General features: G+C 60.6%; 94 protein-coding genes and 2 pseudogenes (1 of these 96 running past the window's edge). 39 read left to right on the top strand and 57 right to left on the bottom strand.

Annotated features, from left to right (window positions below; genetic code table 11):
• From PRZ01_RS12040 to PRZ01_RS12055, 4 genes are all read right to left on the bottom strand, one after another.
• A partial coding sequence (locus PRZ01_RS12040; RefSeq protein ID WP_273597041.1) for an ATP-binding cassette domain-containing protein occupies positions 1 to 431 on the bottom strand: 431 nt, incomplete at its 3' end.
• A gap of 13 nt (positions 432 to 444) precedes the next feature.
• Positions 445 to 1,221: an ABC transporter ATP-binding protein gene (locus tag PRZ01_RS12045; RefSeq protein WP_273597042.1), complete on the bottom strand. Its 777-nt coding sequence runs from the start codon at positions 1,219 to 1,221 to the stop codon at positions 445 to 447.
• Between the two features lie 13 nt (positions 1,222 to 1,234).
• A complete protein-coding gene (locus tag PRZ01_RS12050; protein ID WP_273597043.1) occupies positions 1,235 to 2,362 on the bottom strand; it encodes a branched-chain amino acid ABC transporter permease in 1,128 nt (375 codons plus the stop codon).
• Between the two features lie 27 nt (positions 2,363 to 2,389).
• Positions 2,390 to 3,313, bottom strand: coding sequence for a branched-chain amino acid ABC transporter permease (locus tag PRZ01_RS12055; RefSeq protein WP_273597044.1), 924 nt, complete (start codon positions 3,311 to 3,313; stop codon positions 2,390 to 2,392).
• Positions 3,314 to 3,707: 394 nt separating this feature from the next.
• Between PRZ01_RS12055 and PRZ01_RS12060 the strand changes: the two genes are divergently transcribed.
• Positions 3,708 to 5,762, top strand: a complete 2,055-nt coding sequence (locus PRZ01_RS12060) for a diguanylate cyclase (protein WP_273597045.1) — start codon at positions 3,708 to 3,710, stop codon at positions 5,760 to 5,762.
• 18 nt (positions 5,763 to 5,780) lie between these two features.
• Here the strand turns inward: PRZ01_RS12060 and PRZ01_RS12065 are convergent, their stop codons facing one another.
• The 4 genes from PRZ01_RS12065 to PRZ01_RS12080 all read right to left on the bottom strand — a co-directional run bounded on the left by PRZ01_RS12065 (position 5,781) and on the right by PRZ01_RS12080 (position 10,821).
• The gene (locus PRZ01_RS12065) at positions 5,781 to 7,076 is read right to left on the bottom strand and encodes a replication-associated recombination protein A (RefSeq protein ID WP_273597046.1); all 1,296 of its coding nucleotides are present in this window, start codon (positions 7,074 to 7,076) and stop codon (positions 5,781 to 5,783) included.
• 32 nt (positions 7,077 to 7,108) lie between these two features.
• Entirely contained in the window at positions 7,109 to 7,729 is a 621-nt protein-coding gene (gene lolA / locus PRZ01_RS12070; protein WP_273597047.1) for an outer membrane lipoprotein chaperone LolA, read from the bottom strand.
• A gap of 4 nt (positions 7,730 to 7,733) precedes the next feature.
• Positions 7,734 to 10,094, bottom strand: a complete 2,361-nt coding sequence (locus tag PRZ01_RS12075) for a DNA translocase FtsK (protein ID WP_273597048.1) — start codon at positions 10,092 to 10,094, stop codon at positions 7,734 to 7,736.
• A 61-nt stretch (positions 10,095 to 10,155) separates the two neighbouring features.
• Entirely contained in the window at positions 10,156 to 10,821 is a 666-nt protein-coding gene (locus PRZ01_RS12080) for a Crp/Fnr family transcriptional regulator (protein ID WP_058719933.1), read from the bottom strand.
• 175 nt (positions 10,822 to 10,996) lie between these two features.
• Here PRZ01_RS12080 and trxB point away from each other — a divergent pair, with 175 nt between their 5' ends.
• From trxB to rpmG, 3 genes are all read left to right on the top strand, one after another.
• Complete coding sequence (gene trxB, locus PRZ01_RS12085) at positions 10,997 to 11,956, top strand: thioredoxin-disulfide reductase (protein ID WP_273597049.1); 960 nt, start codon at positions 10,997 to 10,999, stop codon at positions 11,954 to 11,956.
• A gap of 312 nt (positions 11,957 to 12,268) precedes the next feature.
• On the top strand, positions 12,269 to 12,502 hold the full coding sequence (gene rpmB, locus PRZ01_RS12090; RefSeq protein ID WP_263532262.1) for a 50S ribosomal protein L28: 234 nt from the start codon (positions 12,269 to 12,271) through the stop codon (positions 12,500 to 12,502).
• 41 nt (positions 12,503 to 12,543) lie between these two features.
• Positions 12,544 to 12,711, top strand: coding sequence for a 50S ribosomal protein L33 (gene rpmG, locus PRZ01_RS12095; RefSeq protein WP_058719936.1), 168 nt, complete (start codon positions 12,544 to 12,546; stop codon positions 12,709 to 12,711).
• Between the two features lie 129 nt (positions 12,712 to 12,840).
• On the opposite strand, the gene PRZ01_RS12100 is transcribed toward rpmG, so the two are convergent.
• From PRZ01_RS12100 to PRZ01_RS12110, 3 genes are all read right to left on the bottom strand, one after another.
• Complete coding sequence (locus PRZ01_RS12100) at positions 12,841 to 13,374, bottom strand: DUF3016 domain-containing protein (RefSeq protein ID WP_273597050.1); 534 nt, start codon at positions 13,372 to 13,374, stop codon at positions 12,841 to 12,843.
• Positions 13,375 to 13,549: 175 nt separating this feature from the next.
• Complete coding sequence (locus PRZ01_RS12105) at positions 13,550 to 14,776, bottom strand: DesA family fatty acid desaturase (RefSeq protein WP_273597051.1); 1,227 nt, start codon at positions 14,774 to 14,776, stop codon at positions 13,550 to 13,552.
• A gap of 244 nt (positions 14,777 to 15,020) precedes the next feature.
• Positions 15,021 to 16,280 carry an RsmB/NOP family class I SAM-dependent RNA methyltransferase gene (locus PRZ01_RS12110; protein ID WP_273597052.1) on the bottom strand — a complete coding sequence of 420 codons (1,260 nt, stop codon included), beginning with the start codon at positions 16,278 to 16,280 and terminating at the stop codon, positions 15,021 to 15,023.
• A gap of 188 nt (positions 16,281 to 16,468) precedes the next feature.
• Between PRZ01_RS12110 and PRZ01_RS12115 the strand changes: the two genes are divergently transcribed.
• Positions 16,469 to 16,732 (top strand): DUF1653 domain-containing protein, encoded by a 264-nt coding sequence (locus PRZ01_RS12115; protein WP_273597053.1) that lies wholly within the window; start codon positions 16,469 to 16,471, stop codon positions 16,730 to 16,732.
• On the opposite strand, the gene purN is transcribed toward PRZ01_RS12115, so the two are convergent.
• Positions 16,725 to 17,360, bottom strand: coding sequence for a phosphoribosylglycinamide formyltransferase (gene purN / locus PRZ01_RS12120; RefSeq protein WP_273597054.1), 636 nt, complete (start codon positions 17,358 to 17,360; stop codon positions 16,725 to 16,727). The two genes, PRZ01_RS12115 and purN, sit on opposite strands and share 8 nt — an antisense overlap.
• Before the next feature lie 34 nt (positions 17,361 to 17,394).
• Between purN and trpS the strand changes: the two genes are divergently transcribed.
• Together trpS and PRZ01_RS12130 are read left to right on the top strand one after the other, a co-directional pair.
• Positions 17,395 to 18,450 carry a tryptophan--tRNA ligase gene (trpS, locus tag PRZ01_RS12125; protein ID WP_273597055.1) on the top strand — a complete coding sequence of 352 codons (1,056 nt, stop codon included), beginning with the start codon at positions 17,395 to 17,397 and terminating at the stop codon, positions 18,448 to 18,450.
• Between the two features lie 13 nt (positions 18,451 to 18,463).
• Positions 18,464 to 18,922 (top strand): DUF3717 domain-containing protein, encoded by a 459-nt coding sequence (locus PRZ01_RS12130; RefSeq protein WP_273597056.1) that lies wholly within the window; start codon positions 18,464 to 18,466, stop codon positions 18,920 to 18,922.
• Here PRZ01_RS12130 and PRZ01_RS12135 read toward each other — a convergent pair.
• The 4 genes from PRZ01_RS12135 to ettA form a co-directional block, all read right to left on the bottom strand.
• Positions 18,900 to 20,549 (bottom strand): sensor histidine kinase, encoded by a 1,650-nt coding sequence (locus PRZ01_RS12135; RefSeq protein WP_273597057.1) that lies wholly within the window; start codon positions 20,547 to 20,549, stop codon positions 18,900 to 18,902. The two genes, PRZ01_RS12130 and PRZ01_RS12135, sit on opposite strands and share 23 nt — an antisense overlap.
• Positions 20,550 to 20,589: 40 nt before the next feature.
• Positions 20,590 to 21,303 (bottom strand): response regulator, encoded by a 714-nt coding sequence (locus PRZ01_RS12140; RefSeq protein WP_273597058.1) that lies wholly within the window; start codon positions 21,301 to 21,303, stop codon positions 20,590 to 20,592.
• A 147-nt stretch (positions 21,304 to 21,450) separates the two neighbouring features.
• Positions 21,451 to 22,005 (bottom strand): Spy/CpxP family protein refolding chaperone, encoded by a 555-nt coding sequence (locus PRZ01_RS12145; RefSeq protein WP_273597059.1) that lies wholly within the window; start codon positions 22,003 to 22,005, stop codon positions 21,451 to 21,453.
• Positions 22,006 to 22,190: 185 nt separating this feature from the next.
• Positions 22,191 to 23,855 (bottom strand): energy-dependent translational throttle protein EttA, encoded by a 1,665-nt coding sequence (ettA, locus tag PRZ01_RS12150; RefSeq protein ID WP_273597060.1) that lies wholly within the window; start codon positions 23,853 to 23,855, stop codon positions 22,191 to 22,193.
• A gap of 476 nt (positions 23,856 to 24,331) precedes the next feature.
• Here ettA and PRZ01_RS12155 point away from each other — a divergent pair, with 476 nt between their 5' ends.
• The 3 genes from PRZ01_RS12155 to PRZ01_RS12165 all read left to right on the top strand — a co-directional run bounded on the left by PRZ01_RS12155 (position 24,332) and on the right by PRZ01_RS12165 (position 29,619).
• Positions 24,332 to 25,843, top strand: coding sequence for a DEAD/DEAH box helicase (locus PRZ01_RS12155; protein WP_273597061.1), 1,512 nt, complete (start codon positions 24,332 to 24,334; stop codon positions 25,841 to 25,843).
• Between the two features lie 177 nt (positions 25,844 to 26,020).
• Positions 26,021 to 27,919 (top strand): FAD-dependent 5-carboxymethylaminomethyl-2-thiouridine(34) oxidoreductase MnmC, encoded by a 1,899-nt coding sequence (mnmC, locus tag PRZ01_RS12160; RefSeq protein WP_273597062.1) that lies wholly within the window; start codon positions 26,021 to 26,023, stop codon positions 27,917 to 27,919.
• A gap of 146 nt (positions 27,920 to 28,065) precedes the next feature.
• The gene (locus PRZ01_RS12165; protein WP_273597063.1) at positions 28,066 to 29,619 is read left to right on the top strand and encodes a methyl-accepting chemotaxis protein; all 1,554 of its coding nucleotides are present in this window, start codon (positions 28,066 to 28,068) and stop codon (positions 29,617 to 29,619) included.
• Positions 29,620 to 29,652: 33 nt separating this feature from the next.
• On the opposite strand, the gene rpiA is transcribed toward PRZ01_RS12165, so the two are convergent.
• The 9 genes from rpiA to PRZ01_RS12210 form a co-directional block, all read right to left on the bottom strand.
• Positions 29,653 to 30,318, bottom strand: coding sequence for a ribose-5-phosphate isomerase RpiA (rpiA, locus tag PRZ01_RS12170; RefSeq protein ID WP_273597064.1), 666 nt, complete (start codon positions 30,316 to 30,318; stop codon positions 29,653 to 29,655).
• A 94-nt stretch (positions 30,319 to 30,412) separates the two neighbouring features.
• Positions 30,413 to 31,951 (bottom strand): carotenoid oxygenase family protein, encoded by a 1,539-nt coding sequence (locus tag PRZ01_RS12175; RefSeq protein WP_273597065.1) that lies wholly within the window; start codon positions 31,949 to 31,951, stop codon positions 30,413 to 30,415.
• A 14-nt stretch (positions 31,952 to 31,965) separates the two neighbouring features.
• Positions 31,966 to 32,400 (bottom strand): DUF2141 domain-containing protein, encoded by a 435-nt coding sequence (locus PRZ01_RS12180; RefSeq protein ID WP_273597066.1) that lies wholly within the window; start codon positions 32,398 to 32,400, stop codon positions 31,966 to 31,968.
• Positions 32,401 to 32,572: 172 nt separating this feature from the next.
• Positions 32,573 to 33,697 (bottom strand): 3-deoxy-7-phosphoheptulonate synthase, encoded by a 1,125-nt coding sequence (locus tag PRZ01_RS12185; protein ID WP_273597067.1) that lies wholly within the window; start codon positions 33,695 to 33,697, stop codon positions 32,573 to 32,575.
• 71 nt (positions 33,698 to 33,768) lie between these two features.
• Positions 33,769 to 36,579, bottom strand: a complete 2,811-nt coding sequence (locus PRZ01_RS12190) for a hybrid sensor histidine kinase/response regulator (protein ID WP_273597068.1) — start codon at positions 36,577 to 36,579, stop codon at positions 33,769 to 33,771.
• Positions 36,576 to 37,862: an HD-GYP domain-containing protein gene (locus PRZ01_RS12195; RefSeq protein WP_273597069.1), complete on the bottom strand. Its 1,287-nt coding sequence runs from the start codon at positions 37,860 to 37,862 to the stop codon at positions 36,576 to 36,578. Before PRZ01_RS12195 ends, PRZ01_RS12190 begins: the two co-directional genes overlap by 4 nt.
• A 25-nt stretch (positions 37,863 to 37,887) precedes the next feature.
• On the bottom strand, positions 37,888 to 40,158 hold the full coding sequence (locus PRZ01_RS12200) for a PAS domain-containing sensor histidine kinase (protein WP_273597070.1): 2,271 nt from the start codon (positions 40,156 to 40,158) through the stop codon (positions 37,888 to 37,890).
• Positions 40,159 to 40,178: 20 nt separating this feature from the next.
• A complete protein-coding gene (locus PRZ01_RS12205) occupies positions 40,179 to 41,096 on the bottom strand; it encodes a phosphate/phosphite/phosphonate ABC transporter substrate-binding protein (RefSeq protein WP_273597071.1) in 918 nt (305 codons plus the stop codon).
• A 59-nt stretch (positions 41,097 to 41,155) separates the two neighbouring features.
• Complete coding sequence (locus PRZ01_RS12210; RefSeq protein ID WP_273597072.1) at positions 41,156 to 42,703, bottom strand: methyl-accepting chemotaxis protein; 1,548 nt, start codon at positions 42,701 to 42,703, stop codon at positions 41,156 to 41,158.
• Positions 42,704 to 42,836: 133 nt separating this feature from the next.
• On the opposite strand from PRZ01_RS12210, the gene PRZ01_RS12215 reads away from it, so the two are divergent.
• Positions 42,837 to 43,202, top strand: coding sequence for a response regulator transcription factor (locus PRZ01_RS12215; RefSeq protein WP_273597073.1), 366 nt, complete (start codon positions 42,837 to 42,839; stop codon positions 43,200 to 43,202).
• 99 nt (positions 43,203 to 43,301) lie between these two features.
• Here PRZ01_RS12215 and PRZ01_RS12220 read toward each other — a convergent pair whose 3' ends face one another.
• Genes PRZ01_RS12220 through PRZ01_RS12230 form a run of 3 tightly spaced genes read right to left on the bottom strand, consistent with a single transcriptional unit; the run spans position 43,302 to position 45,813 of the window.
• A complete protein-coding gene (locus tag PRZ01_RS12220) occupies positions 43,302 to 44,459 on the bottom strand; it encodes a protein-glutamate methylesterase/protein-glutamine glutaminase (RefSeq protein ID WP_273597074.1) in 1,158 nt (385 codons plus the stop codon).
• A gap of 21 nt (positions 44,460 to 44,480) precedes the next feature.
• Complete coding sequence (locus PRZ01_RS12225; protein WP_273597075.1) at positions 44,481 to 44,954, bottom strand: chemotaxis protein CheD; 474 nt, start codon at positions 44,952 to 44,954, stop codon at positions 44,481 to 44,483.
• 52 nt (positions 44,955 to 45,006) lie between these two features.
• Positions 45,007 to 45,813, bottom strand: a complete 807-nt coding sequence (locus PRZ01_RS12230) for a CheR family methyltransferase (protein ID WP_273597076.1) — start codon at positions 45,811 to 45,813, stop codon at positions 45,007 to 45,009.
• 297 nt (positions 45,814 to 46,110) lie between these two features.
• On the opposite strand from PRZ01_RS12230, the gene PRZ01_RS12235 reads away from it, so the two are divergent.
• From PRZ01_RS12235 to PRZ01_RS12275, 8 genes are all read left to right on the top strand, one after another.
• Positions 46,111 to 46,851 carry a hypothetical protein gene (locus tag PRZ01_RS12235; RefSeq protein ID WP_273597077.1) on the top strand — a complete coding sequence of 247 codons (741 nt, stop codon included), beginning with the start codon at positions 46,111 to 46,113 and terminating at the stop codon, positions 46,849 to 46,851.
• A gap of 112 nt (positions 46,852 to 46,963) precedes the next feature.
• Positions 46,964 to 47,329 carry a response regulator gene (locus PRZ01_RS12240; protein ID WP_273597078.1) on the top strand — a complete coding sequence of 122 codons (366 nt, stop codon included), beginning with the start codon at positions 46,964 to 46,966 and terminating at the stop codon, positions 47,327 to 47,329.
• A 12-nt stretch (positions 47,330 to 47,341) separates the two neighbouring features.
• Positions 47,342 to 47,692, top strand: coding sequence for an STAS domain-containing protein (locus PRZ01_RS12245; RefSeq protein ID WP_273597079.1), 351 nt, complete (start codon positions 47,342 to 47,344; stop codon positions 47,690 to 47,692).
• Positions 47,679 to 49,895: a chemotaxis protein CheA gene (locus PRZ01_RS12250; RefSeq protein WP_273597080.1), complete on the top strand. Its 2,217-nt coding sequence runs from the start codon at positions 47,679 to 47,681 to the stop codon at positions 49,893 to 49,895. The genes PRZ01_RS12245 and PRZ01_RS12250 overlap by 14 nt, the downstream gene beginning before the upstream one ends.
• A 100-nt stretch (positions 49,896 to 49,995) precedes the next feature.
• Positions 49,996 to 53,001, top strand: a complete 3,006-nt coding sequence (locus PRZ01_RS19255) for a methyl-accepting chemotaxis protein (protein ID WP_338111468.1) — start codon at positions 49,996 to 49,998, stop codon at positions 52,999 to 53,001.
• A gap of 10 nt (positions 53,002 to 53,011) precedes the next feature.
• Positions 53,012 to 53,548 (top strand): chemotaxis protein CheW, encoded by a 537-nt coding sequence (locus tag PRZ01_RS12265; RefSeq protein ID WP_273597081.1) that lies wholly within the window; start codon positions 53,012 to 53,014, stop codon positions 53,546 to 53,548.
• Positions 53,549 to 53,612: 64 nt separating this feature from the next.
• On the top strand, positions 53,613 to 54,656 hold the full coding sequence (locus tag PRZ01_RS12270; RefSeq protein ID WP_273597082.1) for a quinone-dependent dihydroorotate dehydrogenase: 1,044 nt from the start codon (positions 53,613 to 53,615) through the stop codon (positions 54,654 to 54,656).
• Between the two features lie 13 nt (positions 54,657 to 54,669).
• Positions 54,670 to 55,134, top strand: a complete 465-nt coding sequence (locus PRZ01_RS12275; protein WP_273597083.1) for a CYTH domain-containing protein — start codon at positions 54,670 to 54,672, stop codon at positions 55,132 to 55,134.
• A gap of 75 nt (positions 55,135 to 55,209) precedes the next feature.
• On the opposite strand, the gene parC is transcribed toward PRZ01_RS12275, so the two are convergent.
• Genes parC through PRZ01_RS12295 form a run of 4 tightly spaced genes read right to left on the bottom strand, consistent with a single transcriptional unit; the run spans position 55,210 to position 60,905 of the window.
• Entirely contained in the window at positions 55,210 to 57,636 is a 2,427-nt protein-coding gene (parC, locus tag PRZ01_RS12280) for a DNA topoisomerase IV subunit A (RefSeq protein WP_273597084.1), read from the bottom strand.
• A gap of 2 nt (positions 57,637 to 57,638) precedes the next feature.
• Positions 57,639 to 58,352: a lytic transglycosylase domain-containing protein gene (locus tag PRZ01_RS12285; RefSeq protein ID WP_273597085.1), complete on the bottom strand. Its 714-nt coding sequence runs from the start codon at positions 58,350 to 58,352 to the stop codon at positions 57,639 to 57,641.
• Positions 58,349 to 58,894: a GNAT family N-acetyltransferase gene (locus tag PRZ01_RS12290; RefSeq protein WP_273597086.1), complete on the bottom strand. Its 546-nt coding sequence runs from the start codon at positions 58,892 to 58,894 to the stop codon at positions 58,349 to 58,351. Before PRZ01_RS12290 ends, PRZ01_RS12285 begins: the two co-directional genes overlap by 4 nt.
• A 4-nt stretch (positions 58,895 to 58,898) precedes the next feature.
• Positions 58,899 to 60,905 carry a DNA topoisomerase IV subunit B gene (locus PRZ01_RS12295; protein WP_273597087.1) on the bottom strand — a complete coding sequence of 669 codons (2,007 nt, stop codon included), beginning with the start codon at positions 60,903 to 60,905 and terminating at the stop codon, positions 58,899 to 58,901.
• Between the two features lie 49 nt (positions 60,906 to 60,954).
• On the opposite strand from PRZ01_RS12295, the gene PRZ01_RS12300 reads away from it, so the two are divergent.
• From PRZ01_RS12300 to PRZ01_RS12325, 6 genes are all read left to right on the top strand, one after another.
• The gene (locus PRZ01_RS12300) at positions 60,955 to 62,304 is read left to right on the top strand and encodes an amidohydrolase family protein (protein WP_273597088.1); all 1,350 of its coding nucleotides are present in this window, start codon (positions 60,955 to 60,957) and stop codon (positions 62,302 to 62,304) included.
• Positions 62,305 to 62,425: 121 nt separating this feature from the next.
• On the top strand, positions 62,426 to 63,658 hold the full coding sequence (locus tag PRZ01_RS12305) for an MFS transporter (protein WP_273597089.1): 1,233 nt from the start codon (positions 62,426 to 62,428) through the stop codon (positions 63,656 to 63,658).
• A 118-nt stretch (positions 63,659 to 63,776) separates the two neighbouring features.
• Positions 63,777 to 64,403, top strand: coding sequence for a class I SAM-dependent methyltransferase (locus PRZ01_RS12310; protein ID WP_273597090.1), 627 nt, complete (start codon positions 63,777 to 63,779; stop codon positions 64,401 to 64,403).
• A gap of 46 nt (positions 64,404 to 64,449) precedes the next feature.
• Positions 64,450 to 65,331, top strand: a complete 882-nt coding sequence (gene dapA / locus PRZ01_RS12315) for a 4-hydroxy-tetrahydrodipicolinate synthase (RefSeq protein ID WP_273597091.1) — start codon at positions 64,450 to 64,452, stop codon at positions 65,329 to 65,331.
• A gap of 156 nt (positions 65,332 to 65,487) precedes the next feature.
• On the top strand, positions 65,488 to 66,678 hold the full coding sequence (gene bamC, locus PRZ01_RS12320; RefSeq protein WP_409993844.1) for an outer membrane protein assembly factor BamC: 1,191 nt from the start codon (positions 65,488 to 65,490) through the stop codon (positions 66,676 to 66,678).
• 118 nt (positions 66,679 to 66,796) lie between these two features.
• Positions 66,797 to 67,576: an MBL fold metallo-hydrolase gene (locus PRZ01_RS12325; RefSeq protein WP_273597093.1), complete on the top strand. Its 780-nt coding sequence runs from the start codon at positions 66,797 to 66,799 to the stop codon at positions 67,574 to 67,576.
• Positions 67,577 to 67,673: 97 nt separating this feature from the next.
• On the opposite strand, the gene PRZ01_RS12330 is transcribed toward PRZ01_RS12325, so the two are convergent.
• From PRZ01_RS12330 to PRZ01_RS12340, 3 genes are all read right to left on the bottom strand, one after another.
• On the bottom strand, positions 67,674 to 67,907 hold the full coding sequence (locus PRZ01_RS12330) for a hypothetical protein (protein ID WP_273597094.1): 234 nt from the start codon (positions 67,905 to 67,907) through the stop codon (positions 67,674 to 67,676).
• 186 nt (positions 67,908 to 68,093) lie between these two features.
• On the bottom strand, positions 68,094 to 68,657 hold the full coding sequence (locus PRZ01_RS12335) for a hypothetical protein (RefSeq protein WP_273597095.1): 564 nt from the start codon (positions 68,655 to 68,657) through the stop codon (positions 68,094 to 68,096).
• Between the two features lie 98 nt (positions 68,658 to 68,755).
• The gene (locus PRZ01_RS12340) at positions 68,756 to 69,868 is read right to left on the bottom strand and encodes a JmjC domain-containing protein (protein ID WP_273597096.1); all 1,113 of its coding nucleotides are present in this window, start codon (positions 69,866 to 69,868) and stop codon (positions 68,756 to 68,758) included.
• A gap of 65 nt (positions 69,869 to 69,933) precedes the next feature.
• Between PRZ01_RS12340 and PRZ01_RS12345 the strand changes: the two genes are divergently transcribed.
• The gene (locus PRZ01_RS12345) at positions 69,934 to 70,455 is read left to right on the top strand and encodes an FKBP-type peptidyl-prolyl cis-trans isomerase (protein WP_273597097.1); all 522 of its coding nucleotides are present in this window, start codon (positions 69,934 to 69,936) and stop codon (positions 70,453 to 70,455) included.
• A gap of 32 nt (positions 70,456 to 70,487) precedes the next feature.
• Here the strand turns inward: PRZ01_RS12345 and PRZ01_RS12350 are convergent.
• Positions 70,488 to 70,700 (bottom strand): annotated as a pseudogene (locus tag PRZ01_RS12350) (dUTP diphosphatase); the annotation flags it as partial.
• Between the two features lie 169 nt (positions 70,701 to 70,869).
• Between PRZ01_RS12350 and dut (PRZ01_RS12355) the strand changes: the two are divergent.
• Entirely contained in the window at positions 70,870 to 71,358 is a 489-nt protein-coding gene (gene dut, locus PRZ01_RS12355) for a dUTP diphosphatase (protein WP_409993846.1), read from the top strand.
• A gap of 116 nt (positions 71,359 to 71,474) precedes the next feature.
• Here dut (PRZ01_RS12355) and PRZ01_RS12360 read toward each other — a convergent pair whose 3' ends face one another.
• From PRZ01_RS12360 to PRZ01_RS12375, 4 genes are all read right to left on the bottom strand, one after another.
• On the bottom strand, positions 71,475 to 72,902 hold the full coding sequence (locus tag PRZ01_RS12360; RefSeq protein ID WP_273597099.1) for a phospholipase D-like domain-containing protein: 1,428 nt from the start codon (positions 72,900 to 72,902) through the stop codon (positions 71,475 to 71,477).
• Positions 72,899 to 76,363, bottom strand: coding sequence for a serine/threonine-protein kinase (locus PRZ01_RS12365; protein WP_273597100.1), 3,465 nt, complete (start codon positions 76,361 to 76,363; stop codon positions 72,899 to 72,901). The genes PRZ01_RS12360 and PRZ01_RS12365 overlap by 4 nt, the downstream gene beginning before the upstream one ends.
• A 54-nt stretch (positions 76,364 to 76,417) precedes the next feature.
• Positions 76,418 to 78,280 carry a DUF262 domain-containing protein gene (locus PRZ01_RS12370; protein ID WP_273597101.1) on the bottom strand — a complete coding sequence of 621 codons (1,863 nt, stop codon included), beginning with the start codon at positions 78,278 to 78,280 and terminating at the stop codon, positions 76,418 to 76,420.
• Positions 78,281 to 78,606: 326 nt separating this feature from the next.
• The gene (locus PRZ01_RS12375) at positions 78,607 to 79,224 is read right to left on the bottom strand and encodes a 50S ribosome-binding protein YggL (RefSeq protein ID WP_273597102.1); all 618 of its coding nucleotides are present in this window, start codon (positions 79,222 to 79,224) and stop codon (positions 78,607 to 78,609) included.
• Between the two features lie 244 nt (positions 79,225 to 79,468).
• Here PRZ01_RS12375 and PRZ01_RS12380 point away from each other — a divergent pair, with 244 nt between their 5' ends.
• Positions 79,469 to 79,828, top strand: coding sequence for a hypothetical protein (locus PRZ01_RS12380; protein WP_273597103.1), 360 nt, complete (start codon positions 79,469 to 79,471; stop codon positions 79,826 to 79,828).
• A gap of 61 nt (positions 79,829 to 79,889) precedes the next feature.
• Positions 79,890 to 80,663: a thermonuclease family protein gene (locus tag PRZ01_RS12385; RefSeq protein WP_273597104.1), complete on the top strand. Its 774-nt coding sequence runs from the start codon at positions 79,890 to 79,892 to the stop codon at positions 80,661 to 80,663.
• Between the two features lie 60 nt (positions 80,664 to 80,723).
• On the opposite strand, the gene PRZ01_RS12390 is transcribed toward PRZ01_RS12385, so the two are convergent.
• From PRZ01_RS12390 to PRZ01_RS12420, 7 genes are all read right to left on the bottom strand, one after another.
• Entirely contained in the window at positions 80,724 to 81,617 is an 894-nt protein-coding gene (locus tag PRZ01_RS12390; RefSeq protein WP_273597105.1) for a nucleotidyltransferase domain-containing protein, read from the bottom strand.
• 12 nt (positions 81,618 to 81,629) lie between these two features.
• Positions 81,630 to 82,574 (bottom strand): patatin-like phospholipase family protein, encoded by a 945-nt coding sequence (locus PRZ01_RS12395; RefSeq protein WP_273597106.1) that lies wholly within the window; start codon positions 82,572 to 82,574, stop codon positions 81,630 to 81,632.
• A gap of 64 nt (positions 82,575 to 82,638) precedes the next feature.
• Complete coding sequence (locus tag PRZ01_RS12400) at positions 82,639 to 82,998, bottom strand: M48 metallopeptidase family protein (protein ID WP_273597107.1); 360 nt, start codon at positions 82,996 to 82,998, stop codon at positions 82,639 to 82,641.
• Positions 82,995 to 85,937: a type I restriction endonuclease subunit R gene (locus PRZ01_RS12405; protein WP_273597108.1), complete on the bottom strand. Its 2,943-nt coding sequence runs from the start codon at positions 85,935 to 85,937 to the stop codon at positions 82,995 to 82,997. The genes PRZ01_RS12400 and PRZ01_RS12405 overlap by 4 nt, the downstream gene beginning before the upstream one ends.
• On the bottom strand, positions 85,934 to 87,139 hold the full coding sequence (locus PRZ01_RS19260; RefSeq protein WP_273597109.1) for a restriction endonuclease subunit S: 1,206 nt from the start codon (positions 87,137 to 87,139) through the stop codon (positions 85,934 to 85,936). The genes PRZ01_RS12405 and PRZ01_RS19260 overlap by 4 nt, the downstream gene beginning before the upstream one ends.
• Complete coding sequence (locus PRZ01_RS12415; protein WP_273597110.1) at positions 87,136 to 88,968, bottom strand: N-6 DNA methylase; 1,833 nt, start codon at positions 88,966 to 88,968, stop codon at positions 87,136 to 87,138. The genes PRZ01_RS19260 and PRZ01_RS12415 overlap by 4 nt, the downstream gene beginning before the upstream one ends.
• A gap of 68 nt (positions 88,969 to 89,036) precedes the next feature.
• Positions 89,037 to 89,360 carry a helix-turn-helix domain-containing protein gene (locus PRZ01_RS12420; RefSeq protein ID WP_273597111.1) on the bottom strand — a complete coding sequence of 108 codons (324 nt, stop codon included), beginning with the start codon at positions 89,358 to 89,360 and terminating at the stop codon, positions 89,037 to 89,039.
• A gap of 79 nt (positions 89,361 to 89,439) precedes the next feature.
• On the opposite strand from PRZ01_RS12420, the gene PRZ01_RS12425 reads away from it, so the two are divergent.
• From PRZ01_RS12425 to PRZ01_RS12440, 4 genes are read left to right on the top strand one after another with little or no spacing between them, the layout of a single operon-like run.
• Positions 89,440 to 91,548, top strand: a complete 2,109-nt coding sequence (locus tag PRZ01_RS12425; RefSeq protein WP_273597112.1) for a site-specific integrase — start codon at positions 89,440 to 89,442, stop codon at positions 91,546 to 91,548.
• Positions 91,499 to 94,171, top strand: coding sequence for a hypothetical protein (locus PRZ01_RS12430; protein WP_273597113.1), 2,673 nt, complete (start codon positions 91,499 to 91,501; stop codon positions 94,169 to 94,171). The genes PRZ01_RS12425 and PRZ01_RS12430 overlap by 50 nt, the downstream gene beginning before the upstream one ends.
• 8 nt (positions 94,172 to 94,179) lie before the next feature.
• Positions 94,180 to 94,659, top strand: a complete 480-nt coding sequence (locus tag PRZ01_RS12435) for a hypothetical protein (RefSeq protein ID WP_273597114.1) — start codon at positions 94,180 to 94,182, stop codon at positions 94,657 to 94,659.
• Positions 94,660 to 94,661: 2 nt separating this feature from the next.
• Positions 94,662 to 95,945: a tyrosine-type recombinase/integrase gene (locus PRZ01_RS12440; protein WP_273597115.1), complete on the top strand. Its 1,284-nt coding sequence runs from the start codon at positions 94,662 to 94,664 to the stop codon at positions 95,943 to 95,945.
• Positions 95,946 to 96,568: 623 nt separating this feature from the next.
• Here the strand turns inward: PRZ01_RS12440 and dut (PRZ01_RS12445) are convergent.
• The 10 genes and pseudogenes from dut (PRZ01_RS12445) to PRZ01_RS12490 all read right to left on the bottom strand — a co-directional run.
• Positions 96,569 to 96,841 (bottom strand): annotated as a pseudogene (gene dut, locus PRZ01_RS12445) (dUTP diphosphatase); the annotation flags it as partial.
• On the bottom strand, positions 96,838 to 98,067 hold the full coding sequence (gene coaBC, locus PRZ01_RS12450) for a bifunctional phosphopantothenoylcysteine decarboxylase/phosphopantothenate--cysteine ligase CoaBC (protein WP_273597116.1): 1,230 nt from the start codon (positions 98,065 to 98,067) through the stop codon (positions 96,838 to 96,840). The pseudogene dut (PRZ01_RS12445) and the gene coaBC, both read right to left, overlap by 4 nt.
• The gene (trmB, locus tag PRZ01_RS12455; protein ID WP_273597117.1) at positions 98,064 to 98,813 is read right to left on the bottom strand and encodes a tRNA (guanosine(46)-N7)-methyltransferase TrmB; all 750 of its coding nucleotides are present in this window, start codon (positions 98,811 to 98,813) and stop codon (positions 98,064 to 98,066) included. Before trmB ends, coaBC begins: the two co-directional genes overlap by 4 nt.
• Positions 98,814 to 98,892: 79 nt before the next feature.
• Positions 98,893 to 99,684 (bottom strand): deoxyribose-phosphate aldolase, encoded by a 792-nt coding sequence (gene deoC, locus PRZ01_RS12460; protein WP_273597118.1) that lies wholly within the window; start codon positions 99,682 to 99,684, stop codon positions 98,893 to 98,895.
• A complete protein-coding gene (locus tag PRZ01_RS12465) occupies positions 99,681 to 100,523 on the bottom strand; it encodes a purine-nucleoside phosphorylase (RefSeq protein ID WP_273597119.1) in 843 nt (280 codons plus the stop codon). Before PRZ01_RS12465 ends, deoC begins: the two co-directional genes overlap by 4 nt.
• 12 nt (positions 100,524 to 100,535) lie before the next feature.
• Entirely contained in the window at positions 100,536 to 100,949 is a 414-nt protein-coding gene (gene cdd / locus PRZ01_RS12470) for a cytidine deaminase (protein WP_273597120.1), read from the bottom strand.
• A 12-nt stretch (positions 100,950 to 100,961) separates the two neighbouring features.
• On the bottom strand, positions 100,962 to 101,951 hold the full coding sequence (locus tag PRZ01_RS12475) for an ABC transporter permease (protein WP_273597121.1): 990 nt from the start codon (positions 101,949 to 101,951) through the stop codon (positions 100,962 to 100,964).
• Complete coding sequence (locus tag PRZ01_RS12480) at positions 101,944 to 103,092, bottom strand: ABC transporter permease (RefSeq protein ID WP_273597122.1); 1,149 nt, start codon at positions 103,090 to 103,092, stop codon at positions 101,944 to 101,946. The genes PRZ01_RS12475 and PRZ01_RS12480 overlap by 8 nt, the downstream gene beginning before the upstream one ends.
• Positions 103,089 to 104,675, bottom strand: a complete 1,587-nt coding sequence (locus tag PRZ01_RS12485) for an ABC transporter ATP-binding protein (protein ID WP_273597123.1) — start codon at positions 104,673 to 104,675, stop codon at positions 103,089 to 103,091. Before PRZ01_RS12485 ends, PRZ01_RS12480 begins: the two co-directional genes overlap by 4 nt.
• 69 nt (positions 104,676 to 104,744) lie before the next feature.
• Positions 104,745 to 105,734: a BMP family lipoprotein gene (locus PRZ01_RS12490; protein WP_273597124.1), complete on the bottom strand. Its 990-nt coding sequence runs from the start codon at positions 105,732 to 105,734 to the stop codon at positions 104,745 to 104,747.
• 353 nt (positions 105,735 to 106,087) lie between these two features.
• Here PRZ01_RS12490 and PRZ01_RS12495 point away from each other — a divergent pair, with 353 nt between their 5' ends.
• From PRZ01_RS12495 to PRZ01_RS12520, 6 genes are all read left to right on the top strand, one after another.
• Positions 106,088 to 106,366 (top strand): FeoA family protein, encoded by a 279-nt coding sequence (locus tag PRZ01_RS12495; RefSeq protein WP_273597125.1) that lies wholly within the window; start codon positions 106,088 to 106,090, stop codon positions 106,364 to 106,366.
• On the top strand, positions 106,359 to 108,257 hold the full coding sequence (gene feoB / locus PRZ01_RS12500; protein WP_273597126.1) for a ferrous iron transporter B: 1,899 nt from the start codon (positions 106,359 to 106,361) through the stop codon (positions 108,255 to 108,257). Before PRZ01_RS12495 ends, feoB begins: the two co-directional genes overlap by 8 nt.
• Positions 108,258 to 108,395: 138 nt before the next feature.
• The gene (locus PRZ01_RS12505) at positions 108,396 to 108,812 is read left to right on the top strand and encodes a hypothetical protein (protein ID WP_273597127.1); all 417 of its coding nucleotides are present in this window, start codon (positions 108,396 to 108,398) and stop codon (positions 108,810 to 108,812) included.
• Between the two features lie 120 nt (positions 108,813 to 108,932).
• Positions 108,933 to 110,804, top strand: coding sequence for a cyclic nucleotide-binding and patatin-like phospholipase domain-containing protein (locus PRZ01_RS12510; protein WP_273597128.1), 1,872 nt, complete (start codon positions 108,933 to 108,935; stop codon positions 110,802 to 110,804).
• Positions 110,777 to 115,084, top strand: coding sequence for a non-ribosomal peptide synthetase (locus PRZ01_RS12515; protein ID WP_273597129.1), 4,308 nt, complete (start codon positions 110,777 to 110,779; stop codon positions 115,082 to 115,084). The genes PRZ01_RS12510 and PRZ01_RS12515 overlap by 28 nt, the downstream gene beginning before the upstream one ends.
• 9 nt (positions 115,085 to 115,093) lie before the next feature.
• Positions 115,094 to 115,343: the start of a TVP38/TMEM64 family protein gene (locus PRZ01_RS12520; RefSeq protein ID WP_273597130.1), read on the top strand. It continues 521 nt past the right edge of the window; 250 of the gene's 771 nt are visible here — the first part of the coding sequence; the start codon lies at positions 115,094 to 115,096; its stop codon lies beyond the right edge, outside the window.

The following is a 115,343-nucleotide window of genomic DNA, read 5'->3' on the forward strand; positions in this document are numbered from 1 at the left end:
AAAATGGTGAAGACTTTGTCGATGTCGGCCGCAATCTGTGCTTTGTCGTTGCGGATGTAGGCGCCCATTTGCAGGTTTTCGGTGATGGTCATGCGGGTGAAGGTGCCCCGCCCTTCGGGCACCATCACCAGGCCTTGTTTGACCAGGTCCCAGGGGCCTTGGCCTTGGATGGTTTGGCCCAGGTATTCGATCTGGCCCTCGGCCACGGGCTGCAGGCCGGTGATGGCTTTGAGGGTGGTGGTCTTGCCCGCTCCGTTGGCCCCGATGAGGCTGACGAGTTCGCCCTGGCGCACTTCAAAGTTCACGCCTTTGACGGCCTGGATGCCGCCGTAGGCCACTTTGAGTCCGCTGACTTTGAGCAGGATGTTGCTGCTGTTGCTGTTGCTGCTGCTGCTGCTGCTATTGCTGCTGTTCTTGCCGTTGCTGGTCATGGTCGCTTGCTCTTTAGTGGTTCTTGTGCCCGGCGCCCAGATAGGCTTCGATGACTTTGTCGTTGCGCTGCACGTCGTAAGGCGTGCCTTCGGCGATTTGCTTGCCGTAGTCGAGCACGGTGACGCGGTCGCACAGGCCCATCACGAGTTTGACGTCGTGTTCGATCAGCAAGATGGTGCGGCCGTCTTTGCGGATGCGGTCGATGAGTTCGCGCAGCACGACTTTCTCGGTGGCGTTCATGCCGGCGGCAGGCTCGTCCAGGGCGATGAGTTTGGGGTCGGTGGCCAGGGCGCGCGCGATCTCAAGGCGGCGCTGGTCCCCGTAGCTCAGGGTGCGGGCCTTGAAGTCGGCGTATTTGCCAATGCCCACGTAGTCGAGCAGTTCTTGCGCGCGCTGGCGGATGGCGGCTTCTTCGGCCTTGAAGCCGGGGGTGCGCAGCACGGCGCCGATCAGGCCCGAGGCGCTGCGCACGTGGCGGCCGACCATGACGTTTTCCAGGGCGGTCATTTCGGCGAAGAGCCGGATGTTCTGGAAGGTGCGCGCTATGCCGGCCTTGGCCACTTGGTGCACGGCTTGCGGGGTGTAGGGCGCCCCGCCCAGCTCAAAGCAGCCCGCATCGGGCGTGTACAGCCCGGTGATGACGTTGAAGAAGGTGGTCTTGCCCGCGCCGTTGGGGCCGATCAGACCATACACCTGGCCTTGCTGGATCTGGATGCCAACGTCGGACAGGGCTTGCAGGCCGCCGAAGCGTTTGGACACGCCGCTGACATGGAGAACGGTGGAAGTCATGGCTGGGCCTCGCTCAGTGGGTCGCGGTTTGCGTTTTGGTTGTTGGCATCGGCTGCGGCTGCGGTTTAGGCGCCGCCTTGCCATGCTCCGGCGAGGGCCACAGCCCACGCGGGCGGATCAGCATGATGCTGATCATGGCCAGCGCCACCAGCAGTTGGCGCAGGATGGCGGCGTCCAGCCGCCCGCCGGTCATGGCTTGCAGGGGGCCGGCGACGTAGCGCAAGACTTCAGGCAGGGCCGACAGCAGCAAGGCGCCCAGAATCACGCCGGGGATGTGCCCGATGCCGCCTAGCACGACCATGGCGACGATCATCACGGACTCTTGCAGGCTGAAGGATTCCGGGCTCACAAAGCCTTGGAAGGCGCCGAACATGGAGCCCGACACGCCCCCGAAGGTGGCGCCCATGCCGAAGGCCAGCAGTTTGAGGTTGCGGGTGTTGATGCCCATGGCCTTGGCGGCAATCTCGTCTTCACGGATGGCCATCCACGCACGCCCGATGCGGGAGTTCTCCAAGCGGTAGCAGATGATGACGCTGAACACCACCAACGCCAGGAAGAGGTAGTAGTACAGGGTCACCGAGGGCAAGGTGAAGCCGAACACATCCAGCCCTTTGCCCAGGTCGATGCCAAAGAAGTGGATGGCGTCGATCTGCCCGATGCCGCGCGGGCCGTTGGTGATGTTGAGGGGGTATTCCAGGTTGTTCAAGAAGACGCGAATGATCTCCCCGAAGCCCAGGGTGACGATGGCCAGGTAGTCACCTCGCAGCTTGAGGGTGGGCGCGCCCAGCAGCACCCCAAAGAGTGCGGCCACGCCGGCCCCCAGCAGCACGACCAGCCACAGCGGGGTGTGCAGCCCTGCGGGGAAGGCGGCCTGGATGGCCTCGAAGTTCTCGCTCAGGTGCGGGCTGGACAGCAGCGCGAACATGTAGGCGCCCACCGCGTAGAAGGCCACGTAGCCCAGGTCGAGCAGACCGGCGTAGCCCACCACAATGTTCAGCCCCAGCGCGAGCATGACGTAGAGCAGCGCCAAGTCGATGATGCGCACCGGGCCGTTGCCCAGTTGCTGGCCCAGCAAGGGCAGCACCAGCAGCCCCAGGGCAGCCAGCACGAAGACGAAGAGTTTGTTCTTTTGTGATTGCATGAGGTGTTCTCCTTCAGGCACGGTCATTCAGGCACGATCGGCCACGCGCTCGCCCAGCAGGCCCGAGGGTCGCAGGGTCAGCACCAGGATCAGGGCCAAAAAGGCAAAGATGTCGGCATATTGGCTGCCCAGCACGCCCCCGGTGAGGTCTCCCAGGTAGCCCGCGCCGATGGCTTCGATCAGACCCAGCAACACCCCGCCCACCATGGCGCCCGCCAGGTTGCCAATACCGCCCAGCACAGCCGCGGTGAAGGCTTTGAGGCCGGGCATGAAGCCCATGGTGTGTTGCACGGTGCCGTAGTTGGCCGCCCACATCAGGCCGGCCACTGCGGCCAGCGCCGCGCCGATCACAAAAGTGGTGGAGATGATGAAGTCGGGCTTGACGCCCATCAAGCCCGCCACCCGCGGGTTCTCAGCGGTGGCGCGCATCGCCCGGCCCAGCTTGGTGTGATTGACCAGCCACATCAGCGCCGCCAGGATCACCACGGTCAAGCCCAGGATCACGCACTGGGTCACCGAAATCACCGGCCCGCCCAAATCAATCGGCGTCGTCGGCAACAGCAGCGGAAACGGCTTGGGGCTGGGCTTCCAGATGATCATGGCCAGCGTCTGCAGCAGCAACGACATGCCCATCGCCGTGATCAGCGGCGCCAGTCGCGGCGCATTGCGCAGCGGCCGGTATGCCACCTTCTCCACCACGAAGTTCAGCACCACGCACACCACCACCGCGCACACCAGCGCGATCAGCATCAGCACCCACCCCGGCAACCCCGACCCCGCCAAGGCACTCACCACGCTCCAGCTCACCAGCCCTCCCACCATCAAGATCTCGCCATGCGCGAAATTGATCAGGTTGATGATCCCGTACACCATCGTGTACCCCAGCGCCACCAGCGCGTACATGCTGCCAAGCACCAGACCATTGATCATTTGCTGGAAAAACGTTTCCATGAAGCTTCTCCGGTTTGGCATGGGCACCTGGCCTCATGCCCAGTCATCTAGCGATGAGCAAAAAAAAACCCGCCGCAAAGTCGGCGGGCCTTGTTGGCCATCAAATCCTGCAGGCTCGCCGGAATTGTAGGAGGGCACTCAGCGTCGAATTCGATAGTAAATACCCGTACACAGAAAGCACAAAACAGGGCAATGATCTCGCCGCCGCCTCGATTCACTGGCAAGATAACGCCTCAACAGCGCGGCATCATGCGTGCCAAAACCGTCCCGCCCAAAGCGCCTGTTACGACCTGCTTTCCTGCGGCTTTTTGACCCAATCCAACATGACATCGCAGTCACTCTTTAAGTGCACCGTTAAGGTGGCGCGTACCCTGTCGAGCACAGGACACTGACAATGGCATGGCGCCGCATCACTCGCTCATTTGTCTCGCTCAAAGCGAGGGCCACGGTCAGCATGATTGCGCTGCTGTTTGCAGGAGTCGGTTCAATCACTTTGCTGCTGATGAATCGGGTTGAACACGATGCACTGAAAGATCTTCGCAACCGAGAGCTGACTGAAGCCGTACGCACCGCGATGCTGCTGTCACGCGCCATGGTCGACCTGCAGCAGGCACTGAGCCTTGCGGAGCCGCAAATCACCATCGATACCTTGTGGAACTTCAATGAACTTCGACAGTTCATCGAAACCAAGACGCTTTTGCGCAGCCTGTTCTCGAGCGTATTCATTGCACGTTCTGATGGCCAAGTGTTGATCATCACCGACACAAAAGGAACGCGCAGACCCACCGCATTCTTAGGTGACAGAGAGTATTTTCAAGCCACGATCCATGAAGCGCGCCCACTGTTTTCCCCGCCCATTTCGGGACGCTTGACCGGGGAACCCGTCATCGTCCTCACCCAGCCGCTTCGCAATGCACAAGGGGTTTACGGCGTACTTGGCGGCGGCCTCAGTTTGACTCGGCGTGATTTGCTGGCCAATGTTGTCGATCAACAAGACAGTGACGACAATACTTTGCGCGTGGTCACTGACAAGTTCGGAATCGTAATTGCGCATCCCAATCAATCGCGCCTATTGAAGTCTTTGAGCGAGGAGCCTCGGCTTGCACAAGCCTTTGCCGCGTGGCTGGCCGCGGGCCAACCCGTGGAACCGTCGGGCATTCAACTTCCGCAAGCAAATGAATTGGTCAGCGCTGCGGGCGTACCTGGTCCCGATTGGATGGTTTGGCGCGTTCGACCGGAGAGCGAGTTGCTAACGCCGCTGCATGCCGCCAGACGTGAGGCCCTGGTGCGGGCATTGGTGCTGATCGCCATCATGTCTCTGCTGACCCTGACTTTCCTGTACTGGCTTTTGCGCCCGCTCGGCCTGTTGGAGCAGCGGGCAAAACACATGTTTGACAGACGCTACCCCGCTGCCGAAGGTTGGCCTGACGCGGTGGGCGAGATTGGCGAGTTGAAAGAAGTTTTGAAACAAGTCGGCATGCAGCGCCTTCAATTGGAGGCAAAACATGACGAATTGCTGAAGCGGCTCGAATCCGTTCTGTCAGCCTCACCCGTGGGCTTTGCATTCACGCGGCACCGAACATTTGTGCTTGTCAGCCAGGAGTTGTGCCGCCTTCTTTCGAAAAGTGAAGCCGAGTTGCTCAGCGCCTCCACGCAGTCCATTTACGCCAACCCCGATGATCAGGCCCGCATTGAACAACAGGCGTTGAGTGCTTTCAGGGCCGGGCAAAGCTATGTCGGTGACTGGGAACTGCGGCGGGGCACTCGTGACAGCTCTGACAAGGGCAGTACGTTTTGGGCGCAAATGCGCGCCAGCCCGGTTGACGCGAACAATGCGGCCGCTGGTACGATCTGGACCGTCACCGACATCAGCGATCAACGCAAAAAGCATCAGGCGTTGGAGTGGTCAGCAGGCCATGACTCACTGACCAAACTCGCCAATCGGCGAACGTTCGAACAAGAAGCCGCAGCGCTTGTGCACCCACTGTCCGGTCGTCATGATGCCGCCATCATCTACATCGACTTGGACCATTTCAAACCCGTTAACGACTTGGGTGGTCATGCCGCCGGGGATGCCATGTTGATCGCCGTGGCGCACGCGATCCATACCGCTGTTCGTGCCAGCGATTTGGTTGCGCGATGGGGTGGCGATGAATTCGCGGTGCTGCTCAACCACTGCGATGCCACTGCCGCCCTGCGAATTGCCAGAAACATCTTGGCCGCTATCTCAGGCGTATCCATTGAGCGGGAGCAGCAGCACTTCAGCGTCGGCGCCAGTTTGGGTGTGGCCAACCTATACCCCGACCTGCAAACCTTGAGCGCGTGGCTGGCAGAGGCCGATCTAGCCTGCTACGAAGCCAAAGCAGCAGGTCGCGGGACGATAAGAAGTTCACCGCAACGCACACCGGCCGCAACGGGTGGCGCCGCCCACAGAGACTCAAGGTACTGAGTTGCGAGGCGGTGAAAACTAACCTGCCTCTTCGTCCAGTTTTTTCAAGAAAGCCATTTTTTCGGAAATCTTGAGCTCCAACCCGCGCGGCACGGGTCGATACCACCCTGGTTCTTCTATGCCGTCAGGAAGATAGGTTTCACCCGCAGCATAGGCATTGGGTTCGTCATGAGCATATCGGTACGCATGCCCGTAACCCAGCTCCTTCATGAGCTTTGTTGGCGCATTGCGAAGATGTACAGGAACCTCCCGGCTCTTGTCCTGCTTCACGAAGGCACGAGCAGCGTTGTAGGCGTTGTAGCCCGCGTTGCTTTTGGCTGCTACAGCCAGATAGATGACAGCCTGCCCCAAGGCCAACTCACCTTCAGGACTGCCCAGCCGTTCATAGGTCAAGGCAGCGTCGTTGGCGATCTGCATGGCCCGTGGATCGGCCAAGCCGATGTCTTCCCAAGCCATGCGAACAATGCGCCGCGCCAGATAGCGAGCATCGGCACCACCGTCCAACATGCGAGTCAACCAGTAAAGGGCCGCATCGGGATGGGAGCCGCGTACCGACTTGTGCAAGGCTGATATCTGGTCATAGAAGTTGTCCCCGCCTTTATCAAAACGCCGACTGTTCAGGGTCAGGGCGTTCTGCAAAAAGTCAGCGGTGATCGCCGTGATGCCAGAAGCATTGGCTGCTGTGCTCGCCTGCTCCAGCAGGTTCAAGAACCTTCTGGCGTCCCCGTCTGCATAGCCAATGATGGTATCCCTTGCCAGATCGTCAAACTGAAGATGGCCAAGGGCAATTTCTTGGGCGCGACCGAGCAGCAGTTTCAGTTCGTCATCTGTCAGCGACTTCAGCACATAGACCTGAGCCCGGGACAACAAGGCTGAGTTCACTTCAAAAGAAGGGTTCTCGGTGGTGGCGCCAATGAATGTGACAAGGCCACTCTCCGCATACGGAAGAAGAGCATCTTGCTGGGATTTATTGAACCTGTGAATTTCGTCAACGAACAAGAGCGTGTGCTTGCCCATCGAGAGATTTTGCTGCGCCTGCTCCATCGCCGCACGAATGTCTTTGACACCCGAAAACACCGCGGACAAGGCGATGAACTCGCACTTGAATGCACTGGCGGTGAGCCGTGCCAGCGTCGTTTTTCCAACGCCCGGCGGCCCCCAAAGAATCATGGAATGCGGCTTACCCGACTCGAACGCAAGCCGCAGCGGCTTGCCAGGCCCGAGCAGGTGCGACTGCCCGACCACGTCGTCCAACGTGCGCGGACGCAGCGCCTCTGCCAAGGGCGGCGTGGGCTGAGAGCTGAACAGATCCATGGATTGGCTTGGGGCTGGAAATGGGGCTTGAATTACTGCTCGATCAAGTCGGCGCCCGCTGGCGGCACGAAGCGAAAACGTTCTGCCGCAATAGCTTGATTGGACACAAAGCCCGCAAAATCGAGCCGGGATCGCTGACCAAATCCGTCAACCACCTCCAGCGCCGCCAAGCTTGCACCTTTGAATCCGACCTTCAAGGATTGAACACTGCCATCAGCTTGCCGGGGCGTGGCCAGCACCCATTCCAAGCCCCCTTCAGGCGCCAAGGGCTTGAGCGTGAAGTCGCGCTCCAAGCTCGCCCCCGCCAACAGCGCCGCCGGCGTTGCACCCAAGACCTGGCTCATGCGCCGCGAACTGGCCTGTTTCAGATCGGGGTCATAGATCCAGACCTTCTGGCCGTCGCCCACGATCAGTTGCTCAAAGGGTTTGGTGTACGCAAACCGAAACTGATTGGGGCGCTGAAACTCGAAGGTGCCGAACGAGATTTTTTTACGCAAACCGTCCGGCGAACTCACTGTCTGGGTGAAGTCAGTGCGGCCACTTTTCACGTCACGCACAAAGTCCTTCAACGCTACCAAAGCGTCAGCCTGAGCCAGCGCAGCCAGGCCCAGCAAGCCGAGTACAAAGACGGCAGATTTAATTCGATGTTTCACGGATTTATTCGTCCCGCTTGGGAATGATCAGATCACGGTTGCCGTTGGTCCCCATGCTGGAGACAAGCCCTGATTTCTCCATCTGCTCAAGCAGACGCGCCGCACGGTTGTAGCCAATTCGCAAGTGTCGTTGAACCAGCGAGATGGAGGCGCGCCGATGCTGAAGCACGATGCCCACGGCCTGGTCGTACATGGGGTCCGACTCGCCGTCACCCGAAGCGCCACCGCCCGCCTCGCCGCCCTCGCCCTCCAGGACGCCGCCTTCGAGGATGCCTTCAATGTAGTTGGGCTCGCCCTGAGACTTCAGGTACTGAACCACCCGATGCACTTCGTCGTCACTGACAAACGCACCGTGGACACGGATCGGCAGGCCAGTGCCCGAAGGCATGTACAGCATATCGCCCATGCCCAACAAGGCTTCAGCACCCATCTGGTCAAGAATGGTGCGGCTGTCGATTTTAGAGCTGACCTGGAACGACAAGCGGGTCGGGATATTGGCCTTGATGAGGCCCGTGATCACGTCCACGCTGGGGCGTTGGGTGGCCAGAATCAAGTGAATGCCCGCAGCCCGGGCCTTCTGGGCCAAGCGCGCAATGAGCTCTTCAATTTTTTTGCCCACCACCATCATCAAGTCGGCCAATTCGTCGATCACGACGACGATGAAGGGCAAACGCTCCAAGGGCTCGGGCGCTTCCGGCGTCAGGCTGAACGGATTGGGGATAAGTTCGCCACGCTCGGTCGCGTCGTCAATTTTCTTGTTGTAGCCTGCCAGATTGCGCACGCCCATTTTGCTCATGAGCTTGTAGCGCCGCTCCATCTCACCGACACACCAATTGAGCGCATTGGAGGCCTGCTTCATGTCCGTGACCACCGGCGCAAGTAGATGGGGAATGCCTTCGTAGACGCTCATTTCAAGCATCTTGGGGTCGATCAGGATCAGACGAACATCACGCGCTTCCGCCTTGTAGAGCAGGCTCAGGATCATGGCATTGATGCCCACTGATTTACCCGAGCCGGTCGTGCCGGCCACCAGGCAATGCGGCATCTTCGCCAAGTCGGCGACCACTGGCAGGCCCACAATGTCTTTGCCCAGGCCCATGGTCAGCTGAGACGAGGCGTCAGCATAAACCTGCGAGCCCAAAATTTCAGACAAACGAATGGTCTGGCGCCGTGCATTGGGCAACTCAAGCGCCATGAAATTCTTGCCCGGAATGGTCTCCACCACGCGAATCGACACCAGGCTCAAACTGCGCGCCAGGTCTTTGGCCAAGCCGACGATCTGCGAACCCTTCACCCCCGTTGCGGGCTCAATCTCATAGCGGGTGATCACCGGGCCGGGCGAAGCCGCCACCACGCGTACTTCGACCCCAAAGTCGCGCAGTTTCTTCTCGATCATGCGCGAGGTCATTTCAAGCGACTCTGGCGTCACGGATTCGACCCGCACCGGCGCGGTATCCAACAGATCAACCTGCGGCAATTTCGTATCGCTGGCGTCAACAAACAAGGTTTTTTGCCGCTCTTTGGCAACCCGGGTGGACTTGGGCACTTCAACCACCGGTGCCTCGATCACGATCGGCACATGATGTTCTTCAACCACCTGCCGCTCGACCTCCACCACCAACTCGCGCTCCTGGGCGGCTTGTTCGCCTACGCGTTGATCTTCAGCCTGCTCGCGGCGCTCTTGCCGCTTTTCGCGCAACTCATCCAGGCGCTCGCCCAAAGACTCCGCCACGCGGAGCCACGAAAACCGAAGCGCCAAGCCGGAGCCCACCAGCAACGCCGCGATCCACACAACACCTGAGCCAGCAAAACCCAGTGCCCGCATGCTCCAAGGCCCGAGCACATAACCCAGTACCCCGCCTGCATGCCCGGGCAAGCGTGCCTCCCAGGAATAAAGCCGCGTCCATTCCAGCGCACAACTGGCGCACATCAACAGCACCAAGCCTACAGCCCAAAGGGCCGCGCTACGTAACGCAGGTTGGTTGGTGTGGGGTGTTTCAGCCCGCAAAAGACCCGCCAAACCGCTCAGCCACACACGCAGCCCCGCCAACAGCAGCCACCAGGTGGAGTAGCCGAAGCAAAACAGCAAAATGTCAGACAGCCATGCACCGAGCGCACCCACCCTGTTGCCATACAAAGCGTGCGTGCCCGAGCTGGAAAAAGCAGCATCGGCAGGATCGTGGCTGAGCATTGCCAGCACGATCAAACACCAAAGCAAGGCACCCACCAGCAACCAAGCCGGCGTGCGCAAAGGGCTGGGCCGCACCAGAGGCGTTGCAGTGCCCTTTTTGCCTTGGCGTTGATAACTTTTGTCTTTGGCGCCGACCTCGTCGTCACGCAACAGGGAACCCAGGGGAAAACTCATACCGCCATTGTGGCGCAGGTTTCAGGCCCCACAGACCCAAGACATGTCCAAGCGCCCCGCATCAATCAGGAAAACGCTCCTTGATCACCACGGAGCCATTTTCCAAGGTCTCAATCACGCCGCGCTCCTCCAGGTCCTTCATTACCCGGCTCACCATTTCACGAGAGGCGCCGACCACCTTGGCCATGTCCTGGCGGGACACCTTGCCGCGGATGATCTTTAGCCCCTTCTCTTCTTCAGACATATCCAGCAAGGTACGAGCCACGCGGCCGTACACGTCCAGCAAGGCCAGCGACTCAATCTGGCGGTCGGCATTGCGCAGGCGCGCGACCAAGCCGCGCAAGATGGCGTAAGACAAGCTACTGGTGTCTGGCAGGCAACGCGCAAACTCCAGGCGCCCCAGCACCAGCATGTCGGTCTGCACTTCGGCACGCACGGTGGCGGAGTGCGGCTCATGGTCGATCAAGCTCATCTCGCCCACGTAGTCACCCGGTTGCAGTACAGCCAAAATGACCTCCCGGCCCCGCGTGTCGGCAGTCAAAACACGAGCGCGGCCATTCAACAAAATGAACAACGCGTTCGATTTAGTCCCCTGCTCGACAATCAATTCGCCCCGCTTGAAGCGCCGCTTGACCACGCTGTCAGCAATCGACTGAGCCTGATCGGTAGTGAGCAGCGAAAACAAGGGAACTCTGCGGATCAGGTCCAGATTGGACAACATGGCCATAAACAACCTCCTTCGAATATTGGTTTGACACCGGCGTCAGCGCCAGTGCGGGAAGCATACCTAGAATATACCCAGCGATTGTGCCAATACCTTCTTGCAATCACATGTCGAAAAACACCCGAATCCTTCGGCGTCCTTGACTTGTGTCTGCAGGAAACAACCCCATAGTGATCTCATGAGCTCAAGCACCCAACACCACTCACTATTGATCCTGGGTTCCGGCCCAGCCGGCTATACCGCAGCGATTTACGCGGCGCGCGCAAACCTGAAGCCTACTTTGCTCACCGGCATGGCACAAGGCGGGCAACTCATGACGACCACCGAAGTGGACAACTGGCCGGCCGACGTGATGGGCATTCAGGGGCCCGAATTGATGCAGCGCTTTCAAGCGCACGCTGAACGCTTCCAGGCGCAAATCATCTTCGACCACATTCATACCGTCGATTTTTCCAAGCGGCCTTTCACGCTTACCGGCGACAGCGCCACCTACACCTGCGACGCATTGATCATCGCCACAGGCGCTTCCGCCAAATATCTGGGCCTGCCTTCTGAAGAATCCTTCATGGGCCGCGGCGTGAGCGGCTGCGCCACGTGCGATGGCTTTTTCTATCGCGGTCAAGAGGTCTGCGTGGTCGGTGGCGGCAACACGGCCGTCGAAGAGGCGCTGTACCTCTCCAACATTGCCAGCAAGGTGCATGTGATTCACCGCCGGGACAAGTTCCGCGCTGAACCCATCCTGATTGACAAGCTGACCGAGAAAGCCAAATCTGGCAATGTAGTGCTGCACCTGTGGAACACCCTGGATGAAGTCTTGGGCGATTCAAGTGGCGTCACCGGCGTTCGCATCAAAAGCACCGAGGACGGCAGCAGCAAGGACTTGGCGCTGCAAGGCTGCTTCATTGCCATCGGGCACCAGCCCAACACCGATATCTTCAAAGGTCAGTTGGAGATGAAAGACGGCTACATTGTGACCCGCAGCGGCCTGGCCGGCATGGCCACCATGACCAGCGTCCCCGGTATTTTTGCGGCAGGCGACGTACAAGATCATGTGTACCGCCAAGCCATCACCAGTGCAGGCACCGGCTGCATGGCCGCACTGGACGCCCAGCGCTTTCTTGAGCAAGAACAAGGCTGAAGCGCGCAAATCCCCAGGCCAACTGCGGGCTGTGCTGAACGGGCTCCGGGGCGTGCTAGGCGCATCGGCGTCTACGCGCTGGACCGCAGCATAAATTCAGGCTATACTCGCAGGCTTGCTCGCTGGATGGACCGCACTCACAGCATTGAGCCCCTCTCTTTGAGGCGGGTCAATGGGACGGGTTGGCGAGCATGAAGCGGTCATGAGGCCGTCGAGATTTCTTCTTGCATACAAACGTATCGCGCCAAAAACGCGCCACAAAGAAGAAATAGCTCGAACGGCTGGTCATCAAATCAAACCGGAGTAGTGTCAATGGCACGCGTCTGTCAAGTCACGGGCAAAAAGCCCATGGTGGGAAACAATGTCTCCCACGCCAACAACAAAACGAAGCGTCGCTTCCTGCCGAATCTGCAGTACCGTCGTTTCTTCTTGGAGACGGAGAACCGTTGGATTCGTCTGCGTATCAGCAATGCTGCTCTGCGTTTGATTGACAAGGTCGGCATCGACCAAGTCGTCGCGGATCTGCGCGCAAAGGGCGAGCTGTAAAGCGAGCTCTGATCACGAACCGAGACTGAAGGAGCACAATCATGGCCAAAGGCGCACGCGAAAAAATCAAGTTGGAATCGACCGCAGGTACGGGTCATTTCTACACCACCGACAAGAACAAGAAGACTACGACTGGCAAGCTCGAATTCATGAAATTCGACCCCAAAGCTCGTAAGCATGTTCTGTACAAGGAAATCAAGCTGAAGTAATTCAGCGATTTCCGGCCTCTGCTTCGGCAGAAGCCTCTACAAAAAGCCCCGCAGCGCAAGCTGGCGGGGCTTTTTGCTGCCCATTCTTGTCGCGCTGTGCGCAGGCTCAGGCCGCTCTTTGGACGCTTTTTACTTACCGGTCAGCTTATCGCTTTGCGCAGAATCTTGTGAGTGCGCCTTGACTTCAGAAATCTCCGACTTGAATTCACGGGCAAACCAATCGTCCAGCATCTTCTTCTCATAGCGGAGTGATTCACTCGAATCGATGCGACCGATGCCGTCCATGTAATTCATATCCCGAAGGTTGGCCTGACCCGAACGCAGCACTTTGCCGCCAGCGCTCAAGACATAGCTCAAGTCGATGGCTGGGCTCGTCACATTACTCATCACGCGCACCATGTCCATATTGCGCCCCACGGGTCGCACTTCACCCGCCAGATCGACATTGTTCACATCAATCACCAAGTCGTACCCAGGCAAATGGTGCTCACCCAATTCACGAATAATGGATTGCAAGCCCCGCAATGCCTGCTCGCGATCGCCCGCTGAAAAATTGATGTCTGAAAACTTCTCAGGCGATACGAAACGCACCTCCACAGCCGCGCACACAGGAAATGCCCCACACAAGGCCAGCATGGACGCGATCAAGAACCTTGTTTTCATTCTCACAATGAACTCCTGTTTTTTACGATCAACAGCTTGAAGTCTAGATTGCAAACGAAAAAAAGGCACCCCGCAGGGTGCCCTTGTCGCTCGATCTTTACGTTCAATCTTTGTTTGATTTTATTGCCAGGCCGGGCTCGCTTATTCAGCAGAAATCCCAGCGTCAAACAGAGCTTCAGGCGGCAATACGAGCCGTGCGCAGCGACATGGAAAAGGCGCGCAATTCGGCAATACCGCTTTCCTCGGCGCGGCGGCACCAAGCTTGCAGGTCGCTCACCAATTGCTCGGCAGAGACGTTAGTACGTGTCCACAACTGGCGCAACTCTTCACGCATGGTCACCAATTTATCCAGCACCGGGCTGGCTGCACGTGCGTCGGCAATTTGCGGCAGAACGTCGCTGGGGATGAAGTCAGCATCCCGCGGCAACCAACGTTTGGCCATCTTGAATTGCGCCCATTGCGCGCTGTGCTGCTGGCCTTGCGCCTTCAGCTTTTCAAGCTCGGCAGCACAGGCAGCTTTCAGGCCACGACGATAGCTGGCCATAACCTCGTAGCGGTTGGCGATGATGGCCTCCAGCGTCTGCTTGTCAGCAGGCTTGATCGAGCCCGTCAGCAACTTGGGTGCCGTTTTACGAACCTTGGCCCAGCCCAGCATCTCGAAAGCGCGGATATAGCCCCAACCGATATCAAACTCAAACGGCTTGACCGAAAACTTGGCCGAAGTCGGATACGTGTGGTGGTTGTTGTGCAACTCTTCGCCACCGATCAAGATGCCCCAGGGAGACACATTGGTCGACGCATCGGGTGCTTCGAAATTGCGGTAGCCCCAGTAGTGGCCAATGCCATTGATCACGCCTGTAGCCCACACCGGAATCCAGGCCATCTGGATCGCCCAAATGGTTGCACCAATGGCACCAAACAAGGCCAAATTGATCGCCAGCATCACGCCCACACCCTGCCATGAGTAGCGGGTGTAGAGATTGCGCTCAATCCAATCGTTCGGCGTGCCGGTCCCGTATTTGGCGCTTGTTTCGGGGTTCTTGGCCTCCGCCCGGTACAACTCGACCCCGGTCAGCAACAAAGCCTTCAGACCGCGAGTTTGCGGGCTGTGGGGGTCTTCTTCGGTTTCGCACTTGGCGTGGTGCTTGCGGTGCACGGCCACGAACTCCTTGGTCACCATGCCCGTGGTCAGCCACAACCAGAAGCGGAAGAAGTGCGACGGGATCGGGCCCAGGTCGAGGGCACGGTGCGCCTGTGCACGGTGCAGGAAGATCGTCACACCCAAAATCGTGAAATGTGTCACGATCAGCGTGTAGATCACGATTTGCCAAGCGCTGGCGTCCAGCAAACCGTTGCTGAGCCAGGCCACCAGGCCGTCATGTATCGTCGTCAAGAAGTTCATTCGGTCCTTCAACTTGTGCCCGGCACCTCAGGTCAGCCGGCGTTCCCTTCGTGGGTAGGATCAATTTTCCAAAACAGCCACGAAGTCCGAGTTTGGAAAAATCAGCTGTCGATTGTAGGCGAGTCGGTCTAATTCACCCAGCCTATTCCGCAGCAATACGGCCGATTAATGACCAAAGTCTGGATCTGCAGCTATTTTTCAAGGTCTTGCGGCGATCTGACCGCAAAAGTTCTTCAAACTGAACTCAGCGCTTTTCCCAGACCGCAGCAAAAAAACCATCGGTGTGATGGCGGTGCGGCCAGAGTCGCAGGTAGCCGTTCTCAACCAATTCGTCCGCCCGGGCCACATGGGCCTTGGCCAGCACCTCCGCGGCGTCCAGCTTGGCAAACTGCGGATGTGCCGCTTCAAACTGCTGGGCGATCTCTTCGTTTTCGGCATTCAGCAAACTGCAGGTGGCATAAACCAAGCGACCGCCCGGCTTCAGCATACGTGCGGCGCTGGCCAGGATCGCGGCTTGTTTGACCTGCAATTCGGCAATAGCCTGAGGCGACTGGCGCCATTTCAGGTCAGGGTTGCGGCGCAAGGTTCCGAGCCCTGAACACGGGGCATCGACCAACACACGGTCGATCTTGCCGGTCAGCCGTTTGATGCGCTCATCCCGCTCGTGGGCAATTTGAGTCGGATACACATTGGACAAGCCACTCCGAGCCAAGCGAGGCTTCAAGGCCGCTAGACGGTGCCCGGAAACATCAAAGGCATACAAGCGCCCCGTGTTGCGCATGGAGTCACCCAGAGCCAGCGTCTTGCCGCCGGCGCCGGCGCAAAAGTCGACCACCATTTCGCTGCGCTTGGCATCCAGCATCAAGGCGAGCAGTTGGCTGCCTTCGTCTTGCACCTCGACACCGCCGCCCGTGAACAGCTCCAACTTATTCAACGCCGGCTTGCCGGGGATGCGAATCCCCAGCGGCGAATACGGCGTCGCTTCTGCGGAAATATTGGCCGTAGCCAAAACGGCAAGCGCTTCTTCGCGTTTGTTTTTCAGCGAATTGACACGCAAATCAAGCGGCGCAGGTTCATTCATCGCCGCCGCCAGTGCCCAGAACTGATCCTCACCCAAGCGTTCAAGCAAAGGGGCAGCCAACCAATCTGGCAGGTTGTGGCGCAGCTTGGGAGGAAGCCCGGACTGATCAAGTGCCTGGACCTGGGCCAACCATTCCTGCTCCTGCGGGGTCAAGGCGCCGCGCAAGAAGGTGTCGTTGCCTTGCCAGGCCAAAATCGCAAGGCGACGTTCGGTGGGCCCACGACCGGACTGAGCCAGATGCTGCCACAAGGGGCGGCGCCGCAAAACGGCATAGGTTGTTTCAGCCAACGCATGACGTTCGCGTTGGCCCAGCCCTTTGTGCTGGCGGAAGAAAGCGGACACCACGCTATCGGCGGGTGCGTCGAGTTTGAGCACTGCGCGCAACAGCTCGCAGCTCATTTCAAGGAGGGCATTTGGGTGCATAGCGGGCGATTATCCCAGCAGCCCGCCCTTTTCCGCCAACACTGAGCGATGAAGCAAGGTTTGCGCCCCGCACGGCACCCCGGCGAGGTCGCGCAAGGTCTGTTGCTCAGCCAACGTTGCACGATGCGAAGATGCGCACCACCCCCCAACCCCAGGCCCTCCAGGCCCCGTCAAACAAACATCACACCATGATCACAAACACTGAAAACAGTGGGACCGACTTGACGCCCCTACCCGCCACCCGATTAGGTCGCTATCGCCATTACAAAGGCGGGACCTACGAAGTCATTGGGGTGGCGCGCCACAGCGAAACGCAGGAGCCGCTGGTGATCTATCGCCCGCTCTACAACGACAGCGGCCTGTGGGCGCGCCCACACGCCATGTTCTTTGGCAACCTGGAAATTGCGGGGGAGACCGTCGCCCGATTCACCCCCACGGACGAAATCAGCTGAACGACTGACTGACGCCGTCAAGTTGGCGCACCCGGCCGCCCTCCTGAGCCAGCCGCCCTCCAACAAACCAGCGCACGGCAGCGGGGTACATCTGGTGCTCCAACTTGAGCACGCGAGCCGACACGCTCGCTTCATCATCATCGGCCAGCACCGGGGCAACGGCCTGAGCCACGATGGCCCCATGATCCAGCTCTGCCGTGACAAAGTGCACCGTGGCGCCAACGAATTTGCAGCCCATCTCCAGGGCGCGGGCATGGGTATGCAGCCCTGTGAACGCCGGCAACAAAGAGGGGTGAATATTGAGCATGCGCCCAACGTAATGCGCGGTGAATGCCGGGGTGAGAATCCGCATGAAGCCGGCCAGCACCACCAGATCGGGTGCAAAACCGTCGATCACGCCCCGTAGCGCCGCGTCGAATTCTTCACGCCGGCGTTCCCCCGAAAAAACCTTGTGGTCGACCACCGCTGTTGCGATGCCATGCTGTGCAGCAAATTCCAGGCCAGCAGCATCCGGCCGGTTGCTGATCACCGCAGCAATGCGGGCGGGCCACTCCTCCGCGGCGCACGCACGCACGATAGCCTCCATATTCGAGCCACGGCCTGAGATCAAGATGACGATGCTTTTCATGGGGCGGCAGTGTAGCTCCCTACAATGATGCACCATGCCAGACATCTCCGCAGCCTCCGCCCCCCAGCCGCCCAACAGCCCTCAGCCCCCAGCCCGCCAACGCGTGCTGTCGGGCATGCGCCCCACCGGGGCTTTGCATTTGGGGCATTACCACGGTGCGTTGAAAAACTGGGTTCAATTGCAATCCACGCACGACTGCTTCTTCTTCGTGGCTGACTGGCACGCACTGACCACCCATGGGCAAGGCAAGCAAGACCGAGGCTGGATCGAGCGCAATGTGTACGACATGGTGGTCGACTGGCTGGCCGCAGGCATTGATCCGGAGCAAGCCACCCTCTTCATCCAAAGCCGCATGCCCGAGCATGCCGAGCTGTTCACGCTGCTGGCGATGAGCACCCCCACCTCGTGGCTGGAGCGCATCCCGAGCTACAAAGATCAGGTCGAAAGGAATCGCGAACTCGCCACCTATGGCTTCTTGGGCTACCCCTTGCTTCAGGCAGCTGACATCCTGATTTACAAGGCCGCCTGCGTCCCCGTTGGAGAAGATCAAAGCGCTCATGTTGAAGTGACGCGGGAGGTGGCGCGCCGCTTCAACCGCCTGTATGCCCCCGATCAGCCCATCCTGCCTGAGCCACTGGAAATGCTGACGGCTACGCCCCGCTTGCCTGGTCTGGACGGCCAGAAAATGAGCAAGAGCGCCGGCAACGCCATCGCCATGCGCGACGCGCCGGGGGTTGTTGACGAGAAGGTTCGCACGATGCCCACTGACCCGCAGCGCGTGCGCCTGGGCGACCCCGGCGACCCTGAGCGCTGCCCGGTCTGGCCGCTGCATGAGCTCTACTCCGATGAAAGCACGCAGTCCTGGGTGCAGCAAGGTTGCCAATCCGCCAGCATGGGTTGCCTGGACTGCAAGCGCCCCCTGATCGAAGCCATCCAAAAAGAACAAAAACCTTGGCATGAACGGGCCGAAAGCTATTTGGCCAACCCCAAGCAAGTGCACTGGATTGTCGAAGTCGGCGCGGAACGTGCACGCGCCGTCGCCCGCAAGACCCTGCGGGAAGTGCGCGCCGCCATGGGTTTGGCCTACTGAAAGGCATCGCCCCATGGCAGGCATCCACATCACCGACATTGAAACCGCCATCAACTGGTGGCGCGAGCGAAGCCCCAGTCGCGATGGCCTGAGCGCCTGTGCCGAAGTGCGCGCCTTGGCCGAGGTGTATGGCCTGATGGTGTATTACCGCGAAACCGAGTGCGACGAGTCCAGCATGCCCGCTGCCGCGCAGGAAGCCTGGCTGACCTGGTACGCCAGCACGCCAGACGCGCCGTGCATCGCAATTTGCTCTACCAGCCAGGGCGATGCACTTTGCAAGGGTTGCGGCCGCACTTTCGACGAAGTTCAAAATTGGCCCGTGATGTCACCGGGCGAAAAACGCGTCACCTGGCGCCGGATCTCGCTGGAAGCCACCGCATGGCGATTCAACCGCTATGCCGAACGCGCACGGGAATTTGTGGGTGTCGATCACCCCCAGCCGCAGCCCGTCAATCCGCCAATGGCAGACTGAGGACGAAACAGCTGCCACCGCCCGCACGGCCCTCACAGCGCACTTGACCACGATGGCGGTTTGCAATCTGCTTGACCAGACTCAAACCCAGCCCCACGCCGCCAGCCTGTTCGGCATGGCCTGGCAATCGAAAAAACGCCTCGAAAATTCGCTCTCGCATCGGCTCAGGCACGCCCGGACCGCGATCGCACACACGCACCACCGCTTGGCCCGCCTCGCGGCTCAAGGCCAGTTCCACATCGTCCCCGCCGTAGCGGCGCGCGTTTTCCAGCAAATTGCGCATGGCCCGGCGCAGTAGTCGGTCTTCACCCATCACCTTCAGTTGGGTCAAACCTTCTGCGGGCTCGAATGCCGCGTTGACGCGTGAGGCCTCTTCAGCGGCCATGCCCAATACGTCCACCGATTCAGCCTGCGTGGTCGACACCCCAGACTCGAGGCGGCTGGCGAGCAGCACCTCTTCCACCAGCGCGTCCAGTTCGGCAATATTGGTATGAATTTCGGTGGCCAAACGGGCTCGCTGCGCCGCGTTGGACTCATCCAGCATGGAGAACGCCATCTTCAGGCGCGCCAAGGGCGAGCGCAGTTCATGGCTGGCATTGGCCAACAAGTTTTGCTGCGCGCGGAGCAAGGCTTCGACTTGCTCCGCCGCTCGATTGAAACTGCCGGCCAGAGCTGCCACTTCATCGTTGCCGTCGTCCTGAACCCGGTACGCCAAATTGCCGGACCCAAATCGCTCGACACCCTGCTTGAGTGACTCAAGGCGCCGGGTGAGGCGCCGCACGACCGGATAAGCACCAGCCGCGACCCCCAGGAACAACAAGACCAGCAAGATCAGCAGCATTTGCCCGTTAGGGCGCGGCCCCAAAAGCGGCAGGCTCCAAGGTGAATCCGGACGCATTGGCCCACCACGCATATCGTGCAAATCACGTGTTTCACGCGCATCGCGCAACTCGCGCAGTTCATGCATCTCACGCGTTTCCGCGCCAAGACGCATAGCAGCGGCCTGCAACAGCCGCCTCGGTCGCATCACCAGCAGACTCCGCCCGTCATCCAACTTCACCTGGATGGGCAAGGCCGCCGCAGCAGCGCTTGTGCTGACAGCGGCGCTTGCGCCTGCATTTGTACCGGCACCCGAACTCGCAGAAACGGCCGCAGCAACCTCTTTGCCCTCCCCCAGGTCAGGCACATGCCGCGGCGCGCCAGCTCCACCGAATCGGCCTTGGGGACCATCCAACAAGCCGGGCGGACGATCGTCAGGGCCGTCGCCATGCGGCGATCCGGCCGGGCCGCCCAGGCGAATCCCCCCAAGGCGGGCCTCTTCTTCTCGCCGCAAAAACAACTCTGACGCCGCAACACGCTGGCCGTTCTGGTCAACCAGCGCAACGGCAAAACGAAGGCGTTGTGCCCACTCTTCAAGCGCCACAGCCTGCAATTCAGCGGGCGCAGTGGCGGGCGGCAAGGCACGCGAGAGCAATTCGGCCATGGCCGTCACCCGGTCACCGGCCAGCGTCTCGAAATTGCCCCGCTCCTGTTCTAAATGCCGCTGAAACAGCCAAGCCGAACCAAAGGCAAAGGCCAGCAGCACCACGACCAGCGTCAAATAGATGCGCAGATACAGTGATTTCATGCGCTGCGCCTCAGGCCCTCTCCCGCTTCACTGGGTTGACTCAACTACTGGCCTCGGCGTCTTGCTTGCGGGCGAACAGATAACCCGCACCCCGCACGGTCAACACGCGGCGTGGATTTTTGGGGTCGTCCTCGATCAAGGCTCGAATGCGCGAAATATGCACATCGATCGACCGGTCGAAAGCATCTAACGGATGGCCTTTCAAAGCGTCCATGATTTGGTCGCGAGACAAGACACGGCCCGGGCTTTGCGCCAACACCACCAACAAATCGAACTGGTGGCTGGTGAAGTCGCACACCTGCCCGTCAACCCGTGCAACCCGCTCGGCCAAATCGATCTCCAGGCGGCCGAAGCGCAGCACATCGTCGTCCTGCGCCTGTGGCTCCAGGCGGCGCAGCAAGGCCTTGATTCGTGCCTGCAATTCGCGCGGCTCGAAGGGCTTGGCCAGGTAGTCGTCAGCGCCCAACTCGAGGCCCAGGATGCGGTCCATGGGTTCGCCCCGGGCCGACAACATCAAGACCGGCAAGCGTCGCGTGTGGCCGTGCGCGCGAAGCTCCCGGCAGAAATCAAGCCCGTCGCCATCCGACAGCATCAAGTCCAGCACCAGTAGATCAAATGCGCCTGATGCCAAAACAGAACGCGCCACCCCTAACGACCCCGCCACACTGACTTCAAAACCAGCACCCGTCAGGTAGTCGCTGAGCATGGTGGTCAGCCGCGTGTCGTCATCGATGAGAAGCAAACGTGAAGGCATAGGCGAAGCTACGTTGCGGTTAGAAGAAGTGCGCGAGGCCACGCCGGAGGGACGAGATACAGGCGCCGGAAATGAAGTGGTAAGCATAAGCGAGTCGCGCAATCAGACAAGGGATGACGGGCAAATTTCAGTCAATTTGCAGCCCACTCAATTCATCGGTTTGGCGGCCTTTTCCGGTGCCTTGGGTGTATCGGGTTTACCCATCTTGTCCTGCATGCGATCGGCGCGGTGCTCGTGCATTTTCTTCATTTTTTCGGCCAATTTGGCACGCTGTTCAGCGCTCAGAACTTTGGCTGCGTCAATCATGGCCAGGCTCATGCGCTTGCTGGCCTGGTCGTGATGGGCTAGCAATTGAAGGCGCAATTTTTCGATGGCTGCGGCGTCGATGGTGGGCGCGGTGAACAAGGCTTGCGCTTGCTCGTGGAGCTTGCGGCCGGCTTCCATCTGGGTCTTCAAGTCGGCACGGGCGGACTCCATGATCTGCTTGATCTGGGCACGTTGCGCGTCAGTGGCATCCGCCGCGTCCAGCATATGCGTCATGCGGCCGGCCATCATGCCCGCATGGCCACCGCCCATTTCTTCCATGCCACCAGGGCCGCCGTGCCCGCCATGGGCTTGGGCCAGGGCAAACGTGCCGCTCACAGCCAGCATGGCGGCAATCAGACTGTGCTTCACAAAGGACTTCGATTTCAGGTTCAGCATGTTTCGCTCCGCGGTTCAATCGTTCAACAGGATGGAATGACTGAATCATCAGCGCCGGAAGTAACGCGCACATGCGCAAGCCGTAAAGTTCTGTGAAAGCCCCGAGGCCAGAATGCAAAAAGGGAAGCCCAGGGCCTCCCTTTTTCTTTGCCGCATCAGCCGCTCCAAGGGGCTGCACGGTCGCTTTACTTGATGGGCTTGAAGCGCATGCGCTTGGGGCGTGCGCCCTCTTCGCCCAGGCGCTTTTTCTTGTCGGCCTCGTATTCATGGAAGTTGCCGTCGAAGAAGAACCACTGCGAATTGCCTTCGCAAGCCAGGATGTGGGTGCAAATGCGGTCGAGGAACCAGCGATCATGGGAGATCACCATGGCGCTACCGGCGAATTCCAGCAGCGCCTCTTCCAGCGCGCGCAAGGTTTCCACGTCCAGGTCGTTGGAGGGTTCGTCCAGCATCAAGACGTTGCCGCCTTGGGCCAGCGTCTTGGCCAAGTGCAAGCGGCCGCGCTCACCACCCGACAGGCTGCCCACCAGCTTTTGCTGGTCATTGCCCTTGAAGTTGAAGCGGCCGAGATAGGCACGGCTGGGCATCACGAACTTGCCCACGGTGATGTTGTCCAAGCCGCCGGAGACGTCTTGCCACACAGTCTTGTCAGACTCCAGGCTGGCGCGACTCTGGTCGACAAAGGCCATCTTGGCCGTCTTGCCGATCTTGACGGTGCCGCTGTCCGGCTGTTCAACACCTTGCAGCATGCGGAACAGCGTGGACTTACCCGCGCCGTTAGGGCCAATGATGCCCACGATGGCGCCAGCCGGCACCTTGAAGCTCAGGTTGTCGATCAGCACACGGTCGCCGAAGCTCTTGCTGACGTTCTCGAACTCGAGCACCTCGTTACCCAGGCGCTCGGCCACAGGAATGAAGATTTCATTGGTGACATTGCGCTGCTGATACTCAACGTCGCTCAACTCTTCGAAGCGGGCCAGACGCGCCTTGCTCTTGGCTTGCCGGCCCTTGGCGTTAGAGCGCACCCACTTCAGCTCTTCCTTCATGGCCTTGGTGCGAGCGTCTTCGGTCTTCTGCTCGGTTTCCAGGCGGCGTTCCTTCTGGTCCAACCAGTCGGAGTAATTACCCTTCCAGGGGATGCCGTGGCCACGGTCCAGCTCCAAAATCCACTCGGCCGCGTTGTCCAGGAAGTAGCGATCGTGAGTGATGGCCACGACGGTCCCAGGGAAGCGCTGCAGGAACTGCTCCAGCCACTCCACCGACTCGGCGTCCAAGTGGTTGGTGGGCTCATCGAGCAGCAGCATGTCGGGCTTGCTCAGCAACAAGCGGCACAGGGCCACGCGACGCTTTTCACCGCCCGAAAGCACGCCGATGATGGCGTCCCAGGGTGGCAGGTTCAAGGCGTCAGCGGCCAGCTCCAGCTGCAAGTCAGTGTTTTCAGAACCAGCGGCGGCGATGATGGACTCCAGCTCACCTTGCTCGGCGGCCAGGGCGTCAAAGTCGGCGTCTTCTTCGGCATAAGCCGCGTAGACCTCATCCAGGCGCTTCTTGGCGGCCAACACGCCGCCAATGCCCTCTTCCACGGCTTCACGCACGGTTTGCGTCGGGTTGAGCTCGGGCTCCTGGGGCAGGTAGCCGATCTTGATGCCAGGCATGGCGATGGCTTCGCCTTCGTACTCTTTGTCCACGCCGGCCATGATCTTCAGCACGGTGGACTTGCCCGAGCCGTTGACACCCAGCACGCCGATCTTGGCGCCGGGGAAGAAGGACAGCGAGATGTCCTTGAGGATGTGGCGTTTCGGGGGGACCGTCTTGTTGAGACGGTTCATCGAATAGACGTATTGCGCCATGGCAGGTGCTTCCTGGAAAATGCAGTGTTGTTCTGGTTGCGGGTGAACGAGCCCCGCCGCGAGCTTTTTGAATTCGACGAACTCAGAGATTTCGCTGAGCATTTGCCAATGCCGCGAAGGCACAGCCAAAGCTCGAAGAGCGCTATTGTCGCAGTTTCGCGGCAGGCCGGGCCCCGCCGCCCATAAGTTCACGAAGATCGCGCCCCCGACAAACCCGCCTCGGCAGCGGGGAAGAGCCAGCAACGCTATACTGGCGCCTGTTGCCGCAGACACCAGTCATCTGCGGCATTCGTTTTTTCAAACCCCGCAGTACCTTGCAAAGTGCTCTCATCCAGCGCCGCAGCAAACCACCCATGCAGGCCCGAAGACTGGCGTTGAACAACGCAACGCGGCCCGGCTCAACCGCCTAGTCAGTTGGGGGCAGCGCCGCTCGCACTCCGAGCGCCCTGTTCCGCAAAGCAAAAAAATAGCAGTCAATGACATTTGAATCCCTGGGCCTGGCCGCCCCCCTGTTGAAGGCCATCGCCGACGCCGGCTACACCACCCCCACCCCCGTTCAAGCCCAAGCCATTCCCGCCGTTCTCAAGGGCGGCGACCTGATGGCTGGCGCGCAGACCGGCACCGGCAAGACCGCCGGTTTCACCCTGCCGATGCTGCATTTGCTCAGCACCGGCGCCCCAGTCACCAACAAGCGCGGCAAGCCCGCCATTCGGGCGCTCGTGTTGACCCCCACCCGCGAACTCGCGGCGCAGGTCGAAGAAAGCGTCAAGACCTACGGCAAGTACCTGCCGCTCAAAAGCATGGTGATGTTCGGCGGTGTGGGCATGCAGCCGCAGATCAACCGCCTGCGCGACGGCGTCGACATTTTGGTGGCCACCCCCGGCCGCTTGCTCGACCATGCACAGCAGGGCACGCTGGACCTGAGCCAGGTGCAAATCCTGGTGCTGGACGAAGCCGACCGCATGCTGGACATGGGCTTTGTGCACGACATCAAGAAAGTGCTGGCGCTGTTGCCGGCCAAGAAGCAGTCGCTCTTGTTCAGCGCCACCTTCAGCGATGACATCAAGAACCTGGCCGACCGCCTGCTGAACCAGCCTGCGCTGATCGAAGTGGCTCGCCGCAACCAGACCAATGAATCGATCGCCCAGAAGGTTCACCCCGTGGGCCGCGACCGCAAGAAAGAACTGCTGTCGCACCTGATCAAAGACGGCAACTGGCACCAAGTGCTGGTTTTCACCCGCATGAAGCACGGCGCCAACCGGCTGACCGATTACCTGAATGACCAGGGCATCAGCGCCATGGCCATCCACGGCAACAAGAGCCAAGGTGCCCGCACCAAGGCCTTGGCTGAATTCAAGAGCGGCGACCTGCAAGTGCTGGTGGCCACCGACATCGCGGCCCGCGGTATCGACATCGACCAATTGCCGCACGTCGTCAACTACGAGTTGCCCAACGTGCCAGAAGACTATGTGCACCGCATCGGCCGTACTGGCCGCGCTGGCGCGCAAGGCGAAGCCGTGTCCCTGGTCTGCGCCGATGAAAACGGCTTCCTGCGCGAGATCGAAAAGCTCATCAAGCGCGAGATCCCCAAGGAAATCGTGCCCGGCTTTGCCCCCGACCCGAATGAACGCGCCGAACCCATCGTCTTGGGCCGCATGATTTTGAACGGCAATGGCAGCCGCAGCAGCAGCGGTGGCCGTGGCAATGCACGCAGCGGTGGTGGCGGTGGCAACGGTGGTGGCCGACCGGGTGCAGGACGCCCATCCGGCGGCGGACGCCCCGGTGCACACGCGGGTCATGGCGGCCAGGGTGGCGAGCAACGCGCACCTCGGCAGGCTGCCCCTCAAGGCCAACGCCAATCGGCTCACGCTGAAGGCGGCCAGCGCTCCGGCGCTCCCCGTCCTGCCGGCAATGGCGGACGTGGTCACGGCGGAGGCAACGGCGGCGGTTTTGGCGGCGGCTCGCGCCTGACCAGCCCTAAGCGCTAAATTGAGCGCAATCGCCTGAACAGGCGGTTCGCCCAAAATCTGTGTCAATCCCCATAAAAATGCCCAGCCCGCAAGGCCTGGGCATTTTTTTCGACCCCAAAGTCCACTGGCCAATCATTGCCATTGATGGCCGCTGATGGCCGGCCTGGCGCCACATTCCGACGATAGAGTCATGCAGTGAAGACCCAGCCCATACGCCCAGCCTTGCACCCAACCGCCAACGAAGGCCCCGATGCGGCGGCCGTCGCAACCCGCCAGCGTGTATTTCTGGCCAGCGCCCACCTGCCCGAGCGCTGGGCAGACGCCTCTCGATTTGTCATTCTCGAAGCTGGCCTGGGCCTCGGTCATCACTTTCTTGCCGCCTGGCAGGCTTGGCGACAAGACCCCCACCGCTGCCAGCGTTTGGTCTTCATCAGCATCGAGAAGCACCCACCTCGCCAAGCCGATCTGGCGCGCGCGCTGAAAGACCACCCTTGGCCCGATTTGACTGGCCAACTCCTGGAAGCCTGGCCTCCGCTAACGCCAAATCTGCACAGGCTGAGCTTCGAGTCAAGTCAGGTGCAACTGCTGCTCTGTCTGGGCGATGTTCATGCGTGGCTGCGCGAATTGGTGGCCGAGGTGGACACCTTTCATCTGAACCCACCTGCGCCCGACGAAGCCGATACGGTATGGGACGCTCATGCCTTCAAAGCACTGGCTCGGCGAGCCGCGCCCGGCGCCACGCTCACCATCGGCGCCGACGCCAGTCCCGCTGCGCTGATGCACGCAGGCTTGTCGGCGGGGGGCTTCACGCTTGACGCTGAGCACAATTTGGCAAGTGACAGCGCGCTGTGCACGGCGCGGCATAAGCCCCGGCACCACGCCCAAAAGCCCGCCGGGCGACAAGCCTTGGCCCCCGCTGCAAAAACCGCGCTGATCATCGGCGGCGGGCTTGCAGGCAGCGCCTGCGCCTGGGCGCTGGCCCAGCACGGCATTCAATCGCAGGTCATCGATGCCAAAGCTGGCCCAGCGCAGTCGGCCTCAGGCAACCCGGGGGGCTTGTTTCACGGCACGCTCAATCCGGATGACGGCCTGCATGCCCGCTTCAACCGCGCCGCCGCCCTCGAAACACAACGCGTCCTGCGCAGCCTGGCGCCCCTGCCCTGGCTGCAACAAGGGCTGCTGCGGCTTGAAAGCAATCGCGATCTCGCCCAGATGCAAAGCTTGATCGAGCGACTGGGCCTCCCCCCTGACTACGTGCAGGCGCTGTCGGCAGCGCAGGCCTCCGCGCAGTGTGGCCTCACCTTGCAGCAGCCCGCCTGGCTCTACCCCGGCGGCGGCGCACTCCCCCCCAGCGGCTACGTTCGCGCCCTGCTTGAGGCGGCGAAGGCCGACACTTTGTTCAATGCCGACATCGCCCAAATCAGCCGTGACGGCGATCACTGGCAGGCTTGGGACGCGCAGGGAGAACGACTGGGCCAGGCCCCGCTGCTGGTGCTGGCAGGTGGTTTGGAAGGGCACGCTCTGCTTCAGGCACAAGCCGTCAACCTGAGCCCCATGCTGCTGCGCCTGCGCGGGCAACTGAGCCACCTGACACCCGCAGCAATTCGGCCGGCCTTGCCGGTTGCCGGCCTGGGCTATGCCATCGCCGATCGTGAACAAGGGCTGTGGTGCGGCGCGACCAACGATGCCGAACCCCTCTCACAGCCCCTGGACGCAAGCCTGCGCCCCGAAGACCATGCGCACAATCTGGCGCAGTGGTGGGCCTTGTCGGGTCAGAGGAATGCCGATGCACCGGCAAATCCCCCCATGCATGGACGTGTGGGCTGGAGACTGGCCACACCCGACCGCCTGCCCCTGGTGGGTGGATTGCCGCTGCCGGCCTACGACGGCCGCCGGGATCAGGCGCGCTTCATCCCGCGCCAAGCAGGCCTGGCGGTTTGCACGGCCCTGGGATCGCGGGGGATTGCCTGGGCCGCGCTGTGCGGCCAAGTGCTCGCCGCCCAAGTGACCGGGGCACCCTGCCCGATTGAATCATCACTGCTGGATGCCATCGATCCTGCTCGCTTTGCGGTGGTACGCAGTGATGCACGTTGACTCCCGATGAAGCACGCTGAAATAACGCTCAACTTCGACTGATAAAAGCCGATATCTGACGAACGCCTTCGGCTCAGCAAGCAGGTCACCGACACCCCCGCAGCGAACCCGTTGAAGCGTTTGAATTTCTCAGAAAGCTTTCTCTCATGTCGATTTCGTTGTTGTCTGGTCGCACCATTGGCCACCGTTTGGGCCTTGTGCTCAGCCTTGTTTTGTTGATATCTCTGGCTGGATCCGGACTTGGTTTTTGGGCACTCAAGCGCGTAGCCGAGGAGACAGAACGCACCTATCAAGTCAATTTGAGTGCAGAGCGGCTGGCCAGTGACTGGCACCGAAATGTGTCTGGCGGCGTCACGCGTGCCACTGCCATTGCGGTGGCTGAAGACAACTCTCTGGCCACCTACTTTGCGCCCATGGCAAAGGCATCAGCCGCGCAAACCTCTGAACTTCAAAAGCAGGTTGAAGCCCTGTTGGACACCCCCAGAGAGCGTGAACTGCTGAGCCAAATCAACACCGTGCGAACCGACTACATTCGAATGCGCGATGCCATTGCGGCGGCAAAAAAAGCGGGCGAATCCGACAAAGGTCGCAAAATTTTCGATGACGAATTTGCCCCCACGGCAAAACGCTATTTGGACGTACTGCGCCAACTGGTGGAAATGGAGCGGGAACAACTCGATACCAGCGCCAAGCTCAACAGCGCCACCAACGAGCGGGCCCGCCTGGGTTTACTTGCATTTGCGCTGTGCGCGCTGGTCACCGGTGCGGCCCTTGCCACCTGGCTCACAAGGTCAATCACCGGCCCTTTGAAAGAAGCCGCAAAAGCGGCACAGGCGATTGCACAATTTGATTTGCGCCAGCGGATCAGCGTGGGCAACAGTCAGGACGAAACCGGCCAGTTGCTCAACGCTCAACACACCATGCAACAGGAATTGACCCGCTTGGTGCGTGACTTACGCAACGCCACGGACAGCATCGGCACAGCCAGCCACGAAATTGCCACCGGCAATTTGGACCTATCCTCGCGTACGGAACAAACAGCCTCCAATCTGCAGGAGGCTGCTGCGTCCATGATTCAGCTGACAGGCACCGTCAAGCACACCGCCGAGGCAGCAGTCACCGCCAACCAGTTGGCAAGCTCCGCCTCCGAAGTTGCCAGGCGCGGCGGGGCCGTGGTGGCTCAAGTGGTCAGCACCATGGAAGAAATCAGCACCAGTTCCCGCCGCATCGGGGACATCATCGGCACGATCGACGGCATTGCATTTCAAACCAATATCCTGGCCCTGAATGCCGCCGTTGAAGCGGCGCGCGCGGGCGAACAAGGCCGCGGCTTTGCGGTGGTCGCTGCCGAAGTCCGCTCCCTGGCACAGCGTTCCGCCGAGGCAGCCAAAGAAATCAAGACCTTGATCAACGCCAGCGCCGAGCGTGTGGAGTCGGGCACCCATCTGGTTCAAGCGGCGGGCAGCACGATGGACGACATTGTGGCCAGTGTTCAGCGCGTGACGGACGTCATCGCCGAGATCAGCGCCGCTTCGCGCGAGCAAAGCGACGACATCAATCAGATCAATGCAGCGGTCAGCCAACTCGACCAAATGACGCAGCAAAATGCCGCGCTGGTCGAAGAATCTGCCGCCGCCGCAGAGAGCCTGCGGGATCAATCAGGCCGGCTGACGCAGGCGATCGGCGTGTTCAAGCTTTAAATCGAACGCTCAACGTCAAAAGACGCTGCCGACTTATTGCCCGAAAGCCAACGTCTTCACGCCGCTGGCAGTGCCCAGCAGACAGACACTGGCACGGTGACGGGCAAACACGCCCACGGTGACCACGCCGGGCCACTGATTCACTTCCGTTTCAAACGCCAGGGGGGCGGTGATCGTCAGGCCGCGCACGTCCAGAATGTGGCAGCTGTTGTCGGTCACCACGCCGGCGCGCAGCGTGGCCTCGGCACCCATGGCCGCAAAGCGGCGCGCAATTTGCGCAGCAGCCATGGGAATCACCTCCACGGGCAGCGGAAATTTGCCCAGGGCATCCACCAGCTTGCTCTCATCGGCAATACAAACAAACTGAGTCGCCAAGTCGGCCACGATCTTCTCGCGCGTCAGCGCGGCGCCGCCGCCCTTGATCATGTTTCCACCGTGATCGATCTCGTCAGCGCCGTCGATATAGACGCCCAAAGCAGTCACTTTGTCGGCGTCCAAAACGGCGATGCCCAGCGACTTCATGCGCTCAGTGGAGCGCACCGAGCTGCTCACGGCGCCTGCAATCTGAATTCCGCTGGAGGCCAGAGCGTCGATGAACTTGTCCACCGTGGAGCCCGTACCCACACCAATAACCGTACCGGGCTGCACATATTGAAGAGCCGCCTGGCCGACCAGGGTCTTGAGTTCGTCTTGAGTCATGATGAAGGGGATGAAGGGGATGGGAATGTCACCATTATCCCCAGTCCCAGGGCCCGCCCAAACATCCCGGCGTACCCAGGGGCTAATGCCTGAATCAAGCGGCATAGAACTTACCGTGGAAGCCGTAAGTGACCCAGTACGGCAACCAGACTTTGGCCAGCGGCCCGGCGCTCAGCGCCTGTGCGTCGAATACGCTGGCAAAGCTGCGTTGGCGCCGGGTGTCGTAACACAGGCCGAGCAGCCAACCCTCGCCCTCTTGCCGGCGGCCCGGTTTGGGGACCAGCACATGCTCCTCAACGACCACCTCCTTGCCGAAGCTGAATCGATCGCGCCGGCCGCTCTCAATGTCGACATGCAGCAAGCCATCAAAGCCCCAACGATCACCCAGGTCCACCGAACTTGGGTAGTAGACGTGCCGGTAGCGCTGTGCGACAAAGCGGGGGTCGACCGAAGGGAACTCCACCGCCTCGTCGCGGGACTGCAATTCGATGCGCCCGCTGGCCAGGTCAATGCGCATGAAGCGGGGCGTTGCGGGCACTTCCGAAGCGCCAGGGCGTTCACCGCGCATGATTTGGCGAAACACCTGATTGGCAGCTGGCAGGTCGCGATTTTGCACGTAGTCGAGATGCAATTGCTGGCCGTCATCCCAGGCATTGCCGAAGTGGAAGGCCATGCAGGCCGGAATCTCCAGCACCCGGCGTTGATTGAAGTCCGCCTTGTCGATCAGCAAGATCCGTGTCGCTTCCTGGGCCTGCCATCGCATCGCGCCCACCATGCTTTCGCCCGCTTTGAGTGCGGCCAGATCCAGTTCAATCGGCGGTAGCAAAAACACCAGACAGCGCTGAGACACCGCAAAGTCATGCACCATGGCGCAGGCGCTGGGCATCTCAAACACCGTGCTGCGCAAAACCTGACCCGCCGCCGAGAGCTGATACAGCGCCATGTGGTGGCCTGAGGTACCGAAATTCCACACCGTGCCATCGGCCTCAACCTTGGGGTGTGCGGAAAAAGGCATTCCGGCCAAATTCGGCGACCAAGTCTTCAGCCCGCGAGTGGCCAAAGTCTGCGGGTCCAACTCGTGCACGCTACCGCCCTCCCACAAGGCATAGAGTTTGTCGCCCTGCAGCAAGACGCTGGTGTTGGCGGTGTTCAAGCTGTCGGGCCCGCGTACCGGCATTCGAGCCGGAATGGCCGTGCCATACCCGGGCACCAAAAAGCGGCCCGCAGCACGCTCCGCCCGAAATTTTGCCGTCTGCACAAACCGGGCGCAATGGCTCACCCCCTGGTCGGTGAATCTCCAGGCCTGCACCAGGCCGTCGCCATCAAACCAATGCTGATAGCGTTCCCCGCCACGGGCCATCAGGCCAGGTCCGTTCTTGTAATACACCCCGCGCAAACCGACGGGCAAACGGCCTTCGACGACCAGATCCCGCGCATCCAACTCATCCACCGGCAAGCCAAAGAGAGGGGCCAATTCCGGCGCTTGGGTGAAGGCGCCTTGAGGACACGCATCGTGCACATCACACACATCACGCCCGTCGCCCTGAGCCCACGCGCCGGGCCATGCCGCCACAGCACCGAGGCCTGCGACGTGTTGCAGCCCCGCCTTGAGAAGATCACGTCGTTGCATCATCACCTCCGCCGCGCTCAGTTGAGTTGCACCGCGATGCGAGCGCCCTGGGTCACAGAGAACGCAGCCTTCTCAAAGCTCGGCGGGCCGAACATGCCGACCGCATTGTTGGAGAAGCCGTAGGGCTCGATCGGGAGGCCCATGGCGTTCATGTCCAAGCGGCCATTGCCATTTAAATCGTGCGTGACATTCAGCGCGAGAACGCCCTCCGGCAAGTCGTGCAGCTGGATCAATAGCGTGCCGTTTTTTTGTTCCGCAGCGTCAGCACGGGCCACAAGCACCGGGCGGCGCAGCCAATCTTTCGTCTCGGCAAAAACCGCGACAAGAATCTGTCCCTCGTTCGCAGAGATGCCTTGCACCTCCAAGGTCATGTCTGCGGCCTGGGCTGCTTGGGCCCCCAGCAGCGCGCCCATCAGGGGCAGCATCAGGGCGAGTCTGTATGTTCGTGTCATCGCTTGTCTCCATTTGACGTTGCAATGACTGAACTCTAGGCAGCGCGGCACTCGCGCCCCACCCCGGTGCGACAGACGCGCCGTTGGCGGGCGCCAAACCAGGTTCAGGCGGCGCCAGCAGCCTGAACCGAAGGGAGCCGGCAATCGATGCGCCGGGGCCCGGTCAGCCTGACTAGCGCTGTCGGCGCGCCCGCACCGCAGCCGCCAAGCTGCGCAGCAGCGGCTCGGTCTGGCTCCATCCCAGGCAGGCATCGGTAATGGACACCCCCGGCAGCAAATCAGCCTTGGTCTGACCCGCAGCAAGGTCTTGGCGGCCCGGTTGCAGGTGGCTCTCGATCATCACCCCGGTGATGCGTGAATCGCCACCGGCGATTTGCGTCGCAACGTCTTGGCCAACCTCAATTTGCCGCTCGAACTTTTTACTGGAATTGGCGTGAGAAAAATCCACCATGACCTGCTCACGCAGGCCCGCGCTGCGCATAGCAGCGCAGGCAGCCTCGACGGAGGCCGCATCGTAATTCGGCGCCTTGCCGCCCCGCAAAATGATGTGGCAATCGTCGTTGCCGCGCGTCTCGAAAATCGCGGCAGCCCCCATCTTGGTCATGCCCATGAAGGCGTGGCTGGCGCTGGCTGCCAAGACAGCGTCGCTGGCCACTTTGATACCGCCGTCGGTGCCATTTTTGAAGCCCACGGGGCAGCTCATGCCGGAGGCGAGTTGCCGGTGGCTCTGGCTCTCTGTGGTGCGGGCGCCGATGGCCCCCCAAGCGATCAGATCGGAGATGTATTGCGGCGACAGCAAATCCAAGAATTCGGTGCCCGCGGGCAAGCCAAGACTGGTCACCTCAAGCAACAATTTGCGCGCCAGACGCAAACCTTCGTTCATGTGGAAACTGCCGTCGATTCGCGGATCGTTGATATAGCCTTTCCAACCGACGGTAGTACGGGGCTTCTCGAAATAGACCCGCATCACCAGCAACAAATCTTGCTTGAGTTCATCGTCCAACGACTTGAGCAGGCGGGCGTAATCCATGGCCTGATCATGATCGTGGATCGAACACGGTCCGACCACCACAAGCAGGCGGTCATCCTGCCCATGCAAGACTGCCGAAATGTCGCGGCGTGCACGTTCCACCAACTCCAGGGCGGCATCGGGCGGGGGCAGTTCATCCAGCAGCAATGCGGGCGAAATCAAGGGGCGCACAGCGCCAATCCGGGTGTCGTCGGTGCGGGTGGTGTCGCGGGTTTCATCGCGCGAACCGACTTCACGGTCGCGGCGGGGATCATCCAAGGGTTGCATGCCAAGTCTCCTGTTTCCGCGACATTATCAATGCCGACACAAGCAAGGGGCTGACGCCACGCCCTGATACTTTACGCCCCACCCTCCGCATCGGCTTGCAAACCGCTCAGCGCCTCAGCCAACTGGATGATGTGCCCCACATGGACCTCGATTCGCGGTGCCGCCGCCGCCAGCCACTCTCGCGCACGCAGATCGCTATCGCGCATCAGGTTTTCGCCGTCCAACGCCAGGGCCGCCAGATCTTTGGCGCCCAGGGTCGCCGCCATGCCTTTGAAGGTATGAATCTGCAAAACCGCGCTCTCCCAATCGTTGGCCACCAGCAGAGCGCCCAGCGTCGCGGGCAATGTCGCCGCGCTGGCGGCGAAGGAGCGTGCGAATCGCTGATACATATCCGTCCGGCCCATGAACCGGTCCATGGCGTCCTGCGCATCAATGCCCTGCGCGGCAACTTCCGTCAACAAGGACGCAGGGACTTTGAGCGTCGGCAATTCGAAGAACTCTTCCACAGGTGTTTCCTTGGCGGTGAGACGCTGAATCACGCGGGCCAAATGTTCGATCTCAAAGGGCTTGCCAACATGCGAGTCCATGCCAGCGCCCAGGCATTCGTCCCGGTCGGCTTCCGTGGCGCTGGCCGACATGGCCAGAATAGGCACACGCAAATTCAACTCTCGGCGAATGATGCGCGTTGCCGTGAGCCCATCCATGACGGGCATCTGAACATCCATCAAGATGGCATCAAATCCTGCCGGGTCCCGCTGCAGCAACTCGACCGCCTCCCGACCATCAGACGCCAGCTTCACCCAAGCGCCCATATCTTCTAACAATTCTTTCGCGACCTGCTGATTGTCAAGGTTATCTTCAACCACCAGCAAGCGCAGCTCTTTCAGCAATTGTTCAGTCGACGGCAGCTGCTGGAGGACGGCACCACCGCCCGCCTCGCCCAACACACCCGCAACGGCCTCACGCAACATCAACGCCGTTGCCGGTTTGGACAAATACCCGCTCACCAGTGACGAGCCGGACTCGTCGCGGTGCGCCAACTCTTCCCGACCATGGGCCGTCACCATCATCAAGATCGGCACATCACCCAAAGCCCGGTTGGCTCGCAGGGCCCGCGCCGTCTCCAGACCATCCATGCCCGCCATATCCCAATCCAGCAGTACCGCGTCGTAACGGGCGCCTTTTTGCGCGAGCGAACTCAAGCTCGCACACAAGGCATTGCCACTGGCGAAACTCTCAACCTGCCAGCCCAGGCCGCCACCAAGCTTGCTGATCAGTTCACGGGCAAGCGGCTGATCGTCCACCACCAACAGCCTCAGTGGCGCAGCCGCCAAAGCATCTTCCGACTGCGCAGCCTGATGTACATCAGCCCCATTGCTGTCGCTGAGTTGGCTGCTTGCATTGGCTGTGCCGAGGGTGCCAGGTATGGCGATCGTCAACTCAAACGAAAAAACGCTTCCCTGCCCCGGGCAACTTTCAAGCTGCAACTGGCCGCCCATCAAAGCCACCAGACTTTGACTGATGACCAAGCCCAAGCCAGTGCCCCCGAAGCGGCGGGTGGTGCCGGCTTCCGCCTGTGTGAATCCGGAAAAAATCTTCTCCTGATGCGCTTGCGCGATACCGATGCCGGTGTCGCGTACCGCAAATTTCAACTGCACGGCATCCGCGCTCACGGTAAGAACCTTGACGCTCACCACCACCTCCCCTTGATCGGTGAACTTGATGGCGTTGCCAGCCAGATTGACCAACACTTGCTGCAAGCGCAGGGCGTCCAGCATCAACAAATGAGGCAAGGCGGCATCCATGTCAAACAGGAGTTCAACCGGCTTGGCGCCAACGTAGGCTGACAAAATGACGCTCAAATCACCAAACACCTGATCAAGCACAACAGGCTGGAGGTCCAGTGTCATCTTGCCCGCCTCGATCTTAGAGAAATCGAGAATGTCATTGAGCAAGCCCAACAATGAGCGCGCCGCGCCGCGGGTCTTGGTGACGTAGTCATGCTGACGTGCCGTCAATTCGGTTCGCTGCAATAACTTGAGCATGCCCAGGATGGCATTCATGGGTGTACGGATTTCATGGCTCATATTGGCCAGGAATTGGCTCTTGGACTGAGACGCTGCTTCAGCCTCCCGCTTGGCCGACATCAGTTCAGTGATGTCATGGAAACTGGCCACCAGTCCGACCACGTCATCGTGCACCCGCTGCACGCGGGCACGCCGCTCAAACAACTTGCCCGACTTCAGTTTGACAATGGCAAACCCCTCAACACCCTCGTCTCGCGCGGTTGAATCAACATCCGGCAACACGGGCTCTTGCCCATCCACCTGCGCTTGCAACCAAGCTTTAATGGCATCGCTGTCGCCCAGCATGACCGACTCGGGAATGCCCCACATGGTGCTGAACTGACGATTCATATTGGCGATCTGACCGGCCACATCTAGCACCAAAATGCCGTCCCAAATCGACTCCAGCGTAGCTTGTAGCTGGGATGACATCTGTTCAAGCTTGGTCTCGGCCCGGCGCAGGCTTTCACCATCCCGAACCCTGAGCACCAGCAAATCGCCGTCGTCCGAGCGCAAGCGCCGGATGGTCTTCACCACCGAAATGGCCAGTCCGTCCCCCCCCACGTACATACTTTCTGCGTCGTCGATGTCCGCTTCACCGCCCCGCTGAACGTCCTCCCAATAAAAGATATCAGCCAAACCGCTTTCCACATCGGTGATGGCCCGCCCAATCAACGGCACCGCCTCATAGCCCAACATCACCTCGGCTTGCCGGTTGGCCGCCACAATGCATAGGGAGGTTGGGTCAACCACCAAAAGCATCTCGGCGGTCTGATCCCGCATGACACGGTCGAGCGTGGCGGCATCCCAACTCATGCGCCAGCCCCCGCGTCGAAGTAGTAATTCACCCGTTTGCGCGGTGCCAGATACTCATAGACCGACTGTGGCAACTGGCTCGGCTTGTAAGCCTTGGTGATGTTGATGTCGGGCTCCTCGTCCAAGTCGAGCATCATGGCTTCGCTCTTGGGGACACCCGCGTCATAAACAATGACCGTAGGTCGCAAGGGACGCTTTGAATTGACGCGCACCACCAACCCAATGGCGTCGTTGGAGAGTCCCACCAAGGTTCCCGGTGGATACACGCCCATGAACTTGATGAAGGCTTGCAAGAAACGAACATCGAACTGGCTGCGTTGCTGGGCAAACATGGATGACAAAGCCATGTGCGGCGTCATTGCATTGGCGACCTGAACCGGATTGCACAAATTGTCATAGGCGTTGATCACACAAACCAGGCGGGCCAACGGATCAATCGCGTCGCCTTTCAGCCGCTTGGGATAGCCCGAGCCGTCATACAACTCATGATGCTGAGCCACGATATTGGCAACAGACACCGGCAGGCCAATTTTTCGAGCCAGATCAAACCCATATTGAGTGTGCAGTTCCCGGAATTCACGCTCAGCCTTCGTGAGCGGCCCCGTGGCATGGAGGATGCGGTCCGGCACATCATTCAGGCCGATGTCATGAAAGATCGAAGCCGATCCCACCAGTTTGATCAACTCGGCTGGCATGTTCATTTCTTTGCCCAACACCATGGCCAGCACCGACACGTTGAGCGAATGGAGATAGACATCTTCGTTCCCCGGCTTGTCGGCCATGACTTGAATGGCAAGATCAGGCGCTCCCAGCAACTCATCCACCATGCCCGCAATCAATTGAGCCGTGTCAGCCATGGCTTGCTGAGGCTGCGCGTAAATCGATTTATTGACTCCTTTGATCACAGCGGCGGCGTTGGCAAACGCACGTTCGACTTTTTCAATCTTCTGCCGATGCTCCGCTTGCTTTCGAATGCGCTCTTCCTTGACCGCCATCAACCGCGCCAATTCCGCCTTGGCCGCCTCACTTTCTTGTGTAGGCACCTGTGGCACCGCGGCAGCCCCCGAAATTTCAGATTTCGCCAGCGGCTTGATATCACTGCGCGCCGGGTCCCAACGAACAAGCCCCAGGCCCAAACCCTGGATCGTGGCCAGTTGCTCTTCGGTGCGGATTTTGAAATTGTTGAAGTTGAAGGGATGGTGCATCCAGCCGACATCGAGATAGACATACACGCCTACCCGCAATTGATCGACAGAGATTTGATTGGCAACTTCGTTCGACATATTGGTTTGACGTTGCGTGTTGTGCTCACATCAAAAGAGAGGCCGGCGAGGTGATGGCGGGCACCTCTATTGTGGGTAGCAACACGCTCACCGTTGTCCCCTGCCCGACTTGACTTTCAAGCTTCAGCTGCCCCCCATGCAACTCGACAATCTCCTTGACGATACTCATGCCCAGGCCGGTGCCCGGAATCGCGCCCGATTTGTCGGCGCGATAAAAGCGTTCGGTCACATGTGAAAGCTCCTCCGCGCTCATGCCAATTCCATGGTCTTGAATCGACAGGCAAACTTGCCCTGGCTCAGGCCACTCAATGCGCAAGACCACGCTCCCGCCTTCGGGAGAGTACTTGTAGGCATTTGAGAGAAGATTCCGCAAGGTTTGCTGCATCTTGCCTCGGTCCACACGCACGCAGCAATCGTCGCCATCAAGCTGAAGCTGCGGTGCAGGCCGACCGTCAGGTGGGCGGAAGTCGCCCACCGTCTGCCGCACGAAGTCGATCAGGTCCACATCAACCAGCACGAAATCAGCGCCGCGACGGGCTTCAATACGTGACAGATCCAGCAACTCATCAAGGATGGCGTTCATGGCAACGCTTTGCCGATGGATACGCCCCAGCATGTCTTGAAGCCGCCCTGGGCTTGGCGTGCGCATCATGAGCAACTCGGTGAAGCCATGAATGCTGGTCATCGGCGTGCGCAACTCGTGCGCCGCCGTCGACAAGAACTCGCTCTTCATGCGGTCCACCTCGAAATGGTGGGTGATATCACGCACATGCAGCACCTGCGAAACCTCGTGGCCCTCGCCTCGGTGAAGTGCCAATTCCAGAATACGCATCGGCGGCCCGGCCACCGTCACCTGCGCCACCGCCCGCGTCAAATCAACAAAATGGAAGGGCCTGGCGGCGCGCTGCGACTGCTTGCCAGCGATAAGCGCCTCAACCGTCTTTTCGTCATGCGTCAACAGAGCCTGACCGCCGATGCCCGTCAATTTCTCGAATGCGGGGCTGACAAACTGCACCCGGCGTTGATCGTCAAAAGACACAAATCCGTCCGGACTTAGGCTAAAAATCGCGTTAAGTTGGCTCGCCTGCGCCTGCAGGCGATCGACCAGATCAGCAACAAGGCACGATAGGTACTCAATCTCAGAGGCCTGATCAGCAGAGTCTCGGTCCGCCTTCAAAAGTATGGCGGCTTCCGCGCCCTCCAACACCTGGCGCATAGACGCCATAGCGTTCGAGCGCGCAGCTAACTCGCTTCTCAAGCGGTCTTCGAGTTGCTGTTGATCGGTCACATCGCGCAGGGCAAGTACCCACCCGGCTGAATGACCGTCGTCGGACAGCACCACGGCCAAACTGGCTTCAAGAACTTGCAACGCCCGCCGGGAGGACGAGGACTGCACGCGCCGACCGCGCCAGGGCCCCATCAGGCGCCCATCGTCCAGCAATGAAGGCAGCAAGGCGCTGAGGGGCTGCCCCAAAATCTCCGCGCTGGTCTTTTCCAGCATGCGACACAAGATCGGGTTGGCGAGCACCACACAGCCATCCAGATTGACGGTGGCCACACCATCCGCAATCGCATCCAGCGTCACGGCAGCCTGTGCACGCTCAACCTGCAAGGACACAGCCGCCTTGTTCAATATCTCAAAAGTCTGGCGGAATTCAAGCGGCGCGGCCTCATCAATCACATGACTCAGATGCCCGCCAGCTTGCCCAAGCTCTTCGCCGAAGGCCTGAATGCGGCCCAAATTCCCCAGCCAATGCTTCAACGGAAACCAGACAAGAATCACACCGCTGCACAAACCGACAAAGGCCAGCACCATGGCGAACAAAGTCTCACGCCAGATGTCTGCGGCGATCCGTTCAACCCCGAAGGTCAAACGCAGCACGCCGTAATCTTTGCCCCCCACCACCACCGTGGCGTTGGCCTCGTCCAATCGATTCCGAAAACGCTCAATCAGCCAGGCCGGCGCTTCAACCCCCAACCTCTCGTTGGACTTGACCTCCAACAACGCGCCCTTGATGTCGATGAAACGAGCTCGGTTGAAAATCGGCACAGTAACCAAACGATTCAAGCTGCGCTGAATGCTGTCGTAATCCCCAATCACAGCGGAGTCTGAAATGGCTGGAGTGACCACCGCGAGAATCGCCTCGGCCTCTTCTCCCGCCTGATCCAACGTGGTATTTGCGATGTGCGCGACGAACAGGCCAAACCCCACGCCAACGAACAAAAGCATGGCCGAGGAATACAGCAAAAAGACACGTGCGACGAGTGTCTTGGGAAGCAGCCTGCTCAAATTCATGGCGCTGGCCCCCCCAGACTTCAGCGCACCTGCACGGGCGCGGTCTGATAAAACCGGCGATAAGACGCGTAGTCTTTGCTGTCTGCCGCGATGAAGTGGATATCTGGCGCCAAGCCGATCAATTGATTGACCTGCGCCAGAATCGCCCGGCCATGGGGGTCTTTTTGCATCCCCAAAAATGCACGTGCCACGGCTTCAACCTCCTTTTCAGGGACTTTGGAAGATGCCATCAATGCCAAGTCAAACATGGGCTCTGACGACCACAGCACGCGAAAGTACTTGTTCTCCCGCTTGGTGTAGGCCTCAACCAATTGAGAATTTGCCCCCACCGCCGTGACCTTACCACTGATCAATTGCGCAAATGCGCCGTCCATATTGCCGCCAAAAACCGGGCGCGCATTGATTTTTTGATTCAATAAATAGCCATAAGGCAGTTTGTAAGCAAGAAATGCCTCAGGCCCCGGAAAGCCGATATCCTTACCCTCCAACTCGGCAACATTGCTGATAGGCGAGTCAGCCAAAACCACCAACTGACCACGCACCGCTGGGGTATTGCGCCGCCCAAACACTTTCCAACCCAAAGCCTCTCTGTCGGGGCTGAATAAGTGGTTGGAAAAAACAAATTCCACCTCCTGAGCGAGCACATAACTCGTGGTATCGGCCGAGGTTCTTCCAATTTTTAAACTCAGCTTGACGCCACTTTTTTCAGAGACATAAGCCACTATTGGATTCCAATAGGCCGCCGCAGTCGATATATTCGACTGGTTGACCGGAGAAAAACGATACTCAGCCGCGGCAACCGCCGTCACCGTGAGCCACCCGCAGAACAAACCCACGACGGCGCGCAAAAGCACCCAACCTGCGCGGAGTTTCTGCCCCGTTTCACACCGATGATTCATGGTTGAAGCCTCCCTGTCGATGCGGGCATCTGCGGACATATTTAGATGAGATTGACGCCAAAATTTTGGGCGCACCGGAGATCCGCAGCCTTGAATTTTCAAAAAAAATCGACACTGGCAGCCCCCGCTCCCACTGCCGTTGCAACAGTCGGGCCAGTGAGGTTCATCGACCGCTGCTCTTGAGCACGCGCCACAGCCTGCTGCGCCTCATCCCGGATTCGCTCAACGGCGTCATCGTCCCCTAAGCGGAAAGCGCTGAGCACTTCGGCCAATTTGGCGGCCTGGATCTGCAACTCGTAGGCCATTTCTCCAGAACGCTCCGCCACATGGACATTTTGTTGGGTGACCAAGCCCAGTTCACGAACCGAGGAGGTGATCACGTCAATCCCCTGAGCATGTTCGGACGAGTCCGCAGTCAGATTTTCAAACACCTGGCCCACCTGCTTCACAGAGGCCACCAACTCGCCCATGGCCTTGCCGGCATCATCAGCCAAACGAGTTCCTCGCTCAACGCTTGCAACGGAGGCACCGATCAGTCCCTTGATTTCACGTGCGGCTTCCGATGAGCGCTTGGCCAGTGAACGCACTTCAGAGGCCACCACTGCAAAACCCCGGCCTTGCTCCCCCGCACGTGCCGCTTCAACGGCCGCATTGAGCGCCAAAATATTGGTCTGAAACGCGATGCTGTCGATCACGCCGATGATGTCGGTGATGCGGCGAGAGGACCCGTCAATCTCCTGCATGGCGCTGACCATCTGGCTCACCACGTCGCCACCACGGTTGGCCAAAACGGAGGCTGAATTCGCGTACTCCCGGGCCTCGCGTGACGCGCGGGCGCTTTCTTGAACAATCACGTTGATCTGCTCCAGACTCATGGCCGAATCAGCCAGGCCTTGGTGGGTGGTGTCGGTACGCGACTTGAGCTCCGCGCTGCTGCCAGACATTTCCTGTGCCGCCGAATGCACGCTGAAAATAACTTCTCGCACCTGTTTCAGCGTGTTTGCCATGCGAATTTGCACATCTTTCAGACGTGTGGCGCCGTTTGATTGAACACGGATGGCATCCATATGCAAGCGCACAGGCCCATCTTTGCCCATGGCGCGCACCAAAAACTCCATCTCGAAACTATCTTGGGTACGCTTGGCCTGCCTGACGCAATAGGCCGCCATCAGCGCGGTCAAAAAACTGACCATGACGACATCGCTGAGCGCATTGGACATCAGCACCTTCTGCGATGTCAGCGCCATACCACCGCCATCCCACCAGCCCTGAAACGCCAATCGGGAGCCGATAAACAACAACCCGGCGAAAACCACCGGCCGCCAATTTTCATAGAGCAGTAGCACGCACAGGCTGACGAACATTCCTTCGTGCGCCACAAAATTTCCGGGATCCAAGTAGACCTCCAAATTACCGGAAACCCCCAACATGGCAGTCAAGATCAGCGCATTCCAAGGGCCGGGCAACCGTTTCCAAAGCAAACCTATCGCGATAACCACCAAAATTGCCACGGCCATGAGCGCGGTACTCAAGTGCGCAGTCGTCCAGCCGAGAACAAGCGCATAGACACACTGCATACCCAGTAAGGCAACAACCAAGCGATCTGCTTCGATGGACGACTGGTCGGACCAAGGCGTTTTGATCATCAAGGCGCTCCAAAATTTGAACTGAGACTGCGATATTGCGATTTCGGCCATGCCGCCCAAAAATTCAGTATCTTGTAGTTAGGTTTATCCATAGTACTATTTCGCATCTGCATCAAAGTAGAACGAAAACACCATGAAAAAGATCTTGATTGTCGAAGATCAGTCCGAAATTCGAGAGCTCATCAAAGTGACGCTGGAGTTCGAAGACTACGAGATCTACGAAGCCTCCAACGGTCCGGACGCGCTGGCCAGCGCCAAACGCGTCACGCCCGATTTGATTCTGCTCGACGTGATGATGCCCGGTGGCATGGATGGCACTGAAGTCTGCAAACAGGTCAAGAGCGATTCGAGGCTGAGCCGCACACGCGTGATCATGTTGTCTGCCAAAAGCCAGGTGGCCGACAAAGCGGCAGGCGTGTCTGCCGGGGCGGACTCTTACCTGACCAAGCCGTTCAGCCCAATGGAATTGCTGAAATCGATCAAAAAAGTGCTGCGCTGATCCATTTGCCACCGTCCGTCCATACAAAAGGCGCCGCCAAAGTATTGGGGAAGCTCCGTCCGGTGATTTTTCTTGGACCATGCGCGCCATCCTGACTTGTCAGACCGACACGGCCGAGAGTTCCATCAACACCTGTGGCATGTTCTGCAATGCCACGCTGCGCTCCGCTGCCCCCATTTCCATGGCGACCCGTGGCATGCCGTAGACCACACTGCTGCTTTCGTCCTGAGCCAGCGTTCGGGCTCCGGACTGCCGCATCGCCAACAAGCCGCGTGCGCCATCGTCCCCCATGCCCGTGAGCACGATGCCGACGGCGTTCTTGCCCGCGCAGTGCGCAACCGAACGGAACAACACATCGACAGACGGACGATGGTGGTTGACCAAGGGGCCGTCACGAATTTCAACCACGTACTGCGCACCACTCCGCTTCAGTTGCATATGGCGTCCACCCGGTGCGATCAAAACCCGCCCGTTGATGACCCGGTCGCCATCTTTCGCCTCCAAGACCTCGAACTCGGTCATCTGGTTCAAGCGCGAGGCGAAGGCGCTGGTGAAACGCTCCGGCATATGCTGTACGAGCACGATACCCGGGGCCGTGCGAGGCAGATTGGCCAACAAGCTTTCAATCGTCTGCACCCCCCCTGTCGAACTGCCAATCGCGATCACGCGGTCTGTTGTGATCGCCATGGCCCCGGGCGGCGCGGCCAGCAAGCCAGGCATCGAGGACTGTCGGGGCGCCAAAGCAGAACGCGACAACGCTTGCCCTCCCGCACCCGCACCCGCACCCGCACCTGCACCTGCACCAGCCCCCAGCTCCGCACCCACCGGGCGGATCAAACGACTGGCGGCCTGAACATTGGCCCGCGCGGCAGAACGCACGGCAGCCACCAGACCGTTGCCTTCATCTTCAAGAAAATCACGCAAGCCCAACTTGGGCTTCGTGACAAAGCCCACGGCTCCGGCCGACATGGCTTCCATCGTGGTCTGACAACCCGCCTCGGTAAGCGTGGAGCACATCACCACAGGCAGTGGGTGGCTGCTCATGATTTGGCGCAAAAAACTCAAGCCGTCCATCCGAGGCATTTCAACGTCCAGCACCACCACATCTGGCCAATCCGCTTCCAGCTTGGGCCAGGCGAACAGCGGATCACTGGCAGTGATGGTGACCTTCATGCCTGCTTTCTCAAGCAAGGCCGCCAAGTGTTTACGCACCACCGCCGAATCATCAATCAAGGCAACACGTATGGAATTTGTCATGTCCTCAACATTTTCTGTACGTTATTTTTTTCCTGACTGAGCCGGCTGACCGCGCTTCACCCCAACCAGGCCCGTTCTCAAGTCCATGCTGACGTGCCGGGGAACGTTGTCGCCCACGTCCACCCCGTCCAGTTGAAAACCATGCTGATCGATCAGGCGCCAAGCCTGCTCGATATTGCGCTCGCCTACATTGAATTTCACTTTAAGGGCGTCCGGGATCGTGTCTGCTCCCCCATATAGATGAGCAATAAAGTCACTCGACTTCGCGCCAGAGTTTTGCAGGGCAGACACCAGCGTTTGCACCGCCTCGTCGCCATAGCGGCCGTCCAGCGGTTCATCGAAATCACGGCGCAAACGACTGGGCAACAAGTAGTGGCACATGCCACCAACATTCAGTTTGGGGTGCCACAGTGTCAAGGCAACACAAGACCCCAGCAGCGTCTTCAATTGAACATCTTTGCCAAAGTGCAACTGTCCAGGCAGCAGTTGGATCACGGGGCCGGGACCACTTTTCCAACCCACCGTGGCAGAAGGCAAAGAAAATTTATCAGGCATGTTGATAAATCGCCGGCGCGGCAGCGCGCAAAGGCAACCCCAACCCAGACAAAGATTCCGCGTGTCCCGTGTACAAGACTCCCTCTGGCTTAAGCTGAGTCAGTACATTGCGAATGATCTGCACTTTGGCATCGCCTTCAAAGTAGATCAAAACATTGCGCAAAAAAATAACGTCAAACATCGGCAGCTTCGGCAAGGTGTGCAGCAAATTGGCGCACTGAAACTCGACACGCTGCCGCAAAGACCTTTCGATGAGCAGTTGTCCTTCATAAGCACCCTCCCCGCGCAGACAGAACTTTTTCAGATAGGGTGCCGGAACATTACGGGCACGCTCCATGGAATATAGACCTTGCCGTGCCGTTTCCACCACGCTGGTGGAAAGGTCGGTGCCGTAAACCCGCCAGGGAATATTCCCCAATTGATCCGCCAGCAACATGGCAATGCTGTAGGCCTCTTCCCCCGAAGATGAGGCTGCGCTCCAGACCACCATCCCTTCTCTGTTCACGGCCTGGGCCTGTGAAATTCGACGGGTCAAATCGTCAAAATGCGCAGGCTCTCGAAAGAAATAGGTTTCGTTGGTTGTGAGCTTGTCAATCAGCATCACCTCAACATGCTTGGGCAACTGCCCTCTGACGAGAACATCGACGAACCGATCCAGATCCGCAATCCCGCTATCAAGCGCCAAGCGTTGAAGCCGACTGACCACCAAGGCTCGCTTTGATTCCGTCAGGCGTATGCCAGATACCTTGTAGAAGTGCTCGGTAACGGCCAAAAATGACGGGTCAGAAAGTCCTGCCATGATCGATTTGCCCGCCTATTGCCTGTTGGTTGATCTTTGTTCGCCGAACTGACCCGCACAGGAACGAATCTCACAACAACACCGTCGCCAAACAATCGCTGGGGACACCTATTGCCGACGACTCAATCTCTGCCAACAAGCTTACATCAGATGCGCTTAAGTAAGGCATTAGATAGTTGACACCGATGCATATTTGAAAGCTAATCAGGCACAAGAAAAGCGATAAGCCAAGACTTGGTAAACCGCTTCATCCGCCGTTCGAAGCCGTTTTGGCATTGCTGCCAGGGGACAAGATTGATGCGTGAGCGCAGGGACAACCGTGAGATTCAAGCACCGCGCCGACGGCGCATGTTGGCGGTCGCCGATTGGCGCCTGCTGACGACTGGTTTCATGGTCGCCGCGCTGTTACTCATGCTCTGGCGAGGCGAATGGGTGGGCATGTGTAGCCTGGGTGCGATAGTCTGGCTGATGAAGCGGACTGCCGTGCGCGCCCCCTCTCCACCCGCCATTTACTCGGCCAACAAACCCGTCAACGCCGGCGACTCAACTCCATCCCCAAATGCCGAAACCTGCCGCTCTTCAATCGACGGCAGCCTATTGATGCTGGAGAAAATTGCTCCAGTCTGGTTGAACCAGTTCGACGCCATGAATCAGGTGCTGCAGTTCGGCTCGCATGAGTTGCTGAGCAGCGTTTCCAGCTTGGATGAAGGGGTCACTCAGATCAAACACCGTCTCGTGGCGCCTGCCACCGAAGCGGACAACGAGACCTTGACCGAACTTGCGAACCAACTCGAACCCCACTGCATGCAGGCGATGCACGCCTTGCAGTTTGGCGATCGTCTGAGCCAAATGCTCCTGGTGCTCAAAAGTGACGTTCAGCGCTATCTCCAACAAGCCCCTGCAATGACGCACTGCGGCCCAGCCGATGCTGAACAATGGCTTGACGAGTTGTCCGCACGCTACACCACCGAAGAACAACGGCAAGCACATGCAGGGGAATTGAAGGCTCCTAACCCCGAGACTGTTGACTTTTTTTAGCCATCGATAGCACCGCTTAAATAACAAGTTACTTAACCAGTTATAGCAACTCGTTGCACAGCAATTTTTTGCTGATCATTTTGAATATTCAAAAACAGGGATAGAGGTAGCCATGAGTAAAACCATTTTGGTCGTCGATGACTCCAGCAGCTTTCGCATGGTGGTCAAGTTGGCGCTGCAAAAAGCCGGTTACACCGTGATTGAGGCCGCGGACGGTCAAGACGCGCTAACAAAGCTCAATGGGACCAAGGTCAATCTGATCGTGTGTGACGTCAATATGCCGAACATGGACGGGCTGACCTTCCTAAAGCAGATCAAATCGATGGCGGCCTACAAATTCACACCCGTGATCATGCTGACCACCGAGTCACAGGAGGCAAAAAAGGCCGAGGGGCGTGCCGCCGGTGCCAGAGCCTGGGTCACCAAGCCCTTTCAACCCGCGCAACTGGTGGATGCGGTCAATCGTTTGTGCGTCTGATCGCCACTCATCATGGACACGCAGATGGGCAGCGACACCACCTCCACGGTGTGGAAGCTGGGGGGGGAATTGACAGTAACTGCCGCAGCTGAAACACAGCTTCGGTGGCTGGAGCAATTGGCAACCCTCAGGGGTCCTCTTGCGCTGGATCTGAGCGCCGTGGAGGACATTGACAGCGCCGGCCTTCAGTTGCTGGTTGCGCTGCGCCACAGCGTGGGGGCATTGGGGTACGGCCTGACTCTTGAAGCCATCAGCCCTACCGTTCAGTCCGCATTGGATTGTTATGGCTTGACTGGCGAAATGACCGCACTCCACGCACCGGCTCAAAGCCCCGTCGAAGGGAGCATTCATGTCAATGAGTGACGACGATGCAGAAATACTGGCCACGGCCAGGGCAGGTTTCATTGACGAAGCGCAGGACATGCTTCGCCAGTTCGAAGAAGCCATGCTGGCCCTGGAGGATGCGCCCGAGGATGCGGAACAGCTCAATGCAGCTTTTCGGGCGGCGCACACGATCAAAGGCACGGCTGGGCTGTTCGGCTTTGATCGGGTCGTCACCTTTACCCATGAGGCTGAAACGCTGCTGGAAGCCTTGCGATCGGGCCAGCGCCCATTTGATGAGCCCACTGCCGCCGCGTTGCTGGAAAGTCGGGATCAGATTGAGCGCCTGCTTTCAGAAGTTCATCTCGACGCCTCCGAACCGCAGACCGAAGCTACCGGAGCCGCCTTGGCCGTGCGGCTGCGCGCCCTCTATGGCGGCAGCGCGCCGCCCGCCGAACCGGCGGCCGATTCAGCGCCGGCCATAACGTCGCAGGATGCCGCCGAGCCGGTGGTGGTCGAGCCCGTTTGGCATCTGTCCATTCGTTTCTTGAACGACGCTTTGCGCAATGGGTTGGACCCGCTCTCCTTCATGCGCTACCTCAGCAAGCTGGGCGAAGTACGACACATCCGAACGCTCACAACCGCCATTCCTGCGTTGGAATCCATTGACGCTGAAGCCTGCTATCTTGGATTTGAAGTTCGCTTCAAAACCGAGGTCGGGAAGGAAGAAATCGCCGGAGTCTTTGAATTTGCAACTGATGACAGTGACGTGCAAATTCTGGCGCCGGATGCCAAGCCCAGCGAGTTCGAAGCGCTGGCGGAGTTGCGTTGCGGCATAGACGCTGTTGCGCGCGCCGCACTGTATGACTGTTGGCTGGCGCAAGGGCACCACTTCGATCTGCGTGAAGACGTGATTGAGCTGCCGGGAGACTCTGAACCGGTCGCTCTGGTGATGCCGCGGATCGAGCGGCGCACCGAAGCGCCGGTGGTCGCGGGCGCGAACCGGCGCAGCGGCGAAGGTGATCGCCGGGAAGGTGGCCGAGACCGGCGGGCCGGCGATGAGACGCGCTTCATTCGGGTGCGGGCGGACAAGCTCGATCACCTTATTGACCTGATCGGCGAGTTGGTGATCGCTGGATCGGGGGCACAGATGTTGGCCCATCAAGAGGGCACGGACGTCTTGATGGAAGCCACCCGCCGCGTGGTTGATTTGATGCAAGACACCCGCGATGGCGCACTGGCCTTGCGCATGGTGCCCATCGGTGAAACCTTCGGGCGCTTTCAACGCGTGGTGCGCGACATCTCAAAGCAACTGGGCAAAGAGGTGGACTTGGTGGTGTCAGGCGGCGATACCGAACTGGACAAGTCGATGGTGGAAAGGCTGGCTGACCCGTTGATGCACCTGGTTCGCAACAGCATGGATCACGGGCTGGAAGCGGCGGCGGATCGCCTCGCAGCCGGCAAGCCCGTGCAAGGGCGCCTTGCTTTGAATGCATTTCATGAAGCCGGTGCCGTTGTGATCGAGGTCAGTGACGACGGGCGAGGCCTAGCGCGCGAACGCATCGTGACCAAAGCCATTGAGCGCGAATTGATCAACCCAACGCAGGAGCTCACCGATCACGAGGTGTGGCAACTTATTTTTCTGCCTGGCTTCTCGACGGCGGAGCAGGTGACCGATCTGTCCGGGCGAGGCGTGGGCATGGACGTGGTGAAACGCAATATCGAATCCTTGCGGGGCACCATCGCACTCACCAGCGAGCCGGGTCGGGGCACCCTGACCCAGATCCGCCTGCCCTTGACCCTGGCCATGATCGATGGCTTTCTCACCATGGTCAGCGGCGCGCACTACGTGTTGCCGCTGTCGGTGGTGGCGGAATGCATTGATGTGCCGGCCGAGCACCGCAAAGACGACCAACGGGTGTCGGGCACCTTCAATTTGCGCGGGGAAGTACTGCCTTGGTTGGACCTTGCGCGCTTCTACCAGGTCGAGCCCGATTTCAGCCGCCGGCGCAGCGTGGTGGTGGTGCGTTATGGAGACGAACGTGTGGGGCTGATCGTGGATCGTCTGATGGGGCAACACCAGACGGTCATCAAACCACTCCCTGAAATATTTGCACATGTGCGCGCCCTAGCGGGCTCGACCATCCTTGGCTCCGGCGACGTGGCCTTGGTCCTGGATGTACAAGGCTTGATGCGCTCGGCGCAGACGACAAGACACGGCACACGAATGGCGCGACGCGCGTAGCACGTCATGCGCAGCGCCGCCCGGCGCTGCGCTGCGCTCGGCACGCCACGAGTCGTGATTGATTTTGACGCGAGAAGACAGCACTGCTCAAGGAGAAGACATGAACTGGATCAGCAACATCAAGGTCGGGCAACGCATCATGTTGACCACCCTCATCGGCGCCCTACTGAGCGTGGCGCTGGGCGTTCTGGGCTTGGTCAACATGCACAAGCTTGGGGGCATGATCAACGGCATGTTCAACGACCAACTCACGCCAGTTGTTGATGTATCCGAGGCGAAGTCGCTGGCTTTGCAAATGAATCGCGCCGTCTATCGCGCCATCAGCCAGCCTGATGTTCAAACCGAGCAGCAAGTATTCAACGAGAACGGGGAGCGTCTGAAAAAATTGGGCGCCCGGCTGGATAAATATCGCAAGACCAACCTGACACCGGACGAGGTCGACGCGTTGAAGCGCTTCGACGCTCTATGGCCAAGCTATTTGGAGGCTGAGAAAGACATCCTGCAACTCATCGCCAACAAGAAGGCGAATGAAGCCAGCGACGCCATGCGGGACAAAGGCCGCCCGGCCTTCAACAGGGCCGACGAAATTCTCAGCGAAGTCCTCGACATCAATCTGAAGTTGGCTCAGTCCGGCAACGACAACAGCACGAGCGCAGTGGCCAGCATGCGTTTGCTTGCGCTGGGCTTGATCGCCGTGGCCGTTGTCCTCTCCCTCTCAGCGGGCTGGTGGGTGGCGCGCAGCATTACCCGCCCTGTCCTCGCCGCAGGCAAGTTTGCCAATGCGATTGGTCAAGGCCAGTTGAACAACGACATCCAAGTAGAAGGCAAGGACGAATTGTCCGATCTGATTGCGAGCTTGCTGCAAATGCAAACCGCGCTGCGAGAGCGCCAAGAGCGCGACCACAAAGTCGCAGCCGAAAACGCCCGCATCAAGCAAGCACTGGACAGCTGCTCCACCAACGTGATGATTGCCGACCCCGAAGGGCATATTGCTTACATGAACCAATCGGTGCAGTCGATGCTGCAAAAAAATGAAGCCGATCTGCGCCAGGATTTGCCCGCATTCAACGCCAAACAGTTGATGGGCCAGAACATCGACGCTTTCCACAAGAACCCAGCCCACCAACGTAACTTGCTGAACAAACTGACCGGTGAGTACCGCGCCAACATCAAGGTCGGGTCGCTGCGCTTCTCGCTGATTGCCAACCCCATCATGAGCAACTCGGGACAGCGCCTGGGCACCGTGGTTGAGTGGAAGGACATGACCGCCGAGCTGGCTGCCAAGGAAGCCGAGGAGCGCATGGCCGCCGACAACGCCCGCATCAAGCAGGCCCTGGACATCTGCTCAACCAACGTGATGATGGCCGACCCCGAGGGCCACATCACGTATATGAACCACTCGGTGCTGACGATGCTTCAGAACAACGAGGCCGATCTGCGCCGTGAGCTGCCAGCCTTCAACGCCAAGCAATTGATCGGCCAGAACATCGACGCCTTCCACAAGAACCCGGCACACCAGCGTAACTTGCTGAGCAAATTGACCGGCGAATACCGCGCCAACATCAAGGTCGGGGCGCTGCGCTTCTCCTTGATCGCCAACCCCATCATGAACGCCGCTGGCCAACGCCTGGGCACCGTGGTTGAGTGGAGGGACATGACCGCCGAGTTGGCTGCCAAAGAAACCGAAGAGCGCATGGCCGCAGAGAACGCCCGCATCAAGCAGGCGCTGGACATCTGCTCGACCAATGTGATGATGGCAGACACCGACGGCATCGTGATTTACAACAACCAGTCGGTGGCGAAGATGATGCTCCACAACGAGGCGGACTTGCGCAAAGTCTTGCCGCAATTCGACGCACGCCGCATCGTCGGGTCGAACTTCGACCAGTTCCACCGCAACCCCGGCCACCAACGCAATCTGCTAGCCGGGTTGAAGGGTGAGTACAGCACCAACATCAAGGTCGGCACCCTTCACTTCTCGTTGATCGCGAACCCCATCCACGACGCCGCAGGTACGCGCCTGGGCACGGTTGTGGAATGGAAGGACCGCACCGCTGAAGTGGCGGCCGAAGTTGAAGTGAGCGCCATGGTGGACGGCGCCGCGCAGGGCGACTTCTCACGCCGCATCGAGTTGGAGGGCAAAGAATCCTTCTTCCGCATGTTGGGTGAAAAATTCAATACCCTGGTCGAAACCGTCAGTGGCACGATCCGCGAAGTCAGCGCTGCGGCAGATCAACTGACCGCAGCGGCAGATCAGGTTTCGCAGACCTCGCAATCGCTGTCGCATTCCGCCAGCCAGCAAGCCGCAAATGTCGAGGAAACTACCGCCGCGCTGCAAGAAATGGCCGCCAGCGTCAAGCAAAACGCGGACAACGCCAACGTCACTGACGGCATGGCCAACAAGGCGGCCAAAGAAGCCATGGATGGCGGACAGGCGGTGGGCATGACTGTTGACGCAATGAAGTCCATTGCGTCGAAGATTTCTATCATCGATGACATCGCCTACCAGACCAATTTGCTCGCCCTGAACGCCGCCATTGAGGCCGCCCGCGCGGGCGAACACGGCAAGGGCTTTGCCGTGGTGGCTGCCGAAGTCCGCAAACTCGCCGAACGCAGCCAGGTCGCCGCCCAGGAAATAGGCGCACTCGCTGGCTCCAGCGTGCAAATGGCTGAGAAAGCCGGCACGCTGCTGACAAATATGGTGCCGAACATCCAAAAGACCAGTGAACTGGTCCAGGAAATCGCCGCAGCCTCCGGGGAGCAATCAGGCGGTGTCAGCCAAATCACCGGGTCGATGAACCACCTTTCCAGTGCCACGCAGCAAACAGCATCGGCCTCGGAGGAGCTCTCTGCCACGGCAGAAGAACTCTCGGCCCAGGCCGCTCAGTTGCAGGATTTGATGAATTACTTCCAACTGGCTGACAACGGCGACAGCGGTGGTCGCAGCGGTGGCGGCCGAGGCCGCAGCGCGGCGCAAAGCAGTACCGAGACGCGGCCACGCCAACGCGTCGGCAAGACTTCGCCTCCCGCCTGGAGCGCCCCAAAAGCCGGCAGCAAGTCAAGTGGCGGCGATGAGGTGGACGAAAGCCACTTCAAGCCCTTCTGAGGGGCCTGCCATGGCACTCAAAGGAGATGCGCACACCCCTGAGTCGGGGCAAGCTAGGCAACTGTTACGCCTGGCCTGTGCTGGAGAAGACATGGTCATTCCCGTGGAGGCGGTGCGGGAGATTCTTGAAATGGCACGCCTGACGCCGATTCCGCAGTCGCCAGACTTTGTGATGGGTGTGATGAATTTGCGGGGCGCCGTGGTGCCCGTGATTGACTTGAGCGCACGGTTCGATCGAGGGCGTTCACCGATAGGTCGTCGCACCGCCATCGTGATTGTTGAAATCATTGCCATGGACGGCAGCAAAGCGCGCTTCACCGCCGGCCTGTTGGTGGATGCCGTCTACGAGGTGCTGGAGGTGCCCGCGCAAAGCATCGAAGTCGTGCCAAGCATGGGCGTTTCTGTGGCGCGTGAATTTGTGCAGGGCATGCTCAACGTAAACGGCACCCATGCGCTCCTGCTCAACCTCCAACAGATTTTGGCTACCGACAAATTAACCGACATGATTCGCGTCCATCACCAAGTCGAAGAACCCAACGTGGCCTGACAAAGTGGGCGCCGGGCAGGCATCCGGTGCCTGCGGCTTAACGCGACGATGCGACAATCCACGCATGTCATTGATTCCCTACGCCCTGACCCGCCCCTTCCTGTTCGGCATCGACCCCGAGCACGCCCACGAGCTGACCTTGGCCAGCATCGCCAAGCTGCAAAACACACCGGCGCAATGCCTGTGGTCGCAGCCCCGGGTGAACGATCCCTTGACCTTGGCCGGCTTGAAATTCCCCAACCGCGTCGGCCTGGCCGCCGGCCTGGACAAAAATGGCCGCTGCATCGATGGTCTCGGTGCCATGGGTTTCGGCTTCATCGAAGTCGGCACGGTCACCCCGAAAGGCCAGCCCGGCAACGACAAGCCGCGCATGTTCCGCCTACCGCAAGCACAAGCCTTGATCAACCGGCTGGGCTTCAACAATGAAGGCCTGGCCAGCTTTTTGGCCAATGTGCAGCGCGCCCGCACGTTTCGCGCCGCAGGCGGCTTGGTGGGCCTGAACATCGGCAAGAACGCCGCCACGCCGATTGAAAATGCGGTGGACGACTACCTGATCTGCCTGGAAGGCGTATTCCCCCACGCCGACTACATCACGGTCAATATTTCAAGCCCTAACACCAAAAATCTACGGGCCTTGCAGAGCGACGCCGCGCTCGACGCCCTGCTCGCCACGTTACAAGAGCGCAAGCTCAAGCTGGAAGAGCAGCAACAACGCCGCGTGCCCATGTTCGTGAAGATCGCCCCCGACCTCGACGAGAGCCAGGTCGGCGTCATTGCCAAAACCTTGAAAGCCAACGGCATCGACGGCGTGATTGCCACCAACACCACCATTGCCCGCGAGGCAGTCAAAGGCCTGCCGCATGCTGAAGAAACCGGTGGGCTTTCAGGCAAGCCAGTGTTCGAGGCCAGCAATCGGGTTATTCGCCTGCTGCGAGCAACGCTGGGCGCCGGCTACCCCATCGTCGGCGTGGGCGGCGTGATGAGCAGCGGCGACGCGCTCAAAAAACTCGACGCCGGCGCAGATTTGGTCCAAATCTACACCGGACTGATCTACCAAGGCCCGGCCCTGGTCCGCGAATGCGCCACGGCTCTGGCCCATCGCGCCTGAAGGCACTTGCAACATGGGCTTTGAGATCGAGCGCAAATTCCTCGTCACCGCTGACGCCTGGAAGCAAGCCGCCGGGCGCCGCTTCAGCCAGGGCTACCTCAGCCGTGACCCCGCACGTACCGTGCGTGTGCGGGTGGTGGGCGAGCAAGCCTGGCTCACCATCAAAGGTCGCAACGCTGGGGCCAGCCGGGCGGAGTACGAGTACGAGATTCCCGTGGCGGACGGGCGAGAAATGCTTGCCCTCTGCGACGGCCCGCTGATCGACAAGATTCGCCACGTGATCCACTTTGCCGGCATGGATTGGGAAGTGGACGAATTCCTAGGCGCCAACGCTGGCCTGATCGTCGCCGAGATTGAGTTGGCATCGGCCGATCAAGCCTTTGAAGCACCGCCCTGGCTGGGCGCTGAGGTCACTGAAGATACGCGTTACTTCAACTCACAGCTCGCAACCCACCCCTACGCCAGCTGGACAAAATAATGGGGTCAGAGTCGAATTAATCAGCTCAATTAAATCGACTCTGACCCCAGTTTTTCATGACCCCAGTTTTTCAGTTCAAGGTACCAGCACCCGCAAGACTTTCTGGAAGGCGTCCACGGCCCGGCCCTTGCGCGCACGTTTGCCGGCATAACTGGCCAAGCCAACGCCCTTGAGCAGTTCTTCCTTGGGCTTGGCGCCGCGTCCGGTACCCACGACCATCAGGCTTTGGGTGAAGGCGGCCACACTCAGCAAGGCGTCTTTGGGCTCCAGATCGATCAAGGTCAAGCCGCGACCGCCTTTGGGTTGGTGCTTCAACTCATCGAGCGAATAGGTCAGCAAACGGCCTTGCAGCGACAAGCAGGCCAGTTGCACGCCCAGCACTTCGGTCGCCGGCACAAGCGCGGGCGGCAACGGTTTCTCATCCCCTTCAACGCTGAGGAAGGTCTTGCCCGCTTTTTGACGGCTGATGAGGTCCGCCACCGTGGCAATCAAACCAAAGCCGCCGGTGCCAGCCAGTACCAGGCGCTGGGTTGCCGCACCGGCCAGGTAATGCGCAATTTGAGTGCCAGATTCAAGCTCAATCAAGGTGGTGATAGGTTGCCCGTCGCCACGCCCGCCAGGCAGCACGGAGACCGGCACTGAATAAACCCGGCCGTTGCTGCCAAACACAATCAGCGGATCCACGCTGCGGCACGGGAACACACCGTAAAGCTGATCGCCCGACTTGAAGGCCAAGGCACCCGGGTCGACCTCATGTCCTTTGAGTGCACGCACCCAGCCCTTCATGCTGACGACCACCGTGACCGGCTCGTCCACGATGCGAACCTCGGCCGTGGCTTTTTTCTCTTCCTGGATCAGGGTGCGGCGCTCGTCGCCGAATTGCTTGGCGTCGGCCTCGATTTCTTTGATCACGGTGCGCTTCAGCACGCCGGGATTGCCCAGAATGTCTTCTAACTTGCCCTGCTCTTCACGCAGGGATTTGAGCTCCTGCTCAATCTTGATCGCCTCCAGGCGGGCTAATTGACGCAGGCGGATTTCAAGAATGTCTTCGGCCTGCCGGTCGCTCAGGCGGAAGCGCTCGATCAGCGCCGGTTTGGGCTCGTCGGCATTGCGGATGATGCGTATGACTTCGTCGATGTTCAGCAGCACAAGCTGCCGGCCTTCGAGCACATGGATGCGGGCTAATACCTTGTCCAAACGGTGCTGCGTTCGACGCTGCACCGTGGCTTGGCGAAAGCCCAGCCACTCTGTCAGCATCTGCCGCAGGCTCTTCTGAGTCGGGCGGCCGTCGGCGCCAATCATCGTCAGGTTGACCGAGGCAGAGGTCTCCAGGCTGGTGTGGGCCAGCAAGGTGGTGATCAAGTCTTGTTGCTCGACGGTGCGGCTCTTGGGCTCGAACACCAGACGAACCGGGGCGTCTTTGCTGGACTCGTCGCGCACGCAGTCCAACACCGCCAACAAACTCGCCTTGAGTTGCAGCTGCTCTTGGCTCAAGGCCTTCTTACCGGCCTTGACCTTGGGGTTGGAGAGCTCCTCCACCTCCTCCAGCACACGCTGAGAGCTGGTGCCGTGGGGCAACTCCGTGACCACCAATTGCCACTGCCCCCGGGCCAGGTCTTCGATCTTCCAACGGGCGCGCAGCTTCATGCTGCCACGCCCTGACTGGTAGGCCGAGCGGATATCTTCGGCCGAGCTGATCAACTGGGCACCGCCCGGGTAGTCCGGCCCCGGCAGCAGGGTGAACAACTCCTCGTCCGGCAGGTGTTCGTTCTTCAACAAGGCCACGGCAGCGGCGGCCACCTCGCGCAGATTGTGGCTGGGCACCTCGGTGGCCATGCCCACGGCAATGCCGCTGGCACCATTGAGCAGCACAAAAGGCAGGCGAGCCGGCAACTGACGCGGCTCTTGGGTGGAACCGTCGTAATTGGGCGCGAAGTCCACCGTGCCTTCATCGATTTCATCCAGCAGCAGGCGCGAGATGGGCGCGAGGCGGGCCTCGGTATATCGCATGGCCGCCGCGCCATCGCCGTCACGGCTGCCGAAATTGCCCTGACCGTCGATCAGCGGATAGCGCTGCGAGAAGTCTTGCGCCATGCGCACCAAAGCGTCGTAGACCGACTGATCCCCGTGCGGGTGAAAGCGGCCCAGCACATCGCCCACCACCCGCGCGCCCTTGACCGGCTTGGCCCCGGTGGCACCGCTGAAGCTCAGGCCCATGCGCTCCATCGAGTAGAGGATGCGGCGTTGCACAGGCTTTTGGCCGTCGCAGACGTCGGGCAAGGCTCGGCCCTTGACGACGGACAGGGCGTACTCAAGGTAGGCGCGCTCGGCATAGTGGCCCAGCGTCAAGGCATCGCTAGGCTCATCTGCAGCGCCCCCCGAGGGGATGGGTGGCGCCGGAGGGGCAGGAGGGAGAGGAGGCGTTGGGAGCGCTGAATGCGTAGGCGCGGCCGCTGGTGCCAACGGCTCCTCGGCATCAAAATCAATGGGGGTTTGGTTCATGGTCAGGGAGAGTGAATCTTCAAGTGCTGCGCTTGCAGGGGCAGGCTGTTTTGCAACAGGGCCCAATACAGCTCAAGCACCAAATGGACATGGGCCTGGGTTTCGGCGATGGGCGGCATATTGCCGCCCGCGCGGCGCACCGCGCCTTCACCCGCATTCCAGGCGGCCAGGGCCGCATCAATGCGGCCATAACGTCGAATCAGATCGGCCAGCATGCGGGCACCGGTCATGATGTTGGTGCGCGGGTCCAGCAAGCGGGATTCCAGGCTGGCCGTGCCCGCATCGGCATAACGCAAAGCAGCAGGGGCAGTGATTTGCATGAGCCCGACTGCCCCGCGCGGCGACAAGGCGTCGCGCTTGTAGCCCGACTCAACGGCGATCATCGCTTTCAGCAATTCCATATCAACGCCGTGGGTGGCGGCGGCCTCGCGCAAAAAGGGCTGCACCGCCTTGACCTCAGGGGCAATTTCAAGCCAGGCCATCAAGCCCAGGCTGCCATCCGTCTTGCCGGGCACCCGCCTGTCTCCGGGGCTTGCGCCGCTGCCGCCCGCGTCGCCGAGCACCAGGCTGTATTGGCCGTTCAAGCGCGCATTGGCCAGGTGGGCCACGCCGGTACCGTCCACATAACTCCACAGCTCAGCGTGTGCAGGCGCCTGAGCGGTGATGCCCAGCAACAGCGCCACCGTGATGACCGTCGAAAGGCGGCGCACGCTCATCCCTGCTCCTCGCCCAGCGCAACGCGGGCCTGGTACTCACGGTCCAGCATGGACATAACGATCAAGCTGTCGTAGCCGTCGGCCCCTTCGATGTTCACGCGCACACTCTCGCGCAAGCGGCCCTCTTCGACAAAGCCTTCGGTTTGGTAGAGCTTCAAAGCGCGCTGATTGAGGGCCTTCACGTCCAGCCACAACCGGTGTGCATGCAGTTGTGTGAAGGCCAATTTCTTCAACAGACGAACGCAGGCACGACCCAGCCCCTGCCCTTTGGGCATCAGCACGATGCGCTTAAGCTCCACCGAACCATGTGGGTTGCGGCAACCCTGAAAAATGACATAACCGGCCCTTTGCGCGGCTTGGCCCTGCTCACAGGTTTCGATGATGAAATGGCGCGAATCCGGAAAGCGCAAGGCCCCCTCATGCTGCACCCGGTCCCAGGGCGTGATGAAGGGGCGATTGACGGCGTCCTGCTCGACCGACACCACATAGTCCAGGTCGGACAACATGGTGGGGCGGAGGTGGATGCGCGGCGAATCCGTCATGGCATCAAATGTCGATTTCGACGGAGTCGCCATTGATTTCCATCAACTCACGGCGCGAGGCAGCCTCGCCCTTGCCCATCAGCTTGTTGATGGCGACTTCCGTTTCACCCAGGCTCAGCTGACCATAAAACACTGGCGAGAGGCGGCGGGTTTCCGGGTTCAGCGTGGTGTCCCACAGCTGGGTGGCGCTCATCTCGCCCAGGCCTTTGAAGCGGCTGATGCTCCAACTGCCTTCGCGTGCGCCTTCCTTGCGCAGCTTGTCCAGGGTGGCGGTCAGCTCGCCCTCGTCCAGGGCGTAGATCTTGGCGGCGGGCTTTTTGCCACGGGCTGGGGCGTCCACCCGGTACAGGGGCGGGCGTGCCACGTAGATGTGGCCGGCCTCAACCAGCTTGGGGAAGTGGCGGAAGAACAGGGTCAAGAGCAGCACTTGAATGTGTGAGCCATCAACGTCGGCGTCTGACAAGATGCAAACCTTGCCGTAGCGCAGGCCGCTCAGGTCGGGCGAGTCATTCTTGCCGTGCGGGTCGACGCCCAGCGCCACAGAAATATCGTGAATTTCGTTGTTGGCGAACAAGCGATCGCGCTCCACCTCCCAGGTGTTGAGCACCTTGCCGCGCAGGGGCAGAATGGCCTGCGTCTCCTTGTTGCGGCCCATCTTGGCGCTGCCACCGGCGGAGTCGCCCTCGACCAGAAACACCTCGTTGTGCAGCAGATCGCGGCTCTCGCAATCGGTCAGCTTGCCGGGCAGTACGGCCACGCCGGAGCCTTTGCGTTTTTCAACCTTTTGTGCGGCGCGCTGGCGGGTCTGAGCCTGTTTGATGACCAATTCCGCCAGCTTCTTGCCCTGGTCCACGTGCTGATTGAGCCACAACTCCAAGCCAGGTTTGACATAAGCGGAAACCAGCCGCAGCGCGTCACGGCTGTTCAGACGCTCTTTGGTCTGGCCCTGGAACTGCGGGTCCAGCACCTTGGCGGACAACACAAAGCTGGCGCGGGAGAACACATCGTCGGGCATCAGCTTCACGCCCTTGGGCAGCAGACTGTGCAGCTCGATGAAGCCCTTGATGGCGCCAAACAAACCGTCCTTCAAGCCCGACTCGTGCGTACCGCCCGCCACGGTGGGGATCAGGTTGACGTAGCTCTCGCGCATCGGCGCACCTTCTTCGGTGAAGGCCACGCACCAGGCGGCGCCTTCACCTTCGGCAAAGTTTTCGGTCTCGGCCTTGCCGGCGTATTGCTCGCCCTCGTACAACGTGATCAAGGGCTCGGCGTTGAGCGTCTGCATCAGATAGTCGCGCAGACCGGCCTTGTAAGTCCAGGTCTGCACATCGCCAGTTTTTTCTTGGGTCAACGTGACGATGACACCTGGCATCAGCACGGCCTTGCTGCGCAGCAAATGCACCAACTCATGTTTAGGCAGATCGGCGCTTTCAAAATACTTGGCATCGGGCCAAACGCGCACCGTCGTTCCCTGCTTGCGGTCGCTCTTTTCAGCCTTGCGTGCCGTCACGGGCTCCACCACATCGCCGTTCTCGAAGGCCAGCGTGGCCACCTGCCCTTCACGCCACACCGTCACCTCCAGGCGCTTGGCGAGTGCGTTGGTCACGCTCACGCCCACCCCGTGCAGGCCGCCGGAGAAGCTATAGGCGCCGCCTGAGCCTTTGTCGAACTTGCCGCCCGCGTGCAGGCGTGTGAAGACGATCTCCACCACGGGCACGCCTTCTTCAGGGTGCAGGCCGAAGGGAATGCCCCGGCCGTCGTCGGCAATGGTCACCGAGCCGTCGCTGTGCTGAATCAGGTCAATGCGCTTGCCGAAACCCGCCAAAGCTTCGTCGGCCGCGTTGTCGATCACTTCTTGAATCGTGTGCAGCGGGTTGTCCGTGCGGGTGTACATGCCCGGGCGCTGCTTGACTGGCTCCAGGCCTTTGAGCACGCGGATGGATGCCTCACCGTAGCTGCCGGGAGAGGACGAAGGGGATGAACTGGAAGAATTGCTTGCTTTGGTCGCCATGGGCAGGATTCTAGGGTGCCGGGCCAGGGTGGATTAGCATGCCCACCCCATGAGCTCCCGATTCCTCACCGCAATGCCACTCGCTATTCGCCTGAGTACCGCTCTGGCCGCCTTGGCCGCCCTGATCGGTTTGACCAGCCTATCGGCCCGGCCCGCCTGCGCAGCCCCGGCAAACCCCGTACCCGCCCCCCTGCCCGACCCCGAAACGCCCTATTTCAGCGCCACCGCTCCTTTGAGCATGGTGCTGAAAAACGCCCAGTGGTTTGACGGCAAAGGCTTTCAACAAGGCACCTTGTATGTGCAAGATGGCCGCTTCACCCACAAAAGGCCCAAGGGCAAGCCGCAACGATTGATGGACTTCAAAGGCCTGTTCCTGCTGCCGCCGCTGGCCGATGCACACAACCACAACCTGCAAACCCTGTGGGGTTTTGCGCGCTTCGCCCCCAGCTATCTGCGCGATGGCGTGTTCTACGCGGCCATGCAATGCGGCGAGCCCAAAGCCATTGCGGAGATACGCCCCATTGCCACACAGGCGGCTTCGCCCGAGGTGATTTTCAGCACGGTTTGCATCACCTCGTCCGACGGCCAACCGCTGGCGCAGCTGGTTGGGGATGAAGGCAAAGCCAAGGCGGACGAATTCATCGACAAAGCAGTGCTAGTGATGGACAGCGCCGCGGACGTGGACAAAAAATGGCCACAAGTGACACCGCGCAAGACCGACTGGGTCAAGCTGATCATCAGCCGCAGCGAAAGCCCGGAGTTGCGCAACGACCCCAAACTATGGGGGCGCCTGGGCTTGCGGCCCGAGGTCGTGCCGGCCATCGTGAAACGCGCCCACCAAGACGGGCTCAAGGTAGTGGCGCAGGCGGATACCGCGGCCGACTTCAACCTGGCCGTGCAAGCCGGGGTGGACATGCTGGCGCGTCTGCCTGGCTTGGTTTTCTTTGACGGCAGCCATGCCGAGCGCTACCGCATTTCCGCTGAAGCGAGTGCCGAGGCCGCGCGCCGCCGCGTCAGCGTCATCACCGCCATTGCCGCCTCCCGTTACTTCGACATGCCCGAGGCCACGCTGGCCGCCGTGCGGCTGCTGCAAGCGGACAATCTGCAGCGCCTGCAGGAGGCCAAGGTGCCGCTGCTGCTGGGCTCCGACCTCTACAGTGGCACGGCGCTGGCAGAACTGCGCCAACTTGATGCGCTGGGTGTCATTGAGCGCGCCAACTTGCTGCGCATCGCCACGATCGACACGCCCAAGGCGCTCTTCCCGAAGCGGCGAATTGGCTGTTTCGACGAGGGCTGCGAGGCCAGCTTCCTCCTGCTCAAAAACAATCCGCTGAAAGAGCTGGAAACCCTGGACCACATCCAGATGCGTGTCAAACAGGGGCGGATCCTCAGCCAATGAGCCAATGAGCCAGCGCACTGGTGAGCTGGCGGCTGATGGTGACGTGGCCACAGCCGCAGCCTTTCACCCCGCTTTTGTCCGCTGGCCGGCCGGGCTTTTCAAACCCGGCTAGAGTCGCGGCATGACACGCACCGCCCCACCCAACGCCCAGCCCTCGGCCCAACTCTCCATGAATCAAGTGCTGCTGTGCGGCGCCTTGATCGTGACCCTGTCCATGGGCATCCGACACGGCTTCGGCCTGTGGTTGCAACCCATCACCATGGATCGCGGCTGGACGCGCGAGACCTTCTCCTTCGCCCTGGCGGTACAGAACCTGGCCTGGGGCATTACCGGCCCGGTCACCGGCATGCTGGCCGACCGATTTGGCCCCTTCCGGGTCTTGGTGATGGGCGGCCTGCTCTATGCGCTGGGCCTGGTGCTGATGGGTGTATCCAGTTCGGGGCTGGCCTTCATGGCAAGCGCCGGCTTGCTGGTGGGCATCGCACAATCGGGTACCACGTATGCGGTGATCTACGGGGTGATTGGCCGCAATGTCGCCCCTGATAAACGCTCCTGGGCGATGGGCGTGGCCGCAGCGGCAGGCAGCTTTGGCCAGTTCTTGATGGTGCCCACCTCCAACTGGCTGATCGGGCACACTGGCTGGCAAAACGCTTTGTTCGTTCTGGGCGGTGCGGCCTTGTTCATCATCCCCCTGGCACTGGGCCTGCGCGAGCCCAAGGGCGCGACCACGCTGCACCCCCACCACCAAAGCATTGGCCAGGCGCTGCGCGAGGCCTTCGGGTACCGCAGCTTCCAACTGCTGATGCTGGGCTACTTTGTCTGCGGCTTTCAGGTGGTGTTCATTGGCGTGCACATGCCCAGTTACTTGAAGGACCACGGTTTGAGCCCGCAAGTGGCCACCTACGCGCTGGCCCTGATTGGCCTGTTCAATGTCGTCGGCACCTATGCGGCGGGCTCGCTGGGCCAGCACATGCCCAAGCGCTACATCCTGTCCAGCATCTACGCCTTGCGCGCCGTGGCCATCGTCACCTTTTTGAACGTGCCGCTCACGCCCAACTCCGTGTACATCTTTTCGGCGGTGATGGGGGTGCTGTGGCTGTCGACGGTGCCGCCCACCAATGCGGTGCTGGCGCAGATCTTCGGTGTGCAGCACATGTCTATGCTCGGCGGTTTTGTGTTCTTGAGCCATCAGATCGGCAGCTTCCTGGGCGTCTGGTTGGGCGGGCGGCTGTACGACCTCTCGGGCAGTTACGACATTGTCTGGTGGCTGGCGGTGGCCTTGGGGGTGATGGCCGCACTGGTCAATCTGCCGGTGCGTGAAACCGCCATTCCCCGCCAAGCCGTGCCGGCATGAAAGCGCGGTGGCGGCTTGGACTGTGGCTCTTGTGCGCCACCGCGCTGGGCCTGGTGTTTTTCGCTTATGTGCGGCCTGAACTGATGGTCACGCTTTCTGAACAACTTTGGGCCTGCTTTTGACAACGCATCCCTTGCACCCAACGCCCGCTGCATCGCTGCCCCCTGCGGTATCGCCGTGGTTGTTGCGCTGGCCTCAGACCTTGATGCCCGGTGCGCGGGCGCTTGACGTGGCCTGCGGTTCGGGCCGCCATGTGCGCTGGCTCGCCCAGGCTGGCCTGCGGGTCACGGGTGTTGACCGTGACGCAGCGGCCACGGCACCGCTTCAGCCATTGGCCGAAATCATCACAGCCGATCTCGAGGGCGGCCCCTGGCCCTTGGCGGATCGGCAATTTGACCTCGTGCTGGTCACAAACTACCTCTGGCGCCCTTTGTTGCCCCGCATCCTGGCCGCCGTTGCGCCGGGCGGCTGGCTGATCTACGAGACTTTCGCCTTGGGGCAACATGTCATCGGCCGGCCGTCTCGCGCAGAGTTTTTATTGCGTCCCGGCGAATTGCTGCAAATCTGCCAGGGGCTGCGTGTGGTGGGCTATGAAGACGGCTTCGAGCCCGGCGCCGAGTTACCGCCCGGTGACACAAAAATTGCTCCGCCGGTCAACGGCCGCTACGTCCAGCGCGTTGCCGCAGTTCGCGCCCCGCCCGCGGATGACGGGGTTTTCCTGCGATATGCCCTACCCGGCCGATAAAGCGGGCTCCGGCTGAGTAGAATCAGCCGATTAGAAGGAATGCTCAATGAACGGACTAGTTGGCAGCATCGTCGCGCTCGTGACGCCGATGCTTGAAGATGGCAGCGTAGATTACCCAACTCTGCGCAAACTGATCGACTGGCATATTGCCGAAGGCACCGACTGCATTGGCGTCGTCGGTACCACCGGCGAGTCGCCCACGGTCAGCATGGAAGAAAACCGCGAAATCATTCGCGCGGCGGTCGAGCATGCCAAAGGCCGGGTGCCCATCATGGCCGGCACCGGCGCCAATTGCACGGCTGAAGCCATTGAGCTGAGCCGTTATGCGAAAGAAGTCGGGGCCGACTGCACACTGTCTGTCGTGCCCTACTACAACAAGCCTTCTCAAGAAGGCATCTATCAGCACTACAAGGCCATCGCCGAAGCCGTAGACATCCCCATGATGCTCTACAACGTGCCCGGTCGCACGGTGGCCGATATGGCGCCTGAAACTGCCCTGCGCTGCGCTTCGCTGCCCGGCGTGTTCGGCGTTAAGGAAGCCACGGGCAATATCGAACGCGCTGCATATTTGATCAAGAATGCCCCTAAAGGCTTCTCGATCTACTCCGGCGACGACGGCACCGCTATCGCACTGATGCTGCTGGGCGGTCACGGCAATGTGAGCGTCACGGCCAACGTGGCTCCCCGCGCTATGCATGAATTGTGCAAGGCAGCCCTGGCTGGCGACATTGCCACGGCGCGTCGCATCCACTTCCAACTGCTGTGCCTGCACAAGAACTTGTTCTGCGAGTCCAGCCCGGCCCCCACCAAATGGGCGCTGGCCAAGCTGGGACGCATCAACCCGACCATGCGCCTGCCCATCACCGACCTAACACCGGCCGGTCAGGCCCTGGTCGAACAAGCCATGAAAGACAGCGGCCTGATTTGAGTGCGGCGGCGCACATGCGCCCTGCCCTTGTTTGGCTTTTACAAGCCTTTGCAAAACGGCCCATCGTCATCTGCTCTAATCGCCCCACCGTTTTCTTGAAGCCGCTGCCTCAATCGCTCACCGCAGCCGCAGCCTTGACCCCCGGAGATGTCTAGCGTGACTCGTTCCTCAAATGTTCCCTTGCAGCATCCCACGCTGCGCTTGACTTCGCTGATCCTGGTGAGCGCGTTGGCGGCAGCCGGCTGCTCGTCCATCGACAAAGTGATCTCCTCCGACAAGGTGGACTACCGCAGCGGTGCCAAACAAACCACCGGCCTGGACGTACCGCCTGACCTGACTCAGTTGGCGCGCGACAACCGCAACCCGGCAAGCGGTGGCGTGGTCAGCGCAGCGGCGCTGCAACAAAGCGCCGCCGGCAAGGCCGCCTCGGCCAGCATGGCACCGGCGGCCAACAACACGGTAGCACTCAACGCTGCAGGCAATATCCGCCTGGAGCGTGATGGCAACGTGCGCTGGTTGCACACCGACCTCAGCCCTGAGCAACTGTGGCAACCCGTGAAAGATTTTTGGACGGAACGCGGCTTTGAGCTGACCACTGAGCAAGCCGACGTAGGCCTGATGGAAACCAACTGGAACGAGAACCGCGCCAAGCTTCCGCAGGACATCATCCGTTCCACCATCGGCAAGGTGTTCGACAACTTGTATTCGTCCGGTGAACGCGACATGTTCCGCACCCGCGTCGAGCGCAATGCAAAGGGTGGCACCGACATCTATATTTCCCACAAGGGTGTGCAAGAGGTCTACACCAACCAGCAAAAAGAAAGTACCGCCTGGCAAGCCCGCCCCAGCGATCCATTGCTGGAGAGTGAAATGCTCTCGCGCCTGATGCTGAAACTCGGCGCCAAAGATGAAGCTGCCAAGGCCGCGTTGGTCGCAGCCTCCGCCCCTGTGGCTCAAGTGGCCGCCGCTGGCGTGGATGCCCCCAAGAATCGCAGCTTGGCCGACGTACCCGACGAACTGCAAGTGGCCGAAGGCTTTGAGCGCGCTTGGCGCCGTGTGGGCCAGTCGTTGGATCGCCACGGCTTCACCGTGGAAGACCGCGACCGCAAGCAGGGGCTGTTCTTCCTGCGCTACGCCGATCCCAATCAAGCCGGCAAGGACGAGCCCAATTTCTTCCAACGCCTGTTCAGCAAAGATGAGGGTGGTGCAGCCAAGGTGCGCTACCGCGTAGCCGTCAAGTCCGAAGGCGAGCGCAGCACCGTCTCGGTTCTGGACGACAAAGGCCAGAAACAGACTAACGAGATTGCCAAGCGCATTCTCAATTTGCTGATGGATGACCTGCGCTGATTCGTCACTGACCCTGCGCCTGACAACCCGTTCCACCCCAATAACGCCACCGCCTTTCAGGCCGGTGGCGTTTGTATTTTGGCCATGATGCGTCAAGGCAATCAACGCCCGAAAATCCATGCGATTTTGTAGTCTCGGCAGTGGCAGCGGCGGCAATGCCACTTTGGTGGAAGCCAGCCAGGGCATCACCCGCACCCAGTTGCTAGTGGATTGCGGCTTCAGCCTGCGCGAGCTGACCCGCCGCTTGGAGCGTGCAGGCAGCGGCCTTGACCAACTGAACGGCGTGTTCATCACCCACGAGCACGGCGACCACGTGGGCTGCGCACTCGCGTTGAGCCAACGCCACCGCATACCGTTGTGGACGAGCCGCGGCACCTGGCGCGCCATCGGCAACCCCGACTTTGACCACACGCTGCTTCACTTCGCCCGTGACGCCGAGGGCATCGCGCTCGGTGATCTGCAGGTGCAGCCTTTCGCTGTCCCGCATGATGCCCAGGAGCCTCTGCACCTGCGCTGCAGCGACGGCGCACGCCACCTGGGCTTGGTCACCGATCTCGGTTGCACCAGTGCCCGCGTGATCCAAGCCCTGCAAGCGTGTGATGCGCTGCTGCTGGAATGCAATCACGACGCCACATTGCTCAAAGGCTCAAGCTACCCCGCCAGCGTGAAAAAACGCATTTCGGGCACCCATGGCCATCTGTCCAACGATCAGGCGGCCGACCTGTTGATGCAATGCATGCACCCGCGTTTGGGCACAGTGATTGCCGCCCACCTGAGCGAACGCAACAATCGCCCGGAGCTCGCTGCCCAGGCGATCGCCGATGTTTTAGGCCGCAATTTGAGCGACATCCCGGTCGCGCATCAGGCCCGAGGGTCGCCCTGGTTTGACTTGGGCTGAGCGCCTGCACCGTCACACCATCGCGCATCCGAAGCGCGCATAAAAAAACCGCCGGGCTTGCGCCAGGCGGTTTTTTAAGAGAACCGACGAAAGTCGATTACTTCTTGGCAGCGTCCACAGCAGAAGCTGCAGCGTCAACCACGGCGGAAGCAGCAGCTTCAGCACCGGTGGTGACTGCGGAAGCAGCAGCGGAAGCAGCGGTGTCAACAGCGCTGGCGGCTGCCGAAGCGGCTTCAGCCACGGGAGCCACAACAGCGGCTTCTTCCTTCTTGCCGCAAGCGGTCAGGGCAACAGCAGCCAACAGGGTAGCCAACAGGATCGACTTGTTCATACTTGTCCTCAAAATTCGTTAAACGACGATGCAATTACCGGTAATTTTTGAAGCATCACGGTGGTTTCAATTCTTCATAACTTCAGTCAGAATCGATCAACCGCGTACTTCGGCGTCACAAGACGAGGAAACCTCGAGCGCTTCCATCGCCTAGCCTACAAGTATAGCCGGTACTTTTGTCACGAATCACAGCCCCAAGGTTGTTGCAGCAAATGATTCGTAAGATCGTTGCAAGCTCGCGTCAAATTTCACACGCAAATGATGGGCAGACACCCGGTCCGCTGCAATCACTCCTCGCCAGCGAATCGTATCCCGCAAACTGACTGATAAAGTCAGGTCAGCACCTTCGGCCAAAAACATCGCGGCCGGCGCCGAATGGCCTTGCGGCCAGGCATCCACGTCACAGGCATGCGCCGTCACGCAATGGCCGTATCGGCCCCGCCATTGCACAAAACGGGGATGACGGCGAGACACCTCATCAAACTGCTGCGCCAGCAAATGCAAACGCCGGCCCGGCTTGGCCCAGCCACGCAAAGCCGCCAGCACAGAGGCATCGGACAAGGGCCAGTCGGAGAAACTCGCATCCATCCAGAACATTTCCCGGCAACCATCAGGCCGGGCATGTTCGACAATCGCCGCCGCCAGCACAGACAAAAATGCCTGGCGCCCCTCAAAGGCACCCAGCAGCAATGGCGACGCAGGCGGTACGACCGCTTTGATCTCGGCTTGGTTCTCTGAGTCATCCGCCATAAGCTCTCCTGCACATGAGGGGAAAGCCCCCGTTGGGAATCACAGGGGGATACGGTGAGACGGCAGGGCCAGGCGCCCCCCATTGCTGGCGAATATTTTCAAGCCGGGCGCACCCAACCGTCTTCGGCCCATTGTTCGAGCAAATCACGCGCGCCTTCAGACAACTGCCCCAGTTGTTTAGCCGTCAACACGCGGTGGTCTGCAAACTCACGCATCAATCGGGCATCACGCCCGCTGGCGCGGAAAGACTCGCCATTGATGAAGATGTGCGCGGTGTCATACAACATGCGGCTGCGCCGATCCAGTGCCGCGTTGCACCCCTCAGGCAGCGGCGCTCCGGCATCGAACCAAACCCGCGGTTTGGGTTCGGTCATGGCCTCGCCCAGTGCACGCTCAAGCGCCAAGGGTTCACGCAGGGCACGCTCTGCCGCATCCCGTGCGAATTCCAGCAACTGCGCTGGCACCAACCCCGGTGTACTCGTGGCAGGCTGTTTGGGGTCGGCATACATTTTATTGGCGTAATGCTGGTCCTCGTCGTCCATCAAACGGCTCAACAAATCTTTGGCCAATTCTGCCCGCCAAGGCGTGCGAAAACCCACCGAGCAAGTCATGCATTCTCCGATCGCCACGCCGTCATGCGCCCAACCCGGCGGCAAATACAGCATGTCGCCCGCGTCCAGCACAAACTCTTGCTCGGGCTCGAAGTTGGCAATGATTTTCAAGGGCACGTCATCACGCAACTGCGCGTCAGGCTGCCGGCCAATGCGCCAGCGGCGCTGCCCTTGCACCTGAATCAAAAACACATCGTAAGAATCGAAATGCGGGCCAACGCCGCCGCCATCGCTGGCGTAGGAAATCATCAAGTCATCCAGCCGCGCTTCGGGCACGAAACGGAAATCCTTCAACATCTCGTAAGCGGCGGGCACATGTTGCTCCAGCCCCTGCACCAACAAGGTCCAGGCCGGCTTGGCATAAGGCGGCAGCTTGGCAATCGGCCCCTGACGCAGGGACCAACGTCCGTCAAACGCGCTGACCAAGCGCGACTCCACATCTTCGCTGGCCGCCAGTGCGGCCAGCTCGACGCGGGTGGCTGGTGGTTTGACGCCTGGCATCGCCTGGCGAACCAGCAGCGGCTTTTTTTGCCAGTAACGGCGCATGAATTGCGCTGGCGACAAGCCGCCTAGCAAGGGGAGTGCAATTGAAATATCCATGGCCACCATTCTCCGCGCAAAGCCCGCCAAACGACTGAGGCAACGCAATATGAAACAATACGGGCATGCGAATTTCTGCCCCCTGCGTCGTCAGCCTGACCTGGCGACTTGAAGATGCCCAAGGTCAATTGATTGACGAATTGGACGAGCCCCTGGAGTTTTTCTACGGCGGCCAAGACCTTTTCCCCAAAGTCGAAGAGGCCCTGCTTGATCAACAGCAAGGCTACCAAGGTAGCTTGGCACTTGAACCCGAGCACGCCTTTGGCGACTACGACTCGAACCTGGTCTGCTTTGAATCGCGCACCCTGTTCCCCGACGAAGTCGAGCCCGGTATGCAGATTGAAGGCCTGCCCGAAGGCGCCGCCACCGAAGACATGCCCGCTGACATGATCTACACCGTCACCGACGTCTACCCGGAGCATGTCATGCTGGACGGCAACCATCCGCTGGCCGGTATTGGCCTGCGCATGCACCTCAAGGTGGTGGACGTGCGTGAGGCCACTGACGCCGAAATCGAAGCCGGCACCTTGGGAGAGGCCGTGTTCAGCGTGATCGGCGGCGCCCCACCGGATACGGCATTGCACTAAAACCTGCCCGCGGGGCCACCTCCCCGCGGCCCTCAATGCTTGCCGGTTGAACCGAAGCCGCCCTCGCCGCGTTGCGAGGCGTCAGAGAATTCATCCACCCGGCGGAATGCGGCCTGCACCACCGGCACCAGCACCAGTTGCGCAATGCGTTCCAGTGGCTGGATGACGAAGGCAGTTTGCCCGCGATTCCAGCAACTGACCATCAACTGGCCTTGGTAGTCGCTGTCGATCAATTTTCCAATGAGCGCACATCTGTAAATGCAACGCTTTCGGTGAAATGCTGGGCGGCACACCCTTGCCAAGGTCAACACTAGGACTGCCAAGACCCGAAGCCCTTCCTCTGCCCGGTACCCAACGCAGGCAAGACCAGAGCAACTCTGCCGACGGTTACATTCTGGTCGAAGATCTTTTGAAATGGCGAGAGAAATGAAACCCACTATAGAAATCAAGATCATGGACGGTCGCCTTCGTCAGTGGGGCCTGCCGCAGTACCAGACCGCGCTTGCCGGTGCAATTGACCTGATGGCGTGCATCGACGAGCCGATCACACTAAGACCGCAGGAGCCTGCGGTTCTTATCCCTTCCGGGATCGCGCTGCACATGAATTCCAGCGATCTCTGCGCAGTGATTCTTCCGAGATCCGGACTCGGGCACAAAAAGGGGCTGGTACTCGGGAATAGTGCCGGGCTCATTGACGCAGACTACACGGCGCAGTGCTTTGTGAGCGCCTGGAACAGAAATCCAGTCAACTCTGGTCTTGATATCACGATCAATCCGGGCGACCGAATCGCACAGATGCTATTCCTGCCGGTTGTCCGTCCTACGTTTATCGTCGTCGACGAGTTCACTGCACCGAGCGAACGCGGACAAGGAGGTTTCGGCTCGACAGGCATTGGTCACTGACCTGCAATGATCTCTAGGTGAACGTTTGGCCACAAGAAAAACCGGCCGGGCGGCTGGGTTGGGGCGCACATTGCGTCGGACCGCGTCTTGCGGACCTCAGTAGCCGTGCATGCGTACTATCGGCCGTGCACTTTGCGCCCAATTCGAGTGCCTTTGGAGAGCAGTTCCAATTCCTCTGCCACCAATTTTTCGACGTGCTGCTTCTTACGAAATAACAGTCCGCGCTCATCTCTCGGTCGCCCCTTCGAATCCCCTTTGTATGAGAGCCAATTGAAGCTCGTAACTACCGCAAATTGGTCATCACAAACTAACGACTTGCGGTGCGTGTTACCGACATAGACGAAATGGAAGTTCTTGAACCTATCTGCGAGATCGCCTAGATCGCGCTCTGCACCTGGGGTGATGTCCGCCTTCTCGTTCGCTGCATTCTTCTTCGGCCCGTCAGCCTTCTCGATGCCGAATCCGATGTGGACCTCCACACCATTCCTCAGCAGCGCCTCAAGTGAAGAGATAAATCCCCAGTCAATTACCGAGTCCCGAATCCACGGCGAGACGATCACAAGCCTCTTCTTTGCCAACAGCAGTGCCTTCTTCAAATGAGCCGGGTGTTCGTGGCAAAGCAAAGTCTGCATCGTCTCAACTTCAGGCGGCTGCGGTGCTGAACTGACCTTGTGGGACACCTGGCCCGCCCCCGTATTGACGAAAGTGCTACCACCTTCGGAGACCGCGGAAGATTCGGACAGTGACACCTCAGGTGGCATCAGAATTTCTTCCGGCAGCGTGCGTGCGCCAATCAGCTCAGGCCCGCCGATTGCTGCGAACGCCACCTCGTGCTGAATCGACTGCCCATCCTCCCGCCAAAAGCCTATCTGCACATCGTGTGGGGCCATCGTGGACTTGTAGAACAGCATTGCGCAGGCAAGATACCGCAGCTCACGCCGTTCGATCCGGCGTATGGCGAGCAGCGAGCCGTTCCAGTCTGGCGACAGTGACGCATGCCGCTCCAGCACCTTGTCGAAGTCCTGAAGTGGGATGTCCTCCACATCCGGGCGCTTAGACGTCCCGATCGGAACCTCAAACAGCCCATGATCCCGCATGTCCCGGCCGCGGAGCAACTGCTCGGGCGGAAGCAGGAGCAATCTCTTGGTCAGCGCGTCGAAGCAAACCTCGATCGGGCGCTCCTGAGGCTTAATGGTCGAGGCCTCTGCTAACGCATTGCGCCCCTTTGTTGAAAGCGTCACCTTGGCGTCTGAGTCACCAGCTCCGCGGGAGTAATTGATCAGCTCCGTGGTATTCAGCGCAACGAGGACCGGAGTGAGCACAGCCTTGGGCAGTCCCAGAAACTCATAGATGCTTGCTGGTGCAGTCAGGCCGGCTCGCACGGCCCGCAGGACGGCCTCATCGATGGGGCTTATCGGCTTGCGTTCAAGGACAAGAATGCGCAGCCTGAGAACAAACACTGGCAGCCCAGCTTCCTTAAACGAGACCAAGTCGTAGCCCGACCTGGCGCGCGCGGCTACCTCCAGAACGCTCTCGAGGCTCATGGCAGTACCTCCTCGAGTGCACAAGTCTGCGGGTTGCGACGGATGTAGTCGATGACGTCACGCAAAGGGTTTGTCGACCCTTGAGCCGCCTGACAGAAGCCATGGTCACCGACGATAGCGAGCAGCTCCTTGCCGCGAGACAGCGCTACGTTGATGCGCTCCATCTCCCGCAGGAAGCCCAGCCCCTTTGCGTCGGAGCGGGTAACGGAGAACACCAGGATGTCGGCCTCGCGCCCCTGAAATGCATCCACAACGTTGACAAAAGTCTCCGAGAAGCTCTTCCACTGCCGACCTTTCGTCTGCACCGCAGTCTGCAGTCGTGCCCGTTGCTGGTCGTACCCCGTCAGGACCGCCACCGTCACCCGCTTGTCCTTGTAGCGCCCCCGTTGCATCCAAGCATCGATACGCGTGAGCAACCCAATGACGATCTCAACCTCTGCGTCGTTGTAGTACGACTTGGCTTGCGGGCTTGATCCACGATTCGACTTGCGCACGGTCGAATACCAAGTCACTGGCCGCGGCATGACGCCTGCCAAGTGAGCCGCCGGTGCACGCTCAATGCTGCGCAGCTCTCCACGATAGAAACACTCGGAGATCAGGTCCCCGATAGCGGGCAGCATGCGGTGCTGCGATGTAAGCGACTTCTTCAGCGCAGTGGGCAGATTGGCGGCCAAGTGATTGAAGAGGGTCGCCTTCTGATCGTCCGGCTTGAGATCGAAGCGCTCCAGAAGCCCCATAGTCCGCAGGTCCGGATCCTGAAAGGGCGAAAGCTGCTTGCTGTCCCCGACCAGGACAGTTCGACGAGCCCGCGACATCGGCACAAGCACCTCGGTGGGAGTCGCGATCGACGCCTCGTCCACGATGCACAGGTCGTAGGTGATCTCTGAGCGCCCCGGGATGCTCATCACACCGAGGCAAGTGCCAGACACGACTTGGCTGGCTGCGATCACTGCGGCTTGGAAATCGCGACTGCGGCCGAACGCCGCCTCCCAATCCGTGTGGACCTGAAGCAGTTCCTTGAGCTGCCCCCCTGCAGGCGTTCCGTCCGAGTAGGCCTCCGCCCACCCGTGGAGATCGGTAGCCGAACACTCGGCGAACTCCTTCAGTTCATCCTTGGACTCAATGTGGCTGGAGAGATCCTTCCACGACTCCTTGAGCAGTCCCTCCAGCAGGTCGCGATCACTGCTCAGCCCCTTGAATCGATCCTCAAGTTCCGATTCTTCCTCCGCGCTCAAGCCGGCACGTGCCGACTTGGCAAGCTGTGACTCTAGTTCCAACAAGCCTTGCTCTGCTGCCTCTAGCCGCGTCTTGAGCTTGCCGTGACGCTCCATTGCCATGACACGGCGGATGTCCTTCACGTTCAGACCGTGTTCCTGGGCCCAGCGTTCCATGAAAGCACGTCCGGCGGCGAGCGCACGCTTGCGCATCTCGGGAAGCTTCGTGTCAAGCATGAGCTTGCGGGTGGATGCGGCGATGCGATCATCGTCATCCTGTCCGATGCGGACGGCATCCACCGGAATGGCGGTTTGCCCGACGATCCGCTCCAGCGAGTTGTCCAGCGCAACATGGGTCTGCGACGTGAGGAGCACGCGAGCGTTGGGGTTTGCCTTCAGCGTCTGAAGGACCAACTCAGTGATGAACGTGGTTTTGCCCGTTCCTGGCGGCCCCTCCACAAGCAAGAGAGGCGGACCGGAGAGCGCAACGAGCACAGCGTCCTGCTTGTCGTCATCGATCTGCGCGTTAATGAACTGCACCTCTTCCGTCGGCGGAACGGGGACGCTGTCTGGGCTGACGATGTAGCCGCCGAGCTCTGGGTTCACCGAGCGACCGTATCGCACAGCATCCACGGCTGCCTTCTGCTTGTCCAACGCAGCATCGGTCTTGGTGGTGTCAGTCTCTACGACGCCCTCTTCCGGTGTTGCGCCCGCGTCCATACGGTTGCGCACGCTGGGTCGCAGGAGAATGCCGTCGTCGGTGCGGGATATAACCTTGCCTCGGAACTCACCTTGCTCGCCAGCCGGGATGAATACATCCTGACCGACCATTCCCGATGGATCCACTCCTGGCCTCATCTTCAGACGCACGAACTCACCTGCCGGCCCGCGGTCCACGTATGGCAGCCTGAGGCGCCGACCCCGTTCAAGTTCGGTCTTCGCGCTGAGCAGGTCCACCCATTTCCGATACAGCTCCTGCCCCCGCTGCTCAAGCCACCGCTCCTTCTGGTCTGCCGTGAAGGCGAGAAGGCGATCTAGCAATGCATTAAGCGCATCGCTGGAAGCTTGGTTGGTCGCACCGGCGTGGGCGAATCTCACTTCGGGGTCCGCAGCATTGCTACGCCGACGCTCTAGATCTGACGGCTGGTATTCGAGCGCCGACACCAACAGCAGCCGGTTGCCGGCTTCTTCGCGCACGGCGATGTACCCATAGGTGCCTCCGTAGGCGCGGAAGCTCCGACCTGGCTTGTCAGGGACGGCTGGAATTTCCTCCATCCGTGCACCTTCCAGATCACGCTCGACGAAGCGCTCTGCCATTGCTCCGCGGAGCCCCTTGTCATACTCCACCGTACTGCGCACTTTGTTTGTCAGTGCCAGCAGGACTGCCGGGAGCGCTGCCCGCGCGGGCGCCGGCGCCGCCTGCTCGAGTTCGGCTTGGAGCAGGCCGGCGTTGGCGGGCCGCTGTTCCGGGCGCTCCAGATCCAAGCACCGTCGAAGGACGCGCCGGATCGGCTCTTCGATGGGAGATTCCTCCAGCAGCGCACCGAGATCGGCGTACTCATTGGGCTTTTTCCCAGTGAGGACGGCCACACTCATGGCCGCAAAACCAAACACATCGCGGCTGTAGCTATAGCTTCCGTCGTCCGCCTCCGGCGGTGAGTAAGGTGCTGATGCGAATCGCGCCAGAGTGACACCAGGCGCCAGGAACGTACGGATCTTGGAGATCCCGAAATCGCAGAGCTTTACCACCCCTTGCTCGGTGACCAGGACGTTTGAGGGCTTCACGTCGCGGTGAGCGGTTGAGCGTGTGTGTGCGAATGCCAAAGCGTCCAGCACACCTTTGCCCACGCTGGCGTAGTAGCTCCCCCAGTCGGAATACCTCGCTGGCGCCATCACGGAGCTCAAGTCCTGCTCCACCCATTCCATGACTACAAAGTGCACCCCGTGGTCTTCGTCACGACCGGAGTCAAGGATCCGGACGATGTGCGGGTGGCTGAGATCGGATAGAGCCTGAACCTCGCGACGGAACGACTCTTCGATGACGTCGTCCGTGCGTCCCTCGCTACGAAACACCTTCACGGCGACCTTGGTAGTGGTCTCAAGGTCGGTCGCCTGGTACACCGTCGACAGGCCCCCACTGCGAGGCGCGCTGCGCGTAGTGACATAACGCCCCTCCGCAAAGTTTTGGCGAGGGCTGCCCTGTCGTGCCTCTAAGTCACCAAGCTTGATCGTCTTCTTCTCGGACATCTTGAACCTGCTCTCTTTGGTGTCTACACGCCGGCCATCTTTCTGATGATCAACTCACTCTCTCGGCCAGAGCGCGAGCGCCCGAGAGAGCAAGTCGCGGCCACGCCGCTCTATGGCTCCTTCGTCCCACGCTTCAACGTTCCGCAGTTGAAGGTTTATCGGCAGCAAGCTGTTCGCTTCAATGGCGGTCCGCTTGGTTGCCCAGTCGCCGTTCGAGATCGAGCTGTTCAGACCACCTGTGATCAAGGTGAGATTGCCGAACGTTTGGACAATCGCGCTTCGAGCGCGTGTCGCCAGCGCCCTTGGGTCATCTGCCGGAACTGACCATGGGTTATCGACGCCCTTGTTTCCGTCCGGCAGTGGCCAGTGAGCGACCCAGGCCTGCGGCATCAGGTGTTCTACCGTCAGTTGCCCACTCACTTTCACCTGTTCGGTCTTGGATGTTCGATAGGTCTCACTGAGCTTGCTCAGGATGTAGACGATCCTTGGGTTGTTGAGCACTGAGTACGCGTGGCCAGTCATCCAGGCCTCCGAGAATCGTTCATCGCTCGGCCACGCATCAGTGGCGCCCTGTAGGCTGGCCAGGTGCGAACGCACAACCGCAGCAGTGCCCCCATCTCGGCGAATCGCCCGCGTAAGCCCCATGAAGACACGGTTGTATGCCTTGGTGTCCGAGACGCAAACAGTCCGGCGGAGGAGATAGCTCTCGAGCATGCGTGCCACCTCGCGCATCTCATCGTCGCTCGCTCCGAGATCGAGCATGGCGAGAAGAGGTGGGAAGACGGTGCTTACATCAAACGTCTCCAGAAAGTGGGCGAGTGGCCCGAGCGCATCGGCATCGCTACGAACAACAAGTCGCCTGAAGTCCTTGCCTTGCTTCGCCAGCGCTGCGAGCTCCGCCTCAACCGACTTGTAGGGAGCGCTGCGCTCGACCCAATATTTGTACTCGACAAACAAGTGCTTAATTGGGATGTCTCTGGCTTGCTTGCTGGCAAGAAAGTGCTGAATGAACAAATCACTGCGTGGACGCACCAAGCGCCCCTGTACGACCTCCTGGCGCCAAAAGGGCTCGTCAAACGCCGCCCAATATTTCTTGTACAGCGCCTCCTGTTCCTCGTTCCTCCGAGCGGCCCGAAGGAAGATGAAGTTCCGAAGAAGATCAGCCGGCAGGAGCGGCTCGCCACGCGCGTTGAGCGTCTCGAAGATGACCTGAGCGTCGTCGTCTCGGTCAAGATCGATGGCAACCACCTTCAGCGCTGTCTTGAGAGCTTCGAAGCACTCCTCAAGGCGATCAGCCAACGGCTTCTCTGCCCCCAGCGGCGGCTCGTTCGGGTTTCCCTTGAAGAACTCTGCAAGACTGTCGTAGAAGAAAAAATAGGCCTCCACCATCCGAGGGCGCGGCTCGAACTTCCGCGAATACTTGCGTCTCGTCAGTGGATGGAGCTTCTCCAGCGCATCTCGTGACCCAGCGTCAACGACATCAATGAACTGCTGGCGGTCGCTTAACGTCGGCCAGACCTTGTACTTCTCAACCTCTGGCTCGGCCATGCGACCAGTGTTCACGGTGTACTTTTCGCACTCGTCGGCGAAGTCGCCCAGCCCTTCTCGTCGACAGAAGTCGCGAAATGCCGCGAGGAAGATCTGAAGAGTCGTGAGCCGCTGTTGCCCGTCGATCACGCTGCGCCGCTCGACGCGCCCGGTCTGCGTTTGCCGCTGGTCGAGCACCATTGCGCCAAGGAAGTGAACTGGCGCGTCAGTTCGACCCTCGATGAACTCCACGAACTTTCGAGCGATATCCTCCCACAGCGGCGCCCATTGATGCTCCTGCTTCCAGACGTACTGTCGCTGGAACATTGGCACTTCCAGTCGCATCTTCTTCTCGAAGATGTCAAGCAGCGCGATCGCGTTGGCGTCCATTGATCTCCTCCCTGGGTCTCTTCGTGGACCTGATAGCTGACTGCGGTCTGCCGTCCGACGGTTAGTTTAGAGTGTGCACGGGGCTTTCCGCCGCAGATCTCGCTCACCGCTGCCGCAGCATGAAGACTTCTTGGCCCAGCTTCGGAGCAAGCATTGGCACGAGACGGCATTCTGATCGCTAGTCGGTGACGCCTGAACTCCGCTTCACGGTATCCGGGTGTTGCCATTGCGCCAGCCGGTCGAGCTTACGCAGCACAGCATTTTGAATAGCGGGCAGGAAGGTCAACGGCCTCCCCCAGTCCATGGAATGGATTCCGTCGCCGTACTTAGCCGGGCAGACCTCCACGCATTCGCTCAAGGATGGTTTCCACCTGGCGCCGGCCGTCCCTGGTGACCAGCACCTGCGCCGGCGTTGTGCCACCGAGCTCCGGCAGCGGTTCTGCAAGCCAGGTATCCAGCCAAGCCGAGAGCGCGGCCCTGTCCCAGACCCCGCCGCTTTCCTCAATCATCCGGCCCAACTTGTCCAGAAGTGCCGCCTTGGCCCCTGCATTTTCGAAGTCGGACACAGTTTTTGGTCGAGAGGCCGGCAGTCGAGGCACCTCGTCGTACCAGGCATCCCGGAGCGGACCGACCTCAATGCAGGTAAGGTCGGTCCATCGACGGACCCAGCTGTCAAAGGCTGCACGATCGGTATCCGTGACATTCCCGCGGTGCGCAGTAACGAAGCCGCAGTTGACCCCGCCGCCCAAGCTCAGCGATCGGGGCTTAATGACCTCGTCGAGCAATCGGTCAATGAATCGATCCTGCACATCGATGGAAGGCGTCACCCGCCACGTCAGCTCGTACTCGAAGCCAAGCTCCTGGAACTCGCCGATGCGCAGTTTCTTGCGAAGTCGCCTCGAGCGGGAGCGTTTGGGCGGAGGCAACACCAGCAAGTCAGACATGGACACTCCAAACGGCGTAGGCCGCAACACACACCCTAAGACAGGCATCGCTCGGCGCACGCATCCAGCATCGAATTCATACAGGCGGCGCATCGGAGAATGTTTCGTAAGTCATTGATTCATAATGTGATTATGATGGATTTCGGCGCCGATTGTGGCGTTCAATGGGTGCCTGCAGGTCCCGGCCGACGTCCAGCCGAGTCGTCATTGCCTTGGCCCCACCACCCCAACCCATGGAGTTCCTGTGCAGATCAATGACGTGCGTCCCGAATCCTTCGTCAAGCAGTTCCGCTGCGATCGCTGTGACCTCTTGGCAGAGCTCGGCGAGGCCGAGTTCCAGGAATTCGTCAGCATCGACTTGAAGGCTGGCTACGGCTCCATTTTTGGTGACGGTAACGACGTTCAGATCGACTTGTGCCAGCACTGTTTGAAGACCTCGCTGGGACCTTGGCTGCGGGTGAGCAACACGGCAACAAGGCAGGCGCTACTTGAAGATCGACTGCGCCGGTTCGATGCGGCTCGACATGGTGGTGAGTTTCCGACGGCTGCGGACCTTTCAGTGCCGGCGTCCATGTCGAAGGCCGAGGATGGCCTCGAACATTAATGGGGTGAAGCGTTGACCTGTGCTGCAGCAATGCCCCTTCACACCGATCAAAGGAGACGCGATGTTTGAGCTTGCCGTTCGGGCTGCGTTGCCTTACGTGCTAGCGCTTGGACTCGTTGGGCCGGCATGGGCTGACACAACGGTTCGCGGCCAAGTCCTCAGCGTGTCGGGCGGTGACGTCATCACGCTGGTCGACGCACGGCATCGCGAGCACAGATTGCAACTGGCGTTCATCGACACGCCCGAACTTGGGCAACCCTTTGGCGACGAAGCGCAATCGGCGCTCGCGGCGTTGGTGCTCGGCCGAGAAGTCACCGCAAGTCTGCGTGGCAAAGGTGAGGACGGGACTATCCAGGCCGAAGTGATCGAGCCGCATGGGAACCTGGTGAATTTGGAACTAGTGAGGCGCGGGCTGGCATGGCACGACTACTTCGACGCGCAAGGCAAGTCGGAGCGAGACCAGTACGAAGCGGCACTGAAGGCCGCACAACAAGCACGGCAAGGCATGTGGGCGCTGGATCGACTCGAACCGCCTCGCGACTACCGCGCCCGGGCCAGCCAAGTCATGCGCTGGTGGTTCTATGCCGTGTTCGCTCTCGCCGGGTTCACCCTGCTGGGCCTCATCTTTACGATTTACGACAAACGAATCGCGGCCTGGCTCGACCGGCAGGACGAACTCACGAAGTCGTCCGCCGAGGCCTATCGCCTGGCACGGATCCAGTCTGAAGCAGAGGCGGCGGAAAGAGAGAAGACCAGAGACATCGCCAACCGGGAAATGGATCGGCTTGCTGCGATTCGCCATGCATCGGCGCAGCAAGGCAAAGACCACTCCTAGGACGTGAGTGAGCGCGCTGCGCGAAAAGACTCCCCGCCTAGCAGGCGGCAACCAAGGCAGCTACCACTTGTTCCACAGATCAACTGCAGCCTCAACGAAAGCATCGCATTTCGCCTGAGGCCAACATGTGTGATAGCCGTCGCGCAGCAGATAGTACTGCTCGTTCGCGCACACCAGATCGACCTTCTTAGCCTCCTGGCGATACCAGTTCAAAGTGTTGGCGACGCAGTCTTGGTAGCTTGATGTGAGCTTGTCGTTCGGCACGTTGTACAGAAGGCCTTCGACGTAGTACGACGGCGCGACACCGGCCTTGATCAGTCCATCATCGACCATCCTGCTGCGCATGTTCTTGAACACACGCGCCATGGGTTTCAGCCACTTGGAAGACGCCTGGTGCTTTGCGGTCAGATTCGCTGAATGCAACTTCGGGTAATTCGCGATGCGCTCGCCTGCAGCGTTGAAGAAGCAGATGCCCTCGACGTACGTTGAGTCGGATGTCGACCGGAACTTGGAGTAGCGGCGGAACTGCGTTGCCACAATGACGTCAGATTTCCGGCGCGATCCGTTGGCATCGATGGCAATGGCCTTGTCCCCAGCCTTGACCGCCGATCCGTACTGTGCCGTCAGCACCGACAGTACGTCGCGCTTGAAGTCGACGTGCGTGTAGGTCGCGTCGCTGAAGGCCTGCTTATGGGCGGCCTTATCCTCTTCCGGCAGGTCGTCGAGATCACTGAAGAAACAGTCATCGAGACGAATGACCAGATCCACGTCGCTCTCGGCATAGATGTTGGTGTCGTTGCCGTAGGAGCCTTGGAGGAACACCTTGAAGCTCTTGCCGGCGTAGGGCGTTGTGTTCGCCTCCAGGACGTTTTTGATCGTGTTGTAGGTGTTGCTCGATTGGGTGATGGAGCCCTGGTGCGACCACGTTTCGAGTTGTGATTCTGGTATTGGCATTTTTTCCCTTGTCTACATCAAGTACTCGCGGAGCTGCTTCTCTCGCGAGGAGAACGACTCACGTCCGCGCTGGAACAGGACGCCCAGCTTCTTGAGATCGTGCTCAAGCAGGTCAGTGGCCATCTCGGGCGTGACGTAGGAGTCGGAGATCCGGATGGTCGGCACGTCATGAAACAGGATCTGACGCAACTGATCCATGGACTGCGTATTGATCTCAAGGGTCTTCTGCAGCAACTGGACGCTGACAAGGTACTTCTTCGCCAGCCGCATCAGCAGGCCCGGCTTCGGGTCTGGGTAAATGCCTACGCCCACGCTGACCAGTCGGATGTCTTTGCGCTCGCGTTTGAGCGCCTGCACAGCATCTGCAATCGCATACAGCGTCGGGTTGTTCGCGCAGTAGCCGCCGTCGATCAGCTCAATATCTTCGCCCATTGAGGTCCGGACGATCGTGCGCTCGAAGAAGGGATAAGCCGAGCAGGACGCCTTAACGGCGTCAGCGATGCTCACGCCGAAGCCGGGAACGAATGTGCCGATCCGACCATGAGCCTGCGCAACGCTGCCCTTGAAAATCATCGGGCGCTCGGTCAGCCACTTGGCGGTGACGATTCCGATGCCGGTCTTCACGTCGCTGAAGGTCGCGTCGCCGAAGACTTCGCTCGCCAACTTCTTCAACGCCGCCGACCTGGCCGAAGCCTTCTTCTGCGACATCACGGCGGGCACATGCTTGCGATATAGCTCGAGGATGGAGTCGACGCTATGGCCGAGCGCTATCAGTGACGCGATGATCGCGCCGGTGCTCGTGCCGAAAACCAGGTCAAACCTCTGGTGCAGCGGGCAGCCGATCATGGCCTCGACCTCCTTCAACACTCCCAAGGTGTAGAAGCCCTTAGCCCCGCCTCCATCCAGCGTCAGAACCCGCAATGGCGCCGGAGCCGATTCGTCGTGTTGCTCTGTCATTTATTGATGCCCTCCCTCGGGCTGATTGACGTTGATCTCACACCTTTGCTGTCCGGGGTCTTCGTCACGCACCACCCGCTTTCTTTGCCGCACGGACGTCGGCAGTACCAGGGCGCGTATGCCGGATGCGACGCTGTTCCATTCCTTGCCAACCAGGGACGTAGGCGCTCATCAGTGCCTTGAATACCCGCCCATGCGTCGACAGCCTCAGGTGCAGCAATTCGTGAACGATCACATAGTCCTGAAACCGCTGGTCCTGCTCAGCAAGATCGTTGGCCAGGGTCACGGTACCCGCCGAAGAACAAGACCCCCACTTCTTGCGCATTTCTTGGACGCGGATGACCTTCGGATTCACTCGGAGTCTCGTGGCCCAGCCGAGTGTTCGGCGCTTGAGATCCTGGATAGGAAATAGCGAAGACTTCATGCACTTGTCTCCAGCAGCACCTTCACGACCAGGTCGACGACCCGGGCGCGTTCGTCCTGGGGAAGCTTCAGCAAGGGCTTGTAAAGCGCGGCGCGGAACCGGCGCTGCTCGTCCGAATTGACCGCTGCATTTGGGAATCGCGCCAGTTGCTCCTCGGCTTCCTTAGCGAGGCCCATCGGATCGATGCCGGCGCTTAACATGACCGCATCGTTGCGCAGGGTCCAGGCAGCTGCGAACGCACGCGCTGACAAGCCGCTGTCCTGAGCAGACTTCAATGCCGCGTCCTTCTCAGCGGCCAAAGCTGCCAACAGGTCCATCGCAGCCAGTCCATTCGTCTTGCGCTCCTCCAGGTCCTTGAGAATGCGCTCGGCGCGCTCCTTCAGCGGCTGCAGCAAAGCTGCCTTGGCACTGTCGTCATCCATCTCCCCCTGCAGGCCACGCACGAGGTTGAATACCTTGCCCTCGTCGGAACCCTTGTCTCCGCGCAGGGATTCGAGCGTCTTCACGTCGAATGTGACGCTCTTGGTAAACGCACCCAATCCCTGCTGCGTTGCACTGGCCTCGATCAAGCGTTGGGTCTTGTGGGCAAGATCCCCTATGAAGCCGACCTTGGGCGCATAGGCATTGCGCACGGCCGCATAGAGCTGGCTCAGGTGCTTGTACGTTTCGATGTATTCGCGCAGTTCAGGCGATGGCGAGAGAATTTCCCACAGAGCCTCGATCTCCTTGTAGGCCTCGAAGAACATCTTGCGCGCCTCAGGCTCCAGGAAGCGGCCATACACCAGACGCTCCAGCCGTTCGTCGGCGCCGCCCCCTTCGCCTGCATCGAGATAGTCTTTCTCTGCTGCGGCCATGCGCTGCTCGAAGTCATGCAGCAGAACATCCAGGCCTTCGATCACACCGCCGACGTCGCTGGAGTCGAACGCAAGCGCCTTCTTCAGTTCGCGCAGCACGCCGACGAAGTCCACCACCAAGCCGATACGCTTGGCGACACCCTTCGCATCGATGTAGGGCCGGTTCACCCGCGCGATGGACTGCAGCAACACGTGGTCGCGCATCGGCTTGTCGAGGTACAGGCAGTACAGCGGCGGCGCGTCGTAGCCGGTCAGCAGCTTGTCGGTGACGATGAGGATCTTCGGGTCTTCGGCAGGCTTCTTGAACAGCAGCCGCACGTCCTCTTCACGCTCCACCGTGAGCTGGAGCTGGGCCACCAGCGGGCGGTCGATGGCGTCGGCCGCGTTCTCCGTGTACACCGGAACCGACCACTCGGGTGGCAGGTGCTTGTCCAGTGCCTGTTTGTATTTGGCGCAGGCCTCGCGGTTCACCGCGACGACGAATGCCTTGTAGCCCAGTGGCAGCACGTTTTCCTTGAAGTGCTCGGCGACATACGCGGCAACCTTCTCGATACGGTCATCGGCACACAGGAAGGTGCGAAGCCCCACCGCGCGGTCGAGCACCTTGTTCAGTTCCTCGACATCGGTCACGCCTTCGCTACCGGCCTGCGCGAAGAACTCCTTGTCGAGTTGGTCAACCGGTACGGTCATCGTGCTCGGTGCCATCACGTGCTTGATGGGCAGAGTGGTCTCGTCGGCGATCGATTCTGCGATCGGGTACTTGTCCAGGTAGCCCTGCTCGTCGTCCGGGCTGAATATCTTGAAGGTACCTTCCCCTTGCGCGGTACGAGCGATCGGTGTCCCGGTAAAGCCAATCAGCGTGGCGTTAGGCAGTGCAGCCATCAGGTACGTGCCCAGATCCTTGGCCACCGAGCGGTGCGCCTCGTCAATGAAAACGTAGACGTTGGAGGCGGTGAAGCTGTCTTTGCGGATCGCCTCGAACTTGTGGATCATGGCGATGATCAAGCCGCGAAACCCGGCATCGAGCAGCGCCTGCAGTTCGGCCTTCGTGTGGGCGCGCTTGACGGCGATGTCCTTCTGCTGCATTTCGCCCAGCAGCCGCTCGACCCAGCCGCGCAGTTGGCCCTCAAGCTCAGTGCGGTCGACGACCAGTATCACCGTAGCGTGGTCGAAGCGGGCTTTGTCCTCCAAGATCTGCCGGGCGGCCGTAAGCAGCGTGAAGGTCTTGCCCGAACCCTGGGTGTGCCAGATCAGGCCCCGCTTCTTGACCGGATCGAGGCAGCGCTCGGTGATCGCGTCGATGGCGCGCCGCTGGTGCTGTCGCAGGATGGACTTGCGCGTCTCGCCGTCCTGGACGTAGTACAAGATCCAGTGCTGCAGCGTGCGCAAGAAGTCGGTGGGCTCGAAGAACGCTTGCACCGCGAAGCGATAGGTCTCTTCGCGGGACTGCTTCCAGCGCGCCATGTCGCGCCGATTCGCGTTCCATGTCACGCCGTACCAGTAGTCCAGCAGGTGCGTGACGTTGAATAGCTGCGGCGCGGCCAGCAGCTCCGGTGTCTCCAGCTCGTAGCGCCGAAGCTGCTTGATCGCGCGCTCGATGGCGTCACCATCCTTGGGGTTCTTGTGCTCGACGATGCAAACCGGCAACCCATTCACGACGAACATCACATCGGCGCGATTTCCCTTAGTACGCGCCGGCGGCTTGCTCACCCACTCCCAGGTCACATTGAACGCGTTGTTAGCCACTGTCTCGAAGTCGATTAGGGTCACTGGACGGTGGCGCTTCTCGATTTCGTCGTACCACTGGCGCTCGCCCCGCATCCAGGCCAACATCTCGCGATTGCCTTCGATGTTTGGCAGCAGCGCGTCAAGCCGCTCAATGATCGATCGCACCATGTCGACGGTAAGCCACGAGTTGAACTCGGCCAGCTTGGCTTCGAGGACGCTGCGGAAGAATCCGCCGGCCACGCCGCCGCGCAAGGCCTGGGCATCCGTGTCAGTCACCGCCGTCCAGCCGATCTCGACGGCGTGGTTGACCATCGGGAACTGAACAGTGCCGGCTTCGCCGATCTTCAGTGCGCTCATGCGGTGGCCTCCTCGGAGATGACTGCAGCGCGGTAAAGCGCCGAAAGATCCAGCTCGTCGACCGCGATCTCGCCGGTCATCAGCTTGTGGAGCAGGGCTTTGAAGAGCGCCTCTTGTACTGCGCGCTTCTGCTGATGCAGGTCGATCTTGCGGTCGATGGCGTTGAGGATGGCGACTATCTCGTTCTGTTCGGTCTTGTCAGCGGGGAACGCCACTGGCAGGTCTCGCACAATGTCTAGATTCAAGTTCTGTTGCTGGCCACCATGCGCGAGTTGGCGAATGGCGCTGTAGCGCGATACGAGGTAGTGGTACAGGTACTTTCCCTCGATGCGGTCGTCACTAGCCCGAATCGCTGCGCATGCCTGGTTGCAGGCCGCATCGATTCCCAAGATGGCGACCCTTCCTCGCGTCACGCCCTGGCCGTACATGGCTAGCAGTAGTGTTCCTGCCGGAAGGAGTTTTGCGGCCGACTCGGCCAAGCCCGCAGGAGTAATGTGTTCTTCTGTTTTTTCGATCACGCAGTAGTCCACTTCGGCCGTCTTGACCCAAGGGATTTTTCCGCCTACCCAATAAGCCGGGTTACTACGCGATGGAGTGCCGCCGGAAGCCACGGAATGGTGGGCACGCAGCGGTTCGACGACCCAGCTTTCCGGAATGGGGCCAAGGTCAGTTTCCTTCTGCGGCTCCGCGCGCAGGCCACGCATGAACAACTCGCGCATCGCTGCCTGCTTGAGGTCCTGCGCATGAGCGAGAGCTTCGGTTTCAAGCCGCACGCCGTTCTCAAGGCTGTCCAGTACTCGAGCGATGTCGTCCTGCTCATCCCGAGAGGGCCAACTGACCGAAATGGAATAGGCGTCTTCCCGGTTCAGGCCCGGAACTGCACTATGGCTATTCAGCCCGGTAAGGTCGATGTGCCGAAGCAGGTGAAACAGAAAACGCCAATTGTGGTCACCCTTGTTCACGACGTAGTAGGTCGTATCGATGGGCCAGAACGCATCGCTGGAGTAGACGATCTCTCCTACCGAGCCCTTTCTTCCCACGACTATCCCAGGGCCATCTACGCAAGCCTCGGCGTGGGTGCCCACAAGACCGTTTGAACCGAACACGCCGTAGACCCCGGGATGTCGAGAGTGCGCGGGAAGCGCCCTCCCGTAGGCGAGGTCAATTTCGTCGCCCAACGTGGTGCCTCGCCAATTGCTCACGGTGCGATCCCCCCGAGAAGCGATAGCACACGCTGATCTGACGCATGCACCTCCGAAGCAAGCTCCCGGAGCTTCGTGATCAACGCGGGGATGTCGGCCGTGAGCGCGTCGGTAGCCTGCGCAACCCAGCGGCTCGGGCTCAAGTTGTAGTCCGCTTCTTGGGCCTGCTCAGTGGAAATCACCCCCGCCTCGCCTTCGACGGGCTCTCCGCGCAAATACATCGCCGCCAGGGGGCGAATGTCCTCTTCGCGGAGGTAGTTCTTGGGTCGGCCCTTGCTGAATCGCTTGTTCCCGTTCAGCAGCACGATCTTGCCTTGGCGCGCCGCCGGCTTGTGCTTGCTCAACACGACGATCACTCCCGCTGCGGTCGTGTTGTAGAACAGGTTCTCGGGCAGCAGGATCACGCCGTCGATCAGATCCCGGTCGACGAACCACTTCCGGACGTTACGCTCCTTGTCCTCGTTCTTCGAGCCCGAGCCGCGCGTCACAGCGCCAGTGTCGAGCACGACGGCAGCTCGGCCATGGTCGTTCAGACAGGCCAGCGTGTGCTGGAGCCATGCCCAGTCGCCTTTGCCGCTGGTGATGCCGCCGGTGGTGCGGAAGCGGTCGAACGGATCGTTGGCGAAGATGTCCGGGGCGAACGGCTGGTTCCACATGGGATTGGCGACGATGATGTCGTGTTGCCGGATCGTGCCCTCGGCCGTGCGGAACTTGGGGTTGATCATCGTGTCGCCGCGCGCCAGCTCCACGTCCATGTCGTGGATGATTGCGTTCATCTGACCCACGGCGTAGCTCTCGGCCTGCAGTTCCTGGCCCGACAGCTTGAGCGGAACCTTGGTCGTGGGGTCGAGCTCACGGGCAACGAGTTGCAGCTTGACCAGCAGGCCCGCCGAGCCGCAGGCGTAGTCGTGGCAGGTCTCGCCCGGACGCGGCCGCATCAGGTGAGCGATCAGGAAGCCGACCTCGGTCGGGGTGAAGAATTCGCCCGCGCTCTGGCCCGAGCCCTCGGCGAACTTGCGCAGCAGGTACTCGTAGGCGCGGCCGAGGAAGTCGGGCTGTACGTCGGCCAGGCCGAGGCGGTAGCGCGGGTCAGAAAAGGTCTCGACCACACCGCGCAGCTTGGCCGGGTTGATGTCGCGCTCGCCATTGCGTTCGGCGGCGAAGTCTTCAATGTCAATGACACCGCCCAGGGACGGGTTCTGCTTCACGACGGCACGCACAGCCTTGGTCAGGTGCTCGCCCAGATCCTTCGGCGCGGTGCTTCGGCCCTTGTCGTCCAGGGACCACTCGTAGCGTTCGCGTCCGCTAATCACCGCCCAACGCGCCTCCCGCGGCAGGTAGAAGCGCATCAACGAGTGGTCGGACTCGGCGATCTCCAGCGCGGTGGCACGGTCACCGTATTCCTCGGCGAGCCGGGCGATCTCGTCATCGAAGACGTCGGACAGGCGCTTAAGGAACAGAAGCGGCAAGAGGAAGTCCTTGAACTTGGCCGCCTCCTTCTCTCCGCGAATCGAACAGGCCGCATCCCAGAGCATTTGCTCCATAGGCTTTGTAGTGGGCGCTGCTGCAGCCCGGCCAGTACGACGTCGGGTGACTTGCGAGGCAGCCTCGGCGGATGGCAGGCTAGCTGCGGCACCGTCGACCCCCGCCTCAATCGCCAGGGCGTGGATGGCCTCTTGCGCGGCTCGCTGGGGCCGGTTGCCACCGCCCTCCCAGCGATTCACCGTGGCGAAAGAAACCCCAAGTCGCTCGGCGAGCTGCTCTTGAGTCAGATCTAGGGTGGCGCGAATGGCGCGCAGGACGGCCGGGAAGTCAGTTTGCGATGTCATGTATGCGATGTTTGCTATATCGCATAACTTTGTCAAGACCCCGGGAGCCTAGAAGACTAACTTTCGCATCAGCGCCACTCCGGCGGGAGTTCCAGGCTGTCGTCGGCACCAGTCTCCTTCGGCCGGTAATGAGCCTCAGTCATCGCAGCATTGGTGTCAACGACCGCCGCCCTTACCTCCTCCGGCAGGACCCGAAGCAGTAGGTCACGAGTAATGACGTAGCCCAGCGCATCCAAGAGCCTCAGTCGCGCCTGGAGCGGAAGCGCACGGCGCCCCACGCGAACGTGCGCCAGCATGGCCGGACTAATGTCCAACCGCTTCGCCAAAGCAACATCAGACAGCTTCGCCTGCTGCTTGAGCCCCTCAATTCGCTGTATCCACCAATCGTCCATGACTCTATGGTATTGACAATCGTGCCTACTTTGGTGTTTACTTCTGTAAATACATTAGTAAACGAACAACGAGCTTCACATGGTCAGACCGCGAACCACAAAGACCCTCCCCGTCACGAATTCGAAGGAAACCGCCACCGCTGCTCCAAGACTTGTAGCTCAGCGCAACGGACGAAAACTCGCATCGTTTGACACGATCCCGGGGCTCGACCGCACCTATCTGTCTAAAGTGGTCGAGGCGGTTGAGACGCACACCGAATCCCTCGCTTTCGACACCGCCAAATCGCGGGCAGACGCGACAAAAGCGGTTCTGACTTTCGCGAGCAGCGCCAGCATCCCCGAAGCGAAACGGGTCATCGCGGCACTGAACTCCGACAGCATCAGCTCAATCGATGCGGCAGTCGCCCATGCTGTAGAACTGGCTTATTGGGCGCAAATCAAGAAGGACTATCGCAGCGGATCCTCGACGCTTGCCGTCAAGATCGGTGAAACCAACCGCGCCCTATCCTGCCTGGCTTCTCGCGCACTCTGGCCACATACGCTCGGCCTCCCACTCGAGCGGAGAGATGAAGAACAAACCGACGTCCGGCCAAGCCTTCTTGAGGCAATCGGGAATCAGAGCGACCGAGCAACGGACCTGAGGGGCCCAGAAGTACGCAAAGCTGCCGCACTGCGTGGTTTGCAGCGGCTGTCCATGCCATCACCCAAGGGCGACGCCGAACTCTCGGTGACTCTGCTCCGTGGGGAAAGCGAGTGCCTCGAAAGACTCAAGTCCGCTGCCAGATCCGTCTTTGATCGATCGTACATGGCTTGGCAGGCAATGCAGTCGCCGATTGCTGCCGCCCGAAATGCAGCCGACCCGGCTATGGACGAATGGTTTGCCGACTTCGTCAAGGCGGCCACCAAGGGAGGACGAGACCACATTCTTGAACGCCGGACTGCAAGCCTCTTCCCGACCACGGAAGAAGGCCTTGCGAAATTCCTCGCTCTGCTTGAGTCGACCTACATGGCCGGAGCGGCGTCGAGATTCCACTCTCTCAGCCCTGCCCTCCGCGCACAAGTCAACCTGAAGCTGAGGGCTGTGGCCTACCGAGTGCGGCCGGGTATGGCCGGGTTCGACCTGCCCGAGATGGACTCCCTCGAAGCACTCCGTGGACTGATGACGCCAAGCAGGTTGTGCGTCGGATCGACGGCGGTTCTGCTCATGCTGGAAACAGGGATGAACACATCGCCGCTGATCAGCCTTCCGTGGGAACAAGTGCTGCCCACCGATGATCCCCGTTGGCTCTCAATCGCAAACTGGAAGGAACGCGCAGGAGGATCATTGGTTGAGGAGGACCTCGCGGTCTCTCGCAACGACGAGCCCACCTCCGCCGGCGCCGCGCTGCTGAAGCTTCGCGAGATGGTCGGGCGTCACACTCAATTTGTGGGAAAGCCCACCGCCGACAAACCCCTTGTCTTTGACCATGCAGCAGGTCACGTCGGAGAAGCTCCAACACCGTTCGTAGCGCCGATGACCAAGTCCTCTTTCAGGATTGCGTTTGACGCGATTTCCCTTTTGGCTTTCGGCAATCACCCAATCCCCGCACCGTCTGCCATCCGGCCCAGTCTACTGATGGTCCTGCGCGGACACTCCGCCAGCGTCCGAGAAGCCCAAGCGGCCGCCGGTCACAAGAACCCGAATACGACCAATAGGCACTACGCAGGTAACAAACGGGCGGCACACCATGCTGACCACATGACCGCAATTCGGACCTTTCAGGAACGACTTGAACACGTCGCGATTCACAACTCTCAGTCCCAGCCAGCGGCGTCGGCAGATGGACTGAATGACGCCATCAAGACTGGTCTAGGCGTGCTCTGCATCCGCCCTGTTGATTCTGAAGAGCCCCCTATTCCGTCTGGATGCATGAGCCTGGAGGCATGTCCAAACTGCAAAAAGGTACGCCTGTCTACTGAAGCCGAAGACCTCGCCGATCTGCTTGCGTTCGGAGAACACCTCGCCACTCACGAGGCCTGGCTACAGACCCATCGTCCGGAAGCTTGGATGACCAGGTGGCTGTACTGGTCACTGCTTGTCAACGAGGTCAAGACTCGTGGAACACGCAGTGTTTGGGCACCCAAGCTACGTGAGGCCCATGCCATCAACGCCTCTCGCCCAAAACCCAACTTTCCACCCCTTTGGTGATTCATTCATGCAAGCCAACCGAGTCAGAAGCAATTCCGCATTGCTCAACGAGCATACAAACACACTGGTTCCATTGCAGGCCCGCCCGTGGCTGGATACGGAATCCACCAGCAGCCGTCTGCTCATTTGGGATACCGAACGCACTCGGATTTCCGCCGCAGAGGTGCTAGATCTTGACGTAGTTTTGCCTGACGGCACAAGTCTGCTTGATCCAATCAACGCAGACTGGCTCCAACTGGTGACGTCCTATGTCTATCTGCTTCGAGATGATCGCAGTCTCTCGCTTGACACAGCGAAAACACACATCTCCGTCGTCGACCGCCTTCTCATATTTCTGAAGTGGGCACGCCTGCACGGCATCTTCGACCTCGGGCGCATGACCCCTGACCTTATCGAGAAATTCAGCTCAGATATCTCGCTGGGTACAGGCCACGCGCTGAAGTACGTAGACCGCCTGAAGCGCTACCTCAGGGAAGCCAAAGGGGATCTTCCCTTCGTCACGGACAAGCTCTATCCGAAGAGAAAGACCCTGGACGTCGCGGCAATTTGCCAGGCGATATTCATCACATTCCACGGTCTCTCAAGCGACAAGGCTGCGAGCCAACTACTCGCGAGGGTCAGTGCGCGCCGAGGCTATCGCCCACCATCCTGGCAAGCGCCCACAAAGGGACCACTGCCAGCGCCAAAACCCGTCACTCGTGCTACGCATTCACGATTCGTCGAGGCAATCAGGTACCTGCACAAGTGGAATCGTGAGCTCAATGACGCCGGCCTTCGCTTTGTCCCCCTCCCAACGAAGGCGGATAAGCCGGGGTCATCGCGACTGCGCCCAGCAGGGCATACGAAGAATATTCCGCCGGCGGAAGCCATGGCGCTGCTTGACACCAGCCTGGCATGGATCTATCAGCACGGCCCACGTGTGCTCGACCTATTTGACGACGTCGAAGCCTTTCATGAGGCCGAGTGCCTTCGCGCAGGCTCTCTTGATCGATGGAAGTCTGATTTGGCGGTGCAGGAGCTTCGGCGGGCGATGTCGCGATTCCTCGCAGCGGAAGACTCCAGGGGCATTGTTCCGCATGGCTGCATAAAGGTGATCCGGAACGAAACGGGGAAGGGTTACACCATCGCCAGGGCCATTCTTGCTGGCAAGTTCACAACTCGTAGCCGAACTGCCGCTAGTGCATGGCTGAGCCCGGCCACGCCAGTTGACGACACGCGACTCGCCATCTTGTTGCGTGGACGGCTCTCAAAAGAACAGCATTGGGCCACGACCTGGCCCTACTCCATGGTCCAACTGGCCGAGATGACCGGCACTGGCATTGGCACCATGAAGCGCTTCATTGATGGGGGATGGCTAGATGTCCGCTCCCTTGAGCGGATTGAGGGCTTCCTAATCTCGCAGGGGGCAATGTCTCCAATCGAAGCGAAGACGGACGGTCGACGCGCGCCCGACCGAATGGATCACGGAATTGCGGCCAACCTCGCTAAGTACGTAGCTCAGCATCCACTCAACACGCCCGTCGAGAGCGGCGGCCCGTGGCCGCTGCGTTGGAATCTGACCAACAGTTCACGAGACTCCGGGTTGAGCCTCTTTGAAGCGCTTAGGTACTGCATTCCGGCTGCAGCCCGAATCGTGATCGGAGTCTTCCAGGCACGTCGTGAGAGCGAGCTCACCTCCCTGGCCACAGACTGCATCTCGTTAGAAGAAGGGAACCTATGGTTTGAGTCACACATTGCGAAGTCCCTTCGCCGCGACAAAAAGCTACCGACAGTGAAAACGACGGCAGATGCGGTAGCCGTGTTGGACCGCTGGAGCGCGCGTGGCCGGGAAATGAACGGCACGAATCTACTCTTCTCTCACTGGGAGCCGCTCGGAGACGCGATTTCAGTTGTCAAGCCCAACCAGGATCTCAACAGATTCGCGGCCTTGGCCCTTAAGAATCCGCTGTCGGCACCGCTGCAGGTGCGTCAGTTCCGTCGATTCTTCGCCGTCACCTTTATGTGGCGATACCGTCTGGGAAGCCTGCCTGCATTGTCCGGCTTCCTGTGCCACAGCGGCCTGAGCATGACCTGGGAATACGTGACCGAGAAAGTCGGAACGACGGTCATGCGAGAAGCCCAAGCGGAGTTTTCGAAGGAGATGTTGGTCGGTGCCGCCCTCGGGCGAATCAAGCTGCACGGCTCATTCGGTCGGACCTGGCATCGCTGGGCGGAAAAGATTCGTGCACAGGTCAAAGCCACCATCGAGTTCGTCAATTCGCCCCAGGAAGCTGACCGCATCTTTTTGCAGCATGTTGAAGCCGGCATTCGCATGCTTACGCCGACCCCGGGCGGGGTGTGTTCCGCCGGCGATCGAGAGCGGGATAACAAGCGGGCAATGTGCGGAGTACCGGATCCAGAGGTTCCCGGTAGACACGTCAAGAAGCCAGAGCTTGCCCGCCCGGCCCAATGCGCATGCTGTCCGTTCAACGCGACAGATGAAAAACATCGGACTCATTGGGCCTCAATCGCCGCTGAGGCGCGTGCGGCCGCTGATTCGGAAGTTCCTTCGATCATCAGGGACCGCGCACGCCTTGATGCCCCGAAGCTCGAGCGCATCGTCACATTCTTCTCAACCGATTGATCAAAGCAATGACACCCCGTAGCAGCAACGACAGCAAATCGAGCTGGACCGATGAAGCCATCGTAAACAAGCTGGAAGAGCTCCGCCGACTCTGCCTGGACAGCGATAAGCCCGACTTCTTCCCACAGACCTTGATCGAATTCTGCGAATGGACCGATGAATCCAAGAACATCAAGGCGTTCACGCGCCCGGTCCTATATAAGAAGCTGAACAACCAGCGACGCGATGAGGCGCAGAGCCTCATTCGTGCTGGCATCCAACGATGGTCGGCGACCTCAACAGGAGATGGTGCTCGCATCCGTGACCTCGAGACTCTGACGAAAATGCTCACGAGCAGGTATCACCAAGAACGGCAGCACAGGATTGACGCACAGAGGGAGTCAAGCGCATTGCGCGCGTCTGTGGACTCCCTCAACGCAAAACTGCGCGAGTTGACCGGATCCCGCAGCGTCAAGCTGGTAACGCGCAGCGCTTCAAAGGGAGATTAGCAATGCTGACAACGTTTGTCGCAAAAACCGACTCTTCATGTGTGATCGATGGCAAGGTGTATCCCGACCTTCCGCTACTTATGACCAATGATGGCATCCTCGAGGTGCAGTCGGACTACCTTCGCGAACTCACAGTAATGCGGGGACTGAGCCCAGCGTCAGTAAACGAGATGAGCAAGTACCTCCGAACCCATGTGCACATCATGGACGCGGGCGGCCTTTCTTGGGAGCAGACGAACGAGGTCGCACTTCGGCGCTGGAGAAATGAACAGGCAGGCGAGAACCCGTCAAACGCTCGACGTGGCTATCTCAACCAGCAGCTCGCTGTGATTTACCACTTTCTAATTTGGGCAGAAAAGAAGGGGCGAATTCAAGGTGTCGTTGGGCCGCTATCGCCGGCAGACCAGTCCACGTTCTTGGTACCTGTAGAGATTGCTCGGTGGCACAGTGACGGGACGCCGGCCCATTTCAAGCTTCCGCTGCTCTATCGGACTGTTGGAGAGTCTGACCGGCGAAATGCTACCGCTGGTCAAGTAGATGAACTCTTCGTTGCCCTCGCGAACGAGCAGAATCCCTATCTCGCCGAACGGAACAGTCTAATTGGGCGATTCGCTGAGAACACGCTGATGCGACGACATGAGATTGCCGCCTTACTGGCCAGCCAATTGCCATCGCTCGGTGCCGCAAAGGCAGCATGCAGTAGTGGCGAAGAATTGACGATCTCCCTGCACATCACCAAGGGAATGAAGGCAAGAGAGACCATCGTGGATCCTCAGCTCGTCATAGACACATGGACGTTCATCGAGGCAAACCGCGCCGAGATGCTCCAACGAAGGTCTCTGCCCGATCGATCGGATCTCCCCATATTTCTCTCTTGGAGGACTGGGGGAAAAATACACGCAGATGCATTGACAAACCTGTTCTCATCGAAGCAAAAGCAGGCTGGGGTCAAGCGCGCCTCTCTTCACAACCTGAGATCAAAGGGTGCCACTGATCGCGTCGAGAGCTTGATTGATATGTATGAGCAAACTGGGGCACCCCTGCCAGACGAGGAGACCCTGCTTCTCCAAGCGCAAGAACTATTGGGTCACGCCAGTATTGCAACCACCAGAACGTATATACGGAGGGAGAAAAAGCGGCGGGCTGACCGCAAGCGCGCGGAGCATAAGGAACTGACGGACCGCTCCGAAAGGCTTAGACAATTAGACAGAGAGATTGCAATCCGCCAAGCTGAACTAGCGCGCCTCGCCAAAGAATCCGAAGTACGCACGAGAGTTCGCGATTAGGCACAGCACCAACTCTAGCCAAAATATTTTCAATCGACGAATTCATCCGAAATTCGATGCTCGATTTGCGGATGCATCTTCATAAAGACTAGCATCGAAATATTGTAGATTTCACTTCCGAATATCGATTAACAACTCGCATTCAATCGATAGGCAGATGTTACTATACAAGAGGCTACACAGTATAGTAAATGAAATCGACCGCAAAAGCAGATTCACTGCGGGGTCAACATTCACAGTATGGCGGCGCACTCAAATATACTAGAGTAGTTGGCCTCTGATTCGCGCTATCGAAGGCTGTTCAACTCGAAGATTGCATACGCGTAGATACAGCAAATTGGGCAACCCACACGGGGTGTCGCAACCGACCATCACGGCCTGCCGGGTGGGCTCTACGCAGGTTAGCTGCCGCCGGACTTTTGCGTGCCAGCCGACTCCACAGCGGAGTTCAAGTACGCCATTTGCGCGCCCCATCATGCATCAGTTTGTTCTCGATCTAGCGGCTGATCACGCCGGCAGGCGGAACTGTGTTGACATGCAGCTCGTTGACAGCCTCCCCGCGCCGTCCAGCCCAAAGGCCTCATCTCACAGAGGGGACCGGCTGTCGTTTACACCCGCAGCTCATTGGAAAGTATCAACCCGACCAGATTGCCCAGCACGATGCCATGCTTGTGGCCCAGGCCGGAGCGCGGCAGAATGAGGGCAGCCAAGCCGGGATCTTTGACGTGGATGGCCAAGCCCGTCGGCACCAAAAAGGTCTGGCCGGGCTCCAGGGTCACGGGTGCGTCCAGACAGGCGCGCAGGTCGAGGCCGGCGCTGCCTGGCGTGGCATAACTTGGAATTTGCTCGGCCATACGGGCGTCGAGCACGCGAAGATCAACAGTGGCTTGGGTCATAAGTTGGCAGGCAGGCGGCGGGCGATCTCTTGAACGAGTTCACGGGCTAAATTAAGTTTGTCGTCTTGGGGCAGTTCACGCTCGCCCTGCGCGTCCACCAGCAGCAAGGCGTTGTCATCGCGGCCAAAGGTCGCCGGCCCCAGATTGGCCACGATCAAGGGCAATTTTTTGCGCACGAGTTTTTCTCGCGCGTGCTTCAAAAGGTCTTGGCTTTCCGCCGCAAAGCCCACGCAAAATGGACGCTGACCAGCGGTGGCCGAGAGCGCTGAAACGTCCGCCAAGATGTCCGGGTTTTCAGTCAGCTCGAAGCTGGGCGCCGCTTTGTCGCCGGCCTTCTTCTTGATCTTGTGCTCAGTCAATTGAGCCGGCCGCCAATCGGCAACCGCCGCCGTCGCCACAAATACATCAAATTGCGCTGCCTGCGACAGCACCGCCTCGTGCATCTGTAAGGCGGTCTGCACATCCACGCGCCGCACACCGCGCGGCGTGTCCAGGTGCACGGGGCCCGCTATCAGCGTCACCTCGGCGCCGGCCTCGCGCGCCGCGCGTGCAATCGCAAAGCCCATCTTGCCGCTAGACCGATTGGTCAGCCCCCGCACCGGGTCGATGGGTTCAAAAGTCGGCCCGGCTGTGATCAATACGCTGCGGCCTGCCAGGGGCTTGGCCTGAAGCGCGGCCTCCAACTCCCCCAGCAACTCAGCGGCCTCGAGCATGCGCCCGTCGCCCACTTCGCCGCAGGCTTGCTCGCCCTCGCCCGGCCCCAGGATAAGGGCACCATCAGCCCGCAAGATGGCGACGTTACGTTGCGTGGCGGGGTGCGCCCACATCTCCCGGTTCATGGCTGGCGCCACCAACAAGGGGCCGCGCGCCAAGGGGCGAGCCAAGGCGGTCAAACTCAGCAACTCATCGGCACGGCCTTGCGCCAGCTTGGCGATGAAGTCGGCACTGGCCGGCGCAATCAACATCACATCGGCCTCGCGGCCATGGTTGATGTGCGCCATATTGTTCGCTTCACGGGCATCCCATTGGCTGCGAACAACCGGCCGGCCGGAGAGCGCCTGCATCGTCACCGGCGTGATGAAGTGCTCCGCCGCTTCGGTCATCATTACCTGCACCGTCGCACCAGCCTTGATCAACAAGCGAACCAGCTCTGCGCTTTTGTAGCAAGCGACGCCGCCCGACAAACCCAGCAGCACATGTTTGCCCCGCAAGGTGACGCCGCTCATGATTTGCGCCGAAAAACAAGGTCCCACACGCCATGGCCTAGCTTGATGCCGCGATTTTCGAACTTGGTCAGTGGCCGGTAGGCAGGCTTCTCGGCGTAAGCGGTGGCCGTGTTTTCAAGAGCCGGCTCAGCGCCCAGCACCTCCAGCATTTGCTGCGCATAGGGCTCCCAGTCGGTGGCGCAATGCAGATAGCCGCCTGGCCGGATGTGCTTGACCAGGCGAGCCACAAACTCGGGCTGAATCAAGCGCCGCTTGTTGTGCCGTTTCTTGTGCCAGGGATCGGGGAAGAAGATATGCACCCCCTCCAGCGACGCCGGCGCAATCATCTGCTCCAGCACCTCCACCGCGTCGTGCTGAAAGATACGGATATTGCTCAGCTGCCTTTCGTCGATGTGCTTGAGCAAGGCGCCCACGCCGGGCTCGTGTACTTCGCAGCCGATGAAATCGTGATCGGCCAACGTCTGTGCGATCTTGGCGGTTGCATCACCCATGCCGAAGCCGATTTCAAACACCACAGGCGCCTGACGCCCAAACACAGCGGACGGCACCAAGGTTTGCGCTGGCGTGAAGGGCAGCACAAAGCGCGGGCCCAGCTCCGCCAACGCCTTCACTTGGCCCGAGCCCATGCGCCCGGCGCGCACGACAAAGCTCCTGATGGCGCGCTGGCGCAAAGAGGCGTCTTGCGGCTCGGAGGACGCCTGCACGGCAGGGTCAGCGGCTTCAGGCTTGGCAGGGGTATCGGACATGACGGGGTGGAATTGTGGAGAGAACGAGGCCGTTCAATCGCAGGGAATGGGGCCAGCAGTCTAGCGCACCGGCTCGCGCTCAGTAAGCGGCGGCGGCCGTGGCATGGCCAGCAGCGGGGTCGCCGCGCAGCTGGGCTTCGATATCGTTCAACAAGCCGCTTGCGCCAAAGCGCAGGCGCCCAGGGAGCAAGCCTGCCGTGCCCAAGCGGGCTTCAACCAGGGCGAGGTAAGCCTGCGCGTCGACCACGGTTCGAATGCCACCTGAGGCCTTGAATCCGACCCCTCGCCCAGACTGGGGCCCGGTCGGCGCCGACTCGGCTACGGCTATTTCAGCCAACATCACCGCCGCCGCCTCGGGCGTGGCCGAGACCGGGCTTTTGCCGGTGCTGGTCTTGACGAAATCGGCCCCGGCCGCCACGCACAGGCGCGTGGCCAAACCAATCAACTGGGGTGTTTTCAGCTCGCCGCTTTCAATGATGACCTTGAGCGTCAACGGCCCGCAAGCCTCGCGCACTGCATGGAGAAACGCAGCGCACTCGGCCGCCTGACCGGCTTGCAAGGCGCGGTAAGGCAAAACCACATCCACCTCATCGGCACCGGCCTCGCGGATTACATGGATGTCGGCCAGCGCACCCGCTGTATCCAGCGCACCCGCCGGAAAATTGGCCACCGCCGCCACCTTGATGGCGGGTGGCAAGGCGGCGCGAGCCTGGGCCGCAAACCGCGGCCACACACACACGGCAGCCACGGGGCCGAAGGGCGTCTGCGCGCGCTGGCACAGGGCGACGATGTCAGCGGGCGTATCGGCGTCGTTCAAGCTGGTGAGATCCAGGCAACGCAAGGCCTGGCGTGCAGCGTCTTGCAGCTTCATTGCAGGGACGGGAGCGTGGCCATGCCGGCCACCATGGCCCCCAGGAATTGCGCCGCGCCATCGCCCGAAGCCTGCGCCTGCTGCAGCGTCAGCGCGTGCGTCAAGGCCTCGGCAGACAGGCCGGCCGCCATATTGGTCATCAAGGCCAAGCCCATCACCCGCAGCCCGCAATGGCGGGCCAGAATCGTTTCGGGCACGGTACTCATGCCCACCGCGTCAGCGCCCCAGGCGGCAAACATGCGGATTTCAGCCGGGGTTTCAAACTGCGGCCCCAGCGCCCATACATAAACGCCCTCACCCAGCGTTTGACCAGTGGCTTGCGCGATCTGCTTGGCATGAGCACGCAACTCGGCGTCATAGGCGTGGCTCATGTCCACAAAGCGCTCGCTGCCGGGCTCACCCACCAAAGGCGAGCGTTGCGGGGCGTTGATGTGATCAGCGATCAGCATCAAACTGCCCGGGCCCATGGCGGGCCGCAAGGAGCCCGAGGCATTGGTTTGCAGCAGCACCTTCACCCCCCAACGCTGCAGGGTTCGCAGGGCGCCTGCCATGCCGGTGCACTCACCGCTCTCGTAGGTATGGGCGCGGCCACGCAGCATCACCACGCGCTGTGCGCCGATGTGCCCGACCACGACTTCGCTCACATGGCCTTCCACCTTGGGCTGCGGGAATGCGCTCAACTCGGCATAACTCAAATGCTGAGCGTCCTGCACCAGGCTCACCGCACCCGACCACCCCGAACCCAGCACCACCGCCACAGCGGGCGCGGCACCAAACAATTGCTTCAAGTGGGCGACGCTCTGTGCGATTTGGGCGTCCAAGGCTTTGTTGTCAATCATGACGATGTGCTTTCAAAATTTGAGGTGATCGGGGCCGAAGCTGAAGGGCAGCAATTCAGCCAATGTCCAGTGCTGACGAATGCCGCCCGGGTCGGCGGCGATGATGAGCAGTTCAGGCGCGGCAAACTCGCGCAACTTCTGGCGGCAGCCGCCGCAGGGGGTGATGATCTCCGGGCCGGGGCCGCTGACCAGCACCGCCACGGCCCGCCGCCCTCCCGCCATCACCATGGCGCCCAGGGCAGTCGCCTCGGCGCACCAGCCCTGGGGATAGGCGGCGTTCTCGATGTTGGCGCCACCATGAATGCGCCCCTGCTCGTCCAGCACCGCCGCCCCCACCGCATACCGGGAGTAAGGCGCGTGCGAGTAAGCGCGGGCGGCCAAGGCGGCCTGAAGCAGACGCTGCTGCAAATCAATCGACAAGTTCATGGCTGCGAAACCTCAGCGTTCTTTCACATAAGGCCGGCCCAGGGCCTTGGGGGCCACAGCCTGGCCAATGAAGCCAGCCAGCAAAATCACCGTCAGCAGATAGGGCAAGGCCTGAATCGCCTGCACGGGCACTTCACCACCGCCCAATACTGCCGGCAGGCTGCTGCCCTGCAGACGGATCGCCATGGCGTCCAAAAACCCAAACAGCAAGCACGCCAACAGCGTTGGAACAGGGCGCCATTTGCCAAAAATCAGTGCCGCCAAAGCGATGAAGCCACGCCCCGAAGTCATATTGGGAGAGAAGGACGCATTTTGCGCCAGCGTCAGATAACTGCCCGCCAAGCCGCACAAGACCCCGTTGATCGACAAAGCGGCATAACGCAGCTTTGCCACTGACACCCCCGCAGCGTCGACCATGGCAGGGTTCTCGCCCACAGCGCGCAGGCGCAAGCCGGGCCGGGTTCGCTCCAGAAAAAACCACACCCCGCCCACCAAGGCCAATGACAGGTAAACCAGCGCGTTGTGGCTCAACAAACCATGTCCCACCAAGGCCCCCAGCCAGGGCCCCAGCGCGGCTTGCGCGGCTGCAGGCTCGCTCCACCCTGGCACCAGGCCGGTCAGGCGGATGCTGGCGTCCACTGGCGGTGTCTGGCCGCCCTGCGCAAACCAGGCGATGCCCAGTACAGTGGTGAGACCGGCTGCCACCATATTGAGCGCCACGCCCGACACCACCTGATCACCCCGGTGGCTGACGCAGGCGAAGCCGTGGATCAAGGACATGGCCGTCGCCACGGCAATGCCTGCAGCCAAGCCCAAGGCGGTTGAATGCCCCACGCTGGCCGCCGCCGCAGCCGCAAATGCGGCGAACAGCATCTTGCCCTCCAGGCCGATGTCCACCACCCCGGCACGCTCGCTGACCAGGCCCGCCAGGGCACACAGGAGTAAAGGCGTGGTCAGCCGCAGGGTGGAGGCGATGACGGACCCGATCAAGATCTCATCCATGCTGGGCCTCCGTGGTTTTGACCTGCGCGGCGGCCGGGCTGGCCGCTGGACGCCCGAATAAGCGGGCAAAGAGCGGTGTACTGACCGTGGCCATGGCCCCCGAGAACAAGACAATCAAACCTTGCGCGGTCACCACCATGTCACGGCTGAAGCCCGGCAGCTCGAACGACAACTCCACCCCACCCTGGTACAGGATGCCAAACAGCAGAGAAGCCAACACAATGCCCACCGGATGATTGCGCCCCATCAAGGCCACCGCAATGCCCGTGAAGCCCGCACCGGCCACAAAGTCCAGCGTCAACTTGCCTTGCACGCCTGAAATTTCATTCACCGCCACCAAGCCAGCCAACGCGCCGGACAAGGCCATGCCCATCAGCACCTGCTGGCGCGGTTTGATGCCGGCGTAATGCGCAGCCCGAGCGGAGCTTCCGACGGCGCGCAACGCAAACCCGGCGCCACTCTTCCACAAAAACCAGTGCACGAAAACGCATGCCAGCAGCGCCAGCACCAGACTCAAATTCACTGGCGACGAGGGCAACTCCCAACCCACCCACGCCGCCAGGCTGTGCAGACTGGGCATGCGTGCACTGTCCGCAAAGGACTGGCTTTCTACCGCCATGCTGTCGATCGGGCGCAGCCAGTTGACCAACAAGTAAACGCTTAGACTGCTGGCCAGAAAATTGAACATGATGGTGGTGATAACAATGTGGCTGCCCCGCCAAGCCTGCAGGTAGCCCGGTATCGCCGCCCAGACCATGCCGAACAGCGCGGCTGCCAGCACCATCAGGGGCAGCACGACCCAGGCCGGCCCATGAGGGCCCAGGGCGAGCCCGACCAACGCCAGCCCCAATCCGCCGAACGTGGCTTGCCCTTCTCCGCCGATATTGAACAAGCCGCCATGAAAGGCCACCGCCACGGCCAAGCCCGTGAATATGAAAGTGGTGGCGTAGTACAGCGTGTAACCGATGCCCCGCGCTTCACCCAGCGCGCCGTGAATCAACACCGTGAGCGCCTGCCAAGGGCTCTGGCCAATGGCCAGCACCACCAGGCCGGCCACGGCCAAGGCAACGCACAGGTTCCACAAGGGCAGCAAGCCGAGGTCCACCCAGCGCGGCATTGCTTGATTTGCCTGCGCGCTCATGCCACAGACTCCGGCTGTGCTGCCATCAATAGCCCCAATCTCTTTTCATCGCAATCTTCAATTGCCAACTCGCCGGTGATGCGTCCGCTGTTCATGACCACCACGCGGTCGGCCAGCGCCAGGATTTCATCCAACTCGCTGCTCACCAGCAGCACCGCGCAGCCACTGTCGCGCAACGCACGGATCTGCCCGTGAATGAATTCGATGGCACCGATGTCCACGCCTCGCGTCGGCTGGCCCACCAGCAAGACTGTGGGCGCCTGGCCAATTTCACGTGCCAGCACCAGCTTTTGCTGATTGCCGCCCGAAAATTTGGAGGCACCCAGGCTGACGTCTCGCGGGCGCACATCAAAGTGCGCCTGCATGGCCTCGGTCTGCCGCTGCATCTCGCGATGATTCATGCTCAAGCCACCGAGACCGCTGCGATAACTGGGTAGTTCGTGGTACCCCAAGACCGCTGTTTCCCAAGCGGGGAAATTCATCACCATCGCGCACGCATGTCGGTCTTCTGGCACATGCGCCACTTTGAGGTGACGTGCCTGGCGGGGATCAAGCCAGCCCCCCTCCGCAGCATCAAAACGTGTGTCGCCCACTTGCAAGCGGCCCGCCTGCGGCGCCAACATGCCGGCCAACACTTCCAGCAACTCGCTCTGCCCATTGCCCGACACCCCCGCCACGCCGACGATTTCACCGGCGCGCAGTTGCAGGCTCACGTCGCGCAGCGCCGGGACACCATTGGCGGCACGCAGACTCAAGCCCTGCGCCTGCAGAAGAATCGGCTCGCCGGCCGGCTTGGCATCGGCGCGCCGCCCCAGATTGACTTTGCGCCCGACCATGGCTTGCGCGAGATCGGCCTCACTGGTTTCAGCGATCTTGCGGGTCTGAATCACCTGCCCGGCCCGCATCACCGTGACTTCGTCGCACAAGGCCATCACCTCTTTGAGCTTGTGCGTGATCAGGATGATCGTGAGGCCCGCCTTCTCCTTCATGCGCCGCAAGGTGTCAAACAATTGCGTGGTTTCTTGCGGGGTGAGCACGGCGGTCGGCTCATCCAGAATCAACACCTTGGCGCCCCGGTACAAGGCCTTGAGAATTTCAAGGCGCTGCAACTCACCCACCGGCAAATCGCCCACCAGGGCGTCCAGATGCACATGCAGGCCGGACTCGGCCATCATGACTTCCAGCTCTCGGCGTACCTCACGGGCCGCGCGGCGCAGAAAAAAACCGGGCTCGGCGCCCAGCATGATGTTGTCCAGGCAACTGAGGGTGTCGACCAGCATGAAATGCTGATGCACCATGCCCAGGCCCAATTCAATGGCTTGGTGTGAATTGGCGATATGGACCGGTTTGCCGTCTAAGGAAATGTCACCCGAGTCGGCTTGGTAATACCCATACAAGATCGCCATGAGCGTGCTCTTGCCGGCTCCGTTTTCACCCACCAAACCATGCACAGTGCCCGCCGCAACGCTGAGCGACACGGCACGATTGGCCTGCACCGCGCCAAAGCGCTTGGAGATGTCATGCAGTTGAACTGCAGGACGGGCTGCAGACGGCGCACGCGCCGCATCACAAGTAGATGTCATGGACAAAATGGAAAAACTTGAAACACCGCCGGACTCGAGGTCAGCGCCTGCCTGACGTCACGCCCCATCTCAATACTTGCAGTTGCCCGTGGCCATGTAGTCAACCACCTTGATCTTGCCCGCAATGATGTCGGCCTTGATGGCCTCGACCTTGGCCTTGAGCGCGGGCGACACCAATTTGGCGTTGTATTCATCCAGGGCATAGTCCACGCCCCCTTCTTTGAGGCCCAGATCGCTCAGGCCCGGCTTCCAACCCTTGAGTACGTTGTAAACCGCCACGTCCACCCGTTTGACCATGGAGGTCAGCATGGTGCCCGGCTGCATGTGGTTTTGGTTGCTATCGACGCCAATGGCCAGCTTGCCAGCGTCCTTGGCGGCTTGGTAGACCCCGGTACCCGTGCCACCCGCCGCAGCAAAAACCACGTCTGAGCCCTTGGCGAACTGCGCCTTGGCCAATTCGCCCCCGCGGGTGGGATCTGCCCAGGCCGTTGAGGTGGTGCCGGTCATGTTGGTAAACACCTCCGCCTTGGGATTCGTCGCCTTGACGCCCTGTTCATACCCGCACTGGAATTTGCGGATCAAAGGAATGTCCATGCCCCCCACAAAACCGACTTTTCCGGTCTTGCTGGCCAAAATCGCCATCGCACCCACCAAATAGCTGCCTTCATGCTCCTTGAACAGCAGCGATTGAACATTCGGCAGATTCACCTTGGCGTCGACGATGGCGAACTGGGTCTTGGGGAAGTCTTTGGCCACTTGTTCCAGCGCAGACGCCTGGGCAAACCCCACGCTGATGATGGGGCTGGCGCCGCGCTCGGCCATACGGCGGATGGCTTGGGCGCGTTGGGTGTCATTGCTGATTTCGAATTCGAGATAGGTCTTGCCGGTTTCCTTCTTCCAGCGTTCGACGCCACGATAGGCAGCCTCGTTGAAGCTCTTGTCGAACTTGCCGCCCATGTCAAAGATGACAGCCGGCTGGGCCTCGGCCTGCGCCACTTGAGCCGCGACCGTCACGGCAAGCGCAATTGCGGTACGAGAAAACAAGGAAAAAGCATTCATGGCGTTGGCAGGTTGGGCAGAACGTGGAACACGGAAGGCGCCCTCCAAACGGCGGGCAGGCGGACCGATCAATAAAATCAGCGGGAAATCAGCAAATAATCGCTCGCCGCGCACGCAGGCGAGCCATCCATTTTAAGAAGCAAAAGCCGCGCCAGTGTATCGACTGCCGTGTCGAATCACCAAAACATGTAAAACGTTTGCGCATCGCCGAGGCCGGCAGCGGCAAGCCCGGGTGGACAAGCCATTTCATGCTGCTGTGCCGCCTCATATCTCTTGACGTTTGTCAACAACGCGATCGTCGATCAAAGACTACAATGCGAATCATTCGTGATTCGCGCGTCTTCCGCGCCAGGATGAGAGATATGACTCAAGCTCCGCCCGCCAGTCTCGCATTGGCCTCCATCGGTGAGCCCTTGCTGGTGCAGGAGGTTCTGGCTCCCGCCCATGCACCGGAATGGTTCGAGTGGCTGGAAGAGATCGGCTTTCTGCCGGGCGAAGCGGTGCGCGTGATGGCCCGCGGCCTGCCCGGCGCCGACCCCTTGGTAATTCGGATCGGGCAGTCGACATTTGCCCTGCGTCGTGCCGAAGCGGAATGCGTCAAAGTGAGTCGAGCCCGAGCCCAAAATGCGTGAATCCGTCATCCATGTGCACCGCGGTGGGCCCTTGCTGGCCCTGGTCGGTAACCCGAATTGTGGAAAAACCGCCCTCTTCAACCGACTGACTGGCAGCCACCAGAAAGTGGCCAACTACGCCGGTGTCACGGTCGAACGCAAAGAGGGCCGCCTGGTCAGCGCCGCCGGCCGTGCGCTGCGCCTGCTGGACCTGCCCGGCACTTACAGCTTGCATGCACGCTCGCCCGATGAGCGGGTCACGTGTGACGTACTGGCCGGCCGCGCGCAGGGCGAAAAGCGCCCCGATCTGGTGATCTGCGTGCTGGACGCCACCAACCTGCGCCGCAATCTGCGCTTGCTGCTCTCCGTCAAACGCTTGGGCCTGCCCTGCGTGGCGGTGTTGAACATGAGCGACCTGGCCACCCAGCGCGGCTTGGTCATCGACACACAGGCGCTCTCCAAAGCCTTGGGCTTGCCGGTGGTCAGCACGGTGGCCACCCATGGTGAAGGGGTTGATACCCTCAAAGCCCTGCTCGACCAGAAAGATGTCTGGCTCAGCCCTGAACCGCTGGCGCTCGCCGCCAACACCCAAGCCAACGCCGCACCGCACAGCGCTGAAGGCGATCACGCCATCGTGCGCCAGATTCTGCAAGACCTGCACCTCGACAAGCAGTTGCCGGATTTGGCCAGCGACAAGGCTGATCGGGCCTTGCTGCACCCGGTGGCCGGTCCGTTGATTCTGGCCGTGGTCTTGTTCCTGCTGTTTCAGGCCGTGTTTTCCTGGGCCGAACCTCCCAAGCGCTGGATCGAAGAAAGCATCAACCTCCTCAGCGCCCATGTGACCGCACTGATGCCTGCGGGCTATCTGCAAAGCCTGCTGGTCGACGGCGTTTTGGCCGGCGCGGGCAGCGTGCTGGCGTTCTTGCCGCAAATCCTGATCCTGTTCTTCTTCATTCTTTTGCTCGAAGAGTCGGGGTATCTGCCGCGTGCCGCCTTCTTGCTCGACCGTTTGATGGGTAGCGTCGGCTTGTCAGGGCGCAGCTTCATTCCGCTGCTGTCCAGCTTTGCCTGCGCCATTCCCGGCATCATGGCCACGCGCAGCATCGCCAACCCGCGCGACCGCCTGGTCACCATCCTCATTGCGCCGATGATGACGTGCTCTGCCCGCCTGCCGGTGTATGCCCTGTTGATCGGTGCGTTCATCCCGCCGAGGCAGGTCTGGGGAGGCCTGGAATTGCAGGGCCTGGTGTTGTTCGGGCTCTATCTGGCCGGCATCGTCGGCGCCATGGCCGTCGCCTGGGTGCTGAAAAAGCTCACCACCAAGACACAGGTGCGCCCCTTGATGCTGGAGTTGCCCAGCTATCACTGGCCCAGCCCGCGCAATATCGCCATTGGCCTGTGGCAGCGGGCCCTGATTTTCATCAAGCGTGTCGGCGGCATCATCCTGAGCCTCACCATCATCTTGTGGGCGTTGTCCAGCTTCCCGGCACCGCCGCCGGGCGCCACGGGCAGCCCGATCGAATACAGCGTCGCCGGCTACCTGGGCCGGGGTTTGTCCACCATCTTTGAGCCGATCGGCTTCAACTGGCAGATCAGCCTGGCCCTGGTGCCGGGCCTGGCGGCCCGTGAAGTGGTGATCAGCGCGCTGGGTACCGTCTACGCTCTCTCGGCCACCGGGACGGATGCGGCCCAGTCTTTGTCACCCCTGATTGCGCAAACTTGGTCTTTGCCGACGGCCCTGTCACTGTTGGCGTGGTTTGTATTCGCGCCGCAATGCATGGCCACGTTGGCGGCAACGCGCCGGGAAACAGGTGGCATGCGATGGCCGCTGGTGATGGCAGGCTATCTGTTCACGCTGGCGTATCTGGCCTCGTTCATCACCTTCAGGGTCAGTAGTTTTTTGCTGCAGTAGCTTGATCGTCACACGGTACTTTCCCTAGCGTTTTTCTGGATCGAAGCTGTCCCTACAATCCGACGCAATGGCGCCATTGCCTACTGCGGCAAAGTCCACATCGCTTCGTTCAACCCACGAGAATCCTGGAAATCCAATATGCAAGTTTCCCGACTGTTCGCTGCCTTGCTTCTGACCAGCGCCGCGCAGGCATTTGCCGCCGAGCCGGTCTACCTCGTGGTCGACCATTCGACCAATCTTTTGATGAACCAAGCTAGCGCACAAGCCCTCTGGGACAGCAAGGGGTCGATCAAGTTCTACAAGTTCTTTCCTGCCAAGAAGTGGGGCTTCGCCACGGCGGTGGAAGGCGGCTTTGACGCAGACAAAAACTGCATCGTCACCGCCCAGACCGAGATGCTGCCCCGTGCCGGCAAAGTCTTGACCCTCAAGCCAGCTAAAACGGCCACCGCCTTTGGCGTGCAGCACAACTCCACGCTGGAGCAGTGCAAGGCATTTGCGCAGTCCAAGCTGGGAGACAGCATGGAAGCCGTTCGCACAGCCTTGCTGCACGACTGATCGCGGCACTCCTGTGGCCTTGAATGCCACGGCCAGGCAATGCCAGCAAGCCATGATTGGCTTGCTTTTGCTCACTATTTGACGGACTGCATCCGACGCCGGCGCATCTAGACTCGGCACATGGAGCATTCGCTGAGTTTTGGCGTTCGCGTCGTCGAGGTGCTGCGTGCCAGCGCAGTATTTGGCGCCCTGACGGAAGAAATTCTTCAGGCCCTTGCCAGGGTGATGGAAGAGCGCTGGGCGCATGGGGGAGAAGAAATCCTCCGCGAGGGCGATGAATCCGACAGCATCGTCTTCGTCATCAGCGGCGGCCTGCGGGTCTCCCGCCGTGACCGAAACGGTCAGTTGCTGCTCTACAACCAAGTTCAGCCCGGCCAAAGCGTCGGTGAACTGGGCATGATTCTCAAACAAGCCCGCGCGCAGACGGTGACCGCCCTGCGCGATTCACGCCTTGCTTCATTGAGTCGGCGCGCCTATGAAGACCTGCTCCGGCAATTTCCGCTCGAACTCAGCCAAGTTTTTCTGAAGGCGGTCTACGACCGCATGCGCAACGCCACCGATGTTGGTACCGACCAGCGCATGGCGCAAACCTACGCCCTGCTGCCGCTGCACATGGGCTGTGATTGCAGTGAATTGGCGCAAGACCTGAGCCTCGCGCTAGCGCGCATGGGCCGCACCGCGCACTTGAACCGCAGCCCCGACGGCCGGCACACCCACCTCAACGGCGAGATGTTGGGCCATCACGACTTGAGCCATCTGGAGGATGCCTACGATTTCATCCTCTACGAAACTCGGGCGCCCGATGGCACCGAGCAAGTAACGCAGCATGTTGACGGCAATACACGCAGTGACGCGGACAATGAATGGCGCCGTTTTTCATTGCGCCAGGCCGACCAGTTGGTGTATGTGGCCGCGTCCACCGACGCGCCGGGGCTCAGCGCCCTGGAGCGGGCGCTCATGCGCGAGCCTGCCTACGCCCTTAAACGGCATCATCTGGTGTTGATGCACCCCGAGCAGGCGGCCGAACCCGTCTTGCCCGAACCGTGGATGCAGGCGCGTGAGTTAGAGCGCATCTACCCCATCCGGCGCGGTCGACGCGATGACGCAGAACGTGTCGCGCGCTTTCTGACCGGCACCGCCGTTGGCGTGGTGCTGGGCGGCGGTGGCGCCCGTGGCTTCGCGCATCTGGGCGTGCTGCGGGCCTTGGCCGAATGCCACATTCCTGTGGACCTGATCGGCGGCAACAGCATGGGCGCGTTGATTGGCGCGCAGGTCGCCTGCGACATGAGCCTGGATCAAATCCTGCAGAACACCCAAAAGTTCGCGGCGGGCGGTGAACGGCCCACCTTGCCGCTGATTTCCATCGTCGGGGGGCGTCGCGTGGAGCGCGACCTCAAACGCATGTTTGGTGAACGGCTGATTGAAGGCTTGTGGCGCCCCTATTTCGCCGCAGCCTGCAATCTGACCCAGGGCAATACCACCGTGCAAGACCGCGGCCCGCTGTGGCGTGCGGTGTTGGCCAGCAATTCGCCGGCGGGCTTGTTCCCCCCGGTGTTGCTGGACGGAGAGTTGCTGGTGGACGGTGCGATTCTTGAAAACGTGCCGGTACAGGCCATGCGCATGCGCTTGGGCACCCCACTCGAGCGGCGGCGAGGCAACGGCCACATCATCGCCATCGACGTTGATGTGCGCGAAAACCTCAGCGCCGACCCCGGCCTGCAACGCCTGACGGTGATGAGCACGCTGCGCCGCTTTTTTTCTGACAAGGCACCCGCCTCACCCAGCATTGCCGACATTTTGTACAGCGCGGGCCATGTGGGCGGGCTGAATCAGCGCTTTCGCACCATCTCGCAGGCGGACCACTATCTGGAGCCGCCCGTGGCAGATTTTTCGCTGATGGCCTACGCCAAAGGCGCCGATATTGCCGAGGTCGGCTACCGCTACGCCATGGAAAAAATCAGTCGATGGGATCATTTCAAACCAGCACATTGAACCCAGATCAGCACCATCTGCCCTTGTCGCTCAGCCAGCGCGAGGTGTGGCTGGATCAACGCGCGTGGCCGGGAAGCACACACCTGAACATTGGTGGTGGCGCCTTCTTGCTCGGGCGACTGGACCTCCCACGCTTTCAGCACGCCTTGCGCTTGCTGGTCGCCCAGCACGACGCGCTGCGACTAGCCCCCCTGGCCGACGGTACCCAGCACCTGCTGCCCTACTTCGAGCCTCGACTTGAAGTCGTCAACCTCAATCTCGGCCCCCAAGCCTTGAGCGAGGCTGACGCCAAAGCGGCCATGCGCCGGTGGTGGGACGCCCGAATCAAAGAACCCTTTGTGCTGAACGGTCAACCGCCCTGGCGTTTTGCACTGCTGCGGGCCAGCGACGATCTGCACGGCCTGACCATTCAGTTTCACCACCTGGTGATGGACGGCTGGGGCACGACTCAGATCATGCGCGCCTGGTCGGAGTTGTACCAAGGCTTGGCCGATGCGCCGACCTCAGACTTTTGTTCTGACCTTGGCTCTGACACGGACCCAGAGTTGCATCGTTTGCTGCCCCCCCCCACGCTCAGTGGCGGCACGCAAGCGCCGGCCGAATCCGCAGCCGGCGTCAATTCGCCCATCATCAGCTATACGAGCTTCATTGACGAGTCACGCCAATACCAAAGCTCAGCCTTGTTCGAACGCGACGCTGCGTATTGGCTCCAGCATCTCGGCGCGCTGCCCAAACCCCTGATTTCAACGCGCAGGTCTCGCAACCAGGACGGCCCGGCGGCCGAGGGCCCCGAGCGCCCTAAAGCGCTGCCGCCCGCGCACGTCATCAATCAAGGGCTGGCCCACGCTGACTACGCCGCACTCACACGGGCAGCATTGATCTTGGGCGCTACGCCGTTCACTTGCTTTCTGGCGGCGCTGGCTTTGTATTTTTCACGGGTTCAAGAGCGTCAGTCGGTGTTGATCGGCGTGCCCAGCCTGAACCGTTCGGGGCGCAAATACCGCCAGACACCCGGCATGTTCGTCGGCATTCTGGCAATCAAGATCGAGGTGTTTCCCCAAGCCACCGCAGCCGAGTTGCTCGCCCAAGTCAGTCAACAGATGCAAGGTGCACTGCGCCACCCGCGCTACCCCTTGAGCGACTTGTGCCACCGTTTGCAGCTGATGCGCGAGGGGCGCGACAACCTGGTGGACGTGCTGCTCTCGTTCGAGCGGCAAGACTACGACCTGCATTTCGGCGCGGCCCATTTGCAGGACTCGCGCCAGCTGTTCTCTGGCTGCGCCCGCTACCCACTGGCGGTGACGGTGTGCGAATTTGACAATGCCGCGCACGCGGAAATGGTGCTGGAAGCCAGCAGCGACTGTTTCAGCGCAGCCGAGTCCGCCATGCTGGGGCGCCGCATCTGGCACTTGGCGCAAGCCCTCGTGCAAGAACCACGCGACACGCTTCAGCAGTTTGAAGTGGTGCCGCCCGAAGAGCGCTGGGCCTTGCTTGAGGGCTTGCACCAGAACCTTGCCCAGCTGGACACGCCGCAACCCTATATCGACCTGTTTGAACACCAGGCGGCGCTGCGGCCCGAAGCCTGCGCCCTGATCTGGGACGAAGGCGCACACACGGTCCAGATGAGCTACTCCGCGCTGGCCCGGCGCGTTGAAACCCTGGCCGGTCAATTGCGGCAGCTGGGGGCCACACGCAACAAGGTGGTGGCGCTGGCCTTGGAGCGTTCACCTGAAATGGTGGTGGCCTTGCTGGCCATCAACCGTGCAGGCGCCGCCTTTCTGCCGCTGGACCCGCTGCTGCCCCATGCGCGGCTGGCAGGCATTTTGTTTGACAGTGAAGCGGTGGCGCTCCTGGTGGATTCATCCATGCCCGCAGGCTTGCCCGACTTGCACAGCCGCTGCCTGCGGGTGCCCAAGGTGGGCGACACCCGGCCCGGCGAGCCTGCATCCAACAATGCGCTGAAAAATACGCTGGAGCCCGGTGCACTCGACGCCGTGCACTCCGAATCTTTGTGGACCTGGGCCAAGGCCCGGCCGGAGGACTTGGCCTACGTGCTGTTCACCTCTGGCTCCACGGGGCGGCCCAAGGGGGTGATGATCGATCACGACACCTTGTCCCGCCGCCTGGCTTGGCTGTCGCGCGCCTGGGGCATCAGTGCCGCCGACCGTTCAGCGCAGGGCACTCAACTCGGGTTTGACCCTTCTCTGATCGAATTGCTGTTGCCGCTCACCCAGGGTGCCAGCATTGCGCTGCCACCGGCGGGTCGCCTGTTGCCGCAACGCTTGGCCGAGTTCATTCTCAAGCATGGCGCGACCTTCAGTGCCTTCGTACCCACCACCCTGCCCGGCCTGCTTGCGGGTTGGCGCAACAAGACCGATACGCTGAAGCTCCGCGTCGCCTGCTGTGGCGGCGAGGTGCTCCCCCCCGAACTGGCCCAACGCTTTGTGACTGAAACCGGCGTGCAGCTCTACAACGTCTACGGCCCGACAGAAACCGCCATCTTCGCCACCGCCTGGCCGTGTGCGCCTCTAGCGCTAGGCAATATGGCTGAAGAATTGCAGAACGACGGTCTGGCCGAACTGCCTGTCGGTCTACCCAATGAACTCCCCTTAGAACTGCCCATCGGCCGCCCCATCGACGACACCCGAATCTATGTGCTCGACCTCGCCATGCAACCTCAGCCGTTCGGGGTGACGGGCGATATTTATATCGGTGGCAAAGCCATCGCAAGGGGCTATCTGGGACGCCCTGACTTGAACGCACAAGCCTACTTGCCCGACCCTTTTGTTCAGGGGCAACGCATCTATCGCAGCGGTGACAGGGGCTGGCTTGATCCACTGGGGCAACTGCACTTCACCGGGCGCCGCGACCGGCAAGTCAAGCTGCGCGGCTACCGCATCGAGCTGGGCGATGTGGAGGCGGCCTGCCTGGCCATACCAGGCCTCAAACAAGCCGTGGTGCAGATAGTGGAGATTGACGGCAAGAGCCTGTTGCACGCCTGGGTTGCCGCTGAAGCGCCGCTGGGTCTCTCCGATATCCAGGCCGGCCTGCGTGCCCGTTTGCCCGATTACATGCGGCCCACCAGCTACACCTTGATGCCCGAATTGCCCCTGACCGCGAATGGCAAGATCGATCACGCTGGCCTGCCACGCCCTCAAGCCAACAACACCAAACCCGATGCGGCGGTGACCCAGGCCGCCAATGCCTTGGAACAAGCCTTGCTGGAACAATGGCAATTGGCCCTCAAGCCAGCCGCAGGCCAGCCAATCAGCAATCTGCTGGGGGACGAAGCAACTGAGGCCGTCTCCATCGGCGTGCATGACAACTTCTTCGACCTGGGCGGCGATTCGCTGGCAGCGCTGAGCATTTTGGACGCCATGGAGCAACGGCTGGGGCGGCGCCTGCCCTTGCAACTGATCTCCGAAAACCCGACCATCGCCCAACTGGCACTCGCGCTCGCACGCCCCTTGGCACGCCCCGGCATCATTCGAGTCATGAGTGAGCACCCGGGCGCCGTACCGCTCTATCTGGCCTCATCGGGACACGGCGATGTGATGCGCCTGCAAAACCTCGCCCACGCCCTGAAAAGCGATGCCAGCCTCTACATGCTGCAAGCGCCACTGGACCCTGCCCCCGGCACCATGCAGGAATTTGCCACGCTCTACGCCGACAGCATCCTGGCCCAGAACAACGCGCCCGGCTGGTTGGCCGGATTTTCAGTGGGGGGGGTCACCGCGATTGAAACGGCGCTGGAGCTCAAGCGGAGAGGCCATCCCGTGCGCGGCCTCATTTTGCTAGACACCATTCACCCGGATGCGATGTTCGGCGGAGCCGCCTCCTGGCGCACCTTGGGCTGGCTGGTTCAAAAGCTGCATGTGCAAGAACTCAGCATGAATGGCCGGCGGCTGGGCGCCATGTTCAGCGACCCCGGCCTGATCAGCCAGGTGCTGGCCCTGCGCGGCTATCACTGCCCCCGCTTTGAAGGACCAGTCCTGCTCATCAAGTCCACCGGCTTGGCCAGTTGGAATCGCCTGCTCTTCAAACCCTGGCAACGCGCCATGCCCAAGACACTGCTAACGCGTGAAGTAAGCGGCCTGCATGGATCAATTTTCGAGGCCCAGCACGTGGGCCGTCTCGCGGATGAACTACGCGCATTTCTGCACAGCCACGCCGATGAAACCGAATCGACGCCGTGGCCTGCACAAGACAGCACGGCACCCGCCTTCATGGTGCAAACACCAGCGTCCACTCAGCAACCCCAGCCCAGCGTGCCGCGATAATGCCCGGCAATGGTCCCCGAGCATGAACCCGATGGGCGCAACAGCCACCTGAAGCGCCGCCTGATCGCCCTGGTCTTGTGTATAGCCGTATTACTGCTGCTGGCCTTGGCCTGGTCCGGCGGGCCGCTCCGCAACGCCCTGCATGCGCTGCAGCCCGCTCAGTTGCTGGCGCAGCTGCAAGCCTTTGGCGCCAGCGCCGGGCCCTTGGTGTTGATTGCCGCATTTGCGCTGGCTCTGACCCTGGCCGTGCCACTGAGCC

This window comes from Roseateles koreensis (genome assembly GCF_028595305.1).
Classification (GTDB): Bacteria; Pseudomonadota; Gammaproteobacteria; order Burkholderiales; family Burkholderiaceae_C; genus Paucibacter_A; species Paucibacter_A koreensis.

Bases quoted from the DNA above. Each gene is read 5' to 3' on its own strand.
- PRZ01_RS12065 (WP_273597046.1), bottom strand. From the start codon at position 7,076: ATGGATCTGTTCAGCTCTCAGCCCACGCCGCCCTTGGCAGAGGCGCTG.
- PRZ01_RS12390 (WP_273597105.1), bottom strand. From the start codon at position 81,617: ATGCCAATACCAGAATCACAACTCGAAACGTGGTCGCACCAGGGCTCC.
- PRZ01_RS12105 (WP_273597051.1), bottom strand. From the start codon at position 14,776: ATGAACTTCTTGACGACGATACATGACGGCCTGGTGGCCTGGCTCAGC.
- PRZ01_RS12270 (WP_273597082.1), top strand. From the start codon at position 53,613: ATGTCATTGATTCCCTACGCCCTGACCCGCCCCTTCCTGTTCGGCATC.
- PRZ01_RS12275 (WP_273597083.1), top strand. From the start codon at position 54,670: ATGGGCTTTGAGATCGAGCGCAAATTCCTCGTCACCGCTGACGCCTGG.
- PRZ01_RS12195 (WP_273597069.1), bottom strand. From the start codon at position 37,862: ATGTCGAACGAAGTTGCCAATCAAATCTCTGTCGATCAATTGCGGGTA.
- parC (WP_273597084.1), bottom strand. From the start codon at position 57,636: ATGAACCAAACCCCCATTGATTTTGATGCCGAGGAGCCGTTGGCACCA.
- PRZ01_RS12055 (WP_273597044.1), bottom strand. From the start codon at position 3,313: ATGGAAACGTTTTTCCAGCAAATGATCAATGGTCTGGTGCTTGGCAGC.
- PRZ01_RS12340 (WP_273597096.1), bottom strand. From the start codon at position 69,868: ATGGATATTTCAATTGCACTCCCCTTGCTAGGCGGCTTGTCGCCAGCG.
- PRZ01_RS12435 (WP_273597114.1), top strand. From the start codon at position 94,180: ATGACACCCCGTAGCAGCAACGACAGCAAATCGAGCTGGACCGATGAA.
- PRZ01_RS12240 (WP_273597078.1), top strand. From the start codon at position 46,964: ATGAGTAAAACCATTTTGGTCGTCGATGACTCCAGCAGCTTTCGCATG.
- PRZ01_RS12400 (WP_273597107.1), bottom strand. From the start codon at position 82,998: ATGAAGTCTTCGCTATTTCCTATCCAGGATCTCAAGCGCCGAACACTC.
- PRZ01_RS12360 (WP_273597099.1), bottom strand. From the start codon at position 72,902: ATGAGCCTCGAGAGCGTTCTGGAGGTAGCCGCGCGCGCCAGGTCGGGC.
- PRZ01_RS12415 (WP_273597110.1), bottom strand. From the start codon at position 88,968: ATGACATCGCAAACTGACTTCCCGGCCGTCCTGCGCGCCATTCGCGCC.
- PRZ01_RS12140 (WP_273597058.1), bottom strand. From the start codon at position 21,303: ATGCCTTCACGTTTGCTTCTCATCGATGACGACACGCGGCTGACCACC.
- PRZ01_RS12305 (WP_273597089.1), top strand. From the start codon at position 62,426: ATGACACGCACCGCCCCACCCAACGCCCAGCCCTCGGCCCAACTCTCC.
- PRZ01_RS12370 (WP_273597101.1), bottom strand. From the start codon at position 78,280: ATGGACGCCAACGCGATCGCGCTGCTTGACATCTTCGAGAAGAAGATG.
- PRZ01_RS12200 (WP_273597070.1), bottom strand. From the start codon at position 40,158: ATGAATTTGAGCAGGCTGCTTCCCAAGACACTCGTCGCACGTGTCTTT.
- PRZ01_RS12060 (WP_273597045.1), top strand. From the start codon at position 3,708: ATGGCATGGCGCCGCATCACTCGCTCATTTGTCTCGCTCAAAGCGAGG.
- PRZ01_RS12475 (WP_273597121.1), bottom strand. From the start codon at position 101,951: ATGGATGAGATCTTGATCGGGTCCGTCATCGCCTCCACCCTGCGGCTG.
- PRZ01_RS12485 (WP_273597123.1), bottom strand. From the start codon at position 104,675: ATGACATCTACTTGTGATGCGGCGCGTGCGCCGTCTGCAGCCCGTCCT.
- deoC (WP_273597118.1), bottom strand. From the start codon at position 99,684: ATGAAGCTGCAAGACGCTGCACGCCAGGCCTTGCGTTGCCTGGATCTC.
- PRZ01_RS12135 (WP_273597057.1), bottom strand. From the start codon at position 20,549: ATGAAATCACTGTATCTGCGCATCTATTTGACGCTGGTCGTGGTGCTG.
- PRZ01_RS12110 (WP_273597052.1), bottom strand. From the start codon at position 16,280: ATGCACCCAAATGCCCTCCTTGAAATGAGCTGCGAGCTGTTGCGCGCA.
- PRZ01_RS12335 (WP_273597095.1), bottom strand. From the start codon at position 68,657: ATGGCGGATGACTCAGAGAACCAAGCCGAGATCAAAGCGGTCGTACCG.
- PRZ01_RS12365 (WP_273597100.1), bottom strand. From the start codon at position 76,363: ATGTCCGAGAAGAAGACGATCAAGCTTGGTGACTTAGAGGCACGACAG.
- PRZ01_RS12115 (WP_273597053.1), top strand. From the start codon at position 16,469: ATGATCACAAACACTGAAAACAGTGGGACCGACTTGACGCCCCTACCC.
- PRZ01_RS12505 (WP_273597127.1), top strand. From the start codon at position 108,396: ATGCAAGTTTCCCGACTGTTCGCTGCCTTGCTTCTGACCAGCGCCGCG.
- PRZ01_RS12080 (WP_058719933.1), bottom strand. From the start codon at position 10,821: ATGGCCATGTTGTCCAATCTGGACCTGATCCGCAGAGTTCCCTTGTTT.
- PRZ01_RS12385 (WP_273597104.1), top strand. From the start codon at position 79,890: ATGTTTGAGCTTGCCGTTCGGGCTGCGTTGCCTTACGTGCTAGCGCTT.
- PRZ01_RS12130 (WP_273597056.1), top strand. From the start codon at position 18,464: ATGGCAGGCATCCACATCACCGACATTGAAACCGCCATCAACTGGTGG.
- PRZ01_RS12325 (WP_273597093.1), top strand. From the start codon at position 66,797: ATGCGATTTTGTAGTCTCGGCAGTGGCAGCGGCGGCAATGCCACTTTG.
- cdd (WP_273597120.1), bottom strand. From the start codon at position 100,949: ATGAACTTGTCGATTGATTTGCAGCAGCGTCTGCTTCAGGCCGCCTTG.
- PRZ01_RS12220 (WP_273597074.1), bottom strand. From the start codon at position 44,459: ATGACAAATTCCATACGTGTTGCCTTGATTGATGATTCGGCGGTGGTG.
- ettA (WP_273597060.1), bottom strand. From the start codon at position 23,855: ATGGCGCAATACGTCTATTCGATGAACCGTCTCAACAAGACGGTCCCC.
- PRZ01_RS12300 (WP_273597088.1), top strand. From the start codon at position 60,955: ATGAGCTCCCGATTCCTCACCGCAATGCCACTCGCTATTCGCCTGAGT.
- PRZ01_RS12230 (WP_273597076.1), bottom strand. From the start codon at position 45,813: ATGGCAGGACTTTCTGACCCGTCATTTTTGGCCGTTACCGAGCACTTC.
- PRZ01_RS12180 (WP_273597066.1), bottom strand. From the start codon at position 32,400: ATGACACGAACATACAGACTCGCCCTGATGCTGCCCCTGATGGGCGCG.
- PRZ01_RS12100 (WP_273597050.1), bottom strand. From the start codon at position 13,374: ATGAAAACAAGGTTCTTGATCGCGTCCATGCTGGCCTTGTGTGGGGCA.
- PRZ01_RS12190 (WP_273597068.1), bottom strand. From the start codon at position 36,579: ATGAGTTGGGATGCCGCCACGCTCGACCGTGTCATGCGGGATCAGACC.
- PRZ01_RS12145 (WP_273597059.1), bottom strand. From the start codon at position 22,005: ATGCTGAACCTGAAATCGAAGTCCTTTGTGAAGCACAGTCTGATTGCC.
- rpmB (WP_263532262.1), top strand. From the start codon at position 12,269: ATGGCACGCGTCTGTCAAGTCACGGGCAAAAAGCCCATGGTGGGAAAC.
- PRZ01_RS12395 (WP_273597106.1), bottom strand. From the start codon at position 82,574: ATGACAGAGCAACACGACGAATCGGCTCCGGCGCCATTGCGGGTTCTG.
- PRZ01_RS19255 (WP_338111468.1), top strand. From the start codon at position 49,996: ATGAACTGGATCAGCAACATCAAGGTCGGGCAACGCATCATGTTGACC.
- trmB (WP_273597117.1), bottom strand. From the start codon at position 98,813: ATGTCCGATACCCCTGCCAAGCCTGAAGCCGCTGACCCTGCCGTGCAG.
- PRZ01_RS12235 (WP_273597077.1), top strand. From the start codon at position 46,111: ATGCGTGAGCGCAGGGACAACCGTGAGATTCAAGCACCGCGCCGACGG.
- PRZ01_RS12175 (WP_273597065.1), bottom strand. From the start codon at position 31,951: ATGATGCAACGACGTGATCTTCTCAAGGCGGGGCTGCAACACGTCGCA.
- PRZ01_RS12185 (WP_273597067.1), bottom strand. From the start codon at position 33,697: ATGCAACCCTTGGATGATCCCCGCCGCGACCGTGAAGTCGGTTCGCGC.
- rpiA (WP_273597064.1), bottom strand. From the start codon at position 30,318: ATGACTCAAGACGAACTCAAGACCCTGGTCGGCCAGGCGGCTCTTCAA.
- PRZ01_RS12405 (WP_273597108.1), bottom strand. From the start codon at position 85,937: ATGAGCGCACTGAAGATCGGCGAAGCCGGCACTGTTCAGTTCCCGATG.
- PRZ01_RS12490 (WP_273597124.1), bottom strand. From the start codon at position 105,734: ATGAATGCTTTTTCCTTGTTTTCTCGTACCGCAATTGCGCTTGCCGTG.
- PRZ01_RS12465 (WP_273597119.1), bottom strand. From the start codon at position 100,523: ATGATTGACAACAAAGCCTTGGACGCCCAAATCGCACAGAGCGTCGCC.
- PRZ01_RS12420 (WP_273597111.1), bottom strand. From the start codon at position 89,360: ATGGACGATTGGTGGATACAGCGAATTGAGGGGCTCAAGCAGCAGGCG.
- PRZ01_RS12075 (WP_273597048.1), bottom strand. From the start codon at position 10,094: ATGAGTTTTCCCCTGGGTTCCCTGTTGCGTGACGACGAGGTCGGCGCC.
- PRZ01_RS12290 (WP_273597086.1), bottom strand. From the start codon at position 58,894: ATGACGGATTCGCCGCGCATCCACCTCCGCCCCACCATGTTGTCCGAC.
- PRZ01_RS12265 (WP_273597081.1), top strand. From the start codon at position 53,012: ATGGCACTCAAAGGAGATGCGCACACCCCTGAGTCGGGGCAAGCTAGG.
- PRZ01_RS12425 (WP_273597112.1), top strand. From the start codon at position 89,440: ATGGTCAGACCGCGAACCACAAAGACCCTCCCCGTCACGAATTCGAAG.
- PRZ01_RS12345 (WP_273597097.1), top strand. From the start codon at position 69,934: ATGCGAATTTCTGCCCCCTGCGTCGTCAGCCTGACCTGGCGACTTGAA.
- PRZ01_RS12210 (WP_273597072.1), bottom strand. From the start codon at position 42,703: ATGATCAAAACGCCTTGGTCCGACCAGTCGTCCATCGAAGCAGATCGC.
- feoB (WP_273597126.1), top strand. From the start codon at position 106,359: ATGCGTGAATCCGTCATCCATGTGCACCGCGGTGGGCCCTTGCTGGCC.
- PRZ01_RS12330 (WP_273597094.1), bottom strand. From the start codon at position 67,907: ATGAACAAGTCGATCCTGTTGGCTACCCTGTTGGCTGCTGTTGCCCTG.
- dut (WP_409993846.1), top strand. From the start codon at position 70,870: ATGGCGAGAGAAATGAAACCCACTATAGAAATCAAGATCATGGACGGT.
- PRZ01_RS12430 (WP_273597113.1), top strand. From the start codon at position 91,499: ATGCCATCAACGCCTCTCGCCCAAAACCCAACTTTCCACCCCTTTGGT.
- dapA (WP_273597091.1), top strand. From the start codon at position 64,450: ATGAACGGACTAGTTGGCAGCATCGTCGCGCTCGTGACGCCGATGCTT.
- purN (WP_273597054.1), bottom strand. From the start codon at position 17,360: ATGAAAAGCATCGTCATCTTGATCTCAGGCCGTGGCTCGAATATGGAG.
- PRZ01_RS12510 (WP_273597128.1), top strand. From the start codon at position 108,933: ATGGAGCATTCGCTGAGTTTTGGCGTTCGCGTCGTCGAGGTGCTGCGT.
- PRZ01_RS12245 (WP_273597079.1), top strand. From the start codon at position 47,342: ATGGACACGCAGATGGGCAGCGACACCACCTCCACGGTGTGGAAGCTG.
- PRZ01_RS12205 (WP_273597071.1), bottom strand. From the start codon at position 41,096: ATGTCCGCAGATGCCCGCATCGACAGGGAGGCTTCAACCATGAATCAT.
- PRZ01_RS12295 (WP_273597087.1), bottom strand. From the start codon at position 60,905: ATGGCGACCAAAGCAAGCAATTCTTCCAGTTCATCCCCTTCGTCCTCT.
- PRZ01_RS12515 (WP_273597129.1), top strand. From the start codon at position 110,777: ATGGGATCATTTCAAACCAGCACATTGAACCCAGATCAGCACCATCTG.
- PRZ01_RS12050 (WP_273597043.1), bottom strand. From the start codon at position 2,362: ATGCAATCACAAAAGAACAAACTCTTCGTCTTCGTGCTGGCTGCCCTG.
- trpS (WP_273597055.1), top strand. From the start codon at position 17,395: ATGCCAGACATCTCCGCAGCCTCCGCCCCCCAGCCGCCCAACAGCCCT.
- PRZ01_RS12480 (WP_273597122.1), bottom strand. From the start codon at position 103,092: ATGAGCGCGCAGGCAAATCAAGCAATGCCGCGCTGGGTGGACCTCGGC.
- rpmG (WP_058719936.1), top strand. From the start codon at position 12,544: ATGGCCAAAGGCGCACGCGAAAAAATCAAGTTGGAATCGACCGCAGGT.
- PRZ01_RS12440 (WP_273597115.1), top strand. From the start codon at position 94,662: ATGCTGACAACGTTTGTCGCAAAAACCGACTCTTCATGTGTGATCGAT.
- PRZ01_RS12215 (WP_273597073.1), top strand. From the start codon at position 42,837: ATGAAAAAGATCTTGATTGTCGAAGATCAGTCCGAAATTCGAGAGCTC.
- trxB (WP_273597049.1), top strand. From the start codon at position 10,997: ATGAGCTCAAGCACCCAACACCACTCACTATTGATCCTGGGTTCCGGC.
- PRZ01_RS12045 (WP_273597042.1), bottom strand. From the start codon at position 1,221: ATGACTTCCACCGTTCTCCATGTCAGCGGCGTGTCCAAACGCTTCGGC.
- PRZ01_RS12495 (WP_273597125.1), top strand. From the start codon at position 106,088: ATGAGAGATATGACTCAAGCTCCGCCCGCCAGTCTCGCATTGGCCTCC.
- coaBC (WP_273597116.1), bottom strand. From the start codon at position 98,067: ATGAGCGGCGTCACCTTGCGGGGCAAACATGTGCTGCTGGGTTTGTCG.
- PRZ01_RS12375 (WP_273597102.1), bottom strand. From the start codon at position 79,224: ATGTCTGACTTGCTGGTGTTGCCTCCGCCCAAACGCTCCCGCTCGAGG.
- PRZ01_RS12285 (WP_273597085.1), bottom strand. From the start codon at position 58,352: ATGAGCGTGCGCCGCCTTTCGACGGTCATCACGGTGGCGCTGTTGCTG.
- PRZ01_RS12250 (WP_273597080.1), top strand. From the start codon at position 47,679: ATGTCAATGAGTGACGACGATGCAGAAATACTGGCCACGGCCAGGGCA.
- PRZ01_RS12155 (WP_273597061.1), top strand. From the start codon at position 24,332: ATGACATTTGAATCCCTGGGCCTGGCCGCCCCCCTGTTGAAGGCCATC.
- PRZ01_RS12165 (WP_273597063.1), top strand. From the start codon at position 28,066: ATGTCGATTTCGTTGTTGTCTGGTCGCACCATTGGCCACCGTTTGGGC.